The sequence below is a fragment of the Paenibacillus sp. ACRSA genome (assembly GCF_022346845.1).
In the GTDB taxonomy this organism is placed as follows: Bacteria; Bacillota; Bacilli; order Paenibacillales; family Paenibacillaceae; genus Paenibacillus.
Window position 1 is genome coordinate 865,072 of the sequence record NZ_JAKRNP010000002.1, and the last position, 115,343, is coordinate 980,414.

Consider the following 115,343-nt stretch of genomic DNA (forward strand, 5'->3'; position numbering starts at 1 on the left):
TTTTTGTCATTTTGCTAGCCGCACTTGTACTGGTGAATCAACAATCCAAGAAGCAGATGGATGCTGTAGAGAATGCGTATGGTATTCCGGCTTCCAAGCTCACTTCAGCTACTCGCGAATTGCTCGATGATCCGAATTACCAACAAATTATTTTGCCTGGTGATATGAAAGCTAAGATTGATAATAAAGAAAGCTTTTTTGTTTATTTCTTCGCATCTGATTGCTCACACTGCCGTGCTACAACACCTCAATTGATGCCTTTAGTAGATCAAGAAGGTATCCAATTGCCACAGTTCAACCTACGTGAGTTTGACTCTGGATGGACAGATTACAATATCGAGTTCACACCAACGCTTGTTTATTACCAAGACGGTGTTGAGAAGGATCGCATGGTTGGCGGACTTCAGGAGAATGGCAGTGATAACGGCTATACCCTGGATGACTACAAACAATTCTTTGACAAATACAAGGATAGCGCAACGCCAGCAGCAAGCTAAGCACAAGTTCGGTGTTATGGATACCGATACGTGGAGTTGTTGTTGATGGAGGGACAAGCATTGAGCACTTAGGTTGTGCTGCTCAATACTTGTCCCTACTCTCCTTCTCTATCCATCGCTAGAATACGAAACACCCCGATCGCCCGTAAGGCATGATCGGGGTGTTTTTTATATTTTTCCTGCAAGGCTGTCACAGCCCTGTCAGCAACGATGCTTAAGCTTGAGTATCATGTATTCCGTTTTATTGCTCTTTCTGCTGCAATGCCTTCATCTTCTCTTCATAGATCCGTCCACGCGTCGGACTTCGCCGCTGCGGTATGTTAGGTTTCACGTGCTGGCTTCTTTGGCTAACAGCTTGAATCAACGCTTCATCCTGAATCACAATCGTTAGATCACGATAAGGGAAGCTATCCGAATCTGAATCTGTCAGTCCCTCTAACAGCTCACGGACTTCTTGGACTAATCGTCCAAGCTCAATTCCCTGTTGAGCAGCAGGATACGTCTCCAGAAGCTCTACTGCACTTTGAAACATCATCCGCGCTCCACGAAGATTGCCGTTTCTAAAATGATACAATCCAACGGCAATTTGCAGCATCCCTTTATAAAATGAATTACGATCACATTTTAACCACAGTTCTTCCAACACTTCATGGCATTCAAAATAGTCCTGATCGCGATTAAAGTAGATTAAGTAGTCGATGTACAGTGGCTCATAGCTGTTCATCTGGGTTCTCGCCCTTCCTCGCATTGTTCAAAAGTGCCTTCACATCATCTAGAAGGTCTTTAAGCCCTTCCATGTCATGACGCTCCCAGCAATCATTGAACCGTTTCTGGGCTTCAATCGCTTCATTCACTAGATGGTAGAAATACAATTGATGTATGATGTTCAGTGTTCTTGATACGATATTAGAGTCATCCTCAAATGCCTTCTGTGCCTCAAGGATTTGCAATCGAATTGCAGACATCTCATTATCAAGTACAAATGCAGCTTCAGCCGTCTTTTTCAGCCTAGCTCGCATATCATCGGGAAGACTCTCCCGAAACTTATAACTGAGGGAATGTTCGATGGTCGCCCAGAAATTCATCGCTAACGTCCGGATCTGAATCTCGGCCAACACGATTTTTTGTCCAAGTGCCGTCTGAACAGGATATTCAATGATCATATGGAAACTGCGGTATCCACTCTCTTTGAAGTTGGTAATGTAATCTTTTTCAATGAGAACGGTTAGATCCTTACGTGCGCGAATATATTCGGCCACTCGGCGAATATCATCCACGAACTGACACATAATCCGTATTCCTGCAATATCCTCTATCCCGGTTTCTACCTGATCCAGCGGCACATTCAAACGCCTGGACTTCTCCAAAATGCTGGATATTTTTTTGACACGACCCGTCACGAATTCGATTGGAGCGTATTCTTCCCTTTTCTTCAACTCCGCCCGCATTGTCTTGAACTTAACCTTCAATTCCTCTACCGCTTGTTCATAAGGAAGTAAAAATGTACCCCAGTCTCTACCGTCCATGCTTATGCCTCCTGTCTCTATAGCGTCCCCTATATTACCTATTATACATGATGTTTGTCGGGGGGAAGAGTCCCGTACAATTAACCTCTTCCAAGCTTCTATATTTTGCTATTGGGGAACTTCCTTCTCTTCTACTTGTGCTCCGCACCTACCGCTTCGGAAATATGACTATAACCATCTTGGCGCAACAATTCGCGCAATCCGGCATGGATGCGGCGGTTTACTTCTGGCCCTTCATAGATCAGAGCTGTATAAATTTCCACAAGGCTTGCTCCCGCCTTAATTTTCTCATAAGCGTCCTCGCTTGTAAAAATACCACCTGAGCCGATAATCGGGAGCTTACCTTCGGTCTGGCGATAGATCTGACGAATGATCTCCGTAGAGCGATCACGGAGTGGCTTACCGCTTAGTCCACCTGTTTCCTTCGCATGCTGGTGAGACAGCCCCTCCCGACTAATCGTCGTATTGGTTGCGATAATACCGGCTACACCGCTATCAACTATCGTTCTCACCATATATTCAAGCTCCTGATCGTTGACATCTGGTGCAATTTTGACAAGAACGGATTTGGCTGCGCCACCAACAATCGCTCGCTGGGCTTTCATCTCATTCATAACCGCAGCAAGCAATTCTTTTAATTCATTCCCATGTTGCAGATTACGCAAATCCGGTGTATTTGGTGAGCTAATATTGACGACAAACAGATCAGCATATTGGTACAGTGCTCGGATACACTTCGCATAATCTAGATGTGCCTCTTCATTTGATGTTGCCTTATTCTTACCGATATTCACAGCGACTGGAATGCGACGTTCCTTCAGACGAGATAGTTCACCTGCCATCGCTTCCGCACCCAGGTTATTGAATCCCATACGGTTCACTAGCGCCTCATCGGGAGGCAGACGGAATAATCGTGGCTGATCGTTTCCTGGCTGTGCTAGAGGTGTTACAGTACCCACCTCCATGAATCCAAATCCAATCGAAGAGAACCCCGTTACTGCTTGTCCGTTTTTGTCCAGACCTGCTGCTAATCCTACAGGCGTAGGAAAGTGGCATCCAAACATATCCACTGCGAGATCAGCCGTTTCACGCACACCATACATCACACGTAAACCAGAGGGCACCGGGCGTATGCTTCCCATACCACTAAGGCCACCAATAATGAGATGATGAGCCTGCTCAGGGTCCATTTTGAACAATAGCGGTTTTGCAAGACTTCTGTATAACAAATCGTTCACTCCGTTCTCGTCCGGTACGCTTTTTAAAAAAGGCTTTCCCGTCTTTTCATATGTAAAAAAACACTCTATACACAAGTCTATCCGTTTCTTCTTCAAAAGGAAAGTGATTTACGTATAGACACAATCATTTATTCAGATCATCCAAAGATCGGATTGAAGTATACGCTTTCCGCAAGAATGCTATGATCAGAACCTTACACGCGATACCCGATTTCTCATTTCAAAAAGGCACGATAATAAATCTACCTGCATACTGGAAAAGAGAAGGGGAATTCTTTACAATGATACCATAGTCACATTAATAATAGCTCGATGATAAGGAGGAACAGCTCATGGCTCCCAAACGTAAACCACCAACACTTCAGCAGAAAAAAGAAGAAGTGAATCGAAAAGCTATCATCTGGACAGCAGCCAGTGTGGTCGGATTAATCATTATTATCAGCGCACTGATTATTATCGCCAATATGTAAATGAACCAACCCATGCTTCACATTTTACATAATCATTAAGCAGGCTGTATAAGGGCAGTTCGATGATGAAGGTGCATTATTGTGCGATGTATGTACCTAGTTCAACCAGTGATACGTCTTGTTCGGATTATTCTGCTTAGGCACGAGCGTGTACTTGTAGCGATCCTTCGCTTCTGGAATAACCAGGGTGTCTGGAAGCAGATCCGTCCCAATCCGCACGGGAGTACCCTGAGGAGCAAGTGCGAATAGTTCTTCCACGTCTGCCTTGTTCATCCTCACACATCCAAGGGATTCATCTAGTCCGATACTATCCGGCTCGTTGGTCCCATGGATGGCATAATTGGTATCCGAGAGCTGCATTCCCCTCGTCCCAAACTCTCCGTTGGAGCGACCATTCGGATTGACCACTTTATCACTGATGACAAAGATACCTTCTGGCGTTCGATCTCCGCCTAGACCCACCTCATAATTACGAATAATCGTGTTTCCACTGAGGAGCGCGAGCCTATGATTCTTCTTATCCACAACAATCTCGAGTGGTTCCTTCAGGAAAGGCTCGCCACCTAACGTATCTCCAAACACATCCGCTGAATCTATTGCGTTTTCGCCTGCGGAACCCGTTTGAGCCTCGGTTTCCTTACCTTGTTGATGCATTGCAAGTAGAACAGGGAACATTTGACTCATGCCAGGCGAGGTCTCACCTAGCACATTATTAGGAAACGGCTGAGCAAGTTGGTTCACATTTTTGGGCCAAGATCCATTTTTTTTTCGATAAGTTCCGATTGCACTAGACAACGATGCTGCCACCTCCTGCTTGGCCGACCAAGCCGCTGCTAACTGTTTCACTTCCGTTGAAACCTCTGGAGGCTCACAGTCACACTGCTTCGCATCATAGCTTTGAGCTGTCAATCTTCCTTTGTTGTTGGTCTGTATGATGTATTTCACTGGCATATTACGTTTCCACAACGACCATTGATCAGACACCTGCATACCGAGGACGGCTGACGTCTGCACGTTCGATCCCGCACTAGCCCAGGCTGCAGCTAATGCAGTTTCACCTTGACTTCCACCCCCAAAGGTGCCCGCAGTAAATACACTGGAATCGTTACCCTCTGGATCTGCAACTGATGCTTCCCCAGCTTGTTCTTCCTGATCATCTGTTGCAGCCAGCGCATCTGTGAGTGCTGTGGCTGTATCACGGCTGAAGCCAGGAGCATCGGCAGGCGGTACTAACGCAAGCACTAGCAACATGACCAAGGTTAACCATAACTTGCGAACCCGCTGTTTCTTCTCCTTTTGCTCGCCCATCTCCACGAGTTTATTCTGATAATCCACCCATATATCTGCTGGCGCTTTACTGCGCTCAAAAGCTTCATATACCTCCCCAGCCTGTTGAAAGCAGTAATTTGCTTTGGCTTCTTGGCCTTCATTCAAGTACTCCTTGCCAAGCAAATACCAAGCCATTTTATTATCTGGGTGTTTCTTCACATATGTACGTAAATGAGTATTTTGCATCCGATCCTCCATCAGTTCGTCATTTTCCGTTTCTTCCTATATATCGGCAGATTGACGATTGAAATCCATAGGACTTGAGTCCTCGGATTACTTTCCATCATTTTCTGGCACATACGTGCAAACAACGAAAAAGCACGTCCCACTGTGAAAGACAGCAGAAAGTGCTTAGCATGTTACAATATAAATAATGGATTAACCTTCTTTGTTAAAAGGCTCATCCGCAACTTTAATGGAATCTGTAGGGCAACCGTCGCAAGCGTCCTGCATATCATCGAAGAACTCATCCGGAATAGCTTTGATCCCTTTGTTTGCATCACCGTCGAAGATTACTTCTGCCAAGCCTTCATCATCGTAATCGTAGATGTCAGGTGCTGTTGCTCCGCAAGCTCCACATGCAATACATGTATCTTTTTCAACCCAAGTATATTTACTCATTACAATCTCTCCTCCTAAAAATTCACAAACGTACAGTATTTTTATCTAGAAACATATTAATACAAAGTAAGAGTAATTACAAACAATTTTATAACCGCAAGTCTCTATTATGCCTTATTTAATCAAGACTTTGCAAATTATCTTTTTGCAATGAAGTCCCCCGTACTTTATGGTCGCGCAGTAACACGGATGGATCGTCACCGATCATGCCCGCGGTCACAACCGCATTTTCCCCGAATTTATCACGCAATTGATCCATGATTCGAATCAAGCTCTCTTTCTTCGGCTTCTGCTCATATTCAAACAGATCCATCTGAATAGCAGATTCCTCACGCGGGATCAACGTTTGTAGAGTGATACCTAACATTCGAACCGGCCTCCCACTACCCCAGTGTTTAGCGAACAACGCACAAGCTTCCCGATATATGATGGACGAATCCTCTGTAGGCACTTCCATTAACCGAGAGCGGGTAATAGTCTTCATGTCCGGCGTACGAATGGTGATCTGAATGCCCTGACTCAACATTTCATGCTTACGCAGCCTTCTGGCGACCTGGTCACTAATATTTAATAGAACCCGCTGCACATCATTCATATCCGATATGTCCGCTGGCAGTGTTGTTGTATGCCCGATGGACTTGTTCGCTTCCCGCTCAGCTTGCACAGGCGAATGATTAATCCCTTTAGCTGAATTTTTCAACCAGGTACCGTTGACACCAAATAGATCTCTAAGCATTCGCTCATCTGAATGAGCAAGCTGTCCAATTGTCTCAATACCGATCTTCTTTAGCTTCTCCGCTGTTTTCTTACCTATGCCAAACAGCTCATTGCAAGGTCTATGCCATAGAATGTTAGGCACATCTCTCATTCGCAGAATGGAAATCCCATTAGGCTTCTTCAGATCCGATGCCATTTTCGCCAGCAGCTTATTAGGCGCGATTCCAATAGAACAAGGTAATCCTAGCTCCTCTCGAATTCGATCCTGTATGCTGGCTGCAATCTCCATTGGTGTGCCGAACTGTTTCGAACCGGTGATATCAAGATAACACTCATCAATAGAGGTTGCCTCAAGCAGCGGTGTATAGCTATATGCGATTTGCATGAATGCTCTGGAATACTTCCGATATAAATGAAAATCAGGTCGAATCACAATTAAGTCAGGACACTTCTTCATGGCCTGGTGGACAACCATGCCTGTTGATATTCCTCTGCCTCTAGCTACGTAAGAGCAGGTTACAATAACCCCTTTTCGCACCTCGCTGCTGCCAGCCACAGCCGTCGCTTTGCCTCGATATAACTCAGGCTCCTCCGCTTCATGCACAGAACAGTAAAAAGCGTTCATATCCACATGCAAAATGACCCGCCCGGCGGCAGGATAATATTGTTCAACATGGGTATAGCGCGTTCCGTCTGAAGACATATTTAACCTCCGCCCTTCGTATACCGATTCGTAGACCATTGGAAATGTAACATTACATCCCACAATCTATAGTTTATAATATTCCAGTTTCTTATGTAAAATTATTTATAGAGGTTGTTCAACAACTCGCATTTATACAACCATTTTTCATCTTGTTGATCATTATCATGGAATTCAAACTGCCTCACTGAACATGTAATAAATTTTGATTAGATACAAAATGCTTCTCGTTTAATGAATTCCATTATACCTTTAATAACTTCATCAATACCTTATAATAGCTTCATCATGGCTCGATCCAGTTTATTTCTGAATGGACTTGATGATCAATCGAACGATCACCCAAATGCCGACTCCAAATATGATTGTAGCTATTAATCAAATAATTGTATTTTCCCAAATAAAGCTCAATACCTCTCCCTCCTTTATCCAATTCTAACAAGCATAACATAATTTCCTCAGTCGTTCACACTGTGCTAAAACTCAAAAATCCTATTTTTGTTACATGAAACTGCGAATTCTATGTAGCATTTGGCTATAATGGTGCTATAATAATTAATTATACAAATTCACGACTTTTGGACAAATCAACGCAGCGAGTTTAACACAGTGTAGCGTTGCAGAATCGAAGGATTGATACAACTTAAGCTTTTCTTACTTTCCCAACTAATCAATTAACTTTTAAAAAAGCGCTTTATCTCAAAGGAGGATCTTCATGTCAAAGGCCATTTCCATCTTCGATACGACTTTACGTGACGGCACACAAGGGGAGGGTGTCAGCTTATCGGCAGATGACAAGCTCAAAATTGCCAAAAAGCTAGATGACCTGGGTGCTCATTATATTGAAGGCGGAATTCCGGGCAGCAACACCAAGGACATTGAGTTTTTCAAAAGAGTCAAGGAACTGAACTTAAACGCCAAGGTGGTTGCATTTGGCAGCACACGTCGGAAAGGCTCTGTCGCCAGTGGGGACGCTAACTTACAACGAATTCTTGAATCAGGTGCTCATGCAGCGACACTTGTCGGGAAGTCATGGGACTTCCACGTGCACACTGCACTGCAAACCACTTTAGAAGAAAACCTCTCCATGATCTATGACTCTATCGCCTATCTTAAACAAAAGGGAATGGAAGTCATATTTGATGCAGAGCACTTCTTCGATGGCTTCAAACATAATCCGGAATATGCCCAAGCGGTGCTTACCAAAGCGCATGAAGCTGGAGCGGACTGGCTGGTTATGTGTGACACCAACGGCGGAACGATGCCCCATGAGGTGCATGAGATTGTATCCACACTCTACCGCGGACTACCCTTAGCTCAGCTTGGCATTCATACGCACAATGACTGTGAACTGGCTGTTGCCAACACGTTAAGTGCCGTACAAGCAGGTGCAAGACAGGTACAGGGTACAATGAATGGATATGGTGAACGTTGTGGTAACGCCAACTTGGCCTCTATTATCCCTAACCTACAATTGAAGCTTGGTTATGAATGCGTGTCTGAAGATTCGATGAAACAACTGACCAACGTAGCGCGCTACGTAAGTGAGATCGCAAATGTGAACATGCCAATTAACCAACCATACGTTGGTAATGCTGCTTTTGCTCACAAAGGTGGAATTCACGTCTCTGCCATCTTGCGCGATTCCCGTACGTATGAGCATATCGTGCCAGAACTTGTTGGGAACAAACAACGTGTGCTTGTCTCCGAACTTGCTGGACAAAGTAACATTGTGTCTAAGGCTCAAGAACTTGGGCTTGAGTTCGACCCTAGTAGCGAGAACTCTCGCCAAATTATTGAGAAAATCAAAGATCTTGAGCATCAAGGCTACCAGTTTGAAGGTGCGGATGCTTCACTTGAATTATTGATACGCGAGGCCAATGGAGACATGAAAGAACTATTCACCTTTGAATCTTTCAAAATGCTGGTGGAGAAAACAGCCGGAAAACCCGTTGTTTCCGAAGCTTTTGTTAAATTGAATGTAGGCGGAAACAGTGTGTACACCGCTGCTGAAGGTAATGGTCCTGTCAACGCACTCGATAATGCTGTTCGTAAGGCGCTTGTACAATACTTCCCTTCACTCGGCAACATGCACCTTTCTGACTACAAAGTACGTGTTTTGGATGAGAAAGATGCTACAGCGGCCAAAGTACGTGTTCTGATTGAGTCCAAAAATACGGAAAACACATGGAATACGGTTGGTGTATCTGAGAACGTTATTGAAGCGAGCTGGGAAGCACTCGTGCACAGTTTCCGCTACGCGTTACTTCAGGAAAACATACAGGACGAGCCTAGCATCGTTTCAATTGCTGCACATGGACTAAATAATCATTAAACACATATTTCCCGGAAAATATAAAGAAGCGCTCTTCTCCAACATCGGAGAATGGGCGCTTTGTTTTGCATTGAGATATCATTTGTCGCCTTATTGAAGACAGGATCGAGATTCCCCTTTAAACAGCTACTTTTTAATTACTGCCTTGATTTTACGCTCCAACTCTTCCTCAGGTAAAATGCCAAGAATAACCTCCTGAATCACGCCGTTGGCATCAATCAGTACATTTGTAGGAAATGCCACTCCGTTATACTTTGCATAAGTAGCTCCGTCCTCATCCAGCAAGATCGGGAAGGTAAGCTTATACTCATCTACAAAGGCTTTGGCATCCTTAAGTTTATCGTACGATGTCACATTAACACCATACACGTCTAATTTATCTTTGTACTTTGCCGCTAATGCATTGAGCTCTGGTGCCTCCTGTTTGCAAGGCTCACACCATGACGCCCAAAAGTTCACAAATATCGCTTTATCCTTAGCTCCACCTACATCGTAGGTTTTCCCGTCCATTGCTGTTAGAGAAAACCCAGGAGCAAGCAACCCTGCACGAGGCCCAGTCTCCGTAGGAAGAGGTTCCTCCTGCTTGAATACTGCTGCAATCCCATCCCCTGCATTTTGCGCCAACGCAAAACCAACGAGTAATACAGCAACAAACCATATGTATAGATTTCTTTTCACGGTTATTCACCCTCTTATCGTCAGTATCCCGCATGATTTTAACATTCATATGGAACAAACCTAGATCCTCTCTCATATTGTACCCTTTTCCTTAAAAATTTTACAATCTGAATCCATAAAAATTGGACTTTTTGAACAGCTTCTATAAAATAAAATGAAAAAGGACTCCTGCCGAAACAGGAGCCAAAGAGAGAGGGGTGAATACAAATGGCAGCACTTCGTGGACAGCAGAACACACTCTACATCCCTTCCTTCGTGGAGCAAGAAATGTCAGAGTACATGTTCCATTCGCTGCCGCAGGAAGCCTGCGGGATTGTGCTGGGTGAAGCTGCAGCGGGCGGCATACGAATCAGTCGGTTTCAGCCCATTCGTAACGTAGCACCTGACCCGCTGCATCATTTCCAACTAGAGCAAGCGGAATGGATTCGTTGCATCTTTCAGGAACCTACGCTTATTGGTGTATTCCACTCCCATCCTCGAACCGAGCCGTTACCGTCTCTAGAGGACATCCACGCCCTTCCGACTTTCGCCGGTTTGCTGAACGTATATCTCATTGGATCACCTGTTCATCCCAGTGATTCAACAAGTCATAACAAGATGAACTTACATGCTTATGAGATTGAATCCGCGATACAGACACCTGATGAAGTTAATGAAGGTATCAAACATACATTACAGCCATTACAATTACGCATGACTTAATTGAGTGTACAGATCTCCCAACGTTTCTACGTTATGCTGAATCATATCTTCCAAGTAACAAGACCATAGTTGCGCCGTCATCTTCGCATCTTCCAGAGCATGGTGACGACCCTGAATGGTAATGCCTCTTGATTCCAGCAGCTCATCTAGCCCATAACCTGGCCTACCAGGCTCCAGCCATCGCGCCAACATCATCGTGTCGATCAGTCGGTGTGTAAGCCTTACCTTGGTAGTACGCCACAACGCTGCATTGAGAAAAGCACGATCATGCCCACTCGCGTGTGCGACAAGCACACTACCTCCGACAAATGACATAAAATCATGTAATCCCTCTAGAAGGGATGGTGCATCCAATGTCATCTCCTGCGTAATTCCCGTTAGTTCAGTAATATGCTCTGGAACGGCTGTCTTGGATTGCACCAATGTGTAGAACTGTTCCCCCTCCACAATGACACCACCATTAATTCGTACCGCTCCAAACGAAAGAATCTCATCTCCATGTTGAGGTGAAAAGCCCGTCGTTTCCAAATCGAACACAACTGCATCCAACTCGTTCAACGGAGTGTGCAGCACCTCCGGTCTACGTTGTTCTCTCATCATCGAACGGATAAAAGCCATGTGTTGCGCCGTAGGGGCTCCCATTATGGAAGCGATGGCGGAAGGAACCCCTCCCTGACGCAGCGAATTCCAAAATCCTGTATTGCCCCGTGCCGGCTCTCTCATGGACGTCTCCTCTCCGCGAAACGCAGCTGTCGTTGCAGTGCGCGGTGCACACGACGTACCAGCCCTAATGTATTTCTCAGTTCATAATGCACTTGCTTTTGTTTCATTTGTTTCTCATCTAAAAATCCACTGCTCTGCTGAAGATCCCGTTTGAGCACAACCGGTGTATTACGCCGAAATTCAAGTGCGGATACGAAAGCTCTGCCAGCGGCATCCAGCAAGGTAAGCGGGACAGCCTCCAACGAAACCAATCGCTCTATCCGCTTGAGTGTGGATGTTTCTTTAATCCCATGCTGTAATGCCAGAAATCTTGCGCTATTGACCAACGGAATGTATAAACCATATTTCACATCAAATCCTCCTGCATGTTCACCAAAACGCTCAGTGACCACCTGCCCAAGAATATTTAATGTAGCTTTATGTTTAACTGTATTGCGCAGAACAGCATCGGAAAGCTCAGGCACCTGTCTGAACCCGGAGTAAAATTCGTTAATCCATTCTTCCGCAAGTCGATGATCTCCTGTAATAAAGCGCATATCTGAAGCGATAATGAGATTACGAACCGGCTCCCAGGCTAGATCTGAACGCCATTCCGACAGCTGTTGTTTCCAAGCTTCAAGCGTCTTTCTCCACAGCCGCTCGGAACACATGACCTTACCTTCACATTTGGCATACCCAAGCTCTTCTAACACATCGGTAATGCGCTGACCAAGCTCAGCATAATAGGATTCTTTTTCTTCATGCGGCATATCACTAATGATCATGCCATTATCCTGATCACTCCATAATGTTGACTCTTCCCTGCCTGAACTACCAAAAACGATAAAGGCATAGGGGACGGGAGGTTGGCCGAAGCCTTCCTCTACCATCCCCTGGATGCACAACTCTACTGCTTTCCGGGAAATCCGGTCATGCAGCTCATTTACCGTTTGGTACCATTCAACCTTCGACAAGGAAGCGGACAACAATTCTTGGAGCTCATTCTGTAATACGATTCGTGCCTGGCGCAATTCTTCAACAGATGCTGCCACATCTATTTCCGTATAGGACCAAGAATGGTTGATAAACGGGATGGGTTCCATCATGTCCGGCCTCCTTGAAGCATGATTCAGCAATCTTCAACTTAGGAGCTGAACGTACCGCCTCCGTTGGATTTGCTTTCTGCATGTTTCATTTGCTCAGGATACCCGTAAGTACCATGTTCGCTTATATCAAGGCCCATTGTTTCTTCTTCTTCCGTAACACGGATACCCATAAGGGCTTTCATTCCGCCTAGGATGATGAAGGATACAACAAGTACGAAGGCAAACGCGCCGACTAGACCGAGGAGCTGTACGCCTAATTGATGGAAACCACCGCCATAGAACAGACCCGCTTGACCTACACCCGCATGCTCAGCAAGCTCTGGTGTAGCAAACAATCCTGTAGAGATCGCGCCCCACATACCAGCAACACCGTGTACAGAGAAAGCATAGATTGGATCGTCAATACCTTTACGATCGAAGTATTGTGCTGTGAAGAATGTGATAATACCTGCCAAAGCACCGATTACCAGCGCAGCCCAAGGCTCAACGAAGGCACAAGCACCTGTAATTGCAACGAGTGCCGCAAGCACACCGTTCAACATACTAGGGATATCCGACTTACCAAGAACTGCCCAAGAGATCAACAGTGCAGCTACACCACCAGCAGCGGCAGCTACGTTGGTAGTCAGAGCAACATAACCGAAGAATCCATCATCCAAAGCCGTTAATGTACTACCTGGATTAAATCCAAACCAACCAATCCACAGAAGGATAACACCGAGCACAGAGTAAACTTGGTTATGACCTGGGATAATGTTAGGTTTGCCGTCTTTGTTATATTTACCGATACGTGGTTTCAACAAGATGGTAGCGACTAACGCTGCTGTTGCACCAGTCAAGTGAACGACCGTCGAACCTGCAAAGTCTTGCATACCCAGCTCTGCGAGCCAGCCACCGCCCCAAACCCAGTGAGCAACCACAGGATACATTATAATAGTATAAAGAGTACCGAAAACGATATATACGCTCATCTTTGCGCGTTCAGCCATACCACCGCAAGCAATGGCTAATGATACCGCAGCAAAAGCTAGATGGAAAACAAATTTAACGGTCAGTGGAACATCGGAGAATGCCAATGACTCGAAAGAAGCAGCCATTTTGTCACCGCTCAGGAAGAATCCCGTTGTTCCAAAGAAGGCATTACCGTTACCGAAGCCAAGGCCGAAACCTAGAGCCCAGAACGCAATTACTGAGATTCCCAACGTCAGGATCGTTTTACCCGCAATATGTCCTGCGTTTTTCATTCGTGTTGAGCCTGCTTCAAGTAGAGCAAATCCCCCTTGCATCAAGAACACCAACACAACAGCCAAGAACGTAAAGGCTGAGTTCAAACCACTTTGAAGCTCGATATTAGTCGGCCCCTCAGCAGCAGCGAATGCGCTGACCGGAAAAGCCAATAAAGTAAGCATTACTAACACCGAAACCAACCATTTCTTTCTCATGAACCCCACTCCCTCACATGTTAAGTTTCTTCACACATCGTGAAACTCTTAATGTCATTATAAGCAGAAGACAGGAAAGTTGACAAGAGTATTTTCAACAAAATTGAAAAATATTTCTGGGAATAAAGTCATACGTCTTTTTCTTGCACTTAAGTACATAATCATAGGATGTGAGTACATAGTTATAGATGGATACATCTCTCATCTTCAAAGCATAACGTTTGACTGTATGGTTAAAGATCATGTATCATATCTATTAGTAAGAAAAACTGGGCGAACTGTATTAAGCCGCAGGTGGAATCTACAATTCCCTACATTTGAACTTGCAAGCGAGGTGAATATCATTGGGGATATGAAACTATTTAGAATTGGCGAACTTGCCAAGACCGCGGGTGTAAGCGAACGGACGATTGACTATTACACAAAACTGGGACTCATTGACCCTGAAGAGCGTACAGAGAAAAATTATCGTCTATATAGTAGTGAAACCTTAACCAGACTAGAACGTATTGTACAAATGAAACAAGAGAAGTATAGTCTCGACGAGATTAAACAATCTCTTCAGAAGTGGAGTCTGGTGAGTACTGAAGAGCAGGTTGCCCATAAACTGAGTACCTTAGAACTTCACGTGCAGCAACTTGAGCGCGAAGTTAACGAGCTCAAACCTCTCCTTGGCGAGATGAAACCTGTACAAGCACGCAAAATGATGGCAGGGCTGCTCACGAAGAGCGCAGGTACGATGGAAGCACTGAAAATTCTGCTCGAGAACACCATGATGTAACTTATTATTAGAAAGTGGAGGAATGAATATGAGTTTCAATAACGGTATGTTCGTTTTGATCATTATCGCGTTTTTGCTCTCCTTATGGGCGCAATTCCGCGTAAAAAGTACGTTTAGGCGTTGGTCTGATGTACCCAACCTAAATGGAATGACTGGTTACGACGCCGCTCGTCACATGCTTGACGCTAACGGCCTACACGATGTTCCGATTGAACCCGTCCGCGGAACCCTCTCTGACCATTATGATCCAATGAACCGGGTCGTTCGATTGTCAGAGCCCGTATACTACGAGAATTCGATCTCAGCCGTTTCTGTAGCGTGTCACGAGGTTGGACATGCGATTCAACATAAAGAAAGCTACCCAATGCTTGCACTGCGTCACCGGATCTTCCCAATCGTGAACTTTGCATCCGGTCTGGCTCCGTTCTTGCTGATCGCTGGTTTCCTCTTCAACGCTATGAACCTTGTCGGGATCGGTATCATCTTCTTCTCCGTTACCGTTGCTTTCCAACTGATTACCTTGCCGGTAGAATTCAACGCCAGTAACCGTGCACGTGAGATTATGGTATCCGAAGGATATATCCGCAACGAGGAAGAAAAAGGTGTAGCAAAGGTACTGAACGCCGCAGCTCTGACTTACGTTGCTGCAGCATTAATCTCATTGCTTGAGTTGATCCGTTACATCGGGATATTCAACAGCCGTGACTAATTAAATAGCTAACATAAACAACAAAACAATACCCCACCGTTAACCGGATGGGGTATTGTTTTGTTGTAGACCGAAATAATTTAATAGAAATGACCGGAACGACTGTGCCACGAGCGGAAGCTTATCATCCGCCCGATGAATTAATCCAATCGTACGTGTCACTTTGGGATGGGAGATTGCTACATGAGCTGGCTGCAAAGGGTTCGTTTGAAATAGCGCCATCTCAGGAAGAAGACTGACCCCCATACCCGCTGCAACTAACCCTCGAATCGTATCTGTCTCTTCACCCTCAAAGGCGATTTTGGGTGTGAATCCAGCTTCGAGACAAGCATGCCATACAATCGGTCTCAGCGAGTAGCCTTTGCTGAACAACACGAACTTGTCATCTTTCAGCTGTTCTAACGCAATCGTTTCTTCATTGGCAAGTGCATGGTTAGGCGGAAGGATTGCATGCAATTCCTCCGTAAGTACAATATCCCCAGCAACCTGATCATGTTTCTCCGGAAAAGGAGAAATGAACGCCAGATCCACTTCAGCGGACAGCACGTCACGAATTAGGGTAGGAAACATGCCTTGCTTGAATCGGAATTTAACATTAGGATAACGCTGACGAAATGCGGCCACAACAGATGGAATTAGATGAATACCCAGACTGTGCGGAAAACCAATCCGAATCTCGCCATGTTCAGGATCCAAAAATTCATGGACTTCTCCAACTGCTTTGTCCAAATCCTTCAAAATTCCTTCTATGCGTTTACAGAAGAGCTGTCCTACAGCAGTCAACTGCAGATTTCGCCCCTTCTGCATAAACAGATCAACACCGAGTTCTTCCTCCAGTTGATGAATTTGTCGACTTACCGCAGACTGCGCCACATGCAATTCTTCCGCAGCCTGAGTAACATGCTCCTTCTGTGCTACTTTCAAAAAGTAATGCAACTGTCTTAATTCCACTTAGCCTGATCGCTCCATTCTGCTATACCCTACTTATCCTTACATGCATACCAAGATCACAGATCATCTTCATTACCATTCATTATTGTTACTTCTTTAACATCCGCGGACGCCACAACCGAATGATAAGTCCATAAATAAAGAATCCACCTAACAATCCACCTAAGTGGGCCATCCAGTTAATCCCCGACATCGCAAACGAGAATATAATTCCGAATACAAGCAGTGTATACAACGTTTTGCGCGAAGACTCATCCATGATGGTTCTCTGGAACAAGGCGACATACAGAAAAGCACCATAAATACCGTATACCGCACCCGAGGCACCAACGGATATCGTTGTTTGCCCCAATGAATTGTACCAAGCAAGCGCAAGCACATTACCCAAAACACCGCTGGCAAGGTACAACACTCCATACCTGATCGACCCGAGGATTCGCTCCATCGGAGGAGCAAACACAACGAGAGCAAAACTGTTGAATAACAAATGACTAAAACCAGCGTGTAGGAAAATGGACGTAAAGTGCCGCCACCATTCCTCCGAATAAACCGGAAGGTTCGTCAGTGCCCCCCACTCGACCAAGGTTACGGGATTAGTTGAACCACCATTCAAAGACAAAAGAATGAACATCACTACATTTGCAACTAATAACATTGACGTCAAAGGGAAAAACCTCAAATAACTCTTCCAGTTCTCATACCTAATAAATATCATACGTTTCTACTTTCACTCCACCCTGTCAGATCGGCTTTCATCTGATCCACCGTAATAAACTGCGTCCACATTGGACAATGTCTTTCATAAAAGATTATAATGGATTTTGGCACGGATCACCAATTAATAAGGAGGAACATTATTATGGCACAAGAACGTACAGGCGCAGCTACATTCAAAGGTAACCCTATCACATTGATCGGTCCTGAACTGAAAGTAGGCGATCAAGCACCTGATTTTACACTCAGCAAAAACCTGATCGAAGAAGTATCTCTGAAAGACTATGCAGGCAAAATTAAATTGATTAGCGTTGTTCCTTCCCTGGACACCGGCGTATGTGATGCGCAGACTCGTCGCTTCAACGTTGAAGCTGGAGAGCTCGGAGACAACGTAGTTGTCCTGACTGTAAGCGTAGACCTTCCGTTTGCACAGGAACGGTGGTGCGGAGCAGCCGGCGTAGACCGCGTTGTTACTTTGTCTGATTACAAAACACGCTCATTCGGTGAAAATTACGGTGTTCTGATCAAGGAATTCCAACTGGACATGCGTTCCATTTTCGTAGTGGATGCCGAAGATAAGATTACATATGTGGAGTATCTGCCTGAAATGACAGAATCCCCTAACTTCGAGCAAGCCATTGCTGCAGTAAAAGCTCTGCTGTAGAAGTCATACACGCCCCAGAACAAAAGCGAGGAAGGCTCACCTTCTCTCGCTTTTTGTTTTGTCATCATCTATATAGGACGTGTTTGAAAACCGCAAAGGACGCAGTTTTCAGACAAGCCCTAGTCATTTGTTTTGTATTTTGCCAGCTTCTTATCAAGCACAGAGAATAGATTCATAATTGTACGATAATTTGATCCCAGATCTCCAAGGGAACCACGTGAAGCAGAATACATATCTACCGCACTACGCACAGGGCTAACTGAGATAATAGAAACGGTAATATCCATCGTCCGGCCAAACGTTGTACGTTTTTCCAAGATAATCTCTCCAACAGATGGCACTTCGTGCAGCACTTTATAACCTGGAATTTTCTTTAGTGTAGAAGAAACCTCTTCCCACGCTCTCTCTTTAGATAGGTTATAATACCGTGTTTTTAATTTGGGATCCTTGGCTCGATCGCTGGTTCCCTCCATACTTCGGATGATACCTACGAGCGTTCTCTTTAAGGTCAAGACCCTTCCTCCTTTGAGTGTAACCGTTCCATTTATGTATTCTAGTGTAACATTGTTCAAGAAGTAACAAAAGGGTAAGCCGCATTTTTAACAAAAATACGATTCTCCTCACAAAAAAGCACCCTGATGTTCCTGGATTAGAGGAAAATGTCAGGGTGCTGTACTTGTAACATAGGAACCCGCCTATGCCGTCCGGCTACATTGTCTTATGAACCTGCTTGGCAGGTGGGTGGTCGCAAAAATGAATTTGAAGTCCCCATGTCGTATAGACAGGGCGTTTCAGCAACATTTTGTATAGATCTCCCGAAGACATCATCATTGGTTCAAAACAACGAATAACCGAAACGTACATCGCAGGATGTACAGTTATTATATCCCTAACTGTGTAAAAAGTAAATGCCGACAAAGTAAGTTTTATTTTCGCAGTGTTTCGTTTTTGTCTTCCACAGGGCTTGCACCCTCAATTGTTTCGACAGCATCTCCCGCTTGTGCTGCTTCCTCTTCTTCCTTCTGCTTCTGCATTTTCTCCATCTGCTCTTGCATCTTCATGAAAGTAGCATAGAAATTGAAGAACGCGAACCAAGCGATAATGCTTACAATAAAGAAGACAAACAATACTGGATATCTTGAACCGATGTAAATTAACAATCCACTTCCCAGCAAAGTTGAAAATACACGAAACGGTCTAATCAGCGTTAACAAAACTGCATTTTTGATAATTAATCCAATCGACATATGATAGTGCACAACCATTGAGAAAAAGTTAAACAGTGAAACGAACAACAACAGCAGCAACACAAGCATTATAATACCTACGAGCTGCATATTTTTGAACTGTGTCATATAAACCGTGTAATCTAGATACATAATGGCAAAAAGCAGCGTATAGAATATACCACCGATCAAACTTTGTTTGTAATTCTCTTTGTAACCTACAAAGAACGTGCGAAAAATCGGTACATCCGTATCACCCATATTCCATTTACGTACAACCGTAAATAAAGCCGAGGTTGCCGGGAATAGTGTAAGCGGTGCCACAATCGCCATAGCCCAGTTCATTTGTAATGACTCGTTAGCCAAGTTCTGTTGCATTACTAAGACCTTCATAATCATGAAAAACAAGAATGGAGACGAGCAAATAGCCCACAACAAGTTGGTTGCGGCAAGTCGTGTAATCCACTCTGTAAGCCTGTATATCCCGCCCATAGCTCCTTTAAATTCCAAACATTTCTCCTCCTCCGCAGCCTTGCGTGTAACCTGAAGTCTAATATTAATATACCTTATTTTATATAGTAAAAGCCAGTACTTCCCGAAAAGAGATGATTCACCTGATCTCGCCCTATGAACTTTCACATACAAAAAAAAGGAATGAGGCAGTCACCTGCCCCATTCCTTAGATCACACTTATATGTTATTGAATTAAATGTTATTCAAAAGATGAATCTTTGGCAGGACGACGTCCTTCATTGTTGCTCGGACGAGGTTTACGGTCACGGTTGTAACCACCTTCTCTGCTTCCACTACCACCGCTGTTACGATCGCGGTTGTAGCCACCACGTCCGCCGCCACTGCTGTTGCGATCACGGTTGTATCCGCCACCGCCACTGCCGCCACCACTGCGGTTACCACTGTAACCTGATGGTTTACGTCCACCGGAGCGAACATCTGGTTTACGACGTTTAGCACGGATTGGATCTTCTGGAGTCAAATCAACTTGTGCATCTTTTTTGTCACCTGTCAGGAGCTTCAGAGCAGCCGACAAGAGTTGAACAGAATCATATTGCTCAAGCATTTGAATGGCAATGCCTTTGTATTCGTTCAGTTCACCAGATTGTACAATTTCAAGCAAACGCTCAGCTGTCAAACGTTGTTTACCTTCTACAGCCTCTGCCATTGTTGGTAACGGTTTACGTGGAATACGATGACGCGTTACACGCTCAATAAAGTGCAAGTGATCGATCTCACGCGGTGTAACGAATGACCAAGCAGCACCCTCTTTACCAGCACGGCCAGTACGACCGATACGGTGAACGTAGCTTTCAGGATCTTGCGGAAGGTCAAAGTTCACAACGTGAGTTACGCCGGATACGTCGAGACCACGCGCAGCAACGTCAGTTGCAACGAGTACGTCAATGCTGCCGTCACGGAACTTACGCATTACTGTATCACGTTGGTTTTGAGATAGGTCACCGTGGAGACCATCAGCAGAATATCCGCGTTTTTGCAACGCTTCAGCCAATTCGTCAACACGACGCTTTGTACGTCCGAATACAATTGCCAGTTCTGGAGATTCCATATCAAGCAAACGGCTCAAAGCCTCGAATTTTTGACGCTCAGGCACTTCGATGTAAGCTTGGTCAATCAGAGGTGCACTAACTTGTTTTGGAATTACGGATACATGCTCAGGGTTGTTCAAGAATTGTTGAGCCAATTTTTGAATGTTTGGAGGCATTGTTGCCGAGAACAACATCGTTTGACGCTCAGCTGGGACTTGTTTCAGGATGGATTGAATATCCTCCATGAAACCCATGTCGAGCATTTCATCTGCTTCATCCAATACAACTGTTTGTACATCTTCAAGTTTGATGGTTTTGCGATTGATGTGATCTAGGAGACGTCCAGGTGTACCAATGATAATCTGTGGTTTTCTTTTCAGTGCACGGATTTGACGAACGATGTCTTGTCCTCCGTAAATTGGCAGGGAGCGCAAACCTTTGAAGCGGGTGAGTTTTTCGATCTCTTCGGCAACTTGGATCGCAAGTTCACGTGTAGGTGCCATAATGAGGGCGCGGATTTTTTCATCACTTTTGGAGATTTTGCTGATCAACGGAATACCGAATGCAGCAGTTTTACCTGTACCTGTTTGAGCTTGACCGATCAAATCTCTGCCTTCAAGAGCAAAAGGGATCGATTTGGATTGAATCGGTGTTGCTTCTTCAAACCCGAGTTCGGTGATCGCTTGCAGCACCAGTGGTTCAAGATTGAAATCTGTGAAATTTAAATTTGTCAAAATTATTCATACTCCTTCTATATGGTGGACATGGTGGACAATCCACTTTGTTGTCTGTATTCTTAAGTAGCGTTAATATTTATAGGGTATCCCATATGGGCAAATTATTTTCACCATCAACATAATTCGTGAATGGGTCCCCAACATAAGACTAAAACTACACACAAGCATTTGAAACATTTCAAATTTTATTAATACATTTGGAAAAAGTTTCCTACTCAAGAATATCCACAAATCATTATATCACAAAACAATTCAAGATTACCAGCAATCTGGTTTTAAATATAAATGAGGTGATTAAATTGCCCAAAATAATTTGGCACTGTTTAGTGATCATTTTGGGTGCTGCAGCTATTGCCTGCGGCTTCAACTGGTTCTTAATTCCGCATCAAATGCTTAGCGGCGGGGTATCCGGTATTTCCATGCTTCTGGGTTATTTCACATCCCTGAGTCTTAGTATAATGTATTTTGTTCTTAACATTCCCTTGCTCATCGCAGGTTGGTTTATTCTTGGACGACGTTTCATTATATTGAGTATTGTCTCTGTAGCAGCCACATCCTGGTTTATCGGTTTGCTGCCTGTTTTTGCTGTGTCACCAGATCCACTACTTAGCTGTGTGTTTGGTGGTATTCTTGTTGGATTGGGCACAGGCATTTCGTTCCGAGTGGGTGGTTCAACTGGTGGGCTTGATATTGTTGGTTCGATCTTCACACGTAACCGCGACTTCCCCATCGGTACCGTTATGGCCGGTATGAACGGAGCAATTATTATGCTCGCTGGTTACTTGAGTGATAATTGGACTATTGCCTTGGCATCCATGGTATCCATCTATATCACGGGTAAAGTGCTGGATCTGATCCACATCAGCCACATCAAAGTAACACTGTACATTATTACGAATGAGACCGAGGCTATGCTGAAGAAATTACTCGTTCGTCCACGTGGGGTTACAAAGATCAAAACTCAAGGAGCATACACCGATATCGAAAAGGACATGTTAATGACTGTAACGACTCGATATGAGCTGGTTGAGATCAAACGAATCATCAAAGAAACCGACCCAAAAGCATTTGTGAATATTGTGGAAACGGTTGGCGTTATGGGTTCCTTCCGTCGAAGTTGAGACACCTGTACGGTTAACAATTATCATAAATGTGGTATAATAATTGTGCACGGCTCCTAAATATGATGTATAGCAGGATCTGCCCTTCAATTTCACAGGCACTTTGCTTTTCCGATTCGCGCCGAATGACTTACCATTTTGGAATTCGAGTAGGAAAGGGTGATTATTGTGGATATGGAAACGGTAAAACTGTTTGAGATCGTCAACAAATGGTGCCCGGAAATGCTCCCTTTCTTGAAACCGAATGAACTCGACTCACTGATCGTCCTCCGAGATGGGCTGGGCATCTTGGAGCAGGGAGATGCAATGGAAATCATTCAGTACAGTATTTGTGAGCATCAGAACGATATTTACATTCAATAATCTTTAGATTGATCACGCCGCTTCTTGTGGGGGTTGTCCCCATTCAGGAAGCGGTTTTCATTTTTTACACATGTTTCATTACTTAGTTAACAAGGTTAAAAGCCGGGAGAGGTTTACTGTATAACACTGACATGGAAATACATAAAAGGAGTGGAATACAATGAATATGTTTTGGGCCTTACTTGCCATGGCCTGGGGAAGCTTCAGCGGTTCTTCGGTAACATCGGATCAGGGAGTGCAGTCATTTCCATCGATAACGAGTAACTTTAATACAGCCATTATTCAATCTCAACAAGATCAGGTGGTCATCGATGCAGACAATCCCCCTGCTAAAATTGATCCTCAACCCGACGCACCCATTGTCAAAGGTATTTATGTAACTGCCTACAGCGCTGGTGGGGCACGCATGAAAGAATTATTGGAACTAGTAGACAATTCAGAGTTGAACTCCATGGTCATCGATATTAAAGACGATCTAGGATATATTACATACCCCACAGAAAATAAAACATTACTGGAAATGGGTACATCCCAACCTTTCATTCGGGATATTGATGCACTGATGAAAAGACTTCAGAAACATGATGTATATCCCATCGCACGCGTCGTTGTTTTCAAAGATACCATTTTGGCTGAAAAGAATCCGGAACTTTCTTTTAAGAACAAAGACGGAAGCGTCTGGGCTAACAGTAAAGGAGACAGCTTTGTGAACCCTTATAGTAAAGAGGTGTGGGATTACAATGTTGCAATTGCCAAAGAAGCAGCAAAATTAGGATTCAAGGAAATACAATTTGACTATGTTCGGTTCCCGGAAGGCTTTGAGAATCGCGCGGATACGTTAAAATATACGAAAACAGACAAGTCACGGGTTGATATTGTGGCTGAGTTCGTGCAGTACGCTCGTAAAGAGCTTGCTCCATTGGGTGTTAGAGTATCTGTCGATATTTTCGGATATGCGGCATCTGTCCCTGCTGCTGAAGGGATTGGACAGGATTTTGTGAAGATATCAGAGAATGTAGATGTGATCTCACCAATGGTATACCCTAGTCATTACTCAACAGGCTGGTATGGTGTGAAGGATCCGGACAAAGATCCATATACAACGATCAAAGGATCCATGGAAGACACACATAAGAAACTTGATCCAACGAAAGAGCTTAAACCGATCATACGGCCATGGATTCAAGATTTTACGGCTAGCTGGTTAGGTAGTGGACATTACGTGAAATACGGGAAGAAACAAGTGGAAGACCAGATTAAAGCGATGAAAGATATGAATGTGGATGAGTATCTACTCTGGAATGCATCCAACCGTTATACGCCAGGTGTTAATTACGAATAAATATTGAAGAAGGCACTTATCCCAAATTATTAAGTAACGACAGCCCGCACCGTATTAGACGGAGCGGGTTTTTCATGCTGCACTGCTCTTCTCTGTTCAAACGGAATAAAATCATCTACAATAAGTAGCTGTCCAGTAATGACACGATGATGATAACTTTATGAGAATAGCGAGGCGCCTCACGTGAACATGACCACAACAAGCTTTTCACAGAAAGCAAAGCAATTTTTGATCATATTTCTTCCCATTTTCACCACACAGATCGCCTTATCTGCCATGTCTTTCTTCGATACCAACATGTCAGGCAAATTTTCTCCATCTGACCTAGCAGGTGTAGCCATTGGTACAAGTCTGTGGATGCCTGTACAGACAGGCCTTAGTGGTATCCTGATCGGAATAACACCTGTTGTTTCCCATTTACTCGGCGCTAAACGCAAGGATCAGATCGGCTACAATGTTATACAGGCTTTATATCTAGGTTTTGCAGTCAGTTTATTCGTTCTTGCCGCTGGAGCCTTGTTGTTAAAACCCATTTTGAATGCTATGCCGCTGGAGCCGCGAGTGGCTCAGGTTGCGCTTTACTTTTTGAGCGCCCTTGCTTTCGGCATTACTCCCCTATTCGGGTATACCGTTCTCCGAAGTTTTATGGATGCTCTCGGACAGACGCGAATTAGTATGTTAATTACGTTGATCTCATTACCTGTGAACATACTACTGAACTACCTGCTTATTTTCGGACGATGGGGTTTTCCTCAATTAGGTGGTGTAGGCGCAGGGGTAGCAACAGCTTTTACTTATTGGCTCATATTTCTAATCAGTCTTTTCGTTGTACATCGGGTAGAGCCATTCGCTCAGTACGGCATCTTCCGTCAAATGTCTAAAATATCATTCGGAAAGTGGAAAGAACTTCTTAAAATTGGAATCCCCATCGGATTCGCTACATTTTTTGAAACTTCCATTTTTGCAGCTGTTACGTTGTTGATGAGTCGATTCGATACGATTACAATTGCTGCTCACCAGGCTGCCCTGAATTTCGCTTCTACGCTCTATATGTTACCTGTAAGCATCTGTATGGCTCTCACGATCCTAGTAGGCTTTGAAGCAGGTGCTGGGCGAGTCAAAGATGCGAAAGAATACAGCCTTCTTGGCATTGGCGGGGCGATTGTGTTGTCTTTGTTAACCGCCGTCGTATTACTTGTATTCGGCGAACAAATTGCCGGTCTCTATTCGAATGATCAGCAAGTTATTGCACTAACGCAGCACTTTTTAATCTACGCGATCTTCTTTCAGATTTCGGATGCCATCGCTACGCCGACGCAGGGAGCGCTTCGAGGGTATAAGGATGTGAATCCTGCTCTCATCATTACGTTTGTAGCCTATTGGATCATCGGGCTGCCGGTTGGATATATTACAACCACGTATACGTCCCTTGGTGCTTTTGGTTACTGGGTTGGATTGATTACAGGTCTGGCTGTCGGTGCAGTAGCATTGCTGTGGAGATTGTTCCTGGTTCAGCGAAAAGCTGCCCCTGAATCATAAATGTGCAAGCACAAAAAGAGCACGGCCCTTGATAAAGGCTGTGCTCTTTTGTTTTACTTATTTATTATTGGGACAAACGTTGTGCCAGTTCATACGTTTCCACATCAAAATCTTTTTTCGTATTCACGACTTTATCAATATCAGTGAGGACAAGCTCACCTTTGATAATACCACAACCCTTATCCGTCTCACCTGCAATCAGGCTGCGAACAGCGAAGTCACCTAGTCGGCTTGCCAAGTTACGGTCGAATGGAGTTGGTGTACCTCCACGTTGAATGTGACCCAGCACCGTTACTCGCGGTTCATACGTAGGACAACGCTCCATTAATTCTTTTGCAACATCCTCACCTTTACCTACACCTTCTGCTACGATGATGATACTGTGACGTTTGCCATGAGCGAAGTTAGCTTTCATCCGATCTGCTACTTCATCCATGTCAAACGGTACTTCAGGAACGAGAATCGTTTCCGCACCAGAAGCAAGTCCTGCGTGCAGAGCGATATCGCCGCAATGACGACCCATGACCTCAACGATGGAAGAACGCTCATGGGAGGACATCGTATCACGCAATTTGTTCACTGCATCAACGACCACGCTTACCGCTGTATCGAATCCGATGGTGTAATCAGTGAATGAGATGTCGTTATCAATGGTTCCTGGAAGACCCATCGTGTTGATACCCAGCTTACTCAACTTGTTCGCACCATTGTAAGAACCGTCTCCACCGATTACAACCAAACCGTCGATGCCACGAGCACGAAGAATATCCGCTCCCTTTTCCTGACCTTCGGCCGTGTAGAACTCTTTACAACGCGCTGATTGTAGAACTGTGCCCCCACGTTGGATGATATCACCAACACTACGGAGATCCATTGGGAAAATATCGTTGTTCAGAAGGCCTTGGTATCCACGCTGCACACCATATACCTCAAGACCGTGAAATAGTCCGCTGCGAACCACCGCACGAACGGCCGCGTTCATCCCTTGTGAATCGCCACCGCTCGTTAAAACTGCGATTTTTTTTACTGCTGTCATGATGTTTCTTCCTCCTCTAGTTTCACTTCAGGCTCCCGCAACCAATCGCCTGACTTACATGTGCTTGCGAATCCAGCGACTAAAGATAAAGAAAAACACTCTTGTCATTGGACTCTTCTTCATCAAACGCTTGGAAATGGCGCGAACTTCATGTTGTTCGCTTACTTTGGGATCAGACAGGTAAATGGCAAGTAATCCTTCAATGATCATTCGGTGAAAGGAGCTTCCCGGAATGTTCTGCACATCACTGCGCGCCATCTCCACAATAAAAGCAATTCGGTCCAGCATCGTCTCTACATTCTCATAGTAATTACAGAAGTTGAGATCTCCCCCGACACGATCCTCATCCTGGTCGATTAAATAATCGAGCATAATGTGTAATGCGCATACATGCGGAAAATAGGCGGTGTGGATCGAGGCCGCCTGCTCTTCAGTTAGCTGCTCGTCGCTCGCAGCCAAAAACAGCATGAATACGCCCAGCGTAGAGCCAGTAGCGGCGGCAAATTCGTTCCAACGAAACTGAGGCGTGCGGTGACGATGCTCCGACCACCATTCGAGCAAAGCCGTTTCTCTCAGTTCCGGTTTGATATGCTTATATACCTGCAGGTCCGTGTATAGGCCTGCCAGATCCTGAATTTGAGGCTTGGCGGACGCATACCCAGGCAGCTGACGAGTCAACTCCTGACATGTAGTCACCAGATTCCGTAAGTACCCACCGTCATCCTGCTCCTCACGAAGAGCATAATAATTGACTGGTGTTGCCTCGGGATCTACCGCATCAAGCATGGATTGATGGAGCAGACGAAAGTCGTTCGGATCCATCGATGTGCTGCGGTCACACAAATTGTCTAAATAATCACTGATTGTTTGGTAAGCAACAATTAGCGGAATTAAGATATGCCTCTTCGGCATATCGGGCAAAGCATAGACCGTACCACCTTCGCAGTGGAATTGCTTGTCCCTGATGCTAGCGAGAGCTTGGTTGCGCAATTCCTCATTCGGAATTTTCTCAGCCTGTTCACGCCACTCATCTAATTTTTTCCGCGTCTCCGGAATCGTGTACTTGTACACCTTTCTCATCAAATCCAATGAATTCCGTGGATATTGATGACGACTTTGATTTGATTGGCTCAAAATAAATGTGCCTCCACTTGGTTGATACGTATTAGAGCGATTTTTAACCAATCCTATTATAATATGAACCCCTTAATTGTACAAATGATGTACCGCATAATCAGGGCAAAAAATCGCTTCCACTGTCAAGGGTTTATGATATACTAGCTTTATTTGAATCATCAAAGGAGTCCTTCACATGACGTCAAGTGAACCGCTCTCGTGGAGACGGTTATTTGCTTTTTTTGTGCCTCTCGGCATATCTGCCTCTCTTGTCACCATCTCTCACGTTATCATCAATAGTACGCTTGCCCGCTCTGCTCACCCAGAGACGATCATTGCTAGCTATGCAATTGCCGGTAGCCTGCTCACTCTCACCGAACGCCCCTCTACCTTGTTACGGCAAACTTGTTCTGCACTCGTTCGGGATCGACTTTCTTTTCAAGCACTCACCTTTGTAACCAAAATTTTTCTCGCCTGTGTTCTTTTGATCGGATTCGCCATTGTCTATTCCCCTATTGGTACAGGTGTTTTCAAATATTTATTTGGCGTAAGTCCAGATTTGTTATCCCATGTTATCGATGTGTATGAAATTCTGATGTACGTCAGTATTTTCTCTGTTATCCGTAACGTCTATCAAGGTATTATCATAACGAATAATCGAACAAAGTGGCTGACCATCGGCATGTTATTTCGCTTAGCCGGAATGTACGGTCTGTCCCTATATTTTATCTATACTGATACGATTAATAGCGGACGTGTAGGTGCCATCATTTTTGCGGCAGGCATGATGATTGAGGCATTGGTCAGTTTTATCGAAGGAAATAACATTAAACGAAATATGCCTGCTAAGCTCGAGGAACATCCCGTCGAAACGAGAAATGATGTGTTTCGATTCTATAAACCTTTATTGCTGTCCAGCTTTGTCGCACTATTTATCGGACCGGTCATTAATATCGTGCTTGGCAAAACAACGGGTATCGCCTTAGCAATCTCTTCTTTTGCTATTGCCAGCAGTTTGATGCAGCTGATGCTGAGCTTTTTTACGTACATTCACCAGATTGTACTGAATTTTTATGAGATTGACGCGAAATTAGTCAAGAAGTTTGCACTCGTCACTGGATTTATCCCTTTTGCCATGACCGTATCGATTGCATATACACCGCTGGGTCCATGGGTGATGGAAAATGTCATGAGTGTTCAGGGAACTCTATTAGAGCAAAGTCTGTGGACGTTGCGTGCCTTTGTACTCTTTCCTCTGATCTCGCCTTTTCTGGATTACAGCAATGGGCTCATCTTATTACGAGGACAGACCAAAACGATGTTTCGCTCACAAACAGCCAATGCAATCTGCACGATTATCGTTCTTCTTATTCTAGTGAGCATCTTCCCAGCCTGGAATGGAATGATTGGAGCCGTTGCGCAATCTCTGGGGTTACTTGCGGAACTGGTTATCGTGTGGTTGGTCATTCGGCGTACGACCAAAGAACCTTCGATGTCTGCTCGATCTTCTAGGAAATCGACTTCACTGAAAGGTTAATGCTGGAAAGTTATTTAGGATTGGAGTTTTCTCAACATGAAATTAAGTCACAACGCCCGCCCAGATCAGACCTGGTTGCGGGCACTGATGTTTACTATTTTTGGTTCAACCGTACTGGTGGTTTCTTACTTCCAACTATTCTTCAGTCACCTTGGGTTCTCGCGCGCAGAAATTGGTTACCTATACGGGATTGGCCCACTTGTATCCGTGTTCTCCAACATGTTCTGGAGCATGGCGAGTGATCGTTACAAAACGGTACGCAAAGTCATGATCATCTTGCTAGCAGGGCAATTTATTACTGGTATTTTGCTAGCCAATGCGACAACGTTTGGAGAAGTCTTTATACTTGTTTCTTTATTTTACTTTTTCTATTATCCGATCTATCCGCTTGCAGACACGATGGCCATTACGACCGCTAATAAATACGGCAGGAATTTCACGACCATACGTGTATTTGGTTCAATTGGATATGCGTTCTTCGCCCTCACCATCGGCTACTTCCTTGGCTCGTTTGGAGTAGGTTGGACGATGTGGTTATGTATAGTCCTAGCTGGAACTACGTTCCTCATTAGCTTACGACTACAGGATCAACCATCCGGTGGCAGCACTAAGATGGATCTGTCGGGGTTATGGGCTATTCTAAAACGCCGAGATGTGCTAAGCTTTTTCGCCTGTGTTTTTTTGCTTGCCATGGGTCATCGAATGAATGAAGCCTTTCTCACCATTACGCTCAAAGAATTGGGCGCTGGCGAAGGTTTAATTGGCTGGTCATTACTGATCTCTTCTGTGAGCGAAATTCCAATTTTCATGTTACTGAGTAAATATGGCAGTCGGTATAAGGAGTTGCCTTTGATTGCCTTTGCAGCTCTGATGTATGCCCTACGTCTATTACTAATGTCGATATCTCATACACCTGAAGCAGTGGTTGCTATTCAATTTATGCACAGTGTAACATTCGGTATATTCTACGTTACCGCAGTTCGATACATTACCAACCTTGTGCCAGATGAATACCGCGCGACAGGTATGGCTCTCTTTACGATCGTATGGTCTAGCTTAGCCGGTTTACTTAGTGGAACATTGGGCGGACTCCTGATTCAGCATGCGGGTCGACAAACCTTTTACCTGACCGCGATGGCCTTCTCTCTAGCTGCGTTGCTTGGATTCGGCCTTAAACTATTATTCGGCGTTACTCGTCGAACAGGTTGATGAATGTGAAATCCATTCAAATTCTCAGCAAACTGAATTAAATACGTCAAAACTACACATAATGATATATAATCATCAAAAAAAGCACAGCCTCCTAAATAGGGACTGTGCTTGTGTTCGTATATTCAGCTATAAGTCATTTATAAGAAGTCCGTTGACCGGAAAGATTCTTACAATTTAGTTACGTTAGCTGCTTGAGGACCACGGTTTCCATCAGTGATTTCGAATTCTACCGCTTGACCTTCTTCCAATGTTTTAAAGCCGTCGCCTTGGATTGCGGAGAAATGTACGAATACGTCCTCGCCGCCTTCAACTGAAATAAAGCCATAGCCTTTTTCTGCATTAAACCATTTAACTGTACCTTTCAAATGAACAACCTCCTAAAAATATCGCCATCTATGGCGAATATCCTTATTATACTGTAAGCCCCTCCATTTTGCAATTTTTCTTTTTTATAAATCCCGAAAAAATTTGCTTTGAATCGTAGGGTACGGTATCATTTTACCAAAACCGTTAGTTTGGAGACTACCTATGATAAAAAAACATGAAATATACAAAACAGACAAATGGAATATGATGACTGTGGAAGTACAAGGCAAGTATCTTGTGCTTCGTGAAATCTCGGAAGAATGGGGCGAGGAATGTCATACGTTCTTAAGCCGTCCAGCCTTAATGCATTGGGCTGAGCGTCGTTTCCCAAAAGCTGATTTCGAGAACCGCGAGGATGAATGGCGCCAGCTGATGGCTGCTTTCAAAGAGGTCTAAATTGATGCAGCTCGATTCAAGTAATGTCGTCATATTTATTATTCTTGCCTTTTCCCTAGGGATTGTGCTGATTTTGGGACGTAATTCCATCCCGGATCGCCTGAGACGAGGCATGGCTCTTATCGCCACTCTTATGATTTGCTTTGCTTTTTTCCTGATTGTATATTTCCTCTACAATATGGGTGCTTAGCTTCTCAAATAATTCAACGTACGCCAGGTCATACTATATGAAATATTGGTATGGCTGAGGAGGAAATACGTTGAAATATCGCAGATCACTGGCTATTTTACTGGTTTTTAGCTTAATTCCTTCGTCTCTGCCCCTTTCAGCGGTCGAGGCGAAGACTGCTTCATCCATAGATTCATCATTACCATTAAGGAGGATTCCCATGAGTCAATTATTGAAACGTTCCGAGGTACCAACTGAACACACTTGGAAACTGGAAGATTTGTTTGCCGATCAGAAAGCTTGGGATCAGGAGTATGAAGAAGTCTCTTCTTTGACGAAGAAAGCCTCCGAATTTCAAGGCAAACTAGATAAACCCGAAGCATTAAAAGCATGTTTCGAACTGGAAGATGACATATCTCTCAAGATCGAGCGCCTTTTTGTTTACGCACGCATGCACCAAGATGAAGACACAGCTAATCCTACATATCAAAATCTTTCCCAAAAAGCGCAAAAGCTGAGTGTTCAAGTTGGGGAAGCACTTTCGTTTGTAACACCTGAGATTTTGGCACTTCCAGACAATCAACTGGATGCATTAATTGCTGATGAGCAGCTTAGAGCCTACAAGTTCACTTTAGAAGAAATGAAACGGGAAAAAGCGCATGTCCTGAGCAAAACGGAGGAAGCTTTGCTCGCCCAAGTAGGCAACCTCTCTCAAGCTCCGCAAACGATTTTTAGCATGTTGAACAATGCGGATCTCAAGTTCCCAAAAATCAAGGATGAACATGGAAACGAAGTGGAACTGACACACGGCAGTTATATTCAATTCCTGGAGAATCCGAACCGTGAAGTTCGCGAACGTGCTTTTAAGGCAGTTTATGAAACCTATGGTAAACAAAAAAATACAATTGCTGCTGCCCTAAATGCCAATGTAACGAAAAATATGTTCTATGCAGACGTACGTAAGTACCCTTCTGTACTGGAAATGTCCCTCTACGGTGACAACATTCCGAAGGACGTATACACCAACCTCGTGGATACTATTCACGAAAGCCTTCCTTTGCTGCACCGTTACATGGATCTGCGCAAGAAACTGCTTAATGTGGATCAACTGCATATGTACGATCTTTTTGCTCCACTCGTAGATGAGTACAAGATGGATATTACTTATGATGAAGCAAAACAAATCGTCAAAGACGGCCTGAAACCGCTGGGTCAGGATTATGCTGATACACTTCAGGCAGGTTATGAAAATCGATGGATCGATGTATATGAGAATGAAAACAAACGCTCAGGCGCTTATGCATGGGGAGCTTACGGCACCCATCCTTATGTCCTGCTCAATCACAAGGATAATCTGAACAGCATGTTTACACTTGCTCATGAAATGGGTCATGCGCTGCATTCTCATTATTCAGATACAACTCTTCCATATCGTGATGCGCAATACACCATCTTCCTTGCTGAAGTTGCATCCACCACGAACGAAGCATTATTGATGGATTATCTATTAAATAAATCAACCGATCCAAAAGAGAAGTTGTATCTATTAACTTATTATGCAGATCAATTCCGCACCACTGTATTCCGTCAAACGATGTTTGCCGAATTCGAGAAGATCATTCATGAACGCGCGGAGCAAGGTGACGCACTTACTCCACAGCTGCTATCCGAGATTTATTATGATCTGAACGTACAATACCACGGTAAAGACATGGCGGTGGACAAAGAAATCGAAATGGAATGGGCACGTATTCCCCACTTCTATAACAGCTTCTATGTGTACAAATACGCTACAGGCTTCTCAGCCGCAACAAGCTTCTCGAAGCAAATTCTGGAAGAGGGTCAACCTGCTGTAGATCGCTATCTTGGTTTCCTGAAAAGTGGCGGTAGCGATTACTCCATCAACATTTTGAAAAAAGCTGGCGTGGATATGTCCTCGCCGCAGCCGATCCGTGAAGCTATGAGCGTGTTCAAAGAACTGATCGAGCAGATGGAGGAATTAACTAAATAAGGTTGTTATTCCATCCCTACGACCTGCATCCCTTGCCCATTCGGGCAGGGGATTTTATAATCATTGCAGGATGCAACCTCAGGCTAATGGGGTAATGTATCTTAGTCCTGAATTGTTCAACAAGGAGGCAACACCATGAAAATGCAATGGGCGCTTATTGCAGGTCTTGTTTTTGCACTTTTTACCGGAATATTTGCTGTAATTAATGTGAATTCGGTGGAGGTTAACCTGCTCTTTAACACGTTCCAAATCCCGCTAATTCTTCTGATTCTCGGCTGTACGCTGATCGGTGGAATTATTGTTGGGTCATACGGCATCTATCGCCAATATCGACTGCAGCGTGAAAACAAACAGTTGAAGTTACGCGTATCTGAATTAGAGAATGCCAAATCAAGCACTGACACATTCGATTCCTACGCTTCGATGGATACAATCGGAACAACTGAACCGGAAGGTTCTATTGCCAATGAATCTATCGAAAGCCAGCGTAAAGGAAATCCGACAGGTACGTTGTAAAAAAGCAGACAGCCTGCTGGCCTAAGGAATGGGTGAGTTTCAACATTCCTGCCAGACAGGCTGTATTTGTTACCGCGTTCGTTCCACAACCATGATTTTGAAGGGGGAAGTTATACCATGACATTTACCATTAATGAATCTTATGTCTTAACTCTGCTAAAAAAATTGCTTGATACACCGAGTCCAAGTGGATATACTCACCATATCATCGAGATGATTCGTGAGGAAGCCGAGAAATTATCCATTCCTTTTGAACTAAACAATAAAGGCGGCTCAATTCTTACACTGGCTGGGCAAGATTCATCCAAAACGATTGGACTTAGCGCACACGTTGACACACTAGGCGCGATGGTTCGCTCAATTACTTCATATGGCACCTTGAAGCTAACGTCGGTTGGCGGTTTCTCCATGCAGAGTATTGAAAATGAATACTGTACAATTCATACTCGGGATGGTAGAAGCTACACAGGTACCATTCTCTCTCTCCACCCCTCCGTACACGTCTATCCGGATGCACGTACCTTCGAGCGAAAAGAAAATCATATGGAAGTCCGTATTGATGAGGTCGTTAATTCCAAAGAGGATGTATTGGGACTCGGCATTTGTGTCGGTGACTTCATTTCCTTCGATGCCAGAGCTGTGATTACACCAAGTGGTTATATCAAATCAAGACATCTTGATGATAAAGCCAGCGTAGCTGCCTTGTTTGGCATACTGGAGTCTGCTCACCGCGAGGGCTGGAAACCTCTACATAACGTGTCCTTGTTAATCTCCAACTACGAAGAAGTTGGGCACGGGGCATCCTATATTCCTGCTGAGATCAGTGAGATGATCGCTGTAGATATGGGAGCTATGGGTGATGATCTCAGTTGTAAAGAAACCGATGTATCGATCTGTGCCAAGGATTCTTCGGGTCCATACGACTATGAGATGACAAGCCGCTTAATTGAGCTGGCCAAAGAAAGCAAAATGGATTATGCCATCGACATTTATCCGCAGTATGGATCAGACGGCTCTGCCGCCTTACGTGCTGGTAACAACATTCGAGCTGCACTCATTGGCCCAGGGGTACACGCCTCTCATTCCATGGAGCGCACACACAAAGATGCCGTGCTAAATACCGCGCGACTGCTTACAGCATATATAACAACCAAATAAGCTGATCGTCATACAATGGGCAATTTCATAATGTAAAAAGAAGCACTTTCCGTCTACTATCAGTCTTATCAAGTTGAATACTCAGTAACCGGTATTTAACGTAAACAGGGTACGTCTTGCACCATAACATAATGGATGCAGACGTACCCTATTTAAATATTTTTATAGATATTAAGCCTAATCAGCAAGCTCAATATGTTGATGATAACGACGCTCCAAGCTCTCCTTGGTTGCCTGATGGGCACGTATTTCATTTTTGAGCACATGCATCGTACGGCGAATCGTACTTTGTCCCTCCTGCACCTGAGACTCAGCTTTACGAATTTTGTCCTGAACCATCCAATCTACGAAGAGATTATCGAAAAAATAATCAGCGAACGATAACAAACCTCCGAGTTCTAAATCGGCTTTGACTGCCATTTTGACATCATCCAGCTCCTTCTGGAAACGTTTCAGATGTCGTCCAGCTTCATTTATGGCAGATTGTGCATCATCCATCCGGCTACGCTTGATATGAGTGGATATCATCCCGCCACCCATCATATCGTACACTCCCCAGTTCCCAGCTGACTTTAGAGCCTCTGCTGCACGATCCAAAGCGAGCATTAGACGTTTACCTTCTCGTTCCGCCTCTTGTAGCTCCTTCAATTCCCCAATGACATGCTCACGATCCTCTACCATCTGTTGCAGTTCGTGATCTCTCGCTAGCAAACGGTGTTCCTTCTTGCCCCATAGCTGCTTGTAATCACTTTCCCAAAACTGAAGTTCCCGCTGTCCATCCAGCTCACGTTGTACCTGCAAACGCTGTTCTTGTATATCCTGTAACATACGGCATGCTGTGTCATACTCAGCTTTGCTTTCCATAAGCTCCAACTCTTCCTTCTCTAACTGTTCCTGTTTCTTACCCATTAAATTATAGAAAAATGCCGACAATGTCATGCGATTTAGACGATCTACATCGCTTTGTTCCTTTTCCAGATGCTCCAAACGTCGCTCTACTTTCGCTTTCCATTCGTTCTCTTCCTCATTTAGTTTCGCCAGCCTACTCTTCCACTTCTCGTAAATTCTCCCCTTTTCCTTCAGAATCGCCAATTGTTCATTTATTTCTGTATAACCCATGTGGTACCAGCTCCCTCCTATGGAATTCTTTACTTAATACAACGTAATAAAAGGAGAAACGTTTCATATATAGTCGTTAATACTTTTAAAGAAATCAAACATACGCGTAAACTTTTGTTATATAAAAAAACCCTTTTCATCAGCAACATAATGTCGCGTTTGAAAAGAGTCCTAGTTAAAACTAATAGGTTAAATCAATCTTAACTTACATCTTGGCATTGTATCTTGCCATGCTAATCATAAAACAATCTTATGATTTGCTTTTCTCAATTTGCTCTGCAAGTTCATTCAAGTACGTCCAACGTTCCATCAGTTCTTCTAAATGACGCTCAGCCTCTGCCTGTTCTGCCATTAACTCCTGCAGACGGGCGGAGTCACTGAAGGCTGCCTCCATATCGGTATTGATTCGTGCCAGATTAGCTTCAGCCTTCTCAATATTCTCATCAATTAGATCATACTCACGTTGTTCCTTGAAGCTGAATTTCAGCTTAGGCTTCGCTGTAGAAGTAGCCGACTTACGTTCATCCGTTGATGATTTGGAATCGGTACTTGCCGCCGCACCGTTTGTCTGAGAGGACGTAACCGTATTAGATGTCGCATTCTTTAACATCCATTCCGCATACTCACTATAATCGCCCACATGAACCCTTACAGCACCTTCACCTTCAAAGGAAAGAACCTTATCTACCGTACGATCCAAGAAGTACCGATCATGGGATACCACGAAGACAACGCCAGGGAAGTCATCCAGATAATCCTCTAGCACAGCCAAGGTCTGGATATCCAGATCATTCGTCGGCTCATCAAGCAGTAAAACGTTAGGTGCAGCCATTAATACACGAAGTAAATATAGTCTACGCTTCTCCCCACCCGACAACCGAGAGATTGGTGTCCATTGCGCTGTAGGCGTGAAGAGAAAACGTTCTAACATCTGCGATGCGGTAATTAGCGAACCATCTGCCGTTTTCACGTTCTCGGCAACTTCCTTGATGTACTCAATAACTCGCAGCGATTCATCCATCTCCTGATGTTCCTGTGTGAAGTAACCGAGGTTAACAGTTGGCCCCACAGAAACCTCACCAGCGTCCGGTTCTAGCTTGCCAGAAATCATCTGTAACAGCGTCGATTTACCGCTACCATTCGGACCAACGACCCCTACTCGATCTCCTGGTACAGCGATGTAACTTAGATCTTCAATCAGTTTACGTCCACCTGCAGATTTGGATAAATGCTCAATCTCCAGTATCTTCTTCCCTAACCGGGTTGAGCCAACAGAAACGTCCATTGAGCCGGAACGGTTCAGCCCTTGTTGATCCTTCAATTGCTCATAGCGATCAATTCTCGCTTTTTGTTTGGTCGTACGAGCTTTAGCACCGCGTCTAATCCAAGCAAGCTCTGTACGCAGCAGATTTTGCCGCTTCTGCTCTGATGCAGACTCACGTTCTTCTCGCTCTGCTTTTAATTCTAGGAAACGGGTATAGTTAGCCTCGTACCGGAATAATCGTCCATGGTCTAGCTCAAGCATGACATTAGCAACACGATCGAGGAAATACCGATCATGCGTAATCATCAAGAGAGCTCCACGACGTTTTTGCAAATATTGCTCCAGCCACACAACAGAGTCATTATCAATATGGTTGGTCGGCTCATCCAGAATAAGCAGTTCACACGGATGAATTAACGCAGAAGCTAGAGCTACCCTTTTACGCTGTCCTCCAGACAATGTGCCCATACGTGCATCAAACTGTCGTATACCCAGCTTAGATAGAATGCTTTTGGCTTCGCTTTCCATCTGCCAGGTCTGGAGCTGTTCCATCTGTTGATTCAAACGCATCAGACGCTCTTGCAAGGCTGGGTCAGAAGAATTAAGTTCCAATAATTCCATCGTTTCGGTATATTCACGCACTGTCTTCATCTCAGGGCTGTCGCCTTCAAACACTTGTTGCAGTACGGTATTGTCTGGATTGAATTGAGGATTTTGCGCGAGAAATTGAATGCGTACATCGTTCCCGATGGCAATCTGTCCACCATCTGCAGGCTCAATGCCTGATATTACACGTAGGAACGTTGACTTTCCTGTTCCATTCACACCTACGACCCCAATTTTATCTTGATCCCCCATACCAAATGAGGCATCCTTGAACAATATTTTTTCGCCATAGCTTTTTGAAATTTGCTCTACAGTCATTATGTTCATTGTTTGTACCTACTTCTCTGTAAATTGATATTCGATATAAGTTGTTACAGCGTTCTACACTTGAATGAACGAACGGCAGCCATCCAAGAACAGTGCAGCTGCAAAGGAAATGCGTTTGTTCAGATCGTCCTCGTTAAACTCCGGATTAAGCATAATGTCCATTTTCAGCCGATCTAGAATTCCAATATAAGCCTCAGCTAACAGCACAGGCTCAGGCACATTGGCGCTTTTCAGCACCTCACATACCATACTCATATATTCATTCATGAACCCTTTCATAAACTTCATCAGATCAGGGTCATTATTAGGTGCCATAAAAAATAGTTTAGTATGATTACGCCGCTCATAATAATAAGTTAAATGCGTTTTCGCGATAGCACCAAGCTTGTCACCCGTATTTTCATTGGATTTCAAAGCATAATCAAGCCGGCTAATAAAGCTATTACAATCCCGCTTCGATACGGCAATAAACAATTGTTCCTTACTTTTAAAGTATAAATAAATCGTGCCCTTTGCAATGCCTGCCTCGTCTGCAATATCAGACATCTTGGTCTCATAAAATCCTTTTGAACCAAAGATACCATAAGCCGCATCCAGAATAGCCTCTGATTTGTCTCCTTGAACAGTACTCAACAGTACTCCCTCCCTACAACGCCAAAATAATCCCCAATACAATAGCCAAACATCCGCCAATGACCGAGCTTAGTACGTTTACCAGATCATTACTCATCCATGACCATCCACGCGAATGCACTGTTGCATGGCCGCAATGTTCAGCAACCTCGACCTCGCGTCCGCACACTGTACAACGATACATGTGCTGGAGCGTCGCACCTAGATAAGAATCTGCAAATGCGCCTCCAAGCCCGCCGACTAGTCCAACCATCATCCAACCGAATAAGCCTAGCCCTTCCAGTCCCGCAATCCAGGAAAAGAAAAACGCACCTAATCCGATTAATGCTCCACCCACAGCAGCAGCCATAGTTCCTAGCCAGGATACCCCTCCCGAAGTACCAGGTGTAAGCACCTTCCATGTCACTACTGAGCGTGGTGGTCTACGACTCAGGCTTCCCCACTCCGTCGCCCATGTATCCGATGTAACGGTAGCCATTACACCGATAAATGCATACATCCAGAATGGATGTGGAGCAATCCAGTTTCCTAGACACAGCACCATGCCTATGCCACCGTTAGCCAGCACTTGACCAGCGTCCCGGTTTCCTGTTTTGGCATACGACTTTTCCAGCTCCTGCTTGCGATCCTTATGATATTTGGAGAGTAGCGTTGAGGTGATGAAAAATAATAGCAGCGTCCCAAACCAGAACAGGTTACCTGCCCCATAATAAATCGTACCCATCAGCACAGCCGCTAGGCTGCCAGATCGAGTAAGTGATTTTTTCCGGTAGGCTGCTCCAGCTACGATTAAAGCGCACACCGCGCCAATGATCCAGTTCATACATTCTCCTGCACATGGTAGCTCACATCGCCCACATGTTCTTTTTATTTTTGAAATCTAATTATACCACGGTTTGATCCTAATGCCGAAATACGAACTCACTAGCTAATCACAAGATAAACTCCGCCCAAAAGATGGAATTTATTACCACATGTGTTTTATCTCTATTTAAGTTTGACTTCAGGTTCTTCAATTACACTAAATCTAGAACTAGTACATAGCAAGTGAACTTTAATAATTCCAAATTGAAATGAGGATGACCTTTATGAATATGAAACGTGTAATCATTGTTGGTACGATGATCGTAACGATGTCTTTTGCCGGAACGGCTTGGAGTAAGTCCGCAATTACACCGATTCCCCTTGCCAAATGGTCTATTATCAGCATGAATGCAACGGAACAGAGTGAACAGAAAGAGGATGCGTTGCTTCATGCGCTTAATCAAACTACGGACGTCGCACTCGTTCGAGATTTGTATGCCGGTAAATCGCTACGAATGATCGCTGAGGCGAACGACGGTGATATCGATGCGGTCATTGAACTACAAATCGCTGAGCTAAGCAAACAGTTGGATGAGCGACTCGCGAATGGAAGCATTAGCTTGGAACAGCATACTGCACAACAAGCAGAGCTCACCTCGGTAGTGACTAAGAGCGCTAATACCTCATATCTATCCATCTAAGTTGCAGAGACAGTTACTAGGCTTAACCAGCTATCCATTGGCATATAAAAAAGGAGCGTTTACACGCCCCTCATGTTACTCACAAGCAAATGCTCCATAATTAATTAGCTGCCACAATCGTGCACTGGCCTACAGACTCGGCATTCCAAGTGAGTTCAAGAACATCGCCAGCTACAGTTGATCCTACACCCTCAGGTGTACCTGTGAAAATGACATCACCTTCTCCAAGACCGTAGTGTTGTCCTACGTAGTCCACAATCGTCTGGAGATCAAAGATCATATTACGAATATTACCACGCTGAACCTCTTCACCATTTTTGTTCAGCGTAAAATCAGCCTTTTGCAATGAATCTACATCTGTGAAGGCTTGAAACTCCGTGATCGGCGCTGAATTTTTGAACCCCTTGGCTGCAGTCCACGGATGTCCCTTTTTCTTAATCACTGACTGCACATCACGCAATGTAAAATCGATACCAAAAGCATACGCATCAACGAGGTCCACCATAGAAATTCCAGGCTGATAGTTCTGTCCGATTCGAATCACTAATTCGGCTTCATAGTGTACTTCGCCTTGGGTAAAAGGCAATGTAATTGCTTCTCCATTAAGCGGTACCACCGCATGAGAAGGTTTCATAAAGATCATCGGTTCATCCGGTACTGCATTACCCAATTCTTCAGCGTGAAGTTTATAATTGCGTCCTACACAGTATACGTTACGAATATTTGTCAGCATCGGTTGATAACCACCTTTATCAGATTCATTAGCGCAGATGAAGAATGTATTTTGCTTTTTCATATAAGTACATATTATAATTCACTTCGAAATGATTGCAAATTAGGGTCTGAAAAAATGACGTGCTGTTTCGTGGAACGCCTTCTCCCACACATCAGGACAGTTCGTACATAACATCAGCGTAGGATCAATTGCGGCGAGGCGCTTCATGATCGTTTTGTCGTCCACAGTCCAAGCCATCACCTGAATCTCCTCGTGTTGCATCTCGCGCATCAAGGATTTATCCACATTGGTATAACCGATGGACAGGAAGCTGCACTGCAATTGTTTTAATCGAGCTACCAGATCGCCTGGACGAGCATCAATGATCAATCCCGTTTGGAACTCTGGTGCAATCTCTTTAGCTTTAGCTAATGCTTTTGGTTCAAAGGAAGTCAACACCACATCATGCTGCATATGTCTCTTTCTCACTTCATGAATGACGGCTTCAGGAAGATCTGGATACATATCCCCTTGCGTTTTCAGCTCAATATTCAGTCGAACCTTGCCACAACAGCGATCTAACACCTCGCCAAGGGTAGGAATCCGTTCTCCTACATAGCTTTTTCCTTTCCATGATCCTGCATCTAACTTCTCTATGTCCGACCAATTCGTCTCCCGTACAAGACCCTCTCCGTCTGTTGTTCGATTAAAGGTAAAGTCATGAATGACAACAGGGACACCATCACGTGAACATTGTACGTCCAGTTCGATCCATTGTACTTGGGGCTGCTCCATAGCAAGCTCAAAGGCTGCCATCGTATTCTCTGGTGCAATGGAAGAAAAACCACGATGCGCAACACAGCTATTGTTCAATCTGACCCACTCCTCCACAACGTTCTAGCTTCATTCATATACTACTTACCCATTTACATCATCATATGTTCAAGACTAATTAACTAGGGGAAGCAACACCGCTGGCATCAAAGCGAACACCTGGTGAAAGCTCCGTCATCTGCTGTAACAGTAGCTTATTAGCTTCACCTAGCATAGGAATGGCCTGACCCAGTGCAGCCTCATAAGGAATTACCTTCATACTGCATTTGGCTTCTGCACTGCAGCGAGCTTGAAATACAGCCGTTTTCCATGTTTCCTCTGTGGTTGATTTAGAGAAAATAAAATTACCTGTACTGTATGCGATCCATTTGCCCTTATAGTATTCCATGCCTTGTAACACATGCGGATGCCCCCCTATAACAAGGTCTGCTCCTGCATCTACAAATTCATGTGCCAAGCGCGTCTGATCATCATTGGGCGTACTTACTCGCTCTACTCCCCAATGCGCCACAACAATAACGAGATCCGCATTCTTGCGCGCATCCTGAATGGCTTTTACCGCGGCAGTGGAATTGTAGGCTTCAGCTACACCAGCTCGATTGCCTTCTGCCTTCCAACTCGCCTCAGGTACGACACGGCTGAAGCCAAGTAATGCAATTTTCATTCCTTTACGCTCCAGATATGTAGGCGCATATGCTTCATCCTGATTCATACCTGCTCCGGTGTGAGCGATTCCATATTCCTTCAGATAACCTAGCGTATCCACTAGACCTTCGACACCCTGATCCAAAATATGATTGTTCGCGAGATTAACCGCATCAAATCCCGCATCTGCCATAGCCGCTAACGCTTTGGGCGAAGATTTGTATACATATGTTTTGTTAGCTGCACCTGTACCACCAGTCGTTACCGGTGTTTCCAGGTTTCCAATTGTCAGGTCATCATCCTTAAAGAGGTTGCCTAACTTCTGAAAGGGATAATCGTATCCATTCTTCTCCAGCAGCTCAGCTACTTTTCCCGAGAACTGTATGTCCCCGACAAAATGAATCGTTACGTCATTAGCTGAATTAACAGGCTCTTGGTTCCCCGGTGCTGCTGCTGAGCTACCGTTCCCTTTAGAGCTGTCTGACTTAGACGGTTTGGCCGGCTGCTTTACGTCCGTTCCAGACGTATCTTTCGAATCCACGTTGGCAGCATCTTCCGTGTGATCCGACTGGTCATTACTAGTTTTTTCAGCATCTTGGTCATTGGACACAGCCAGCTCCTCTTCCGCAATATCATCCGTCTCAGGGGTTGCCTCAGGTGTCGTTAACGGGTCACCACCTTGAGGTTCTACCTCACTAGAAGATTCTGGAGTGACCGTTGTCACCTCCACCGCACGATCTGCCTGCTCTCTCATTTCAATGACATAATACAAGCATACAAGTCCGATCATTACTATTAGTAACAAATTAATGACCCAAACAATCCGTTTGCGAGTACGTCTCGTTTTTTTCTTTACTTCACTTCGTTGGGATCTTGGCGGATACATAGGCAACTCCTCTTCTATACAGCAATCTTATTCATTATACCAGCCATGGTATGGAATGGTATAAAAAAAGCTGTCTTTCCTGTAGAAAATCTACGCTCAAGACAGCTCTATATGAGATTGTTTAACAGAGTTTCTTTCGAACATTCAAACTCTGTTAATTAGTAGCAAGTTGCTGTACTGCTAGCATCGACATTTCTTTTGCCTGTCTAATGCAGTCAGGTAACCCTACACCTTCATAACCCGCACCCGCGATATATACACCAGGCAACTGTTTGCCAAGCTCTTCACGCAATGCGGAGATATGCTCTAAGTGACCTACCGGATATTGAGGCATCGACTTGCGAAGTCGAGTGATCTCAGCAAAAATTGGCGTGGCTTCAATGCCCATTGTCTCTCGTAAATCCTTCATCACCAATTCTGTTAGCGCATCATCCGGAAGCTCCACATTCTGCTCATCCCCGGAACGGCCAACATAACAGCGCAGCAGCACTTTATCATCTGGGCTAGTATGTAGCCACTTCGTTGATGTCCATGTGCAGGCAGTGATATTGCGGCCTTCCTTACGCGGAACGAGGAAGCCAGAACCATCGAATACATGCTCTACATCCTTTTTCTCAAAGGCAAGCACAACATTGGCTACAGATACATAATTAATCGCATCAAGTGCCGCCGTATCCACATGGGGTTGCAGTAACGATGATGCTACATACGTAGGCACTGTAATTACAACCTCATCCGCATCAAGACTATGACCATTGTCCAATTGAACCTTATATCTAGCTTCACTTCCAGCCTGAACATTCAGTGATTGTACTGAAGTATTCAGCAGTTGCTCGACATCTTGTAGATCATGCACAAGTGCATGAACAAGACTCTGAAGCCCCTGACGGAAATTAAGAAAAGCACTTTTATTCGTGCCTGTGTGAGTTTCTGCAGGTTTACGCCCTGTCATCATGCCTCGAATTAGGCTGCCATAATCTCTCTCAACTTCTCCGAATTGAGGAAAGGTAGCTTGTAGACTTAGTCGGCGCATATCCCCTGCATAAATGCCCGCTAGTAACGGTTCAGTTAGATTCTCAAGCACTTCCGTACCTAGGCGTCGTTCAATCATATAGCCTAATGACTCATCTTCTGTTGTACGTTTTGGAGGAATGAAGAAATCCATTAACGCACGCATTTTTCCTGCGGGGGATACCAGACCACTCCGCAGAAAAGGTCTAAGTTCCGTTGGAATACCCAGAACGAGTCCTGCTGGCATTGGATGAAGCTTGCCACGCTGCATAATGTATGTTTTCTTGGACTCCGGATTCTGACTCACGAGTTCATGGTCAATCTCAAGTTCCTTAGCCAGATCAATCATCGCTGTTTTGCGAGCTAGGAACGAATCCGGTCCCTTTTCAATAACAAATCCGTCACGGTGAAGGGTCTCAATCATGCCACCCATGGAGGAGCTTTTCTCCACCAGAGTAATTACGGGTTCAAACCCTGCTTCCCGATAATGCTTCCGTATATAGAATGCCGCGCTGAGGCCGGTTAGTCCGCCGCCTACAACGACGACACGCCGTTTCTTATCTTCCATTACACATCCGTTCCTTGCTGCCACTGGCTTAGAATGACGTCACTGAGCGTCTCCATGTAGAGTGGATCACTGTTCAGAGAATCTGTACGCATAAGGCGCATATCGATCTCTTTAGCAATCGCTTTGGCCTCGATATCCAGATCATACAGGACTTCCAGGTGATCCGATACGAAACCGATTGGAGCGACTAACACATCCTCTACCTGCTCACGGGAAAGCTCCTGAAGGGTATCCAAAATATCAGGACCAAGCCACGGCTCGGCTGTACGCCCCGCACTCTGCCATGTAAATTGCCAGTTGGTGATACCCAGTCGAGAAGCAATAACCTCAGACGTTTCCAGTAGCTGTTGTGGGTATGGGTCTCCGATATCTACAATTCGTGCCGGCAAGCTATGTGCGCTGAACAATACACGAACATCCCCACGTTTGGCTCCTGCTTCTTCAAACATATCTAACTTCGCACTTACGCGTGTAGACAGAGCCTGAATCAGCTTCGGATGCAGATGATAGCTCTCGATAAAGGACATCTGAATGCCCATTTCTTCGGCCTTCTCGTGTGCCCGCTTAATATAACTGCCTACACTCATCGTGGAATAATGGGGAGCAAGTACAATCCCGATGGCGGACTGGATTCCGTCTTTTGCCATCTGCTCCACACCGTCTTCAATGAAAGGATAAGCATGTTTGAGCCCCTGATAACATTTGAATTCTACCTCACTCGCACGCTCATCCTTGTTCAATGTTTCTTGCAACGCTCGAACTTGATTATCGGTGTTTTCCCGAAGGGGGAACACGCCTCCAACAATCGCTTCATAGCGATCACTAAGTTCCTTCAATTGCTCCGGCTCAGGTGCGCGACCTCTTCGAATATGAGTGTAATATGCCTCAATGCTCTCCATATTTTCAGGTGTGCCATACGACATCACCAGTACGCCTACAGTATTAGTCATTAGTTATAGTCACCTCACTCTTCAATGCTTCAGATGAATATTCATGTATATACGCTGTCAGCTCTCTTAATTTATCAAGAGATGCTTCCGGAAATAGTCCATGTCCCAGATTGAATATATAGCCAGGCTCTTGGATACCTTGATCAATGATTACTTTTGCCTGTTGTTTAAGTAACTCCATCGGTGCAGTCAGCACGTACGGGTCCAGATTACCCTGTACGGCAAATTTACCACCTAGTCTTTTGCGACCTTCGGAAATGGATACTCTCCAGTCCAATCCGATAACATCAGCTTGCAGATCTACCAGGGTTGGCAGCAGTTCGCCTGAAGCTACACCAGGGAAATAAATTTTCGGTACATTCAAATCGGACAATTCGGTAAAGATACGAGTAATCGTAGGCAGCACAAAGGTTCTAAAATCATTTGGTGAAAGCGCACCTACCCAGCTATCAAACAACTGAAATGCCTTACCGCCGTTGGCAATGTGTGCACGGACATATGTAATCACCATATCGCCTAATTTTTGCATCAATTGGTGCCACATTTGCGGCTCACTATACATCATCGTTTTGGTTCGAATGTATCCTTTTGAAGGTCGACCCTCAATCAGGTAACTAGCAATCGTGAACGGTGCACCAGCAAACGTAATAAGTGGCACATCTAATTCTTTATCCAAAATTCGAATGGTTTCTAATATATGTGACAGATCACCTTCAACGTCAATGGGACGCAAACGCTCCACATCAGCCGCTGTCCGAATCGGATTATCAATGACCGGTCCAATGTTTTTGACAATATCAAAATCAATGCCGAGCGAAGCAACCGGATTCATAATATCTGAATACAAAATAGCCGCATCTACGCCCAACTTACGGACGGGCATGAGGGTTACTTCAGCCGCGAGCTCGGGCCGCTGGCAAATTTCGAGCAAAGAATACTTTTCTTTAATTTTGCGATATTCAGGGTCGTAACGTCCAGCCTGCCGCATGTACCATACCGGAACACGGTCGACTTGTTGTTTGAAACTCGCCCGAATCAGACGATCATTATAGCTCATGTAAGAAGCCTCCAATAGTTTTTGGACTCATAATTACCATTATGCCCTTTTTGAAGTTCCGTAACAACCTCATACAGATGTGTTCCAATGACAATACTATGACATTCGTTACACCCCTCGCCCATATGCCAATTGTGTTATAATAGTAAGATGGTGTTTTTCGAGAATTACAGAAAAAGCTTTGAAAGGAAGTGAAAGCACTTTGAAAACATGGAAAGTTAATCTCATTGTGCTTTGGTTTGGACAATTTCTGGTCAACTCTGGTATGACCATGATTACCCCATTTCTGTCCCTTTACCTCGCAAGGGATCTGGGCGTGGTGGGCGAGCATGAAATTGGCATCTGGGCGGGATTCATTTTTGCAGCCAATTTCCTCACGTCCTTTTTGTTCCAACCCTTATGGGGCAAGTTATCCGATAAATATGGGCGCAAAATTATGCTGCTGCGCTCGGGGTTCGGGATGGCAATCGTTATTGCGTTGATGGGTCTTGCACAAAACCCTTGGCAATTGCTCTTATTACGCCTTCTGAATGGTACAATCTCAGGCTTCAACCCTGCCGCAGTCTCACTCATTTCGGGAACTACGCCCAAAGATCGTATGGGATTCGCGATGGGAATCAGTCAATCTGGACAAGTTGCCGGCACAATCTTAGGTCCACTCATGGGCGGTTTGTTAGCTGATGCTGTAGGATTTCGACCTATATTCTATATTACAGGTGGATTAATCTTCGCTGCTTCTATGCTTGCTATGTTCCTTGTAAGAGAGAAGTTTGATCGCCAAGAAGCAGCCAAGCTACCTGAACAATCCGTGTTGTCCGGTTTGAAGGAACTGAACAAATCACCACAATTACCTGTACTCTTCGCCGTAACGTTTCTGCTACAGTTTGCCATGATTAGCCCAATGACCTTATTGCCGCTATATGTGCAGGAGCTTCATGCTTCAACTGTAAATGTTGCGTTCTGGGCAGGACTTGTAGGGGCAGTTACCGGTATGTCCAATATGGTAATGTCACCATTCCTAGGGAAGCTAAGTGACCGAATTGGGGCACACAAGGTGCTTACATTTTCTCTCATTGGGACTGGCCTTATGTTAATTCCCCAAGCCTTTGTTCAGAGCGTGTGGCAGCTCATCTTAGTTCGGTTTGCTATGGGGGTATTTATGGGCGGTTTGTTGCCAAGTGTGAATGCCCTTATACGTTCGTACACGCCAGATGGAATGATCAGCCGTGCTTTCAGTTTCAATACGAGTACGCTTGCGCTCGGGAACATGCTAGGTGCAATTATCGGTGGTTTCATGGCCGGGTTTATCGGCATTGAGGGTTTGTTCATCGTTTCTGGTGGATTGTTACTTCTCAATATGGTCTGGGTTCGGTTCAAATTGTACAAAAGACCTGTCCGTATTGAAGAGACCTGAACATAATATAAATTGGATACAGCAATATTGCAGACCCCTTTAAAGTCTTCGCATGTAAGCCAATACATGTAAGCAAAAAGCCGCTTCAGCGCCATTTCAGGCCTGATAGCGGCTTTCTTTTATATTTTATATTTATCTATAATCGTCGTCCCCGAAATTGAATCGGATATTCCTTCACACCAAAGACAAAAGCGCTTTGAATTGGCTCTAATGGCGTGTTAGGGACTAACTGTATCTGTTCCATACGCTGGAGCAGCGTGTGCAATACAACTCTCGCTTCCAAACGAGCCAATGGTGCACCCAGACAGAAATGAATGCCGAATCCAAATCCCATATGTCGGTTCGGCTTACGATCGGATACGAATTGATCTGCATGTTCAAACTGTGCACCGTCACGATTGGCAGCTCCAACCCAGGATATAACCTGTTCACCCACCTTAATCGTTACACCTCTTAGTTCCACCGTCTCCCTCGCAACACGACCAATTGCCACGATCGGCGGATAATAACGCAGTGTCTCTTCTACGGCACTCGCGACCCGATCCGGATGCTCACGCAATTCATCCTGTAATTCGGATTGTTCAGAGAGGATACGCACTGCGTTTGCGATTAGATTGGTGGTTGTCTCATTCCCCGCGGCAAGCAAGAGAATACAGAAATTGATCACTTCTTCCTCCGTTAACTTCTGACCCTCAATCTCTGCAGCGAGTAACAAGGAGATCAGGTCGTCCTGTGGCTCTAAACGGCGCTGTTCCATAATGTCTGTGAAATAGGCATATAACTCCCGCATGTTCTGCTGTTTCTCTTTGGCCAACTCCTGAAAGGCTTCTTCACTGTCATCGCGTGCGCCTTTCACAAGCACATCAGACCAATGCTTGAATTCACGGCGATCTGAAGCCGGAACTCCAATCAGTTCAGCAATGACGATGACGGGCAGTGGTGTTGCAAGATCATCAATCAGATTCATCTTTCCTATCGATAGGTGCGGAGCCAGCAGCTCATCTGTGATTTCCTGAATCCGTGGCGCAAGAGCCTCTATAGCCTTCGGGGTAAAAGCTTGATTGACCAGATCACGAAGCTGTTTATGTTTTGGAGGATCTGTCGTTAACATACTGGAACTCGCGCGGTTACGCTCAGAAGAAAACAGCTTTGGATTTTTCAATACATACTGTACATCTTCATATCGAAATACATCCCAGCATTCACGATACTCATCATATCGGACTGGAGTGTTCTCACCAAGCTCTGCATAAACCTGAAAGGGAGATAATTGCTGCTCCTTGCTGTGCAATTCTCGAATAGGAATATAATTGGCATATTTTCGAGGCGCTTGTTTCATCGTGCTTCCTCCAATCAATAATATATATTTATTTACATATAAGTTCATATTCATTATATACACAACTGGATGGAGATTCCAACAAATTCAACGTAAATAAGCCTCTTGACCCATCTTCTGCACCTAACTACCTTATATTTGTCGAAAGGTTATATATGTAATATTTAATAACAAATAAATATCATATAAAATATATAAATCTCTTTGTTAACATTTATGGTCTAGGAATTCATAGACTTCTAATTACGCTATTTTTCATAATAAATACCTATATTTCTCTCAAAATCTACGAATGTAAACGTTATCTCTATTAGAAACTAAGATTGTCATATTATCTGACATGAAATAAAATCTTCTCAATCAATATACATAGAAACAAAGATTATCTTACACAAAACTCACTTAAAGGAGCGTGTCAGCATGAAAAAAACATCTCACCTTCGCCCTTGGGCCGTTTGGAGCACTGCCGCACTAACTGCACTGACCCTTACTCTGTCCCCTATGGGAACTTCTGCTGTTCAGGCCGCTACGGTAGAGGTAAACGGCACAACAAGCACAGTTCAGAGCTCCCCAGCCACGCCAGCACGCGACACCACCATCCCAGCTGTGTCGGAATCGTCCAAACAATCCCTGCTCCCTAATGTACTTGTGATTGGTACAGGCGGAACAATTGCAGGACAATCAGAGGACGCAACCAGCTTCCAAAATTACAAGGCTGGCACACTGCTCATTGCCGACATGGTCAAAGATTTGCCGGACAAGCAGAAAATTGCGGATGTGAACACGCTGCAGTTCGGAAATTCCGGTTCAGGCTCCTATACCATGGCTGATCTGTACGACTTGTCTCAAACGGTAGATAAAGCACTGGCTCAATATGATAGCGTGGTGGTGACTACAGGCACAGACACGATGGAGGAAATAGCCTACTTCCTCGATATGACGGTTCAAAGTGATAAACCCGTTGTCATCACAGGCTCTATGCGACCATGGACGGTGATCGGCTCTGATGCTCAAGCGAACCTCTACAACGCCATCAAACTGGCCGGCAGCGGCCGAACCCAGTCGTTCGGCACTGTGTTGATGCTGAATGATACCATTCAGCTCGCCCGCGGTGTAACGAAGTCTAATGACTATCGGACAGACACCTTTGAAACGCCGATGCTAGGTGCTGTTGGTTATATTGACGAAGAGAACATCCGAATTTACCGCGCTCCTGCTCGCGCGACGAAACCGGAAGGCACCGCAAAACCTGCATTCGATCTTAGCAAAATCAATAAGGCTGATCTCGCCAAAGTGGAGATTGTGATCTCCTATCAGGAAGCAGGCGGCGGAGCTATAGAAGGTTTCGTGAAAAACGGCGTAAAGGGCATTGTCACCTCCGGTACAGGGGCGGGCGGCATCTCCAGAGCGATGGGGCAAGCTCGAACAAAAGCGATCGAAGAAGGGGTTATTTTTGTAACGACGACACGCACAGGTTCAGGTAGCGTCTATGGCGGTGGTAATGGCATTATTGCTGGAGATAATCTCAGTCCACAACAAGCACGAATTCTATTGATGCTTGGACTATCCTTCAGTGATGATTTTGAAAAGATCAAAACCTGGTTTGAAACATACGGCACACCAGAGGTATAAGTCAGTAAAGAACAATTGCCAGATGCACGCGAAAAAGGCCGAAGCTGGGGTTCACCCTGCTTCGACCTTTTTTTCCTGCGCTTATTTCACCCAAGCCAGCGCCAAGCCGTCATAGTCAGGCAGCATGGTTGTGACAAGACGTGGGTCACTTGCCATCTGCTCGTTGAAACGACGCACAGCAAGCACCGCCGGGCCTTGCTTGTCCGGATTAAGCGTACGACCGCGCAGGAAACAATTATCCCCTACAATGACTGCACCTGGACGCGCCAAACGAATCGCATAATCGAGATAAACCGGATAATTTTCCTTATCTGCGTCAATAAAGAAGAAGTCAAAGGTGCGCCCTTCCTGTACCAATTGTTCCAGACTGTCTGCCGCAGGTCCGATCCGGTACTGCACTTGGCTGCCAAATCCACCTTCCTCCAGATGCCCGCGAGCCATTGCTGCATACTCTTCTTTCAGTTCAAGTGAAGTCAAGCTTCCCCCTTCACTTAAACCACGAGCCAGGCAGATGCCGCTGTACCCACCCAGCACACCAATTTCGAGCACAGCTTCCGCTTTCGAGGTTTTCGCTAGAAAGGTCAGCAGGCGTCCATACGCGGCAGCCACTGAAACCTCCGGCATGCCATTCGCACGAATGGCCTCTTTCACTTTTAACAAGAGCTCATCCTCTTGAAATAATTGATTTACATATTCGTCAGGGGTCAGATTTACCACGAAGTTCCTCCTTGCAAACTTGGATTCCTTTCCATATAGATGCCCTTGGACAGCTTTCCGTATAAATGCCCTTGGATAGCTTTCCATATGGATGCCAATGTTTTATAATGAATGTTTGTTATTCAACACAGTGCAACGCACGCACTACACATGAATGACCTGCATTGAAGTCTATGCGGGTAAGCCGCATTACTCATTGTAAGTTTTTTCACGGAAAGCGGCAAGGCCGCACCGTTACTATATCGCCGCCAGAGGGAAAGCCCCTGCGGCTCGAAATGGAGTTGAATGAATTCATATGGCTCGATTGCAATTGATTGCAACCTCTGCAATGGGACTTGAGGCCGTTGTTGCCCGGGAACTGAAACAGCTGGGGTATGAGGATGCCAAGGTCGATAATGGCCGAGTATTTTTCACAGGAGATTATATTGATATTTGTCGCTGTAACCTGTGGCTGAGAAGTTCGGATCGCGTGCTGGTTAACATGGGCGAATTCCCCGCAACCACATTTGATGAATTGTTTGAGGGCACCAAAGCATTACCATGGGAAGAATGGATTCCCGCAAATGGTGAATTCCCGGTGGAAGGACGCTCCCAGAAATCCCAGCTGAGTAGCGTACCTGCATCCCAAGGTATCGTCAAAAAGGCGATTGTTGAGAAATTAAAACTCACTCATCACACGGAATGGTTTCCTGAGGATGGAGCACGCTATGTGATTGAGGTTATTCTGCTTAATGACCGTGCTTTGCTTACGCTCGATACGACAGGTCCAGGTCTACACAAGCGCGGATATCGTAAACTTGTTACGGAAGCACCGCTCAAAGAAACACTGGCAGCTGCTCTGATCCAGCTTAGCCGCTGGAATGTTTCCCGCCCGTTCTACGATCCATGCTGCGGTTCAGGCACAATGCTGATCGAAGCTGCTATGATCGGCTGGAATATCGCACCAGGGCTTCGCCGCACATTTAATTCCGAAAATTGGGATGTGATTCCTGCTGAACTATGGGAACAAGCACGAGAAGAGGCTTTTGACGCTGTTCGTGATGATGTCCCATTACAGATTTCGGGTAGTGATATTGATCCTGAAGCAATTGAAGTTGCACAAGCAGCAATCAAAAGCGCAGGCTTTGCCAAGGATATTGAGGTAAGCGTTCTTCCTGCTCACCGCGCAAAACCACAAGGGGAATATGGCGTAATCATTACCAACCCACCTTACGGTGAACGCTTGAGTGAAGAAAAAGAAGTGCAGAAGTTGCTCCGTTCTCTTGGACGTTCTTATCTGGAGATGCCAACATGGTCGTTTTTTGCAATCACCTCCACTAAAGCATTTGAAGAGTACTTCGGACACAAAGCGGACAAGCGCCGCAAACTGTTTAATGGACGAATTGAGACCCAATATTATCAGTATTTGGGACCACTCCCTCCACGTAATAAATCTACTCAAGCTTAAACGTAAACGCGATGATCTGAGTGTTCACTCCTTTCAGGAGAGGACGCTCTTTTTTTGTGCGCACTTGTATGCTATCTCTTCAAAATTTCCATACTACACAGCGTAATACTAGAGGTTAAACACCACCTGCTGGTTGAAAAGCAACCAAGCCACGATATAATGAATGAAGCTCCATTTACATTCCGATAACAAAACTTTTACAAAGGGAGACAACATTCATGGTTTTCACTTCGTCTTCACGTAGCAGCACGCTACGCAGACTTCTACATCATCCTTTATCGTTGTATCTATTATTCATTGCGCTCATGCTGCTCAAATTACTGTGGCTACACCACAACTTGCATGCTTACAATATTACGATGGGACTGTTGGACAATATTATCGCGATCGGCTCCCTGCTCCTCATTTCCTTTTGGACATGGTGGCTGCCTCGGAAAGGCTATAAGATATCGCTAATCGCACTAAACTTAATCCTTACAGCACTTATCTACGCAGATATGGTCTATTATCGCTATTTTCAGGATTTCCTTACCATTCCTGTCCTCTTACAAGCTAAACAGGTCGATGCACTAGGAGATAGTATCGCGACGCTCCTTCAACCTAGTGACCTGCTGTTCTTTGCGGACTGGATTGCATTCGTGATCTATGGTGTTGCACGCATCCTAACGAGACGTTCACGCGCTAACCGCTCAAGTCGGTATGGATACAATGATCTACCTTACGGACACAATCGCAGCAAGACACGTACACGTCGGTTTACGGCCGGCAGCATCGCTTTAGTGTTAGGGCTATCCCTTGCAGTTGGGCCGATTTATTACTACAGCAAAACCTGGGCAAAAGGGCTGTTCGATAACAATTGGTGGAATGTCTCCATGTATAACGTTACTGGGCTGTTGGCTTTCCACGGTTATGATCTGTACAACTACGCCAAGGATCAGATCGGATCAGGACCTGAAGTTGATCCTGCTGATGTGGAACTGGTCAAATCCTTTTTTGCCGAAAGACAGGATCGATCCTCACAGACTGACAGCGCACTGTTCGGTAAATATAAAGACAGTAACGTTATCGTTGTTCAAGGCGAAGCATTTATGAATTTCATGATTGGCCAGAGTATCGGTGGTCAGGAGATTACGCCTCATTTCAACGAATTGATGAAAGAAAGCCAGTATTACAGTCATTTCTATCACCAGACCGGGCAGGGCCGGACATCGGATGCTGATTTTGGAGCTAACATTTCGCTACACCCCTTGGTTATTGGCTCAGCTTTTGTACGTTACGCAGACCATGCCTATGATTCCTTGCCTTCGATCCTGAAGGACAATGGATACAGTACAAATGTCTTTCATGCATATGAGAGTGGATTCTGGAATCGCTATACGATGTATCAAAATATGAAATACGATAAGTTTTATAGCAAAAATGATTTTGTACAGGATGATCCACTTGGCTGGTCTTTATCCGACTTCTCTTTTTTCAGACAGTCTGTTGAGAAAATGGATAGCGAGGTCTCCGAGCCTTTCTATTCTTTCCTTATAACACTTTCCAGTCATCATCCTTATGCCCTACCCGTTGATAAACAGCAGCTTGATGTGGGGGAATTCCAAGGTACGATGTTTGGTAATTACCTGCAATCGGTTCATTATGTAGATTCAGCGCTGGGTAGTCTGGTCGAGGATTTAAAAAATCGCGGATTGTGGGATAACACGATATTGATGTTCTATGGCGATCATGATAATTCCATTAAGGAACAGGCGCAATACGAAAAATTTCTGGGTAGATCGTTAAATCAGCTTGATATGGTGCAGATTATGAATGAGGTGCCACTGCTTGTACATTTACCAGATGGAGGCGAGGCTGGAACCTTCGATGAGCCCGCAGGGCAGCTTGATATCACGCCGTCTGTGCTCCATCTATTGGGCGTTTCCGATCAATCCTACTACCACATGGGCAATGATGTTTACGATGGCTCTAGTCGGACTGTGGTGTTGCGAAATGGTGCGTTTACAGATGGTTCTGTGTTCTATATTCCGTCCGATGATTACATCTATGAGCACGGTTCCTGCTATGACTTATCTTCCCGTGATAAAACGGAGATTAACGCCTGCCGGGCAGGACATGATGAAGCTTCCAAACGACTTCGTGCGTCCGACACAATCATTACCTATGATTTAATCACGCGCTTGCGTGAGGGGCTATAAGCAAATCGGAAGTGCTGATGCAAGACTATTTATGTCTTCAGCACTTCTTTCTTTTATCCAATGTAAATTGCACCCTTGCGAAAAATATAAAGTCGCTTTATAATTGTAACTACAATAGTTTCATTTAAAGTTGATGTATAAAAAACGGAGGTTATTCGAATGAATATTGAGATATGGTCTGATTTTATGTGCCCTTTCTGCTATATTGGTAAACGTCGTTTAGAGAATGTATTGGAGCAATTCCCTCACCGGAATGAAGTGAAATTTGAGTTCAAGAGCTTCGAACTTGACCCTAATGCTGAAGTACACACAGGCAAAACCAACACAGATTACTTAGTTTCTAAGTACAATATTAGTAAAGAACAAGCACAAGGCATGAATGCACAGATGAATGCCAATGCTCGGACAGCAGGTCTGGAGTACAATATTGATGCAATGGTACCCACCAATTCCTTCACTGCTCATCGCTTGACACATTGGGCGAAGTCTCAAGACAAAGCGCTTGAGCTAAGTGAGCGGTTATTCCAAGCTGTGTTCATTGAGGGCAAGCATGTCGGAGATCATGAAGTATTACTCCAACTGGCTGAAGAAGTGGGATTAGATCGTAGCGCAGCGTCTGTCATCTTGGAAAGCAATCAATTTGCTGAACAAGTTCGCGCAGATCAAGCTGAAGGCGAACAGCTCGGCATTCGCGGCGTACCATTCTTCGTACTGGATCGTAAATTCGCTATATCCGGTGCGCAGCCTGATGAGGTGTTCCTTGATGCCATCCAGAAAGCATGGGACGAGCGTTCCCCGTTCACGATGGTTGAGTCAAGTGAAGCAGACAATGAAGGTAGCGGAGTATGTACAGAAGAAGGCTGTGAAGTTCCACAACGCGATTCAAAATAATAAACAAACACAAAAGCAGCAGGAGCAAGGGAACCCTCCCCGATCCTGCTGCTTTTTATATTTTACATACACTCAGCTTATTGTAATAGATTATTGTTTAGTAATCAGTTAGAGCAAAGGGAACGGAATCGATTTTGTAGAATCGAAGCGTTCGCCATTGTCTTCCAAATTTCAACTTTTAAAAACTTATGATCAGGAAACTTTGGAGACAACTGCGATCGGAAGAACGATTCGTTCCATATCCTCACTAACCCACTATTAAACACTCGTATTACACTGAGCCTATTCTCAATCCCAGAAAAGTTGATCCGGATGTGGACCTGTCCGTTTGTCCGCATCCATAGCATCAATCTGTCTAAGCTCATCCGGTGTTAATTCAAAGTCAAAGATATCCGCATTTTCACGGATACGCTCTGGTGTCACGGACTTCGGAATGGTCACAATCTGATTCTGAATGTCCCAACGTAAAATCACTTGTGCAGGTGTTTTGCCATACTTTTGGGCAATTGCTTTTAACGTAGATTCATTATTTAGCTTGCCTTTCATAATCGGGCTCCACGCCTCAAGCTGAATGCCTTGCTCCCCACAGAAGTCCTGTAATTCCTGCTGGATCAAGCCCGGATGTAATTCCACCTGATTCACAGCAGGTACTGTGCCGCCCTCATCTATAATATCGCGCAAATGATGTACCTGAAAATTACTTACACCAATGGCACGTACACTTCCCTCACTATATAACCGTTCAAACGCTCTCCACGTTTCCTTATATTGATCTCGTCCAGGCCAATGGATTAAGTATAAGTCAATGACATTAAGTCCTAAAGCCTTCTGACTCGCTTCAAATGCGCGAAGGGTGGAGTCAAAACCTTGATCCTCATTCCAAAGTTTTGTTGTGACAAACAATTCATTCCGAGCAATACCACTGCTGGCAATGGCTTGTCCTACTTCCTCTTCATTTCCGTAGATGGAAGCAGTGTCTATACTCCGGTATCCTACCTCCAAAGCCGTTTCAACGGCCTGGTGTACTTCTTTTCCCTTCGCTTTATATGTTCCGAATCCCAGCCATGGCATGGTTACTCCGTTGTTCAGTATCGTGCAGTCTGTAATATGTTTTGTCATCGTCTACCTCCCGTTTGGAATTTGCCTGCTCATGACTTATTAACCTTCTGACAAAATTTCAAGCGGAATCATCGGAGATCACATACAAAAAACTCGCAAAGCGGTTAGCTCTGCGAGTTTCGTTTGGTGACAGGAACGTTTAGAAATCCTTTGGTTGCTTTTGATTCCGGATCGAGTTCAATCTTCTCTTCTCCTCGGCGAACATTTCCTCCGCCAACTCTACGCCTTGACCACCAAGTGAACGCTCCGCTTGCCGCATCGCCTGTTCGGTGTGAGCCAAACGACGACTTGCCTGCTCAATGGTTTGTTCTGTTGGATGAGACATCGCTTGAGATACAGCATAGTGAAGTTTGTTCACCGCATTCTGCGCCTGAGATACGGTTGTACCCGCCTGCAAACTGGAATCATAACGCTTCGGCATAGTTATTCCTCCTTGGGATCATGTTCCTGTTACCTCTATAGGATGGTTAACCCAAGGCTCCCTTATTCTCTTTTTCTCAGACATATGCAAAAAGGGGTACCCTTTTGTTTTGTCTTAAGACAAACAACCTTTTCGAACGTAAAATGTCGTAACTTTATTCTTATTCATTCCGTTATTTAGAATAAGTTGTTTTAGGAGGAGGAATCACTTTTGCGTAAATGGCTTATGTTGCTCATCTTCGTATGTCTTGGGGGTCTAATCACCGCCTGCAATCGGGCAGGGTATGAGATTGCCGGATATACCGCTTCATCGATAAATGCCCAGTTTCCCGTTCCAACCAATGCCAAGCAAATTAAATTAACAACGAATTCTGGGAATTCCAATATTAATGTAGCTGTTACCTATGAATTGAAAAATATAGGCGGAGAACTGGGTCTCTATCCTCCATCTGATTATTTTCAAAAACTAACCAAAGAAGGCTGGATAGAGATCGAGAACGAACGTTTAGGTCATGTGCACTTTTTGCAAAAAGAAGACCGCATCATTGCCCTTGAAATCCGTGAGGACACCTTCCAAATATACGAAATGAAGCCCGATTTCAAATTTCATCAAAAATAAGAGAGGCCATAGGCCTCTCTCTACTGGATAACAAGCATATCATGCTCGTATCATCTATGAAGCGTTTATTTGACGAATTTCGCTACTTTTGCCAGCACTTCTTCTTCCGATGGAGCACTGATGTACCGACCGTTAATAAAAACGAAGGCACGTTTCGCACAAGGACCACAATAGGATTTACATCCAATCTTGATCTCTGTGTCTGGAGCCATTTTCTCCAGTTTAGGCACAATTGACTTCAACCGAATGTGGTTACATTTTTCGCATACGCGGATATCGTTAGCCATGATTTCCCCTTCTTCAAGCTCCTAGTGATCGCCGTGATTGCCTTTGGAGGGATTCGTAATAACGAAGCCTTCTTGAGGAAGATACAGATAATCAATTTTCACGCCATCCAGCAATGGTTGATCATTCTCAATAATGACATCGATGTCTTTATCCGTAGATACTACTGTGTCATTCTCTTTTGGTGTATCCAGATCAAGTCCGTAGTGAGCATGATCCCCGTGTGCATGTGTAATAACAACACGCAATTTTTTGCCTTCGTTCTCAGGCTTGTCCAATTCAAGTTTCAATACTTTAGCTGCATTGCGAGTGATTTTGCAGTTCATGTGCTTCATCTCCTATATCGTAATTGCTGGTTACAACAATTTCAGCATTCTTAAACTCCAGCATCTATTGTAAAGAAAGTTTTAGCTCTTCGCAATAACAATGATTCTAGACAGGTGTTAGAATGATGCATTTTGCATATATTTATGATGCTGTACCGGAAGGAAGGACTGGATATTTACGCTCAGCACGGCTTACAAACCAGTTCATCAAAATAAGTGTGACCCCAATATCATCAATTGGCATGAATGGCATCACATCAGGTAGAACCCAGTATAACAATGCCGGGATAATAAATAACAATTTTTCGCGTAATGGGATCTCCGTTGCCCGCAATAGACGCGGGAGCCTTCTGAACACTTCCGACCATCGTTTAAATGACAACAATCTTCTCCACTTCATATGATTCCTCCTCATGCTGACTATCTATAGTAAGTGAATGACTTACACATTGGCTATTCCTCCGATCCGAAGCAACTGACCGAAGGAACAACAAATGCCCAAAAGCGGACTTTTTTTAGAAAACCTCTATTGCACACAGGGCATATAACGACACCTGTGTCTGATATACGAACAATACATTCTTATCGTTTCATTCTCTACCGTTTAATCACTAGATTCATAGGATAATAGCTCTGCCAACAACATGCCAACCTCCACACAGATATCATCGAACTGATCTATGGGTAAAGGATTAATTCCGAGACCAACTTCTACGGTAAAACCAGGCTTGCGATACTCCTGGATGAACCAGTCCTTATACCCTGCATCACTGCCGCCTAATTTCACAGCTTTGTATCCGGATACCTTCGCTAATCTTCGGGATAACGGCGCACTTTCTCTAGGCTCCAAATCCCTGTAATTCCAGTAGATCTCTTGCCCTTGACTATGCAAGGATACGACCACATCGAACTCATGCTGCTGTGTCCACTCGGCTAGAGCCAGCGCCTCCGGCTCAGATAACGGAGCTGTTCCTGCATAATCACGAGGGCCAGGTGACGTCATGCCCCTTCTAGCCGCCTCTTCCTCCCAGTGAGCTGGAAATTGATCATTCAGATCCACTCCCCTTATATTTGCTTTCCAATGAGTAAAGTGAGCCCGCCCTGTATTCCAAGCCAGCAGTTGTTCAGCATGTGGATGCTGATTCACAATACCTTCCTGCACCAACTCCACTCCATCCGGATTAACCATCGGAACCACCCACAGTGTCGTTTCCTTCATCCAGCGCTGAGGATCAAACCGATACCACGGTTCATGGGTACTATAGGCTCTAGCATACTGTTCAATAAACCGCATCACAACGGCTGTGGTTAGCCATTCATTAGCATGGACGGAAGCATTGACATGGATATGTCTCGAACCCTCACCAATCCGTAAATAGTGCAAAGGTTTACCCATCACACTTGTGCCGATTGAACCTGTCTCCACAAAGGGAAAATGACTGCTCAGTAATGCAATATCCCGATGTAATTCACGGAACCCATACTCTCCCTTTAACCTGACTATAGTTTTTCCTCCGGATTCAGGAATATGAATGCACCGACCACACCAGTCGCTCACGTTGGTGATTTCAGGATTACCTTTCCGTAATTCATCTTCGCTCAGACCAAAACGAGCAGCTATTGTACCGACATGCTCACCTGGCTGAACAGCATATCTCCGCCCTGTTCCAGGTAAGATCCGCAACATCTGTCCTACCAGCAAATAAGGTTGGGATGTCGCTTCTGGATTTAGCGCAGCGAGCAGTTCTCTCGTCATGTGATGCGCTGACGCAATACGAGCCACCGTGTCACCTGGCTGAACAATGATCCACTGTAATTCCATGTGCAATCTCCTTTCTCTGAGCGAGATATACTCTTATACGATCTGCTCTTACTACTGTCTGTTCTCCTCTATATCCTGATCATGTTATATATGTATGCTCACCCGCTCGTCCGTCATGTGACATGTTTCGCAGACTTCTTCCCTCACTATAGGTAACAAAAATCCCAGAGCCTTCGGCTTCTGGGATGAAGAAAAACGATATTGGATCATATGAATACGAATGAAACAAAATGATTAGGACAATTGCGTGACCTGCCATACAACAGGCGTTTTTGAGATTTGCTCACCGAGCCACTGCCTTGTAATATTTTGGAACATACGAGGATCCCCTGTACAGAAAAATTGATGCACTGGCGTATCGTTTCCACTGGCCAATTTTCTTTTATCATACAAAATCGTACTGATTTCTCTCGCTGTCTCATCTGCCGAACTAATGAGTTTCACTTCCTGCCCCATCACTTCCTGAATCGTTTCCATCAAGAATGGATAATGGGTACAACCTAGAATCAGACAATCAATCGGCTGTTGCTTAATCTGGCTTAAGGACTGCTCTACCGTCATTGTTGTTTGTTCGGATCGGAATTCACCTTGCTCAACTAACGGCACAAGTGCCGGGCAAGCCTGGCTGACTACATCAATATAGGGTGACAATTGTTTGAGTGCGGAGGTGTATGCGCCGCTGCCGATCGTTCCCACGGTGCCAATGACACCGATGCGTCCTGTACGTGTAGCTGTAATAGCGGCACGCGCTCCTGGATGAATTACGCCGATCACTGGAACATTCACCTTAGCCCGAATATAGTCGAGCGCCGCTGCTGTAGCCGTGTTACAGGCGATAACGATGACCTTGGGATCAAATTGGATCAAGAAATCTACGATTTGTTCCGTGAATTGTTTAACTTGTTCGGACGAACGGGGTCCGTACGGTGTCCGGGCAGTATCTCCAAAATAAATGACCTTTTCCCGTGGGAGCTGGCGCATCACTTCCTTTGCGACCGTCAATCCCCCTACACCCGAGTCTAATATAGCGATTGCTTGCTGCACGAACACACCGCTTCCTTCTTCATTGAATTGGTTCTCATATCTAGTAAAGCTCAAGTGCTTTCTTCCTACCGTATGACATTTCAGGCAAAAAGGTACCACCATCTTACCCGATTTTATCATAGGGTTCAATTAAAAATACCCACAGTGCACCTCTCTCGCGATTAGCGCACACAACAAAGCAGGCTCTCCTCCATCTTCATGAGGAAAGCCTGCTGCTTATGTCAAGCGTGGCTTAGTTATCGTCTTTTGAATCATCGGAAGGCAATTTAGCTGCGACAACACTGTCCGATTCGTTTGCCAAGATGTTGTTGTCAGACTGAACTGGCGCATTCGAATCTGTAATTACTGCGGAGACCCGCAGTTCTTTACCCTCGGCACAATTGCGCCATGATTGAATGTCCTGGATAACAACATCAGCTGTTTCTTTCACTTTGGACACGATCTGATTGCCCTGTTCGCCAACCTTAACAGCCAACTCTTGACCTTTCTCCGTCACCTGACGCGCACCTTCGGAAATATCCTGACGAAGCTCACGTCCTGACTTTGGTGCCAGCAATAACGCGGTTACCGAACCAACAACTGATCCGATTAACGCGCCCCACAATAAACTTTTGTTTGATTCCTTCACGCAACATCTCTCCTCTTCTTCGAGTTAAGTACCGGATTACAAGCACTGATGTTGTGACTTACTAACCCGGGCGAATGCCTACTCTGTTGATGCAGTATAGTCAGTAAGGGCTTGACCTGACACTCCAAATATCAAAAAACTTTCATGGTCATACTCTCACCGTTACGTTTAACGGTTATGCTGAGCTGGTTCCAACGAAGAATCTTCATTTGTATTCCCAGGATCAAGATCAATAACATAACGTCCCGGGGCAATCAGTGCGGCTTGGTGTTCACACCGCCAGCGTCGCCCTCCCGAGGAACCCAGCGTTTGTCCATCCTGTAGCACATCACCTTGATCGAATATGTAGTATGCGGCTCCAAGCAAGGTTTGAGCCACTGTATCTGGATCAAGACCAGTGAAGTGACACTGAACATCAGGAACCCCGAGCGCGGACAGTCCAACCGTATCCATCACAAGTTCGCGTTGCTCTTCTGTTCCACCAGCCTGATACATTCTGACGTTCATCGCTGCATAGAGATGCTCTTCTCGTTCCTGTGATTGCTTATACGCTGCTGGTTCAACAAGTTTATCACTGCCGTACCAATACATTGCCTCACACGGCAAGACTTCGAGCACAGCCTGCAACGTCTTCTGGAACAGCCCTAATCGCTGCTTGCGCGGCATCGCTGCAGTAAACATATCGTGAATCCGAATCGAATACGTAGCTCCCCGGACTACCTGTTCTGCCTCTGTCCAATGCCAAGCTTGCTGAAGTGCACCTGCAAAGCGTGAGATATCCTTCATCTCAGTCGCGGCAAGCATACAGGTTTGTGCTGGGATATCCCCTTCCTGGAATGAAACCTTGTGATCCAGATGGTAGAAAACCAACATCTCTGCGTTCGCCTCTGGTGCAGTACGTGTCTCATCCTGCGAATTCGTTTCTTGCGGTTGCTTGTCACTGTTCGTGACTGCAGTTTGTTGCTTCACAGTAAGTCGAACTTGTCCCGTATAACGACTTAGTGCTTCCTGCAAACGAACGTGATTAATTTCCGGGCACTTGTCAAACAACAGTTCAACCATGTAAACCGGATGAAATCCGGATGGCGCATCCTGCTTGTCATTTCCTTTTGATTCTTCATTCTGTATATCTGTCATGCTGCTTCCCCTCATTCCTTACTCTGTCCCTCGATCTTCCTGATTCGTAAAAGGAGCGAGTTCTCGATCTACATAAGCGCTCACTTGGTCTGCAAAGCGTTCAAGTATTTCGGGTAGGTCTGAACTCAGTGGATGCAGTTCTCCTCGATTCCAACTGAAATAATCTTGTACGAGTGGCTTCCGCAAAGTAACAAGCTGACGCAGCACTTCGTATATCGAAGCGTCAAATACCTTCTCTTCATGATTAATCTCGATAATATCGTCATAGCTGCTTGCATCCCTCATAATAAAACCATCGATGAGATAGCTTCCGACGTCCGTGACGATCTCAATCGCCAGATGCAGACATCGCTCCTGCACCAGCCCCATCATAAGACCGCCATCCCAGGCTTGTGTTGAAAGGCGTAGCCCCTCGGCTACCTCCGGTACCGCAGCAAGCCTATGGGCAATCTGCTCTTTATTTACGTAGTACAATACATTTCACTTCCTGTTCAGTGAATTATCGGTTCCGTTTGCCTCTTCGTTTCAACCAAAATATCATCACAGGACAAGCGATCAGGAACACGATAAAAATATATAAAAATTCCATAACGTCTCTTAAATCGCTCATACCCGCTCTCCTTTAGTCGCTTCTTAATGAGATACGCAAATTAGAATTCGTAGTCAACGGCGATCGATTGTTCTCTAACTTCGTTCATGTACTTAATTACTTCTTGATGAAGCGGATGTACCTGATAAGCTTGCAGATCATCAAGAGATGCAAACTCGGCTGTCAGAGAAATGTCAAAGGATCTGTCTGAGCGAAGCACATCTATACCTACATCCAGCGATACAAGAACATCAATTTTACCCTGCAAGTTGCGAAGCACATTGGCAGCTTCTTCAATGCGTTCTGGTGAACGATCTTTCATTTTGAACAGGACAATATGTTTAATCATCGAACAAACACCTCGTTTGTGAATTAATAGTGGAATGAATGTTTTTTCATGTATTCAAAATATATCATAACGTTATCTATTACGAAAGGATACTTGAAAACGTTCTCTAGACGAACAAGCAAAATAAAGAAATACACAATCTAAAAAGGCTACTTTGTGGGTTGTTCTTCTTCTGGCTCACTGACGCTGTCCACAGATTTCTCCTGCTTCTCTTGCTCGGATTTGGGCTTCTGATGTTCTGTATTAGTCGGCTTCGCCCACTCCTTATCGGACAACTCTTCCTGTTTCTTAAGCACAGCAATGGCCTGTCTAAGCTTGTTCGGCAATGGAAGACCGATCTTGGCATAGTTTTCAGTAATCGATATCAATTCATTTACCAGATAAAAATATATCGCCCCGCCTTTGATAATATCCGTCCCCATTAATAAATCGATCCGATGTGCCAGCAGAATAACGGTCAGCATCAAGCCCTTGCGCGCAAGTCCCCAGAACCCAATATTGCTGTTTAACCCTGTTCCTGTCCTTACGGCGGCTGCAATCCCCGTTACATAATCGACAGCCATAGCAATGGCAAGCAGACTAAGCAATTGATCCCATCCTCCAAAAGCAAACGTCACGAACGCCCCTGAAATTGCAGCAAGTGTATTTACGGCTGGATACACGTTTCCCACCTCTCTCCCCCTTAGTCATCCTACAAGATATGTAAGAATAAGAGATTTTGACAAGCCAACTACCTAGTTAAACTTGCGGATTTCACATTTCAGATTTGTGCACATTGCTGAAACAAGCCATTCTCGAAAATCCAATAATCTTGGGGAAATAAGGTAAATAAACCGCATTGCATCAACAAAATTCAGTAAAAAGTCAATTAGTCCTATAAATAGTTCTTAAGAATCACTTTATTATTCAATACGCTCTATTTCTCCTCGTAAATTTAGTGAATCATTGTAATCTAGGAATATACTAGGATGCAATTTGCACACCCACTAGTTCATAACTCCTCCTTCCTGACCGACTCCACAGCTCATATAATTCGATTCAGTTCAACAGGCACTTGAAAGTACCCCAACTCTTATTGTAGTATTTGGTTAAAAAAATCGGAGGAAATATGCCTAATCAACCAGAACAACATTCCATCCAGGCGTGGTCTCTGATCAACCGTAAATATTTGGGAAAAGGCGTCCGTGTCAAACGGTTCCGTAAACCGACACGCTGTCAAATTCGCAACCGTGTTCTTCTAGCCGTGCTGATGGCCAATGATATTAAGTTGTCCCAGCTCGCTGAAGACTTGTCCATCTCTTCACGCAGTGTAAGCGCGTGGGTGTATGAAGGGCGGATACCCGGCAGTACCAATTTGGACAAGGCTTGTCAATTACTTGGATATCCACGACACATTCTTTTCAATGAAGAGGTTGTGCGTCAGAGTCCAGTTATTTGTCAACCCGAGCCTTCCCGTTTCATGAAGCGTACGGTGACCCGTTCTCCGGTAAGTAACCGTATCTTGACAGGCTTGTGCATGGTCCATGATTTGTCGGTGACAGATGTCAGCCACTGGATCGGGGTTCACCCCGGCACCTTCCGCAAATGGCTGCATCAGGGAACGCTGCCTTCTGCTGCGTTTCAAGAACAAGCGGAGAAATTTTTCCGCATTCCGAAGACCATTTTGTTCGCAGATGTCATCTTGAAAGATCGTCACAATAACTAAAATTAGCGAGCAACCAAAAGGCTCTGTTATTCCTTAAGGAATACAGAGCCTTTTTAACATGACAAAATGGTATAAGTTCTCTACCGGAATTATAAGCGTTCTTTCCACTTCCTGATCTTGATAGATCTATTGTATATTCTCACTGGAAAATCCACACAATACAATTAAGCCAGAACACCACCAGAATGTACTAACCTGAACAAAAATAATCCAACTTCAGTTCGCGCTAGTTGTGTTGGTTCACTCCATTTACTACAACACTCAAAGACAGGTGATCATATGAAATTAGATAAGAATATCGGCATTTCTCTCGGATTTCTAGCAGGAACGACATTTGGAAGTGGGGTCGCATTTCTCTTTCGTCTCCAAAGCTATGGTGTCATGGGTAGTGTCGCAGTCTTCGGAATGATCGGAGCCTTTACTGGATTATTCATCGCCAAGTATGGGCTCCGTATGAATCGTTGAAGCCTAAATACAGGCGTAATATAAAAAGACCCGTCCTTTGCTTTATCGCAATGAACGGGTCTTTCTATGAACGTAGATGCGGTCGAGAGGACTCGAACCTCCACGGGGGGTTAGCCCACACGGACCTGAACCGTGCGCGTCTGCCAATTCCGCCACGACCGCATAATATGTAACTTTTCACTATAAATGAAAAGCATTTAGACCAACAACGAATTGTTGTGCCGTAATGTAGAGTATACATGTTATGGGAGAAGAATGCAATACGTTTTCATTTGTCTAGTAGATGGGACATATGTCCTTTTTAAATGTCATAGAATCTCCTATCGTTAGGACAGAATTAGCTTGTATCATCCAATCCGTTCCGTCAATGATGTGGACGTTGGTAATCACAACGAAGGAGCGAGTCACATTGAATCCAATAAAGCTTTGTTTTATCGGTGCAGGATTTCATGCATCTACCAATATCTATCCTTCCGCTATTGAAGCTGGAGCCATTATCCAAGGTATTGCTACCCGTAGTTTGGAGCGCTCCCAAGCCGCTCTTCTTCGCTTCGGCAGCAGAGGACAGGCTTATGACAATGTACACCTTATGCTTGAGCATGAGGACTGTGACGGGGTCGTTGTCGTGGCACAACCCCAGGATCAAGTTACTCTGACGATGGAGTGTATCCGCGCAGGCAAAAACGTCTATGTGGACAAACCACTGGGATGGAATGCAGCAGAAGCCAAGATGGTATCTGACGCAGCCGAGCAAGCTGGAGTGGTGCTCATGGTTGGGTTTATGAAACGTTATGCTCCCGTCTATCTGAAATTAAAAGAGTTGATCGATGGCGGGACACTGGGGAAAGTCCGGTCATTTCAGGTGAGGTTCGCTGTCGATAGCACTCCCTTCTGCAAAGATGAAGAACAGTTCATCAAGCTCGCCGCCATTCATATGGTGGATCTGATGCGCTTCCTCTTCGGTGACATGGTGAAGGTTACGGGTACGACAGTTAGGGATGACGAGCACATCAATCAGAGTATTTCCTTCGTGTTTGAGCAAGGCATCATAGGCAGCGCATATTTTACAGGGATGAGTGCTTGGTCACGTGAGAGTGAACATGTATTAGTGACTTTCGACAACGGATTTGCGTCAGTAGATGAGGTAACTAAACTTACGATTCATTCCTCTCAGACCTTTGATAATCTACCTTGGAAATCTCTAGCGGAGCAGGATATTGTGTACACACCTTCCGCTTCACCTATGTCTGGCACTCACCGAGACCTTTACCTAAGAGGATTCGTCGGGGAGATGGTACACTTTACGGAATGTTGCCGCGATCATTCTTTGCCACATTCTAGTGGTCAAGATAATATTAAAACCATGGCATTATGTGACGCAATCCTTTCGGCACTGATATGACGCTTATACGCTATTCATTAAGTACAATCTGTTGGGCATACCCACACCTATTCAGAAATTATATATCTTTAAACCTTGATGTTTCGCATTGCGAATTTCGGGGTTTTTTTCGTTTTTCCGAGGTCTTACTAGGATACATATCATTCTCATGTATATCATTGCAAGGTTTATAATGTACCTTAACCATGATATGCTGTCATTAGAAGTATACAGTCTATATAAGGTTGTAGTATCAATATAGGTACTGCATAGTCACCCTTATATTGGAGGTGCAATCCATGAAACAGAATTCCGCTAACCTTTGTCCCAAGCCATACGGTTGTTCCGTAGAAGTCACACTTAGTGTCATTGGGGGAAAGTGGAAAGGCGCTATTTTATATCACCTGTTCTCAGGTTCTTTGCGATTCAATGAGTTACGTAAGTTATTCCCCGATATCACACAGCGGATGCTCACTTTGCAGTTAAGAGAGCTCGAAAATAGCGGTATCGTACACCGAGAGGTGTATCCTCAGGTTCCACCTAAAGTGGAATACTCGTTAACCCCTTTTGGTGAAACGTTAAGGCCGATTATTTACAGCATGCGAGACTGGGGAGAACAATACACGAACGAAGTTATCGCCAAATCACAGCAAGCAGAATAAGGAAAGAAGCTGCTCCGTTCACACGAAGCAGCTTCTTTTTTTGTGTTTTATTTTTCTACCGATTGAATGGTGATTGTCCGATTTCGCCCTTCTTCTTTGGCTTGATACAGAGCGGTATCTGCTAAATGAAATAACTCCATCGCTGCCGCTGAATGAATAGGATATTCCGCTATTCCTGCCGATATTGTAACAGTTCGATCGATAGGCATTGCACTATTCTCTACACTAGAACGAATATATTCGGCCACTTGGTAGGCAGTACTTGATTTGGTCTGACGCAGCAGCACGACGAACTCTTCTCCTCCAAAGCGGGAACATACATCCTGAGGTCGTACGGCCTGTCGAATCAGTTCAGCAATATGTTTCAATACGATGTCTCCTGTATGATGTCCATACGTATCGTTAATTGACTTGAATCGATCTATATCGATAACGATAAGAGAAAATGGAATCTCCTCATCGATCCAATGCTGTATGACTTCTTCAAACGTTCTGCGATTTGTCATGCCTGTTAGCACATCCGTTCTAGCATCATACGTTAGCTGATCCGTCTGCTTGCGAAAGCTCGCAAGCGCACCGAGTACGGCTTGTGTAAGAAGGTCAGCCTCGCGATTCCAGTGTGGCTTCATCACAGGTAAGTCTACCTCGCCTTGATCCACCCGGTTAACCAAACCCGCTAGAATGACGAAAGGACTGGCTAGTTTACGAGCAACACGAATGACTATTAGAGTCAAAATCACAAAAGGGACTGATGTATAGATCAGCAACATGCGAATATGATGGCTAAGCTGGTCGAACACAATCTTGGTTGGTGAAACTACCACGACACCCCAGCCGGTAGTTGGAACTTTAGTATAACCTGCAAGTGAATCAAGACCCGACAGATTCTTGTATCTTTCTTTCCCTTGTTGATTATCTAACAATTTATGTACGACCGTATTGTTGCTGATATTCTCACCAATTCGCTCCGTGTCAGGGTGAAATAACAGTGTACCTTTCGCGTCTACGATAAAGAAATAGGAACCGTTACTGGATTTCAACTGACTTCCAAAAGAATGACTTAGAATATTACCCTCTTGCAAATAAATACTCCCACTGACATACCCCTCAAAGGTTTGATTCGAACCAAAAATCGGTTGACTCAAAAATAAAATTCTGCGCTGACTAATTGGCGTAACATAAGGCTCCGATATATAAGGCGTTCTGGAGTGGAGTGCATTCTTAGCTGCCGTAGAGCTGATATGAAGACCCAGTCTGCCTCCCATGGGCGAGACTCCTCTAACAAGTCCCGTTTCATCCACAAGCGTCAAAGAGTTAAAGTAGTTGCTGCTACCCCGAATTAGATCAAGTGCTCCCCCAATTTTAGCAGTGTCTGTGTAGTCTATATCCGAGAACGAATGCGCTGCATAATCCAAGCTGCTCTGCATGGATTGAAACAATGAATCGAGCGTCTGACTCATCTGCGTAGCACTTGAATAATTGCTAGTCAGTGTATTATCGATTAATGACTGCTTCTGAGATGTATAAAAAGATATAAAGATGATGGTCAAAGTCATTAAAACAGCGATGGTAACAAGACCGCCCAATAAGACGGTAAGACTAATTTTCTTCACGTTTCTTATTTTGCTTTTAAATGTTGCTGTTTTGTTCTGTGCGGTCATTATTACTTCCCCCGGTTTTTCTTGAAAAGACATATGTCTACCATTCTATACGAATGATGTTAAGAAGAAATAAAAAGTTTGTGAAGAATTTACAATAACTTGCGATTGAGTGACGATTTAATGAACCCAATTCATTCATTGAATGGATTACGCAGATCAGATCTAATCCTGAATCACATATCCTTCCCCTAGCTCCTGTTCAACAAATCCCGCCATATGTCTGGTCTGAAAGGCAATCGGCTGATCACTAGCTACAAGAATTCTGTTCTGCTGCTCGTCGTCCGTCTCCACAGGCAATGCAAATGAACGCGTATAGACAAATAACTCACATAACGTCGTATGGATTGCATTCACAAGCTGATCATTGCCTGCCCGGCCAAATACATTCAGCATGACCATACCATTTGTTCTCAACTTCTCCTTCACAATCTTAAAAAAAGGGATTGAAATGAGCTGTTTGGGAGTTCCCTCAGCTGTAAAAGCATCAACAACGATATAATCATATGCTCCAGAAGGTTCCTGCTGCAATAAATCACGTCCATCACCTACACTTACATCGTTTCCCGCATAATTAAAGAATGTCCGACTGATTTCTAACACTTCTTCATCAAGCTCTGCTACCTTTACCTGCTTCTCAGACAAATATGTAGGTAACGTACCAATCCCATGTCCAATGATATACACAGATTCATAGTTAGACGCATTCCGTTCCATCAGATGTACCATGGCTCTCGGATATTCCAATACGATTCGTTCAGGGCGGCTCAGATCCATTGCCCCCTGAACAGCTTCATTAGAAAACTCCAACACGCGAAAATGTCCTTGCTCTCCATATAAACGCTTCGTGTCATAGACCTTCAGCTCATGCTGTTCACTTTTATTGCGATACAAAACTCTCACCCATATCCACCCTTCCATCATCTATAAAATACTTATTATAGATCAAATCCCTATATGGCACTAATCTAGTGAACAAAACTAAAAAAACACCGCTCGGATAAGCCTCCCGAAACGGTGTTTTAACGTATACATAAACCTTCGCCTGTATATTTATGATCCAATGGCTTCGTGTAAGGCTTGTACATATGCAACGCCTAGATTAGACAAGGATGTGCTTTTGTGACTAATCCAACCTACATTGATCGTTTCTTCGCATTCTAACGGAACTGGAATAATCTCATTGCCGTTTAAGTCCGCACTAAGCACACCCGTTGAGATCGTATACCCATTCAAGCCAATCAACAGATTGAACAACGTCGCACGGTCATTGACTTGTATGCTCTTTGGATGAGATAACGTGCTTAGAATTTCTTCAGAAAAATGAAACGAATTGTACTCACCTTGGTCGAATGACAGATAAGGATAATCCTGAAGCTGTTCAATCGCAACGGAAGCCTGCTTCGCAAGCGGATTCTGCACACTGATGAAGATATGCGGCTTCGCAGTAAACAGGCTCGTAAATACGAGACCTGCATCCTTCAACAGTTTATTAATCACCTTCGCATTGAACTCATTCAAATAGAGAATGCCAATTTCACTGCGAAGACTTTTGACATCCTGAATGATCTCATACGTTTTCGTTTCCCGTAACGCTAGTTCATACTCCTCCTGACCATATTGCTGAACCAGATGAACAAATGCGTTCACTGCGAATGCATAGTGCTGAGTAGATACTGAAAAATGCTGCGGTGAGGGCTTCGCATTAAGGTAACGATTCTCCAGCAGTTCCGCCTGCTCCACGACTTGGCGCGCATAACTTAGAAATTCCACGCCTTCTTTAGATAGAGAGATGCCCTTATTAGTTCGTTCAAAGATCGTAATTCGCAGTTCCTGTTCCAAGTCACGGATCGCATTCGACAGACTCGGCTGGGAAATAAACAAACGTTTGGCCGCTTCATTCATGGAACCACGTGTGGCAACCTCAATTACATATTTTAATTGTTGTAGTGTCAACGTTTCACCCCTTTCTTTCTAAATCAACTGGTAGAGCAATACTCTCCTCTTCCCAACGCACCAAATTCCAAGGACTGTCTGTTCGTTCCAGCAAAGGTTCGATAAGCGAGAAGTGCTCCAACGCCTCGCCTTCATCCAACTCTTCATAGCCATACTGACGTCCTATAAGGTAAGCAATCGCGAAGTCTGTCCAGCTTGAATACTCCTGTTGAATTCGTTGCGCCATCTCATACATAAACGCCCATGCTGTCTCATCATCGACATAACCAATCTGCATCGCCATTCGAGTGATCGATATTGCCCTTCCCCAATCCCAAGCATTTATCGTTGCTGCACTCAGACGACTGTCATAAAACTGAATAATTTGAAATTGAATTCTTTCCTTCTCGTCTTCCAAACTAAGAATATAGTTCTCCTGCTCTTGATGAGTCATGACAGACAATAGTGCCCTACGTTGATCAAATTTATCATGATGTCCACTTCCTTCACGAAAACTTTCCATTTGCCGGCGGAACGATTCATGATCTTGAATATTCCAGCCTCTTTCGAACATCTCTATTACACCTTCCCGTTTCCCTTCCAATAAATCAAGATCATACCCTGAGTTGAAATCCAAACCATTCGCCTCAAGTAAGATGGCTCCTGCTGCCAATGTCCACTGTTGTCTTGCATCAAGCAAAGAATGCATCGTTGAATACCTCCACGTTATAATACGGTCTAAGCTCTTCATCATTCAAAAGATCCGGGAATTGCAGAGGTTCCGTTTGTTTCAATCCCCCCTGGAATAGATTAAACTTCAACTTATTGAACCAGGCTCCACGCTGACTCAGACGTTCTTCGATATCCTGAAGACGTGCAATATAATCGGCATGATGCGGTCGATCTGCCACAGCCTCTCTTGCATAAGCAAGTGCTTGCTCTCCTTGTCCAAGATGCATATAGGTTAGGCTCAGCAAACTACAGGTATCCCCTCGTAAACCAAATTCGTATGCACGAGTGAGCATTTTGCGAGCGACATCGTATTTCCGCGCTTCATATAAGTGTAATCCACCATAAAAATAGCTGTAACCGTCAATCTTAGTAGGTTCTACCGTTTTATAATAATGCACGATTGCAGTGTCTAGCTCTTCCCACCGTTTCTGTTCCGCCAAGATACGAACCATCTGCAGAAGTGCCCATGGATTCTGAGGCTCTTTATTTTGGATCTTTCGAATCCATACTGCTGCTTGCTCAAATTTGCGTTCTGCAAGCAGACAGATGGCAATCATTTTAGGTAACATGGAGGCATCCAATAATTCATGATGAAGAGCCAAGTAGAAATCATGAGCAACGCTCCAGTTTTTTCGAGCAAAATATAAATCTGCTGCCAAACCAAGAGCCTCTTCTTTATATGATGAATCACCTGAATTCAAATAGAGTTCGATCGTGGACAATGTAAGGTCAATTTGGCTCTGTCTTTGATAGGTTTTGAACAGGTAATACAATGCAGATGGCATATCCTCCATCTTCAAACATGCTTGGAAACACGCAATAGCTTCTTCTAATCTGTCAATATTCATATACGAGATGCCTAAATAGTAATAGAGACTAGCACTTTCATTACCTTCTTGCATATACGTCTCAAAGCATGTTGCAGCCTCTTCATATTGTTCTAAACTATAGTAACTGAACGCCAATCCATAATTGTATCTTGTATGACCGTTCAATGATCTTACCTGCAAATAATGATCTACAGACTGTTCATTCTGGTCTAACATTCGATAGGCTTCACCAAGATAATAATAGACTTCCGGCACTTCTGGCATATATTCTTTCAGAATTAAACCATCTGGTATCATATGCTCATAATGGTCGAGATCATAATTGACTTTTGTGCGTAAATACAAAGCTTCTGTATAGACAACAGCTTGCGTATTGGCAATTTCTATAGCCTGATTGAGGTAGGTTAGAGCAAGATTGAGATCCACTTCATATGCGATCTGGGCAGCCGAAAACCAAGCGTTACTGCTTAACTGCACCTTGGGATCAAATCCTTCAAACATGGACAACACCTTGTCTGATCGTTTCCTTAAAAGATAAAGCTCGATCAGCTCCTCAATCTGCTCCGTTACAGGGAATCGAGTATCTTGAAGCTCAGCTTCCAAACTTGCAATGCGTACTAGCTCATATTCATTTCGAACTTGCCATAGTCGAGTACGTAGTTCAAGATCCGCTGGGAAGCGTTCTAACGCTGCTTGATATAAATCGATAACCTCACGATTGCGTCCCAATAGAGCCAGACATTGTGCTGCAGACGATAGTGCTGGACTGTAGATCACCGGCTCCGCAGCTTCCGATAATTGCATGTTTATAGATAATGCTTCTTCCGTGTGCCCAGTCTTCAGTAACATGTCTGCCAAGTGACGCAGAATTTGAGGGTCATCGGGAGATATAACGGCCAGTCTTGAATACATATGGAGTGCGGTCTCCCAGTCCTCCACGTTGATCGAATATCTTCCAATTAAACGTAACAATACCGGATCTTGTTCGTACAGCTCGTATGCTCTGCCCAGCATCTCATGCGCAATATTCAAGTCTTGGTGGATAAGTGCCCGCCTTGCATATTCACGGAGATATAAATATTCATCTATCGGCAGCCCCTCTGCAACAGCCTGTTGCAAGTGTTCAAGCTGCAGATCGTAGGGGCTATGACACTGGTAATGAACATGACTAAGGAACGATGAAGAGAATCGCTCGTTTAGCTGAAATTCATTGTCTGTCCATTCAAATGTCTCATCCAGCAACCTCCATACCGAGATTGGCAGCCAGTTACGTTCACTCAGAACCATTAACAATTCCGTATGCAAAATCTCCCGAACCTGTATACTCCAAAATCGTTCGTCTTCCACAAGCTGCAACCATAGGTCATATCGAATACGAGAATCAAAATCATCGTAAAGCTTAATCATTCTATCTATGAAATGCTTCACAGCTTCTACGACTGGATCTTCCTGCTTCAGAGTGCCTATTGGCAGGTCTTCAATATGTATATCTTGTGATGGATCTGCTCCAACTTCTGTGATGTGATCTGCATAATCTGTACGGTCATTCTCTAATTGAGTATCTGTGGTTGAAGCAATCATGCCCGTTGATGCCATCTTTCTAGCTTGCTCATAGGCTGCTCGAAGCTTCTTAAAGCCTTCTGGATTGTCTTCGGGATGATTATGTTTCAATTGTGACGTGTACGCCTTCCTAATTGCGCTCAAATCTTCGGTAGGTTCAATGCCGAGTATGCCCCAGTAGTCCATGATGTTGTTCCCTTCTATTCTAGAATTCTTATCAATCCATAGTTTGCTTTCTACATACTAGCGCTAAACTCGCTATAATCCTTCCTTAATATATCATATTCGGAATGAACATAATCGACGAGCTCTTCTTCATAGGTGTAAGAAAGACATCGCGAGTAGATGAATATGAGCTTCATAGGGTTCGTCTCCATGCGCACACTCCAAGGAGGTATTGTAGATTATGAGCAAAGGAACACAAAAGCATGGTAAACCATTCATTGTACCCCAGCCGATACGCAAGGATGGTGCAGGCGGACCGGATCGTGGGCCCCGTGATGTGATGAGAGATCTGCAAAATCCGGATATGCTCGTACCTCCATCCACAGATAACGGATTGTTACCCAATCTGAGAATGTCTTTCTCTGATACACATATGCAATTGAATCATGGCGGATGGTCACGCGAGATCACGGTTCGGGATCTTCCTATTGCAACGACACTTGCAGGCGTTAATATGAGCCTCACCCCTGGAGGCGTAAGGGAGCTTCACTGGCATCAACAATCGGAATGGGCTTATATGATTCTAGGTACCGCACGAATTACATCCGTTGATCAGAACGGTCGCAACTTTATTGCTGATGTTGGTCCAGGGGATCTATGGTTTTTCCCCAAGGGTGTACCTCATTCCATTCAAGGACTAGACGAAGGCTGTGAATTTTTACTCGTATTTGATGATGGAGCCTTCTCAGATCTCAACACACTATCCATTTCCGATTGGTTTGCACACACACCGAAGGACGTATTGTCTCTGAATTTCGGTGTATCTGAAGCCGCATTTGAAGGCATGCCGGTAGAGCAGGTGTATATTTTTCAAGATCAGGTTCCCGGTTCTCTCGCAAGTCAGGAAGTACAGTCACCCTACGGAACCGTTCCTCTGTCCTTCAAGCATCGTTTGTTAGCTCAGACACCGGTCATCACTCCTGGAGGAAGTGTGCGGATTGTAGATTCGAGCAACTTCCCCATCTCCACAACGGTAGCAGCCGCACTGGTTGAGATTAAGCCTGGAGGCATGCGTGAACTTCATTGGCACCCCAATGCAGATGAATGGCAATATTATTTGACTGGGCAAGGGCGAATGACTGTTTTTGGAGGCAATGGTATTGCGCGTACATTTGACTATCGGGCTGGGGATGTAGGGTATGTTCCTGTAGCCATGGGGCATTATATCCAGAATACGGGTAAGGACACACTATGGTTTTTGGAGATTTTCAGAAGCGATCGTTTCGAAGATATTTCACTTAATCAATGGATGGCATTAACCCCACGGGAGCTGGTTCGGGATAATCTGAACGCTTCTACTGAATTGCTCAATGCTTTACGTAAACAGAAATGGCCTGTCGTCTAAACGATCGATATTATTTTTTAGATTAGAAATTATTGGGTAAAGAAGAGAGAAATCAACTTTAAGGAGGAATTTTGCAATGAGAGCTGTTACGTTTCAAGGTATTAAGGATATTCAGGTGAAGCAGGTTGAAGATCCACGTTTGGAACAAAAGGATGACATTATCGTTCGCATTACCTCCACCGCCATATGTGGGTCTGATCTTCATATCTATCAGGGAGCCCTTCCTGCTCAGAAAGATTACGTTATTGGCCATGAACCGATGGGGATTGTGGAAGAGGTTGGTCCCGAAGTAACGAAGGTAAAAAAAGGAGATCGCGTCGTCTTGCCTTTTAACGTCTCCTGCGGAGAGTGTTTCTATTGCAACCACGACATGGAGAGTCAATGCGATAATTCCAATGGGAATCCGGAAATTCATACCGGTGGTTATCTCGGTTTTACCGATCGTTATGGGAACTATCCCGGAGGGCAGGCAGAACTTCTGCGTGTACCTTATGGGAATTTCATGCCATTTGTCATTCCTGAATCGTGTGAACTGGAGGATGAGGCACTACTGTTCTTATCCGATGTGCTCCCCACGGCATACTGGAGTGTAGAGAACGCTGGCGTCAAACCTGGGGATACCGTTACTGTGCTAGGAAGTGGCCCCATCGGGCTCATGACACAGAAATTCGCTTGGATGAAGGGTGCTAAGCGAGTGATCGCTGTGGATCGTCTTCCCTACCGACTGGACAAGGCCAAACGCATGAATGATGCAGAAGTGTACAATTTCGAAGAGTATGATGATATGGGCGAGTACATCCGTGAAATCACTCAGGGAGGCACTGACGTTGTCATTGACTGTGTGGGTATGGACGGCAAAAAATCAACACTTGAGGAAATTGGCCAAAAGCTTAAACTTCATGGCGGTTCCCTCGGAGCCATTGAGATTGGCATGAAGGCCGTGCGGAAATTCGGTACACTTCATCTTACCGGCGTCTACGGTTCCTCCTACAACATGTTCCCTCTAGGGAATCTGTTCGAACGAAACATTAATATTAAAATGGGACAAGCTCCCGTTATTCACTATATGCCAGAACTATTCCGCAAAATTACTGCTGGGGAATTCGATCCAACGGAAATCATTTCCCACCGCATTGCGCTAGAAAATGCCAGCGAAGCCTACAAAATCTTCAATGATCATGAAGACGAATGCACCAAAGTCATTTTAAAACCGTAACTCAGATGTACGTTAAGGTAGATCATTAAGTATAAACTCCATCCCCAAATAGGTGGATGCCCCGTACACAGATGATGGGCACGTCTACCTATTTGTTTGGGGAAATTAAAATAAACAACTACCTATGACTGCACTCAAACTATGGTGACCGTGTATAGCCGTTGAATAGACCTCTCTACAACTACTGAGGTTTACGAGCCTGAATATACACACTTTCTCCCTCAAAGCTCAACAGGCTCCCATCCTCTGACTTCTCAAGCTTAAAGTACTTGTGAATCTGATCTTCAGCATGTAACATGCTCACTTCCAGCTCTCTCATCGCCTGTGCTGGCAATGCAGCACGCTCACACCAATCCGTAAACTGGAAAGGCTTCTCAAAGGTCACCATAGCGTCGATCCGGAAGCCTGCCTTATCCAGCATCGAGATCCATTCTGATTTACGCCAAGCACGACCATGACTTGGATCACGCCATTTCTCAATATCGTTATAAAAAAGGTCATACACATCGCTTTCAGGTGCAACGTTATCAATGAGCAGCAACTTGCCGCCTGGCTTCAAGACCCGTAATGATTCATTAACGAAAGCAACAACGTTTGGAAAGTGATGTGCAGCAATCCGGGAGGTTACGCGATCAAAGGTATTGTCTGAGAAGGGAAGTTGCTCCGCATCGCCTGCTACAAAATTAACATTGGTGTGTCCGTTCCCGTGGATAAATTGCTGTGCTACCTGCAACATTTCCTCGGTTAGATCTAATGCAGTCACTTGGCTCACAAGCGGTGCCAACGCATTTGCAACGTGTCCCCCACCTGTAGCAATATCAAGTACGTTCATCGAAGAGTTCACTTCGGAGGATGCAACCAACCATGCTAGATCCTCACCTTTGGCATGTCGAGCACTTGTGACATATTTGTACGCATTACTAGCAAATTGCTTTTGAACCTGTCCTTTAATCTCATTAGACATAAAATCTTTCTCCTCCGTTCCATTTGATCTAACTTCCTCGAAATTTAAACTTTAATGCATTTTCTTTTGTTTTATCATTTCGTTAGTTTCACTATACGAAACTATGTTTCATTAATTCGCCATTAAATCATAACATATCCCTGAATGAAGTAACAATCAAAAAAAAGAGCATCTTCCGAGTAAACGTCACTCAGAAAATGCTCTTATCTTGATTCATAACTTATGATTGAATTTTATTTATTATACGACCTTAGGCAATTTCGACTTCCACAATCCCAGAATGAGACCCGAGATCACTGCACCAATCGCTACTGCAAGTAGGAACAACAGGGCGTGGTTTGCCAAAAATGCAACGAAGATTCCTCCGTGTGGAGCCGGCACGTTAATACTCCATAATTGTGTCAGTCCACCCGCAACAGCTGAACCAAGGATACAGGATGTCAGTACACGAAGCGGATCTGCAGCTGCAAAAGGAATCGCACCTTCTGTAATGAACGAGAAGCCCAGTACATAGTTCGTCAAACCAGATTTACGTTCTTGATCTGTAAACTTAGATTTGAAGAATGTTGTTGCCAGAGCGATTGCCAGTGGCGGTACCATCCCGCCTGCCATAACAGCAGCCATCCAAGCACCATCTGTGTTGCCACTGGATGTGAAGACACCAATTGCAAAGGTATATGCTGCTTTATTGAATGGTCCACCCATATCAATGGACATCATGCCACCGAGCAGCAAGCCAAGCAATACCGCATTACCTGTACCAATATTGCCAAGTGCATCGACAAGCCATGTGTTCAAAGAACCGAAGATTGGATCAAAGATATAGTAACTCACTGCACCAACGATCAACAGACCAAGCACAGGGTACAACAGAATTGGTTTCAAACCATCAATAGCTTTTGGCAATCCTTTGAGTGCTTTGCGCAGCCCAATGATGACATAACCTGCAAGGAAACCGGCAGCAAGTCCGCCAAGGAAACCAGCATTAGAGTTCACGGCCATCAAACCACCGACCATACCTGGCATTAACGCTGGACGATCACCGATACTCATCGCGATAAAACCAGCTAGAACAGGGATTAAGAAGTGGAATGCACCTGTGCCCCCACCGATTGTTTGCAACAATTGTACAAGCGGGTTTTCCGGGCTTGCAATTTGCTCAATCAGGAAGGAAATTGCCAGCAGGATACCGCCACCCACGACGAATGGAAGCATGTGAGAGATCCCGTTCATCAGGTCTTTATAGATTTTGCTACCTACACTCATTTTACCTGCTGTGGCTTCGTCATTCTTACCTGCTGCACCCTGACTACGATAGATCGGTGCATCGCCGTTAACGGCCTTACGGATCAGTTCTTCGGATTTGCGGATACCGTCACTTACAGGTCTTTGCAGAACTGGCTTCCCATCAAAGCGAGCCATCTCTACATTTTTGTCTGCTGCCACGATAACGCCTTTGGCACGTGCAATTTCATCAGCTGTCAGAACGTTCTGAGCACCTTCAGAACCATTCGTCTCTACTCGAATGTTAATGCCCATCTCTTGCGCTTTTTTCTTAAGTGCGTCTTCTGCCATAAACGTGTGAGCGATCCCCGTTGGACACGCCGTAACTGCAACGACAAAGTCTTCGGAGTTAGCATTTCCAACGATCACACCAGAGGTTTGCTCTTTGTTAGCTGATGCAGTAGCTGCCGCTGCAGCCGCCTTCTCTGCTTTTGCTTTCTCCTTAGCTTCCTCTTTCTTCGCCTCTTCAGCTTGCTTAGCATCGAACAACGCGCTAACTTCTGCCGGTGTATCCGTGCTCATCAACTGCGAGATGAAATCGCTATCAATCAACAACCTGGAAAGTGCAGCAAGTGTACGCAGATGAGTATTACCCGCACCTTCTGGTGCAGCAATCATGAAAAATACATGAGCAGGTTCGTCATCAAGAGCAGCAAAGTCAAGACCTTTACGGCTTTTTGCAAATACAACCGTTGGTTCATTGACTGCGGATGTTTTGGCATGTGGCATAGCGATACCGCCACCAATTCCGGTGCTAGATTCAGCTTCACGTTTATAGATCATCTCTTTGAACAAAACAGGATCGTTGATTCGTCCACTTTTGTTCAGACTGGCAATCAATTCATCAATTGCTTCATCCTTTGTTGTAGCTTGTAAATCCATGATCATCGTTTCTTGGATCATTAGATCTGTTATTTTCATTTTGGTACACTCCCTTAGGTTCAGTCGACCTGCATTCGCAGGCCGATCATGTATACAATGTAAGCCTTCTATAATTCAACTACAGTTTAGTAATGCTGACTTGCGTGCGTAATTCATCGATAAGCTCTCTCGTCGCAAGATCATCAGAGAACGCAGTAGCACTTCCAGATGCAACACCTGTACGAAAAGCTTCAAGCAGATCCCCGTTCAAAACGTAAGTACCCACAAATCCGCCAATCATGGAATCTCCAGCACCTACCGAGTTTCTGACAACGCCTTTAGGAACATTGGCATGATGAACTTCTTCCTGTGTAATGAATAATGCTCCTTCGCCGGCCATGGAAATAAGTACATGCTTGGCGCCTGCTTCTAGTAGTCTGCGACCATAGGTTATGAGTTCTTCTCGAGTTTCAATCGTTACGCCGAACAGTTCTGCAAGTTCATGATGATTCGGCTTCACAAGCAACGGTTCATGGACAAGAGCATCCATTAATGCCTTACCTGTCGTATCAATGACGAATTCAGCGCCAGCTTGTTTACATACCTTGATCAAACGATCATAAAAATCAGACCCCAGCGCAGGTGGAACACTTCCCGACAGAATTACGATATCCCCTTGCTGCAGTCCTGACATCTTCTGAAGCAATTGTTCTGACTCTTCAGAGCTAATCGCAGGTCCAAGTCCGTTGATCTCTGTCTCTTCACCATGCTTCAACTTAATATTGATGCGTGTATCATCTGCAATGGTAACAAAGTCCGTACGGATTGCTTCTTCCTGCAATCGATCATTAATGAAACGTCCTGTGAATCCACCAAGGAATCCAAATGCTGTGTTCGTGGCACCAAGCTGATTAAGAATGCGTGATACGTTAATGCCTTTACCACCCGGAAGTTTCAAGTCCCGGTTCATTCGATTCAGTCCACCAAGTTTCAGATCATGCACTTCCACGATATAATCGATGGAAGGATTAAGTGTTAACGTATATATCATGTTATCCCTCGATTATTTTAGTTTTCTGGGCGATTAAGTGCCGCCAGTGTTCTGGTACCTGCTCCGTAATCAGATCTGCCTCTTCCAAATCAAACAATTTGGCAAAAGTAATTTCCCCGATTTTGCTGGAGTCAGCCAGTACGTAAGATTTCCCCGACAACTGATGTGCACGCCTTTTAATCAAGGCTTCCTCCGGATCGGGAGTTGTATACCCCATTTCGGCATCTACCCCGTTCGTTCCAAGGAAACATTTATCGAAGCGGAAGTTATCCATGTTCTGTAACGCAATACTACCAATCACAGCTTTTGTATGGATTTTCATCATGCCGCCTAGCAGGTAGCTTCGAATCCGCTTGCTTACCAAGGCTTCCACATGAGATAGTCCATTTGTCACAACGGTGACATCCTTTGCTTCAATAAACGGAATCATAGCAAGGGTTGTTGTCCCTGCATCGAGATAGACACATTCGCCATTTTGGATCTCCTGTGCGGCCAAACGAGCAATCGTCACCTTTTGTTGGATGTTTTTGAACGTTTTTTCTTCCATACCAGGTTCCAATGACTTCTCATTGACCAATGCAGCGCCGCCATGAATTCGTTTGAGCATTTGACGACTTTCCAAATCGATAAGATCACGTCTGATTGTTGATTCAGAGGCTCCAAGCACATCAACAAGCTCCTGTAACTTCACAATTCCCTGTAAATGTAAGCGCTCTATAATTGCAGCATATCGTTCTTCAGTCAGCATCTTCATTCCTCCAACTGCTTCTATAGTATCATAAATCCAGTAAAAAACAATCATTTTCATTCAAAATAATTTATAAACCTTCAAAAACATGCAATTTTCGACGTTATAACCTTTCAATATTGAACCACATTAACCCGAAACGTTCAAATTCATTCAAATGCTAATTATAGATTCTATATTAAAACGATAAAAATCCTGAAATGCAACATTCTGCTGCACTACAGGATCTCCCTTTATCCATTCATCTGCGGTTTCGGCTTAAGCCACTGCCCTTCTTCATTGATGAACGCACCTTTATAACGCCCCATCTCTAGTTGCTCGATCAGCTTACCCTCATCTATTGCCAAAATCTCTGCCAACTGGGCTGAAGTGTAATATTGATTCGGATCGTAGTTTATTAGTATAGGCACAGCCGTGTCATATAATTCTCTGATTAAATTCTCAAACGAATTACGCCCAAGGTTCTCCATATTCTTGAAATCATTCAAGTGTTGAGACACCAGATTGTGAAACGACTTATTCCCCAGATTCATCCATACGGTATTACATGCCTGCACACTCATATAGTTCTTCTCTACATCAAAAAATTGAACCTCTTCAATCTTCATGAACCTTTCTTGAAAAGCAACGATCTTAATCAAGGGTACATTACGCTGCCGTGAAGCTTTTTTTATATGTGCTCTAAATTGTTCATAACTCATCTCAACTTCAACCATATCTACTACAACCACCTGCCTTCTAACATGTTCCAATCGACATTTTACAACAAATCGTCGGGAAGTGTAATCTTTTCGCACAAAAAAAAGCAAAAAAACGTATGCTCATGCCTGCGCACACGTTTCGTATACTCAACCGAAAGTATTCTGGAGTTGTTGGAAATTATTTAACAATCTAAGTCTCAAACAGACCTAAACCAATCTGCGAATGTGCCTACAGTGTTAATAGGTGCTCATTTCAGCGCAGCATTCTCTGCCTATGTGGCTGTAAACTCTTGCTCATTATAAGCAAAAAAACGTTGTAATATCGTGTCTCGATCATCCATAAATAGTTGATCCGCTATGGACGATACTAACTTGGGGATGGCACTTCTGGTTCCCGATATAGCCGACGCGGATAAGCCGCAACTTGCCAGTGCAGAATAATTAAACACAAAGAGTCCGTGTAACTGAGAAGCTCCCTCCTCATCTCGACTTGTCAACGCAAAGCCTGCAGTTAAATAAGGATGGGCATCAAGTAAAGCATTCCGATGTTCTACAGGTGGCTCATACCGGTCTGCCCAGCGTGCAATATGTCCTTCCACTAATCGCAGCTCTGGACGAAGAGCCGGATCACTAAGTAAGCCTGTGCTAATCACAAGAAAATCAAACGAAAAGGTATCTTGCTCCGTTGTAACAATTGCTTTATCATTTTGAGCCTCGACTTGCTGCCACGGTGAGTTCAGATGCAGTCTGAATCCTGGCCAGACCGCTGCTCGATTGAACGTATCATTCGTTGGCGGCTGATTAAATTTTAAAAAATGGGAGATAACTGCATATTTATCTGACGTAGACAGGGCATGGAAGCGTTCAATCATCCCCGACTGTTCCATCTGACGAATCGGATTCACGCGCGGAAGCTGTTCTCGTCGTACAAATACATGAGCTTCTGCCACACCAGCAGCAAGCGCATAACTCGCATTATCAAAAGCGGAGGCACCACCGCCAAGCACAGCAATCTTTTTCCCCTTTAATCGTTCAAAATCAATCGTTTCAGAAGTATGTGCATACAGCTCCCGAGGTAGCTTATCCGCAATCATCGGCGGCACATGCCACTCACCGCCACCTTGTATTCCAGTCGCGAGCACAACCTTACGTGCAAAAAGGAAATCCTTCGTTCCTGCTCTATTCACCTGAAGTCGATATATACCATGCTCCATAGGCTCAATAAGTGTCAATTTCGCCTCATTCATCACCGGCAGTTTCAGTACTTCCCGGTACCAGCGTAAATAGTTCATCCAATCTCCTCGAGGAATTTTGTCTACCTCTTCCCAGCCCTCACGCCCAGTCTGCGCCTCCCACCAGGAACGAAAGGTTAATGACGGGATGCCCAGATCAATGGAGGTCAGATGTTTGGGTGTTCGTAACGTAACCATTCGTGCATAAGTCTCCCAAGGCCCTTCGAATCCAGCTACATTCTCGTCAATAACAACAATGTTGGAGATTCGTTCACGAAGAAGTCCAAACGCAGCTCCTAGTCCACTCTGCCCCCCGCCCACAATGACAACATCGTAGACATGGCCTTCTGTATGTTGTTTTGCACATGTCCAGTCCGCACCACCATAAGATAAATAAGCAAGATCATGCATAACACGTTCATTCAATGCTTCAAGGCTCACAACTCATCAACCCTCTCCTGGTACCCTTATGAACTATTTTCCGATCGTTTTTTATTGTTAGTTTTCTGTCAGTTCACTTTTTCATTGTCAGTTTATTGTTCATTCATTGTTCGTTTTGTTGATAATTTCGTCACTTCTCATGTCCTTATGGAAATAGATTAGCGTTATTATATGAGTTGTGAAGCTTCATTTGAAGTTGATGGAAGATTTCTTGTCATCCATTCTAAAAACAACAAGCATACTTGTTAAATTACACGAAACTCCACTTATTGAGGTGCTTGGTGATTTATGTACTTTTCCTGTTTAAACGTGAAGGTATAGAAACAAAAAAGACAAATCAAGAATTTACCTTGATCTGTCTTTATAATGAATCTATTGCTCCGCCTGTTTACGGCGCTGCACTTTTTCAATAATTAATTTCTCAGGTGTCACGTCATTGCCCAGTGGATCCACAACGGACACGCCTAACATGGTTGTAAGTACTTGACCTCGAATTGCCTGCAAATACTGCTTTCTCAACTCTTGCTGCTCTAATTCTTCTGCTTGCGTCAGTCCGATACTGCTGCGTTGTTTTCTACTTAATTCGTTGATGCGTCCCAAAATAGGAATCATGACATTCACCTCACTTTTGTTACTGCAATGTTCAAACAGATATTTCGAATATCTTCAAACTAAGTTAATACATCTTTACGATTTTGTCTATAGGCTCATGACGCTGTGGCAGTATTCAGGTCATTCGGTGTACTGACCATACAATCCCATTGGTCGCACCACTACCTAGATTCAACGTAAGCGTCAACCCATTGGCAGCATAGAATAGTCCAATCACATCTCCTGCGTTCAATTCCACTTCTACTGCCAACGTAACCGAACTGCTTCCTAGCACTGCTCGTAGCGTTAGTAGCGTAATCGCCACATTCAGAATCGGTAGCAATCCACTAACCAGTGTTGTTACCGTGGGTGATGTTCTCTGAACAAGAAAGGCAGGATTTACCCCAGCACCTAACGATAAGGCTATTGCCGCGGTCGTTGCATAATTAATTGTAGCTTCAATGGAATATCTTCCCGTCACCGGAACTGTATAATTGCCTGTCGTTGCATTGAAGTTCGCATTGCCGTAATAAGGACTAGTCGTCGTCCAGTTGGTTAACTGTGTACTTGTTGCTGTAGAAAGGGTAGCAAGGAATGCGGAGAACCCTTGTGTGGCAAAATTTGGCCCCGTCGCCCCCGTGGCACCGGTTATACCTGTAGTTCCTGTCGCGCCCGTTGTTCCCGTCGTGCCTGTAATGCCAGTCACACCAGTGATTCCTGTAACACCTATAGCACCAGTCGTGCCTGTTGCTCCGGTAGCGCCGGTTACTCCAGTAATACCAGTGACTCCCGGTGTGCCTGTACTTCCAGTTGAGCCGGTAACACCGGTCGTACCTACCAAGCCTGTAGCTCCCGTTTTTCCGGTAGCACCAGCTGCTCCAGTGCTGCCTCTATTACCGGGATAACCTCGTGGTCCTCGAAGGAGGAGAATTCTGTGGCTTTGCTTTTTCTACGCTTACGACTGTTACTTTGAGATGACTTCTCTTTTTTCCTTTGCAAGGAGCGTACTGTTGATCTCCTTACTTTTCTTTTTCCTCGACGGGTTGAAATAACTTTGCATTTCTTTTTATATGAATCGCTCACAAGATCGCCCCCCCCCTTCTTGTGTCCCTCGTCCAATCTCCGAATTTGGCAATAGTACACTCTATGCATGGGACTCGCTCTGTGCGTCATTCATATTAAAGTTAATCATTAAACAATTTGCCTTAACCAAAAGAGTTTAATGCAGTCAATAACAGTTTTCTTTCGTTCTGCAAAACTAATAAAACCTTCATCGCTTCAATACACCCGGATTAATACCGTACATCTGCCTGAACCTACTGATAAAGTAACTTGTGTTCACGTACCCTACCTGGTGAGCCGCCTCTGATACACTGACTTCGCCACTTTCCAACAGCTCACGTGCCTTCTCCATTCGTTTCTCAATGACGTATGCATGAATGGACTTCCCGTATTGCTGCTTGAATGCTCGTTTTAGCTTATTTTCGTTCATCATTGCGGGTCGAACCAACTCCGGAATCGTAGGTGAATCTGCATAACAAGCATTTAATATTCGCTTTACCTCCTTCAACCCGGCCCGGTCGGAATCACTTAACTTCATCTCTCGCAATTGCCGCTGTGGTCGATCTGTAAGCTCTCCGGTAAGCACAACAATTAATTCCGTCAACTTGGCTTGCAAATAATGTTCACGAAGGTCCTCAGAATATGTACATCTCAGCATGTCCTGTATAACACGTCGGGCTAGAGGCGGGATGTCCATTCCGGCTATTCTAGGCACATGATTGAAGCTGCTAATTGCTCCAGTCTCTCGAATCTTCTCGAACAGTACAGAACAGAATCCCGGAGCGATCTGGAACCCCATTTGCATACTACGCTCATTTTCTTCATATGTATTGGTCGCCGCATATGTACCACCATCATATATACCAAAATAATTCTCCGGCAGAAGATGTTCACGCCCCGTATCTCGATTACGCCATCTCTGCTCACCCATAAGGTTAAAAGCAAGCACGATCCCTGCATGTGCACCTTGTTCATCTACGAATATTTCGGCGTGGTGTAAGATCTGACCATGCCCATGTGGTGTGTGATCCCAGCCTTAACGATTGAAACAGCCCACTCCCTATATGTTCTGGAACATCAAATGTCGTCATGTGCATCCTCCTTTTTCAGCTATTCAAGCTCCCGATTGAGCTAACAAGTGCATCAGCAGACCATGTAACATATACATCAACAAGATCCTTTAACTTATAATCATATCTAACCTCGACAAGGAGCAGCTAACATGGAATCCCTAGATCATATTTATTACATTGCACTCACCTTCCACATCCCTAAGCAGAAGCTTAAACAATATCGCACATACCTTGAGACCCACGTTATTCCCGTTTATCAGCGCCATCGAAATAATACGATGATTACAGATTACAAGGTATTCATCCACAAGTTAACGACGGAAAAACACGGTGATTTTCCCGTGTGGAACATTTTACATGTTCTGCAACTTCATCATCGCGATCAAGCCGATGCGCTTCAGAACGAACTAGATCGTATACAACCGTTTCCTGAAGCTGTCGTTGTTCGTCAGGAACTGCTCTCCAGTACGCCACGTAGCCATTTCCCCATTCAAAATGAACAAACCCGCAGACGCTGGCTGAAGCCGCTGCAGGTTGTGGAATATGTTGATGTCGAGCACAATTATTTGGATCAGTTCCGCGATATCATGATGCGACGAAATGGGCCAGCCATGCATTTTATTTTGAATGAACGCAGATGGTGTCATAGCTTCTACGCACTGGAGACTGAACAGGTGTGGACTCAACATCCAGACTACCCTGGGTGGAACCAGCTTCATATTATAGCGCTATATCCAGAAGCCCCTTTTAAGTATAAGAAGGATTTTGGACTTGGGCTGGCTAAAGCCTCAGGTATGACTTTTGAAGAGAACATGGAGCAACTGAAACAGATTCGCACGATGCGATACAAATGTATCAGCTCACTTTTGTAGAAGATTACGCAATCGGGATTCCGAGTCTAGCTTCGGACAACTGTTGCAATACCCATGAGCATGACTGCCGCTTCCAACCTGATAGGCCAAACAACAATATCGGCGTATCAAAAGCGGCTGTCCTTGCCACTTGGGATGCTCGAAACATTTTAGCTTACTCGCAAACGGAGATTCGGTGTCACCTTGTGGAGCAAGCCATACGCTGCGATCCTCTTGTATTCGTGTTAATCGTTCAGCCGTTTTCCATATGCCTTCATCATAGATCATTTGTGCATACAGCTGTTGCACATTGTGTGCAATAAGTGCCCACATGACCTTCTCACTCGCTCCTGTATCAGCAGCTACACCCTTAAAGATCGTTTCCAGATGTAGCTGCAGTCTTCCTTTAAGCATGCTGAGCTGGGATCTTCGCTTAGTAATATCTGCATAAGCAACGGTGACCTGCTCCAACTGGCTCTCATAACGCATGCTACCTGTTCCAGTCAGTTTCAGACTTACAACGTTGTCTTCAATGCTGAGTAAGGTGTCATAGAGACTGAACGCAGAGATGATAGCCATAACCCATACCGAATAGCGCTTGGCAAAAAGTGTCCCTACAGCAACACTTCCCGTACCCTCAAGTTCAAGCCCCTGCTGCAAAGCCTGTTCACGCAGGAACGATCTCCGTTGTTTCCCATTAAGCAGATCCTTCACCGTAAAGGAATACTCTGAAGTCTCCCATGAACTTCTAATCGTCGTCACAAAAAAATGCTGTAATGTCTCAACTAGCTCGGAGTGTTTCGGATCTGAATCTGGATCTAAACCTGGATAACGTCCCATCTATTGAATCATATCTTCAATTTCGTTGATAATCTCGCTACGTCCAATAGCTCCCCAGCCCTTGAACAACCAGAAAGAATCCGTTGTATAGACCTGATCTGCAACGACCGCAGGGACACTCTTCCAAAGAGAGCTTTCGTTAATGCCATTTAGATAATCCTCAGCGTTTGGGTCAACCTCCAGAACTACAAAATCAGCATCGATATCTGCAATCTTCTCCATAGACAGATCCTCACGTTGTTCGGCTGGTGTCACCCCAGTAGGTTCAAATCCAAGATCATGATACAAAAGCGTATTGGTTGGATGTCCTTTTGCCGCATAGATCTGTAATGTTTTTTCTCTTACACGTAGATAAGCTAGTTTCTTCTCATCCAATTGTTCAATTTTTGCTTTAAGCTGGTTGGCTTGTTGTTCCACTTCAGCGATTTTTGTTTTGGCCAGATCGACCTTGTCATACATCCCTGCAATAGTTAACAAGTCCTGTGTCCAATAGGTGGTATCGTCCGCATAATCGAGCCATTCGGTGCCAATAACGATGGTCGGCGCAATTTTCTCCAACTGCTCATACGCATTCTCAGCCGTTCGGCTCTCAATGACGATAACATCTGGATCAATCTGAAGAATAGCTTCTAAGTTAGGGCTGTCTGCAGAACCTACGGTCGGAACTCCAGCCAATTGATCTGCAAGATAAGGAGGGTAATCTCCTCCATAACGCACTTCTACATTTACACCCGCTGGCTTCTCACCTATCGTCAACATGTGATCAATATAAGCAGCAGACAAGACAACCATACGATCAATTTTCTGTGGTATAACTGCTGTTCCTTTAAGATGTTCGATCGACTGGGTACCACTCTGTTCTGCCGATGTGTTCTGATCCTGAGGTGCAGTCTCCGCTACTTCCGACGTTTTCCCGCATGCCGCTAGTACAAACACAAGCAGGGTTATCAGTACGATCCATGATGCTCTCTGTCTAAACATTCTAGTAAAACCCCTCTACTATTTAATAATAATAATCATTATCACTATAGTAGGGAAAAGAGTTCTTGCTTACCATGGATTATTTCACTCTCTTCGCTTGGACAATATCACCGTGCAGTAATGCCGAGCTGCTCTGCTACATATTTCATAGCCCATATGCGACCTGTAGGCCCTAGCGTTTTGAAGAAAATATCCTCTGCATTGTATACATGACCATCATGAACCGCCTTCAATGCCAGCCATTCTGCCGAACTCTGCAACTGACGCAGTTGAGCCCTAGCCTCAGCTGTCGGATCGACCATGACAAAAATATGATCTGCCTCATATAAGCGTATAGCATTGAATTGCATTTCAACAGCCCATTGCTTCTCCGGAAATTGATATGGCAAATGAAACCCTAAATCATCGTACAGTAAAGCCCCTGTCTGGCTATTGCGTCCATACATTCGGTGAAACGTCGCGGTCACCCGAAGAAACATCACACGCTGCTTTCCCCATCTCGATTGAATGCGCCCTCGAAGCAGCTTACTTAGTTCTGCATGCTCTTCAATCCACCGCTCAGCCTGTTCAGTTCGTCCCATAATGTCAGCCATGTACAGAAGCCTTTCATCAAAATGATTACTGTGCTCCAGCATAGTCGTAGGGGCAATGTGATGCAGTGCTTCATTAGGCTCTAGTCGGTCACTCGTAATGATTAAATCTGGTTGCAACCTTCGCAGCTTGTCGTAACTCTCATCGAAGCTGTTCAACATAATCCCGTGTTGGCGGTGTGCTTGCAGTGCAGGAAGAGCAACCGGATGTGCCACTCTCTGATCATAGGATAGAGCGGATACCGGCGTCAGACCAAGCGTAATGACATAATCATCCAACCCGTAATACGTGGTGGCGATACGATTCACTTTCTTTTTCATGTACAGGGTTGGAGCAACGCCTTCGTTCTTCTTGAACACCCTGCTGAAATAATGCTCGTCTCTATAACCAACCTGCTCTGCAATAGCTTTAATCTTATCCGAGGAGAACAGCAATTGTTTGGCTTTGGCCATACGTTGTTTCTGAACATATTCCATCGGAGTCATATGGAGTTGCCGTTTGAACGTTCTGGTAAAATGATTCACGCTAAGTCCCGCCCTTTGGGCTATCTGCTCGATTCGAAGATCTTTTGTATAATGATCTTTCATGTATTCAAGAGCCAAGTCCATACCTGCTACAGGTGGGGCTGCTAGCTTGACCTGATTCATTAGCTGTATCAATAACTGGTGCACAAGATGCTTCCTACGTAAGTTTACTGGACTCACTGTAGGACGTTTACCACTTACCAGTTCATTCATAAGCTCATGAATATCTCGTGTATTTGAAGACATGTGAAGCTTGCCTATAACAGGAAAATCGAACGTCGACGTATGCCAATTATTCTGACTGCGCGTAAGTGCCACACACGAAAATAAAATGATCTGATATCGGACAGGTGCCTCCGTATACGTCTGTAGCTCCACACGCATGCCAGGCTTCAGCAGGAACCACTCCTCTTGCGACACTGTATGTACAACCTCATTGATCGTAAGAGTTCCCCTTCCAGCGATAACTCTACATAGGGCAAACTTATTCCAGGTTCTTCGCTGAATTTCTCCCGGCTTGCTGGAGTATTGACGGACATGCACAGCAGAGAAAAACAGCTGCTCCAGTCGTTTTATCCAATCTATTTCTTTCATGCTGACTTCCTTTCCTGTTCGGATCAAACCTACTAATCCTTGAATACCAATCTACTTCTTGGCGTTCAGTAACAAATTCTTAATCGTATCTAGCTGTAATTCCAGTGAGAATGGATCTTCCATCACGAATTCGTCCCCTTTGTCTCCGAAGGAACCATACGCATAAACCTGGCCTTTCTGCACAGCAGGCAGGTGTTTCCATACCTCACTATTCAACACTTCGTTAGCCCCTTCATCCTGTGAACCATATATGAAGACATGATCTCCCATGTACTCAGGCAGTACTTCTAGAGAAATATTTTCGAATCCTTCCTTCATGTCTAACGCTTGCTGAGTAGGAGGAAGCTTCAACATATCATAGATGGTAGAGCTACCGTAATTCCCACCTTCTGCCGCCATAACATACAGCGCTTTATTACCCACCTGTACGATGGATACGGTCTCACCTTCTTTAATGATTCCGTCGATTTGCTTCTTCGCTTCTTCCACTTCTGCTTGATACGTTGTGATCCACTGCTCCGCTTCCTTCTCTTTTCCAAACACACTAGCGATTCGGCGCAACTTCTCCAGCGGCCCTGAAGTTGTCTCCCCTTCCCAATAAGGTAAAAAGACGGTCGTTGCAATTTTCTCGTAATCCTCAATATTTTTGTCAATAGAACCAATAATAAGATCCGGCTCAAGTGACACTAACTTTTCCAGATTCATCGGGAATTCCCCGCCCAAGTCTTCAATGCCTGCAATAATATCTTCAGAGATGCCAGACTTCTCAATCCACGATTCGTTCAGCATAAATGTTCTCACACCGACAGGTATAATTCCGAGCTTCAGCAGATATCCCATATATTGATCTGAGGCTACACGCTGTGGATTAGCTGGAATCACAACATCGCCCCGCAACGTAGACACTGTCCGCGTCTCTAAGGATGTAGCTGATTTTCCGTCTGTCGTTGTCTGATTACTGGATTGTGCTGTAGGCGTAGCCGTTTCTGTTTGTGCATTGCTTGCCGACGGTGCAGGACTCGAACAAGCTGCGAGCAGTAGTGTGAAACATAGCAGCATCGACAATGCCGTCATCTTAAATTTTCCTTGCATAAATAATTCCCCTCCAATATTCTTCTGATATTGATAATCAATATCATTATATAGGTGAGAATATAGAGGTTGAAGGGCATTTTCTTGCATCAAATGGGGCAAATCATGCTTTTTTTGAAATGGGATCTCTTGTTTGGCTCCATTCATACGCTGTTTCTTTTTGTATTGAACAGGTGAAAGTCCTTCGATCTTCTTGAAGCTCCGGCTCAGTGAATGGGCATCTGGATAACCAACCTGCTCTGCAATCTGTTGCAACGTCGCATCGGTATGCGTCATTAGATATGCAGCTCTCTCAACACGTCTCTGTGCCAGATATTGAATTGGGCTGACATTTAACTTTTGTTTAAACAGTCTAGACAAGTGCCCTACACTACAGTCCAATTCCTCCCCCATCTTGTCCAATCCAAGGGGTTCTTGCATATGTGTGTTCATGTATTCCACAGCTCTTGTAACCAAATCTGGCTTGAAAGGCTGTATAGACTGGTTGTGTAAATCCTCCAATAGAGAGTAGACCCACTGCTGGAACAACACTTTGGCATGCAGTTTAGCCAGCTTGGTAGGCTGTTCCCACTCCCAGTAAAGTGCTTCTATACATTGATACATATCCAGCGGATTGGCTGGATTCATGCCGAACTGATTCTGGAATGGACGTTCATGCTCCATCAGTTGTTGGATCTCCATCCGACAGGGCAATGTCAAAATTGCTTTGTACAAAATCATATAATAAGCAACACCGGAATCGGTCTCTATCTCTAGATCGGCAAGCTTGCCCCCATGAACGACATGGAAACCATCGATGATATAACAATGTTGATCCATTCTTACCCGTGCAGTTCCGTCAATCATATATAAGTAAGCACTCGCAGGCAATTGATAATGGCTTAACTTCTCGCCAGGTTCTAGAGCATTTTTGCGAACATCCAATATTTTAATAAAAACATGGTTCCATAGAAGGATGTGATTATTTAAATTCATTTTTGTACTATCCTCCTCTGTCCGGACACAGCTCTATACATTAATCCTTAACGATAAGGAAACCAGTCTAATGTATTTTATTCATATATGTAGAGTTTCTTTTATTATAGTTTAAATGATAATAATTCTCAATGAATTCAGCCAATATGTTTGCCTTCAAACGGATAAACTACATCCACATTGATGTTTCTACTGCGTAAATTACAATTTCCATCTTTTTGAGACCTGTTGCAAATTCATAAAAGGCATGATATATTAGTTGAGCCGTCAATTATTGATGCCTCAAATATTGATCCATCAATGATCGACAGCAGCCGATGTAGTAATCATTAGGCAATGGCATTGTATACTGGCAATTTTAATTATTTGTTAACATACGCCGTTGTTCATGATTCAGATTCACCCGGGAGGTCTAGTCATGACACGTATGGTTTCCAAGGAAGAACAGATCATCAATCTGCTGAATGTACTAGGCAACAAAATTAGTCCCAAGTTCGAACGTTGTACAGGTATCAGTTCCTCTCGTTTTGAAATTTTGCATGAGTTGGATCAGGTTGATGAGATCAACCAGTCCATGCTTCAGAAAATGATCAATATCGATAGTGCTGCTATCACACGCCACTTAAAACAACTTGAGGCAGATCAGATGGTGACCAGACGTAAGAACCCCGATGATAACCGGGTAACGTTTGTTCGTCTGACAGATCATGGTCGTAAGCAGATTGAAGGCTATAAGACAGAGAAAACCAATTTTATTAACCAGATCCTACAAGATTTTAGCGAAGAAGAAGTACTGGCACTCGCTGATTACTTGGAACGTATGCAAAACAACTTTTAACCTATATATAGAGGAGAGAACTATCCATGAGTACAATTGAAAGCAAATTCCAAAAAACAAATGATTTTAACGAAATTACTTACGGCCGTCGCTCCGTTAAACTTTACGATCCTGAAGTTAAAATCAGTCGTGAAGAAATGACAGAGATTCTGGCAGAAGCTTCACGTGCACCTTCTTCTGTTAATATGCAGCCATGGCGTTTTCTGGTTGTAGACACACAAGAAGGCAAAGAAAAACTTGCTCCTTTGGCTAAATTCAACCAAAATCAAGTACTGACTTCTGCGGCTGTCATTGGTATATTTATCGACATGAACAATGTTGAATACCTAGAAGAAATCTTCAGCAAAGCTGTAGAGCATGGTTTCATGCCACAGGATATCAAAGATCAACAAGTTAAATTTGTTAAACCTTATTATGATAATATGCCTGCAGCAGATCTGCGTGACGTTAACCTGATTGATGCTGGTCTTGCTTCCATGCAATTGATGCTCGCTGCCCGTGCACACGGTTATGACACGAACCCAATTGGTGGTTACGAGAAAGATCAAATCGCTGAAACATTCGGAATGGACAAAGAGCGTTATCAACCGGTAATGCTGATCTCCATCGGTAAATCTGCGAAAGAAGGTCACCCTTCCTATCGTCTGCCTGTAGATACAATCACAACTTGGGCATAATATTAACACTTGGTCACCACAGATTCTATTTCTTACACTTTATATTTCAAAATAACGGAGGTAAACTACTATGATTATCATTCACGCTCATCTGCAAATTAAACCGGATCAAGAACAAGCTTTCCTTGCTGCAACGAAAGAATTGGTCGCTGCAACACGCCAAGAAGAAGGCAACATCAGCTATGAATTGTTGAAACATACTGAGCAAGAACAAAAATATACCATGGTTGAACTGTGGAAAGATGAAGCAGCTACTGCTTCTCATAACGCAAGTGCACACTTCCAAGCTTTTGTTCAACAAGCTGCAGCATTCATGGCTGCACCTATGAACGTTGAAGTATTTGCTGGCGAAGCCGTTAAAACGAATTAATATCGTCAATTTGCATACATGGCTATGCGATATGTATAGAACATTAAAGCCACATGAAGTTCATCGTAAGATGATTTCATGTGGCTTTTTATTTTCTTGATACCTATCTGATCGGACGAGCAGGTGTGATGCTTTGCGGATTATTGAACACATTTTTGGGATCATATTTGGCTTTGACTCTGCGTAATCTGGCGTAGTTAGCACCGTAATATACTGGCCCAGAATGCTTAATACCTTGGTCTGGCACGTTAATATACGAACCTACAATGTATGGCTGCAATTTTTGGCGTGTATTACGCACGATTGCAATATTTTTAGCGGCTTGGGATGGTTTCGTCCACGAGCTGTTCCATTCAACATAGAATTTTGCTTTGCGCCAGAAAAAAGCTGTAGACTTAGGGGATTTACGACTTACTGCACCACCCCAGTTGAGGAAAAAGAACCCAGCAAACTCCCCTTCTACATTTTCCAAAAATCTACGCATCGACTTGATCGCTTGTGCTGGAAATGGACGTTTGGCGAATCCGGATGAGAACTGGTTACTATACCTTTGAGTAAGTACCGGATCGGGCGGCAACAGGAAGGTTACAGCATCGGGATAGGGTATGGAACGAATAATCGTTTGAGTAGGTGTGCCAACACTGGTGAGTGGCTTTAACAGGCGAAGAGCTTCTGTTTTGGAACCAAGGAATAACCCCTCCATGCTAACATTTCCGCCCTTTTTAGGTCCAATGGACAACTCGCTACCCAGTCTTGTATCTACGGATGGAGCCCACTTTTGCCAGACTTTGAGCACGTTCTCCCATTGAGCCCAAGGCCAAGTTATCCGATATACTGTAGCCTTTGCAGGTGCTCGACGTACTTTGAATTTATATTTGGTGTATACGCCGAAGTTCCCGCCGCCGCCTCCCTGTGATGCCCAAAAGAGATCTGCATTGCAATTTTTGCTTGCCCGAATTACTTTTCCATTAGCGTCTACCATTTCGAGTTCGAGCAAGTTATCGCTAATTAATCCAATGGTACGTTGGAGTGGTCCAATTCCCCCACCTAAAGTAATCCCCCCAATACCGACCGTTGGACTGTCACCAAAGGGAGCAATGAAGCCTTTTTTCGCCAGTGTATGGGCGATTCTCCCTACTCTGTTTCCTGTGCCTACAACGACCGTTCCCTTTTTGGAATCCAACTTAATGGCATTCAGTTCACTAACATCAATCACAATCCCACCATTAACCTGCGATAGGTTGACCTCAAGCGCGTGTCTTCCACTCCGCGGCCGAATCGGTACATTATTTTCACGAGCCCATTTGATGGCATTGGATACATCTTTCGTTTGTTGGGCAAATACGAAAACTTTAGGTTTCCTGTCAGTATGAGGGTCCCAATTTTTGCGTGCCGCCTCATATCCTGAATCTCCTTTATAAATGACCCGTCCAGTAAGCTTTGTTGATGATTTCAATATACGCCACTCCCCATTAACCTATTGTTAGTTGCCACTCCGCTAGCACCCTATACTGTATGAAGGACATTCGCGGAGGGAATGGGCAATTGCAATGATTACGGGCATAAGAGTATTATTTTCTTCCCTTTACATACAAAAAAGAATCTTCCTATGAGCTAATTGTAACTCTAGGAAAATTCCTTATAAGATGAGATTTCATGACTAGCGATCTCGATAGGTATATTGTTTATTCGTCGACCGGATCAATCTTAACGAGCTTGCGCGGCTCTTGTTCCTTCTCACCATACCAGACTAAGACATCAGCTAATTTATCCAAGATGCGAATAAAACTAGCTTGATCCGTCGCTGAAATATTATCGGCATATTCAAAAATCTCATCGAAACAAAGCTTGCGTACAAACTTCGTGTACTCGGCATACACTTCACGGCCCTTAGTCGAAGGTTTCACATAGATGTCTTTGCGATTGCCACTTAAATGATATTTTTCAAGCAACCCTTTCTCCTTCAAGTTCTTCACATTCTTCGAGAAGGTGCTACGACTAACACCCAGACGTAACGCCATTTCTGACATTTTCTCCTCTTTATCCTCCGCTTCAAGGATATATTCCAAGGTTTGAATCTGCGAAGCAGAGAACATGATATCTGTACCATAACTTCGCTGCAACTTATAGGTGTTAGAATATGCATTACCATATTTGATAATCTTCTCAACGAGTGCTCGATGGTCGCCCATCCATTCCAATTTCATGGGTAATCCCTTTCATTTTCGAATTCTCTCTCTACATGTACTGAAATTAGATATGTTTTTCAATCCAGGTTATCGCTTCTTCAATAACTTCATCACGACTAGGCTCGTTAAAGATCTCATGCATGAGGTTGGCGTAAATTTTCAACGTTTTATCGGTCGAAGCAATATCTCCGTAAAAGTCACGCGAATCCTGTTCACTCACCAGTCCGTCATTCGCCCCATGCAGTACAAGTACCGGATCAACAAATTGCTTCGCATGTTCTTTCAGCCACGCTACTCCATACCCTAAGCTATTGAATAAGTCTACAGAAATTTGCTTCTCAACAAGCGGGTCATTATTGTATGCGGATACAACCTCCGGATCACTACATACACCACTTCCAAGCTCATTCGGAAAATACGTGCCAAGTGGAAGATCCAGCGGCAGCTCTCCGGCAACCTTCGTATTGTAACGCGTGAGTGCTCCTGAAAGTATAATGCCTTTTACCTTGCCAGGGTATTTCGTTCCAAACGCAGAGGTTGCAAAGCCGCCCATGCTATGTCCAATGACAAATAGAGGGGTATCGCCGCTCTCTTGCAATGCTTCTTCAACAATGACATTAACATCATCAATAATATGATGAAAATCACTATAGAACGTGCGCTGTCCTTCTGATCTGGCATGACCCCGGTGGTCAAACCGATAAACACTAACCCCACGTTTATTCAGTTGTTCGGTTACATAATCATAGCGCCCAGCGTGCTCGCATAATCCATGTACGATAACGACCGCTGCCCTCGCTTCGCTAACTACGTCTTTACTGAAATAAAGCTGAGTTCCATCAAATGACTTGATCGTTGTCTCAATCGTGCTCATATTCATCCCATCCTTCTGGTTACACTCAAACACTACATGGAAGATAAATAGATACAATCCTTAGCATAGGAGTGCCTATAATTTGTTTTTCTGATGCACATCAGTTTTTGATTTCATATTCATTACAAATAATATTGTTTCTTGTAGAAACAATATATCATTCGCGTTTACCTTTGTCTACGTATAATTAAAGCGCTTACAACGAAGTTATAATAAATATATTTCGTTCAAGTTACGGTGCTCAATGTAAACTCTTCAAACGGATTCTTTTAGCCTGTCTTGGCAGAAATATATTTAAACTAAAAAAACACCATCACATGATGTGACGGTGCTCTTATGGCGGAGCTCAGGAATGAGTTCTGAATTAAGTTTGACGTAGAACTTCTTATCTCATCGCTGGCGGCGATGCGCTCTATCATTGTGGGATGTTTCTCCTATACAACCAAACTTTCAAAAATTCCACGTTCGTGCTAACTGCGGTTCTTAATTCCCCAATCACATAGCTGTTCCAACACAGGCAACAATGTCTTAGCCTTGTCCGTGAGGCTATACTCAACTTTAGGCGGCACTTGAGGGTACTCCTTCCGCTGAACCATCCCATCGGCCTCCAACTCCTTGAGCTGGGAGCTTAGCGTCTTAAACGTGATTCCCCCAAGCTGCCTTTTCATTTCATTGAAGCGAACCGTTTGTTTTTCCGCTAAGAGATAGAGGATAATCATTTTCCACTTCCCTCCGATTACAGACATTGTATAACCAAACGGTGTATCTGCAATATTTGTATCTCCGCCGTTCAAATCGGATATTCCCATAATTTCACACTATCCTTTCAGATAGTACCTATCTTTAAAGTGCGTACTATCCTATTCTATGTCCCAAGTTTATACTTAGCCTTACTTTGAAGTAAAGGAGAGAATCATATGAATGCAGTTCAAACGTATAATCACAATCTCTGGGATCACGGTATATCACAAGGATATAGTGTGAACGGTACCCTCTACATCTCGGGGCAATTTTCCCATAATGCAGCAGGTGAATTCGTTGGTGCTGGTAACATTGAAACCCAGACGCGGCAAACTCTAGATAATCTAGATCACGTGTTATCCCAATTCGGCATTACGAAAAACAATCTCGCTTATGTTGAGGTATACCTAACCAACGCACAGGAACATGGAGGACAAGTTATTGAGCTTTTTAAAGAGTACCTAGGGGAACACCATCGGCCTGCGGGTAGCCTTATTGGTGTTACCTACCTAGCTTTCCCCGAACAATTAGTCGAGATCAGAGCAGTAGCACATACGGAATAACGCTATGATAAGCGGTTGACCATCTCTCTTTATAAAAAATGAGAAGCGGTGAATCTCAGCATATAGCTGGGAATCCCGCTTCTCATAACAATTAGTACAGTCTGATCGAAAAACTGCCACAATTAAAAGAGCGACTTAGTGCACATACTCCCGCTCAATTCGGACTAACTTGCTACTCTCTTCAAAATCAACGGACAGACCCAACTGTTCAGAAACAAATCGCAGTGGCACAAAGGTTACACCCCGAACGACTGTTGGAGCTACTGAAACTGTCGTTTCTACACCATTAACTCTAACTTGCTGGCTCCCCGTTTTCAAAACAATCTCCTTCTTATCATCTGAGATCCGAATGACGCGATCTGCTGGATCCCACTCGACATTGAGTCCCAATGACTCGCTTACAAGCCTTAATGGAACGAGCGTGCTTCCTTTTTCAATATAAGGACGATTGTTTTCATCGAAATAATTCGTTCCCGTACGTGTCTCATATGACCATACTTTCTCAACAGAAAACTGCAGGTTCCATTTCTCTGTCTCGCCCGGATAGAAGTGCTGGGATAAATCATAAAAGTCTACGGTATAGGAAAGTTCAGCAGCCTGTCCACCCACTGAACGCAAGCCAGTAATGTCAACTTGGTATTTCCCTGTATACTGCTGTACATCGTCCAAACGGAAAATGATTGCATTAGACACCCCGAACCCACTCAATTCCACATTGAGGTAGAGATCCTTGTTTAGATCATTATTTGTACTGTCTAACGTCCATTTTTTCTGGCTTTGTACATCAGTTACTTGTACCTTTACATTCTGCAAAGAAGGCTTCTCATACTTGTCGGGATTCAAAGTCACAGACCATGGGTGAGAACCGCCGAATAATTGCTGCGGGAAATCTGCTGCCGGCCATGCGATGTAATCATAATTCACTGCCTCTGTACGAGACTTATCGAACACCTGCATAGAACCATATTCACCAGCTAGACCAAAACCTACCTTCTGCAAGGAAGGATTAAGCACCCAACGACGATGTCCTACGCGATCTGCATTCCTGCCTATATCTGGCATATAACCTTTAAGTACATTGCTGCTTAGATTTTCCCTCCCGCTTGACAGGTTGCTGCTTTTGGTGGATTGATAGCCTTTGTTATAAAAATCATCCGTCATATCCGCTGGCTTCTCTGGGTAGTGAGATAGCTTATCGGTAGCTGCCAGTAAGACCGCACCATGCTGTGCCAACTCATTCAATTCGTTATCCAACTGCACATCACTTGGCAACCCAGCCAAGGCACGAACCAGATTCGTAGCTAACAAGGCTTGTTCAAGCATCGTCTGATTCACTTTTCCGATCTCATAGGGTGCTTTAAAGGAAGGTTCGGTATCATAAGTCTTTAATTCAGTGTTCATGTCTTGCAATTGATTCCATGTTCGCTTGACTTCATCCCGTTCTGGAAAATGAAGTCCCGCTGCTGATGTCAGATTAGGCGTGAGCATGAATATCACAACCCACATCATCATCACAGCAGCGCATCGCAATACATTTCGTTTCATCTCTGTTATTCCCCATTCTCTTAGTAGCTATTGTTACAAAAGTCTTTGATCTAAAAAATGAATGTCCCTCTAGCTTTAACTATGTATCTCTCCGCAAGATGTTCCTAAAGAAAAGCTCACTCCTTTACTATCATATTTAGTTGCTTCTGTGATATAAACTTATAAACCTTCCATCATCATATCAGAACCCTTATATGGGTTCTACTACATTTATTCAAGCTGACTGTCCTTGTCATGAAGCGCGGCACCGAGTGCTGGGAGCTGCACGCGGGTGTGAAAGTAGAGGCTTCCTTTAGTGATAGAAGCGTCACCTTTTAATTTTTTCGTGTGCACTGAATTTCTTGCATCTGAAAACTGCACTTTAACAAGGCAAAAACCCGCCAAACACTAGACAGTCCTTGTGTTTGGCGGGTTCTCTTTAGTTATGGAGCCTAGGGGGATCGAACCCCTGACCTCATCGCTGCCAGCGATGCGCTCTCCCAGCTGAGCTAAGGCCCCAGGATATACAATGATAACTTGTCCACCAATGCAATATTGCGTAGGCGACCCCTTTATCATATTCAATACCTGTTTTACTGTCAATATCTTTTTCTATTCGCTCAACACAGCCCAAAGGATCTGGAGAAGAACAATCTTCCTACCTGGAACACAATCATGATGACGTATCGTAACCCCAGCTTGCTCTTCTCCCTTTGCCCCAGGAATCTAATCCTCCAGGTCTTCTTTGGACAGCAATGATTTCAATTCTTTCATGAACATATTGATATCTTTGAATTGACGGTACACCGAAGCAAAGCGAACATATGCCACTTCATCCACGGGAAAGAGCTGTTCCATCAATAATTCGCCAATCTGGCGACTTTCCACTTCCGCATCAGCGGTATTACGCAAAGACTTCTCTACTTCAGAAACCATCATCTCAAGTGTCTCCACCGAGACTGGACGTTTCTCACATGCGCGAATAAGTCCGCGGAGTATTTTATCCCGACTGAACTCTTCTCGGCTTCCATCTTTCTTAATAACAATCAGCGGTGTTTCTTCCACCATCTCAAATGTGGTAAATCGGCGGCTACATTGCTCGCATTCCCGACGGCGACGAATGGATTTTGCTTCATTGGCCGGACGGGAATCAAGCACCTTGGTGCCCATAAAAGCACAATAAGGACATTTCATTTTTTGGTCACTTCCCATGTTTGACTTTTTTCCATAAGTTCCCTGTAAGCATTTTGTAATGAAAATGGTATCTACGACACATAATACTTTTACCAACCGCGAGGAGGTGAACAGCAATGGCACAAAGCAACGGTAACTCCAACAACTTGGTGGTAACTAAAGCTTCCGCAGCCCTGGAACAACTGAAATACGAAGTTGCTCAAGAACTCGGAATCAGCATCCCACAAGACGGATACCAAGGTAACATGACTTCTTACGAGAACGGTTCGATCGGTGGATACATCACGAAGCGTCTGGTAACAATTGCAGAACAGCAATTGGCAGGTCAATACCAATAATATCTGCATCGTAATACGGTATTATAGAGGAGCATGGGGCGACCGGTGAACAACCGGTCTGCTCTGTGCTTCTACTATTATAACCGACTCTTGTACCGTGCATGAGAACCATACATTTTCACACACTTACCTGCATCTAGCTACAGCATCACACGATATATCCGAACTAGAACGTATTATAGATCTTAACATATTGATTATAATAATAAATGACGCGTTGTACATAGTGCCGGGTTTCCCCAAAAGGAATGTCCTTGACTGTATCAAATGACCCATCCCACACTCCATCTCGGAGCCAGCTACTTACCTTACCTGGTCCCGCATTATACGCAGCAATCATGACCGCCTCATTGCCATCAAACTGATCGGACAAGTTCTTCAGATACCAAGTACCAAGCTGAATGTTCCTCTCAGGTTTATGCTTCAGTTCTTCTAATGACGTACCCGGAATTTTGGCCTGCTCCATAATCCAATTGGCCGTATCCGGCATGAGTTGCATAAGTCCAATGGCACCACGCTTAGATTCCAAGCTTGTTTTGAAATTAGTCTCTACCTTAATAATTGAGGCAATTAGAAACGGGTCTACTTCATAGCTATAAGATTGTGCCCGAATCTCTTCCTTATAATGAATCGGGTAGAACCAAGCCATCCAGTTCGTATTCAAGAACAGCACTAGAACGAAGGAAACAAACATCAACAGCAGTACCCGCTTCTTACGTAGCCATTTCATATTAATCCCTTACCTTGCAGGAAAGAGATGACTTGCTGCTCTGTATCGTGCCATGCTCCACTGTTATCAATAACGATATCAGCAAGCTGCTTTTTCTGCTCGATATCCATCTGAGCCGCAATCCGGGCGTCAGCCTGTTCACCAGTCAACTCATCTCGGCTCATCAATCGTTCCCTCTGTATCGCTCTAGGTACGTATACAACGATGACTTCATCGAACCCTTTTTCCAGACCAGACTCATACAACAAAGGAATATCCGATACCACAAGCTTATCCGGGTTTGCCTGCTCATATGCAGCCGCTCGTTCTCTCATCTCTCGGCGAATTGCCGGATGGGTAATAGCCTCAAGCGCTTTACGTTCCTCTGGATGCTGGAAAACAATACTACCTAGCTTCTTCCGATCCAATGTCCCATCTTCATGAAGAATGGCTTGTCCGAACCGCTGAACAGCGGCAGCCAAAACAGGATGCCCGGGCATCATGACCTCCCGGGCAATAACGTCTGCATCAATGAGCAGCGCTCCTTTACTGGCAAGAAGGGCGGAAACACTGCTCTTTCCTGTGGCGATCCCGCCGGTTAAGCCAATATTCATCATTTCACCTCACAACAGCTTCATTATTCCCATAAACATTAATAACAGTGCTGGCAACACGGACAATCGACGCATCCATTGCAGCGCAGCAAAACGAAGTCCAACCTTCATCCCGAGTGACAGAAATGCTCCACTGAACAACGCAATGACAAGTGCTGTCCATAACGTTGGAAATCCGAGTAGTGCAGCTCCAAGCCCTGCACCGAATGCATCCAGTGATAGAGCAATACCCAGCCACATCGCTTCTTGAGTCGAGATGCTTCCCGAATTGTCCATGTCTGCCTTGGAGGGACTTCGGAGTATTTGAATGACGACACCTAATTTTCGAAGTTCTAAGGTGAAGACCATCCGCTCCACAGATCCACCTGAAGCTGATTGCTCCAGTTCCAATGCGAGAACCTGGTTTTTCCCTTTGGAAGTTACCTCTTGCTCCGTTAAGGCTATTGTTCCGTTGGCTCTACTCTCTACATGCTCGCTTGCCGAAGTTTCCACTGTACCTTCATCCGTTTCCGCTCTTTCCTTACTCTGCTTGCGTATAAGCTGGAATAGTGACCATCCACCAATCGCAATCAATATCACAGCCCCAACTTCGGATGCTACATTCGGCGAAACTACATGGGATAGCAGCACCCCTACCTGCATAGACAAGGCGATTACTAATCCCGAACAAATAGAGATAACCGCAATGGATAGCAACGGAATCTTGGTTTTGCGCAGCCCATATGTAATCCCGACTCCAAAACCATCTAAACTAAGCGCCAAAGCAAGCGCCAGTAATGAAATAAAATGATGCAGCACCCCGGATTCCTCCCCTGTGCGGATCCATTCCAACCGACAGATGTCAGTATGGGTATACGCCCGCTTATTTCTGCCATATCAGTATATGGAAGGAGGAACCCAAGGGTGCTTCAGTTTAAAAGATCGCTCAAAAAGTAATGTTTACTTCAGGCGCAGCGTAGCGACGCAACTACAGTATCGGCTGGCATTTCGGGCAGTAATGCGTACCTCTGCCACCCACCACACTTTTCTCAATCATTGTACCGCAATTATGGCAAGGCTCGGCTTTGCGTCCATAAATTTTCAATTGATGCTGGAACATGCCCATCTCACCTTGACCATTCACATAAGACTTAATCGATGAGCCACCTGCATTAACCGCATCCTGCAATGTGGACACAATTGCTTCGTGCAACACCGTTAGCTGAGCTTCAGACAAAGTTTTGGCAATCGTCTCTGGATGAATACCTGCGCGGAACAGAGCCTCGTCCACATATATATTCCCAATCCCGACGACATATGCCTGATTCAACAATACCGCCTTGATCTTGGTTGTCCGTTTGCCAACGGCATCGCGAAAGGCAGCGACCGTAAACGCCGGATCAAGCGGTTCTAAACCTAGCTTCAACAAGGGTTTGGAGACAAGCTCCTCTCCCGCATTGAACAAATGCATTGTGCCAAACTGGCGTACATCCTTATAACGCAATTCCGTTCCGTCGGTGAAGTGGAAGATTACATGTGTATGCTTCTCTACCTCTTCGTTCTGCTGGTACACACCATAACGCCCTTCCATCCGAAGATGAGAGACAAGCACCAGCCCGTCCAGCAAAATACGTAAAAACTTCCCTCTGCGCTCCACACCGATAACTGTATGTCCCGCGAGTTCTAATGCAAAAGCATCTATATCGTCCGGCCGCTGAATAATTCGCGGCAAACTAACCGTAACTCGATCAATGGTCTTGCCTACGATAAGTTGATTCAATGTTCTTCTGACTGTTTCGACTTCCGGTAATTCCGGCATGATGTTCTCACCTCCCCTATATTATAACGGAAGATGAGGCTCAGCGGCACCCTTTCTTGTGTCAAAAGCATGGGCGAAGTTATTTGTAAAATAACGGTAGACCCAGATAAGGGGATGTACAGATCGTACGTACACAACTTGAGATTTTGGTCTAGAATGGCGGTTAACCATCCTATCGGCCAAGAACCTACGTTGTATCATCGAGTAGCTTAGCCTTTATTTCGCTTCGTACCAGTTCTCCCCGTAGCTCACTTCAGCTTTGAGCGGCACAGACAGCTCTAACGCTTTTTCCATGACAGCTGGTACTAGCTCTTTCATCGTTTCCAGTTCATCTGCCGGCACTTCGAATACAAGCTCATCGTGTACCTGCAGCAGCATACGGCTGTTCAAGTTACGCTCACGCAGCGCCTCATCCATCTGCACCATAGCAAGCTTAATAATGTCTGCCGCTGTTCCTTGAATCGGTGTATTCATCGCTGTACGTTCGGCGAAGGAACGTATATTGAAGTTGCTTGCGTTAATTTCAGGGAGGTAGCGACGACGCTCCAATAACGTTTTGACATATCCATCCTTACGCGCTTCCCTAACAATATCATCCATATAACGACGTACACCTTGGAATACTTCGAAGTATTGATCAATAAACTGCGCAGCTTCTTTACGCGTAATGTTCAAGTTTTGAGATAACCCGTAGTCGCTTATGCCATACACGATTCCAAAATTGACCGCCTTAGCTGATCGACGCATATCACTATCCACTTCTTCAGCCTTCACGCCAAATACGTCAGAGGCTGTCTTCGTATGGATATCCATATCATTTACAAAAGCTTCCTTCAATCGCTCATCATCTGAGATATGTGCAAGTACACGCAATTCGATCTGAGAATAGTCTGCAGCCAATATCGTCCAACCAGGCTCCGAAGGTACGAATACCTTCCGGATCTTACGACCTTCCTCCATCCGGATCGGAATGTTCTGTAGGTTCGGGAATTGACTGCTCAGGCGCCCCGTAGCCGCGATCGTCTGACGATAATACGTATGAACCTTGCCATCTCGCGGTGAAATCTCCTTCAGTAAACCTTCCACATAAGTGGATTGCAGCTTCGCCAACTGACGGTATTGCAAAATATGCTGGACTACCTCATGATACGGAGCAAGTTTTTCCAACACTTCCGCATCGGTGGAATAACCTGTTTTGGTTTTCTTCACCACTGGCAGACCTAGTCTATCAAACAAAATCTCACCCAACTGTTTCGGTGAATTAAGGTTAAATTCCGTACCCGAGAGGCGATAAATTTCTGACATCAATCGACCAATCTGTTCTTCGAATTCATGACCCAGAGCCTGCAAATCAGCCGTATTTGCCTTGATTCCCTGTTTCTCCATATCAGCCAAAATACGTGATAACGGCATCTCCAGCTCATGGAACAGTGAATTCATCTCATCACTCTCAAGCGACTTCTCCTGCAGTGGGATAATGGCTGCTACTGCCGCCGCTTTACGACATAGGAAATCACCCAACACTTCAACCTCAGGCACTTTATACTTGGCACCTTTGCCCATCACCGTATCATCCTCTACCAAAGACGGTAGCCCGTACTTCGCAGTTAAGCCACTAATCGTCTGGTTAGACTCTGTAGGGTCGAGCAGATATGCAGCCAACTGCACGTCAAAAGCCGCTCCCGCAAATTCAATGCCGTGGGCATGAAGCGCAAGATCTAAGCGGTGTAGATCATATCCTCGCTTAGGCTCGTCTGAATTCGCTAGCCATGCTCTTACAGAAGAAGCTGCCTTCGATTGTAGCAGTTCGGGAGACAAGAAGGTGTACTCTTCGCTTGAACCCAACGCGATCCCAACCAATACTGCCTGATGCGGATTATCACCGTGCGTTTCCACATGTATAACATCAATGGTCTCGAGCGATGCAAATAGGTCTTCAATTGTTTCCTCTGTAGCAATCGTAGAATTAACCTCAGCCGCTGGCACAGCTTCTACTGCGTCTACTTTGCCACTGAAGTTCAGACGTTCAAGCAATGACTTGAATTCTAGCTTCGCCAGTGCTGGTCCTGCTGTTTCTTCCTGCAAGCCGGCAAACTGCATATCTTCCCACGTCTGCTCCAATGGAACCTCGCGATGGATCGTAGCTAGCTGCTTACTCATCCGAGCATCTTCTGCGTGAGCTTCGATCTTTTCTTTCATTTTACCCTTCAGTTCGGCTGTGCCATTCAGTACATCCTCTACGGTACCGAACTGATGCAACAGCTTTAATGCTGTTTTCTCTCCCACCCCAGGAATGCCGGGAATGTTATCAGAGGTATCGCCCATTAGACCTTTCAGGTCAATAATCTGCAATGGAGTCAAGCCATAACGTTCCTTAATCTGGGCAGGGTCGTACAATTCTATATCCGTTACACCTTTACGTGTTAGGCCGATATGAACATGCTCAGAGGCAAGCTGCAGCATGTCCTTGTCACCCGATACAACAAGTACCTGTCTTCCCGCTTCATCAGCACGTTTGGTCAACGTTCCAATGATGTCATCCGCTTCGAATCCTTCAAGCTCAAACTGTGCAATGCCGAATCCTCGCAGCAATTCTTTGAGCAATGGGAACTGTTCCGACAATTCAGGTGGTGTTTTCTCGCGGCCACCTTTGTACTCCTGATATCCTTCGTGACGGAAAGTCACCTTGCCCGCATCAAATGCCACCATCACATGTGTCGGCTTATGCTCTTCCAGCAGCCTTAACAGCATTGTGGTGAACCCATATACCGCGTTGGTATGTAATCCTTTTGAATTGGTCAACGGCGGCATTGCAAAAAACGCCCTATATATAATGCTATTTCCATCTATGAGAATAAACTTGTCCATTCCAGCACCTCACGTATTATATGGTCACACTTCAGATTCTATATCTACTCTCATGATACCATACACACCTGCAACAACAAAAAAGGAACTTCCCCTGAACAACCTATATGAATAGGTGTCCTGAGAAAGTTCCTTCATTCCGTGCATGTAAGTCCCCAATTCCAATCGTATGCTTATAAATTACAATTACTGGTTCAGATCCGGACGTTTACCCGTCACCAGATATACCGTGCTCTCGCCAATGTTAGTTGCGTGGTCACCGATACGCTCAATGTAGCGACCTACCATCATCAACAGCATCGCTTGTGAAGCCCGGTTCGGTTGATCTGTCATGAAGGTATATAGATCACTGATCATGTGGCTGTACAGTTGGTCAACCTGATCATCAGTCTGAGCCATTTTGTAAGCCAGATCTGTGTTTTCCTTCAGGAAGGATTCAATCGATTCATCGATCATTACCTTCACGATTTCAGCCATTCTCGGAATATCAACAAGAGGTTTAATTAACTCTTGACCTTCCATACGAAGTGTCACTTTGGCTACATCCAATGCAAGATCACCCATGCGCTCAAGATCACTGGAGATTTTGAAAGCAACGATAATACGGCGTAGATCCTTGGCAACCGGCTGTTGTGTAATAATGAGCTTGGAACCAAGTTCCATAATTTTGTCTTCCAGCGCATTCAGATTCGCATCATTCTTGATGATGACCTGGGCTTTATCCACGTCTAGTGTCTGTAGACTCTCGATTGCACCATCCAATGCTGTTCCTACGTGCTCGCCCATCTCACGAAGCAATGTACGCAATTCCTCAAGCTCTTGATCAAATTCTTTTCTTTGAATCATAGGTTCCATCCCCCTCGTCCATCATCTCCGGATATGCCGGGAACATTCAATCAGCTTACTTAACCGAACCTTCCGGATATATAATCCTCGGTTCGGGAATCCTGCGGTGTGGAGAATAATGTCTCGGTATCCGCAGCTTCCACCACTTCACCATTCAGGAAAAATACCGTACGACCGGATACCCGCGCGGCCTGATGCATGTTATGAGTTACCATAACAATCGTATATTTATTATGCAATTCCTTAACAAGCTCCTCTATTTTAAGCGTAGAGATTGGATCGAGGGCTGAGGTTGCTTCGTCCATAAGTAATACGTCAGGCTGAACAGCAAGTGCACGTGCAATACACAGACGTTGCTGTTGACCACCAGATAGGCTTAGTGCTGACTTTTTGAGTACATCTTTCACTTCGTCCCACAGGGCAGCGTGTGTTAAACTTTGCTCCACCAATTTATCCAGCTCAGCTTTCTGCGTTACCCCATGCAGACGTGGGCCGTAAGCTACGTTATCGTAGATTGATTTTGGAAAAGGATTCGGCTGCTGGAATACCATTCCCACCCGCTTGCGCAACGTTTCAACTTCGATCTCGTTGCCGTAGATATCCGAGCCGTCCAGCATAACTTGTCCTTCCACACGAACGCCTGGAATCATGTCATTCATTCGATTCAATGTACGGAGCAATGTGGATTTACCACAACCCGATGGGCCAATAAACGCAGTAACCGTTCGCTCCGGCAAATCCATCGATATATTTTTAAGCGCATGATGCGTATCATAGTATAAATTAAGTTTATCAATGTGAATGAGGTCTTTCATGGATGCTCACTTCTCCTTCGCTGCAGGGAAATTTAGTCCCTTTACGTTGATGCCCAATCACTATGATCAGAACAAGCTTCTTGGCCATCTTTAACATCCTACCTTCCCATTGTAAAAACCGTATCACTTTCATGTTAACGGAATGTAAAAAGACATCTTCCTCGCCATGATCCTTAGGGTTTAATCACAGCAACGATGGATGCCTTTATATGCATTAATTAGGTTTAAAATTTAGTAAGATGAAGTGGTCAATCGGAGTGAGCCATCTCTTTCAACTGGGTACGGATATGTAAAGCCATATCTGCTGCTCTCTCTCCCTCCGAAGCTATCCCCTCTGCAACACGAGACATTCCTGCAACAGCGCTGTTCAACTCCCTAAAAGCTAACTCTCCAGCAGTAACGTGTGATGAACTGTCATCAATCTCCGCGGCACTTGCCCGGATCGATTCTACGGTCTGTTTCGTCAGGTCACCGATACCTTCAAGCAAAGACGACATATTCCCAGCTACCTCACGAGTCTGTTTGGCAAGTAAACGAATTTCACCGGCTACCACTTGGAACCCACGACCATATTCTCCTGCATGAGCAGCTTCGATAGAAGCATTCATAGCAAGCAAAGCACTCTGATCTGCCAAGGAACGGATAGAACTTGCCATCCCTGCACCAGTTTGAATAGAGTCCAACATTACATTAGTGTGCTGACGCTGCCCCTCCATATGCCGGTAGACCCGCTGATACGACATTTCGACTTGTGTAAGGCTACGCTCTCCATCCTCAGATAGATGCATAATTCGCTGTGCTTCTTCTCCCGCTTGTCCCGCAGCCTGAACTAAACTTGTAACCGATTCGTTAATGCGGGCAATCTCTTGCCTTGATTCGGTAATCGTTCGTATACGCTCCTCACTCGCCTGATGCTGCAACTTCCGTGATAGAAACATCATATCCCGCATGGTTAAGACGCCTAGTAGTTTGTCCTCTTCCGTAACTAGGATACAATCATAAAAATGCTGCTCTTGTCGCTTCAACGCAATATCAATAATGCTTGGTGCATCTGCTGAAACGTCCACAATAACCGGCAATGAATCCACGACATGTTGAACTGCCTTACGATAAAATAAATCTGCTGCAAAACGTCCATTAAGGAGTCGATACAACGTCTCCCTCATTAACAAACCAAGCGGCTTCATTTGTTCATCACACATTACGATACATGGATAGGCCTCATTTGCATTTAACATACTAGCCGCTTCCCCACAAGTGGTATGTACATGTACAACCGGAACTTCTCGGCAATAATCACGAATCGATAACGGATGCTTAAGAAGTGTGTTTTCAGACTTTTGAACTTCCTTCATCTGGGTTATGTTCTCTTGTACATGACTGTCCTGTTCAGACAAGTCAAGTGGTATTGCTTCAAGCAACATAGGCATAAATGCGCATTCTCCTTTACGTATGAACTCCATCCTGCGGTGCATTATGTAGGTATAAAGTATCAATCCTTCGAATTTATGCTACTCTTCATTCATGAAGGAAAATAATTCTTTATGTAAAATCAATGTAAAAAAAACTCCCCAATCATCGTTAACTCGAATGATGGGGAGTTTTTCTTTTTACAACCAATTTATAACCTACACCACGAATCGAATCAATGTGAACCGATTCTGGATCTAACTCTAACTTTTTCCGCAATGAGCTTACGTGAACATCGACTGTACGTTGACCTCCGATATAATCGAAGCCCCAGACTGCATTCATCAGATCATCGCGAGTGAGCACAACACCCGGTTTCTTCGCAAGATAGAGAAGTACTTCGAACTCCTTCGGCCGCAAACTAATGGACTGTCCACCAAGTGTTACTTCATACTTCAATGGATAGATCTCCAGTTCACCCAATACAATTCGGGAGCCTTCTTTGTCCTCAGGTTGAGGCAAGTCCTCACCGTTGGAATATCGTCTTAACACTGCGTCTACTCTGGCGAGCAATTCCGATACGCCAAATGGCTTCGTGATATAATCATCTGCTCCTGATTTCAGACCTTGTACAACCTCAGCTTCACCGGTTTTGGCTGTCAGAATGATCACCGGCGTGGTTACACCTTGAACTCTCAATTTGTTCAGAATGTCTAGACCATTCATTCCTGGCAACATCAGATCTAGCAATATCAGGTCGAAATCCTGGGATAATGCTCGATCATATCCAGATGATCCGTGATCCTCCGCTGTTACATCATAGCCTTCCTGTGTAAGGTTATACGTAAGTAATCTTGATAATGTAGGTTCGTCTTCAATTACAAGCAAACGCTGTGCCATGATACCCCTTCTCTCCTTATAGTGCGCGTTCAAACATACCAACTATGAGAACATTCTCACCTATTATAATTGTTCTATAGCCACAACACATTTCCTATCATAGCACCTATTTGTTAACTTAGTGTAAAGAAAAGCACACCTTTTTACAATTCGCTTCCCGAGGCCTATACTTCTTCATCTTGAATTAACGGAAGAATCACACGAAACGTTGTTCCAAGACCGAGTTCACTTTCTACGGAAAGTTTGCCGTGATGCAATTCAACAAGGTGTTTTACGATAGACAAACCAAGCCCCGTACCACCCGAATTACGTGATCTGCCTTTATCGACACGGTAAAAACGTTCAAAAATCCTTGGCAAATCATTCTTTGGAATGCCTATGCCGGTATCTGATACCGCAAATACGACCTGCTCCTCATCATCCTCACGCTCTACCGTCACTTGAAGTTTCACGCGTCCACCTTCAGGTGTGTAGTTGATGCCATTGGACAATAGATTGATAAAGATCTGTTTCATCT

General features: G+C 44.5%; 112 protein-coding genes, 2 tRNA genes, 1 other RNA gene and 1 pseudogene (2 of these 116 only partly in view). 37 read left to right on the plus strand and 79 right to left on the minus strand.

Features of this window, described 5'->3' with window-relative positions:
• Positions 1 to 497: the 3' portion of a thioredoxin family protein gene (locus tag MH215_RS08795; RefSeq protein ID WP_239289701.1), read on the plus strand. The gene continues 49 nt to the left of window position 1, outside the view; 497 of the gene's 546 nt are visible here — the last part of the coding sequence; the start codon falls outside the window, past its left edge; its stop codon occupies positions 495 to 497.
• Positions 498 to 738: 241 nt separating this feature from the next.
• Here the strand turns inward: MH215_RS08795 and MH215_RS08800 are convergent, their stop codons facing one another.
• The 3 genes from MH215_RS08800 to MH215_RS08810 form a co-directional block, all read right to left on the minus strand.
• Entirely contained in the window at positions 739 to 1,221 is a 483-nt protein-coding gene (locus MH215_RS08800) for a DUF309 domain-containing protein (RefSeq protein WP_239289702.1), read from the minus strand.
• Positions 1,208 to 2,023 carry a GTP diphosphokinase gene (gene yjbM, locus MH215_RS08805; protein WP_056700306.1) on the minus strand — a complete coding sequence of 272 codons (816 nt, stop codon included), beginning with the start codon at positions 2,021 to 2,023 and terminating at the stop codon, positions 1,208 to 1,210. The genes MH215_RS08800 and yjbM overlap by 14 nt, the downstream gene beginning before the upstream one ends.
• A gap of 131 nt (positions 2,024 to 2,154) precedes the next feature.
• Positions 2,155 to 3,252 (minus strand): quinone-dependent dihydroorotate dehydrogenase, encoded by a 1,098-nt coding sequence (locus MH215_RS08810; RefSeq protein ID WP_239289703.1) that lies wholly within the window; start codon positions 3,250 to 3,252, stop codon positions 2,155 to 2,157.
• A 341-nt stretch (positions 3,253 to 3,593) separates the two neighbouring features.
• On the opposite strand from MH215_RS08810, the gene MH215_RS08815 reads away from it, so the two are divergent.
• On the plus strand, positions 3,594 to 3,731 hold the full coding sequence (locus MH215_RS08815) for a hypothetical protein (protein ID WP_164848664.1): 138 nt from the start codon (positions 3,594 to 3,596) through the stop codon (positions 3,729 to 3,731).
• 96 nt (positions 3,732 to 3,827) lie between these two features.
• Here MH215_RS08815 and MH215_RS08820 read toward each other — a convergent pair whose 3' ends face one another.
• From MH215_RS08820 to MH215_RS08830, 3 genes are all read right to left on the minus strand, one after another.
• Positions 3,828 to 5,246: a L,D-transpeptidase family protein gene (locus MH215_RS08820; RefSeq protein WP_239289704.1), complete on the minus strand. Its 1,419-nt coding sequence runs from the start codon at positions 5,244 to 5,246 to the stop codon at positions 3,828 to 3,830.
• Positions 5,247 to 5,438: 192 nt separating this feature from the next.
• Entirely contained in the window at positions 5,439 to 5,681 is a 243-nt protein-coding gene (locus MH215_RS08825) for a ferredoxin (RefSeq protein ID WP_056700300.1), read from the minus strand.
• A 118-nt stretch (positions 5,682 to 5,799) separates the two neighbouring features.
• Complete coding sequence (locus MH215_RS08830) at positions 5,800 to 7,101, minus strand: DNA polymerase IV (RefSeq protein WP_239289706.1); 1,302 nt, start codon at positions 7,099 to 7,101, stop codon at positions 5,800 to 5,802.
• A 715-nt stretch (positions 7,102 to 7,816) separates the two neighbouring features.
• Here MH215_RS08830 and cimA point away from each other — a divergent pair.
• Complete coding sequence (gene cimA / locus MH215_RS08835) at positions 7,817 to 9,436, plus strand: citramalate synthase (RefSeq protein WP_239289708.1); 1,620 nt, start codon at positions 7,817 to 7,819, stop codon at positions 9,434 to 9,436.
• 126 nt (positions 9,437 to 9,562) lie between these two features.
• Here the strand turns inward: cimA and MH215_RS08840 are convergent, their stop codons facing one another.
• Positions 9,563 to 10,114 (minus strand): TlpA family protein disulfide reductase, encoded by a 552-nt coding sequence (locus MH215_RS08840; protein WP_239289710.1) that lies wholly within the window; start codon positions 10,112 to 10,114, stop codon positions 9,563 to 9,565.
• 207 nt (positions 10,115 to 10,321) lie between these two features.
• On the opposite strand from MH215_RS08840, the gene MH215_RS08845 reads away from it, so the two are divergent.
• Entirely contained in the window at positions 10,322 to 10,816 is a 495-nt protein-coding gene (locus MH215_RS08845; protein WP_239289712.1) for a Mov34/MPN/PAD-1 family protein, read from the plus strand.
• Here MH215_RS08845 and MH215_RS08850 read toward each other — a convergent pair.
• Genes MH215_RS08850 through MH215_RS08860 form a run of 3 tightly spaced genes read right to left on the minus strand, consistent with a single transcriptional unit; the run spans position 10,802 to position 14,066 of the window.
• Positions 10,802 to 11,539, minus strand: a complete 738-nt coding sequence (locus MH215_RS08850; protein ID WP_239289714.1) for an exonuclease domain-containing protein — start codon at positions 11,537 to 11,539, stop codon at positions 10,802 to 10,804. The two genes, MH215_RS08845 and MH215_RS08850, sit on opposite strands and share 15 nt — an antisense overlap.
• Positions 11,536 to 12,621, minus strand: a complete 1,086-nt coding sequence (locus MH215_RS08855; protein WP_239289895.1) for a DUF294 nucleotidyltransferase-like domain-containing protein — start codon at positions 12,619 to 12,621, stop codon at positions 11,536 to 11,538. Before MH215_RS08855 ends, MH215_RS08850 begins: the two co-directional genes overlap by 4 nt.
• A gap of 41 nt (positions 12,622 to 12,662) precedes the next feature.
• Entirely contained in the window at positions 12,663 to 14,066 is a 1,404-nt protein-coding gene (locus MH215_RS08860) for an ammonium transporter (protein ID WP_239289716.1), read from the minus strand.
• Positions 14,067 to 14,418: 352 nt separating this feature from the next.
• On the opposite strand from MH215_RS08860, the gene MH215_RS08865 reads away from it, so the two are divergent.
• Together MH215_RS08865 and MH215_RS08870 are read left to right on the plus strand one after the other, a co-directional pair.
• The gene (locus MH215_RS08865; RefSeq protein ID WP_056701120.1) at positions 14,419 to 14,847 is read left to right on the plus strand and encodes a MerR family transcriptional regulator; all 429 of its coding nucleotides are present in this window, start codon (positions 14,419 to 14,421) and stop codon (positions 14,845 to 14,847) included.
• A 28-nt stretch (positions 14,848 to 14,875) separates the two neighbouring features.
• A complete protein-coding gene (locus tag MH215_RS08870) occupies positions 14,876 to 15,556 on the plus strand; it encodes a zinc metallopeptidase (RefSeq protein WP_056700283.1) in 681 nt (226 codons plus the stop codon).
• Between the two features lie 39 nt (positions 15,557 to 15,595).
• Here MH215_RS08870 and gltC read toward each other — a convergent pair whose 3' ends face one another.
• A complete protein-coding gene (gltC, locus tag MH215_RS08875) occupies positions 15,596 to 16,507 on the minus strand; it encodes a glutamate biosynthesis transcriptional regulator GltC (protein ID WP_056700281.1) in 912 nt (303 codons plus the stop codon).
• A gap of 88 nt (positions 16,508 to 16,595) precedes the next feature.
• Complete coding sequence (locus MH215_RS08880) at positions 16,596 to 17,222, minus strand: rhomboid family intramembrane serine protease (RefSeq protein WP_239289718.1); 627 nt, start codon at positions 17,220 to 17,222, stop codon at positions 16,596 to 16,598.
• Between the two features lie 144 nt (positions 17,223 to 17,366).
• Here MH215_RS08880 and tpx point away from each other — a divergent pair, with 144 nt between their 5' ends.
• A complete protein-coding gene (tpx, locus tag MH215_RS08885; protein WP_056700278.1) occupies positions 17,367 to 17,885 on the plus strand; it encodes a thiol peroxidase in 519 nt (172 codons plus the stop codon).
• A 119-nt stretch (positions 17,886 to 18,004) separates the two neighbouring features.
• On the opposite strand, the gene MH215_RS08890 is transcribed toward tpx, so the two are convergent.
• From MH215_RS08890 to cshA, 4 genes are all read right to left on the minus strand, one after another.
• Positions 18,005 to 18,397 carry a DUF1499 domain-containing protein gene (locus MH215_RS08890; protein ID WP_056700276.1) on the minus strand — a complete coding sequence of 131 codons (393 nt, stop codon included), beginning with the start codon at positions 18,395 to 18,397 and terminating at the stop codon, positions 18,005 to 18,007.
• 172 nt (positions 18,398 to 18,569) lie between these two features.
• A non-coding RNA gene (ssrS, locus tag MH215_RS08895) (6S RNA) lies at positions 18,570 to 18,760 on the minus strand.
• 51 nt (positions 18,761 to 18,811) lie between these two features.
• A complete protein-coding gene (locus MH215_RS08900; RefSeq protein WP_056700274.1) occupies positions 18,812 to 19,621 on the minus strand; it encodes a YesL family protein in 810 nt (269 codons plus the stop codon).
• Between the two features lie 202 nt (positions 19,622 to 19,823).
• The gene (gene cshA / locus MH215_RS08905; RefSeq protein ID WP_239289720.1) at positions 19,824 to 21,407 is read right to left on the minus strand and encodes a degradosome RNA helicase CshA; all 1,584 of its coding nucleotides are present in this window, start codon (positions 21,405 to 21,407) and stop codon (positions 19,824 to 19,826) included.
• 302 nt (positions 21,408 to 21,709) lie between these two features.
• Here cshA and MH215_RS08910 point away from each other — a divergent pair, with 302 nt between their 5' ends.
• From MH215_RS08910 to MH215_RS08925, 4 genes are all read left to right on the plus strand, one after another.
• Positions 21,710 to 22,531 carry a YitT family protein gene (locus tag MH215_RS08910; protein WP_239289722.1) on the plus strand — a complete coding sequence of 274 codons (822 nt, stop codon included), beginning with the start codon at positions 21,710 to 21,712 and terminating at the stop codon, positions 22,529 to 22,531.
• 174 nt (positions 22,532 to 22,705) lie between these two features.
• Entirely contained in the window at positions 22,706 to 22,894 is a 189-nt protein-coding gene (locus tag MH215_RS08915; RefSeq protein WP_186380855.1) for a hypothetical protein, read from the plus strand.
• 160 nt (positions 22,895 to 23,054) lie between these two features.
• Positions 23,055 to 24,236 (plus strand): putative glycoside hydrolase, encoded by a 1,182-nt coding sequence (locus tag MH215_RS08920; RefSeq protein WP_239289723.1) that lies wholly within the window; start codon positions 23,055 to 23,057, stop codon positions 24,234 to 24,236.
• A gap of 189 nt (positions 24,237 to 24,425) precedes the next feature.
• A complete protein-coding gene (locus tag MH215_RS08925) occupies positions 24,426 to 25,775 on the plus strand; it encodes an MATE family efflux transporter (RefSeq protein WP_239289724.1) in 1,350 nt (449 codons plus the stop codon).
• Between the two features lie 64 nt (positions 25,776 to 25,839).
• Here MH215_RS08925 and pfkA read toward each other — a convergent pair whose 3' ends face one another.
• Both pfkA and MH215_RS08935 read right to left on the minus strand, forming a co-directional pair.
• Positions 25,840 to 26,811 carry a 6-phosphofructokinase gene (gene pfkA, locus MH215_RS08930; protein ID WP_056700260.1) on the minus strand — a complete coding sequence of 324 codons (972 nt, stop codon included), beginning with the start codon at positions 26,809 to 26,811 and terminating at the stop codon, positions 25,840 to 25,842.
• A gap of 54 nt (positions 26,812 to 26,865) precedes the next feature.
• On the minus strand, positions 26,866 to 27,945 hold the full coding sequence (locus MH215_RS08935) for a tetraprenyl-beta-curcumene synthase family protein (RefSeq protein ID WP_200956179.1): 1,080 nt from the start codon (positions 27,943 to 27,945) through the stop codon (positions 26,866 to 26,868).
• A 178-nt stretch (positions 27,946 to 28,123) separates the two neighbouring features.
• Between MH215_RS08935 and MH215_RS08940 the strand changes: the two genes are divergently transcribed.
• Both MH215_RS08940 and MH215_RS08945 read left to right on the plus strand, forming a co-directional pair.
• On the plus strand, positions 28,124 to 29,464 hold the full coding sequence (locus tag MH215_RS08940) for a polysaccharide biosynthesis protein (protein ID WP_239289725.1): 1,341 nt from the start codon (positions 28,124 to 28,126) through the stop codon (positions 29,462 to 29,464).
• A 36-nt stretch (positions 29,465 to 29,500) separates the two neighbouring features.
• Entirely contained in the window at positions 29,501 to 30,673 is a 1,173-nt protein-coding gene (locus tag MH215_RS08945) for an MFS transporter (protein ID WP_239289726.1), read from the plus strand.
• A gap of 170 nt (positions 30,674 to 30,843) precedes the next feature.
• On the opposite strand, the gene MH215_RS08950 is transcribed toward MH215_RS08945, so the two are convergent.
• Positions 30,844 to 31,041, minus strand: coding sequence for a cold shock domain-containing protein (locus MH215_RS08950; RefSeq protein ID WP_056700251.1), 198 nt, complete (start codon positions 31,039 to 31,041; stop codon positions 30,844 to 30,846).
• 163 nt (positions 31,042 to 31,204) lie between these two features.
• On the opposite strand from MH215_RS08950, the gene MH215_RS08955 reads away from it, so the two are divergent.
• The 5 genes from MH215_RS08955 (at position 31,205) to MH215_RS08975 (ending at position 35,292) form a co-directional block, all read left to right on the plus strand.
• A complete protein-coding gene (locus tag MH215_RS08955; protein WP_056700248.1) occupies positions 31,205 to 31,438 on the plus strand; it encodes a hypothetical protein in 234 nt (77 codons plus the stop codon).
• A 4-nt stretch (positions 31,439 to 31,442) separates the two neighbouring features.
• Entirely contained in the window at positions 31,443 to 31,628 is a 186-nt protein-coding gene (locus MH215_RS08960; RefSeq protein WP_056700245.1) for a hypothetical protein, read from the plus strand.
• 199 nt (positions 31,629 to 31,827) lie between these two features.
• Positions 31,828 to 33,618 (plus strand): oligoendopeptidase F, encoded by a 1,791-nt coding sequence (pepF, locus tag MH215_RS08965; protein ID WP_239289727.1) that lies wholly within the window; start codon positions 31,828 to 31,830, stop codon positions 33,616 to 33,618.
• A gap of 135 nt (positions 33,619 to 33,753) precedes the next feature.
• Complete coding sequence (locus tag MH215_RS08970) at positions 33,754 to 34,134, plus strand: LapA family protein (RefSeq protein WP_145046022.1); 381 nt, start codon at positions 33,754 to 33,756, stop codon at positions 34,132 to 34,134.
• A 117-nt stretch (positions 34,135 to 34,251) separates the two neighbouring features.
• Positions 34,252 to 35,292 carry a M42 family metallopeptidase gene (locus tag MH215_RS08975; protein ID WP_239289728.1) on the plus strand — a complete coding sequence of 347 codons (1,041 nt, stop codon included), beginning with the start codon at positions 34,252 to 34,254 and terminating at the stop codon, positions 35,290 to 35,292.
• Between the two features lie 177 nt (positions 35,293 to 35,469).
• Here MH215_RS08975 and MH215_RS08980 read toward each other — a convergent pair whose 3' ends face one another.
• From MH215_RS08980 to MH215_RS08995, 4 genes are all read right to left on the minus strand, one after another.
• Positions 35,470 to 36,411, minus strand: a complete 942-nt coding sequence (locus MH215_RS08980) for a hypothetical protein (protein WP_239289729.1) — start codon at positions 36,409 to 36,411, stop codon at positions 35,470 to 35,472.
• Between the two features lie 250 nt (positions 36,412 to 36,661).
• On the minus strand, positions 36,662 to 38,608 hold the full coding sequence (locus MH215_RS08985) for an ABC-F family ATP-binding cassette domain-containing protein (protein ID WP_239289730.1): 1,947 nt from the start codon (positions 38,606 to 38,608) through the stop codon (positions 36,662 to 36,664).
• A 54-nt stretch (positions 38,609 to 38,662) separates the two neighbouring features.
• Positions 38,663 to 39,241, minus strand: coding sequence for a TetR/AcrR family transcriptional regulator (locus MH215_RS08990; protein ID WP_056700222.1), 579 nt, complete (start codon positions 39,239 to 39,241; stop codon positions 38,663 to 38,665).
• A 13-nt stretch (positions 39,242 to 39,254) separates the two neighbouring features.
• Complete coding sequence (locus MH215_RS08995; protein ID WP_056700219.1) at positions 39,255 to 40,064, minus strand: DUF92 domain-containing protein; 810 nt, start codon at positions 40,062 to 40,064, stop codon at positions 39,255 to 39,257.
• Between the two features lie 265 nt (positions 40,065 to 40,329).
• On the opposite strand from MH215_RS08995, the gene MH215_RS09000 reads away from it, so the two are divergent.
• The gene (locus MH215_RS09000; RefSeq protein ID WP_239289732.1) at positions 40,330 to 40,746 is read left to right on the plus strand and encodes a hypothetical protein; all 417 of its coding nucleotides are present in this window, start codon (positions 40,330 to 40,332) and stop codon (positions 40,744 to 40,746) included.
• A 100-nt stretch (positions 40,747 to 40,846) separates the two neighbouring features.
• Here MH215_RS09000 and MH215_RS09005 read toward each other — a convergent pair whose 3' ends face one another.
• From MH215_RS09005 to hemE, 6 genes are all read right to left on the minus strand, one after another.
• Positions 40,847 to 41,479, minus strand: a complete 633-nt coding sequence (locus tag MH215_RS09005; protein ID WP_239289734.1) for a fumarylacetoacetate hydrolase family protein — start codon at positions 41,477 to 41,479, stop codon at positions 40,847 to 40,849.
• 102 nt (positions 41,480 to 41,581) lie between these two features.
• Positions 41,582 to 42,334 carry a glycerophosphodiester phosphodiesterase gene (locus MH215_RS09010; RefSeq protein WP_239289736.1) on the minus strand — a complete coding sequence of 251 codons (753 nt, stop codon included), beginning with the start codon at positions 42,332 to 42,334 and terminating at the stop codon, positions 41,582 to 41,584.
• A 79-nt stretch (positions 42,335 to 42,413) separates the two neighbouring features.
• The gene (locus MH215_RS09015) at positions 42,414 to 43,826 is read right to left on the minus strand and encodes a CapA family protein (RefSeq protein ID WP_239289738.1); all 1,413 of its coding nucleotides are present in this window, start codon (positions 43,824 to 43,826) and stop codon (positions 42,414 to 42,416) included.
• Positions 43,827 to 43,980: 154 nt separating this feature from the next.
• A complete protein-coding gene (gene hemY, locus MH215_RS09020; protein WP_239289740.1) occupies positions 43,981 to 45,405 on the minus strand; it encodes a protoporphyrinogen oxidase in 1,425 nt (474 codons plus the stop codon).
• On the minus strand, positions 45,405 to 46,355 hold the full coding sequence (gene hemH / locus MH215_RS09025) for a ferrochelatase (RefSeq protein ID WP_239289742.1): 951 nt from the start codon (positions 46,353 to 46,355) through the stop codon (positions 45,405 to 45,407). Before hemH ends, hemY begins: the two co-directional genes overlap by 1 nt.
• Positions 46,348 to 47,412, minus strand: a complete 1,065-nt coding sequence (gene hemE / locus MH215_RS09030; RefSeq protein WP_056700202.1) for a uroporphyrinogen decarboxylase — start codon at positions 47,410 to 47,412, stop codon at positions 46,348 to 46,350. Before hemE ends, hemH begins: the two co-directional genes overlap by 8 nt.
• A 202-nt stretch (positions 47,413 to 47,614) precedes the next feature.
• On the opposite strand from hemE, the gene MH215_RS09035 reads away from it, so the two are divergent.
• Entirely contained in the window at positions 47,615 to 48,826 is a 1,212-nt protein-coding gene (locus MH215_RS09035; RefSeq protein WP_082560499.1) for an MFS transporter, read from the plus strand.
• Between the two features lie 136 nt (positions 48,827 to 48,962).
• Here the strand turns inward: MH215_RS09035 and MH215_RS09040 are convergent, their stop codons facing one another.
• Positions 48,963 to 50,165 (minus strand): cytochrome P450, encoded by a 1,203-nt coding sequence (locus tag MH215_RS09040; protein ID WP_239289744.1) that lies wholly within the window; start codon positions 50,163 to 50,165, stop codon positions 48,963 to 48,965.
• Between the two features lie 420 nt (positions 50,166 to 50,585).
• Between MH215_RS09040 and MH215_RS09045 the strand changes: the two genes are divergently transcribed.
• On the plus strand, positions 50,586 to 51,797 hold the full coding sequence (locus MH215_RS09045) for an asparaginase (protein ID WP_239289746.1): 1,212 nt from the start codon (positions 50,586 to 50,588) through the stop codon (positions 51,795 to 51,797).
• An 81-nt stretch (positions 51,798 to 51,878) separates the two neighbouring features.
• On the opposite strand, the gene MH215_RS09050 is transcribed toward MH215_RS09045, so the two are convergent.
• Complete coding sequence (locus MH215_RS09050) at positions 51,879 to 52,514, minus strand: O-methyltransferase (protein ID WP_239289748.1); 636 nt, start codon at positions 52,512 to 52,514, stop codon at positions 51,879 to 51,881.
• A 295-nt stretch (positions 52,515 to 52,809) separates the two neighbouring features.
• On the opposite strand from MH215_RS09050, the gene MH215_RS09055 reads away from it, so the two are divergent.
• The 3 genes from MH215_RS09055 (at position 52,810) to MH215_RS09065 (ending at position 57,050) form a co-directional block, all read left to right on the plus strand.
• Positions 52,810 to 53,961 carry a THUMP domain-containing class I SAM-dependent RNA methyltransferase gene (locus tag MH215_RS09055; RefSeq protein WP_239289750.1) on the plus strand — a complete coding sequence of 384 codons (1,152 nt, stop codon included), beginning with the start codon at positions 52,810 to 52,812 and terminating at the stop codon, positions 53,959 to 53,961.
• A 218-nt stretch (positions 53,962 to 54,179) separates the two neighbouring features.
• A complete protein-coding gene (locus MH215_RS09060) occupies positions 54,180 to 56,159 on the plus strand; it encodes an LTA synthase family protein (protein ID WP_239289752.1) in 1,980 nt (659 codons plus the stop codon).
• Between the two features lie 159 nt (positions 56,160 to 56,318).
• Positions 56,319 to 57,050, plus strand: a complete 732-nt coding sequence (locus MH215_RS09065; RefSeq protein WP_239289754.1) for a DsbA family oxidoreductase — start codon at positions 56,319 to 56,321, stop codon at positions 57,048 to 57,050.
• Positions 57,051 to 57,338: 288 nt separating this feature from the next.
• On the opposite strand, the gene MH215_RS09070 is transcribed toward MH215_RS09065, so the two are convergent.
• Both MH215_RS09070 and MH215_RS09075 read right to left on the minus strand, forming a co-directional pair.
• On the minus strand, positions 57,339 to 58,169 hold the full coding sequence (locus tag MH215_RS09070; protein WP_056695349.1) for an aldo/keto reductase: 831 nt from the start codon (positions 58,167 to 58,169) through the stop codon (positions 57,339 to 57,341).
• Positions 58,170 to 58,308: 139 nt separating this feature from the next.
• Positions 58,309 to 58,590 (minus strand): hypothetical protein, encoded by a 282-nt coding sequence (locus MH215_RS09075; RefSeq protein WP_056695352.1) that lies wholly within the window; start codon positions 58,588 to 58,590, stop codon positions 58,309 to 58,311.
• 210 nt (positions 58,591 to 58,800) lie between these two features.
• On the opposite strand from MH215_RS09075, the gene MH215_RS09080 reads away from it, so the two are divergent.
• On the plus strand, positions 58,801 to 59,208 hold the full coding sequence (locus MH215_RS09080) for an LPS-assembly lipoprotein LptE (protein WP_239289756.1): 408 nt from the start codon (positions 58,801 to 58,803) through the stop codon (positions 59,206 to 59,208).
• 65 nt (positions 59,209 to 59,273) lie between these two features.
• On the opposite strand, the gene MH215_RS09085 is transcribed toward MH215_RS09080, so the two are convergent.
• From MH215_RS09085 to MH215_RS09130, 10 genes and pseudogenes are all read right to left on the minus strand, one after another.
• Positions 59,274 to 59,495 carry a YuzB family protein gene (locus MH215_RS09085; RefSeq protein ID WP_056695355.1) on the minus strand — a complete coding sequence of 74 codons (222 nt, stop codon included), beginning with the start codon at positions 59,493 to 59,495 and terminating at the stop codon, positions 59,274 to 59,276.
• A gap of 21 nt (positions 59,496 to 59,516) precedes the next feature.
• Positions 59,517 to 59,819 carry a hypothetical protein gene (locus MH215_RS09090; RefSeq protein WP_056695357.1) on the minus strand — a complete coding sequence of 101 codons (303 nt, stop codon included), beginning with the start codon at positions 59,817 to 59,819 and terminating at the stop codon, positions 59,517 to 59,519.
• A 142-nt stretch (positions 59,820 to 59,961) separates the two neighbouring features.
• Positions 59,962 to 60,219 (minus strand): hypothetical protein, encoded by a 258-nt coding sequence (locus MH215_RS09095; RefSeq protein ID WP_056695359.1) that lies wholly within the window; start codon positions 60,217 to 60,219, stop codon positions 59,962 to 59,964.
• A gap of 204 nt (positions 60,220 to 60,423) precedes the next feature.
• The gene (locus MH215_RS09100; protein ID WP_239289758.1) at positions 60,424 to 61,641 is read right to left on the minus strand and encodes a M14 family metallopeptidase; all 1,218 of its coding nucleotides are present in this window, start codon (positions 61,639 to 61,641) and stop codon (positions 60,424 to 60,426) included.
• 234 nt (positions 61,642 to 61,875) lie between these two features.
• Positions 61,876 to 62,685: a glutamate racemase gene (gene racE, locus MH215_RS09105; protein WP_056695483.1), complete on the minus strand. Its 810-nt coding sequence runs from the start codon at positions 62,683 to 62,685 to the stop codon at positions 61,876 to 61,878.
• 232 nt (positions 62,686 to 62,917) lie between these two features.
• Complete coding sequence (locus tag MH215_RS09110; protein ID WP_239289760.1) at positions 62,918 to 63,313, minus strand: YtxH domain-containing protein; 396 nt, start codon at positions 63,311 to 63,313, stop codon at positions 62,918 to 62,920.
• 168 nt (positions 63,314 to 63,481) lie between these two features.
• On the minus strand, positions 63,482 to 64,450 hold the full coding sequence (locus tag MH215_RS09115) for a DUF4261 domain-containing protein (RefSeq protein ID WP_239289762.1): 969 nt from the start codon (positions 64,448 to 64,450) through the stop codon (positions 63,482 to 63,484).
• 18 nt (positions 64,451 to 64,468) lie between these two features.
• Positions 64,469 to 64,924: a DUF86 domain-containing protein gene (locus MH215_RS09120; RefSeq protein WP_239289764.1), complete on the minus strand. Its 456-nt coding sequence runs from the start codon at positions 64,922 to 64,924 to the stop codon at positions 64,469 to 64,471.
• 176 nt (positions 64,925 to 65,100) lie between these two features.
• Positions 65,101 to 65,388, minus strand: coding sequence for a Dabb family protein (locus MH215_RS09125; RefSeq protein WP_056695367.1), 288 nt, complete (start codon positions 65,386 to 65,388; stop codon positions 65,101 to 65,103).
• A gap of 266 nt (positions 65,389 to 65,654) precedes the next feature.
• Positions 65,655 to 66,050, minus strand: a pseudogene (locus MH215_RS09130) (phage holin family protein); the annotation flags it as partial.
• Positions 66,051 to 66,496: 446 nt separating this feature from the next.
• Here MH215_RS09130 and MH215_RS09135 point away from each other — a divergent pair.
• Both MH215_RS09135 and MH215_RS09140 read left to right on the plus strand, forming a co-directional pair.
• Positions 66,497 to 67,093: a helix-turn-helix domain-containing protein gene (locus MH215_RS09135; RefSeq protein WP_239289765.1), complete on the plus strand. Its 597-nt coding sequence runs from the start codon at positions 66,497 to 66,499 to the stop codon at positions 67,091 to 67,093.
• Positions 67,094 to 67,372: 279 nt separating this feature from the next.
• On the plus strand, positions 67,373 to 67,558 hold the full coding sequence (locus MH215_RS09140) for a hypothetical protein (protein WP_239289766.1): 186 nt from the start codon (positions 67,373 to 67,375) through the stop codon (positions 67,556 to 67,558).
• Between the two features lie 77 nt (positions 67,559 to 67,635).
• On the opposite strand, the gene MH215_RS09145 is transcribed toward MH215_RS09140, so the two are convergent.
• Positions 67,636 to 67,720: transfer RNA gene (locus MH215_RS09145), tRNA-Leu, on the minus strand.
• A gap of 247 nt (positions 67,721 to 67,967) precedes the next feature.
• Between MH215_RS09145 and MH215_RS09150 the strand changes: the two genes are divergently transcribed.
• Both MH215_RS09150 and MH215_RS09155 read left to right on the plus strand, forming a co-directional pair.
• A complete protein-coding gene (locus MH215_RS09150; protein ID WP_239289767.1) occupies positions 67,968 to 68,960 on the plus strand; it encodes a Gfo/Idh/MocA family protein in 993 nt (330 codons plus the stop codon).
• A 278-nt stretch (positions 68,961 to 69,238) separates the two neighbouring features.
• A complete protein-coding gene (locus tag MH215_RS09155; protein WP_056695373.1) occupies positions 69,239 to 69,601 on the plus strand; it encodes a winged helix-turn-helix transcriptional regulator in 363 nt (120 codons plus the stop codon).
• A 47-nt stretch (positions 69,602 to 69,648) separates the two neighbouring features.
• On the opposite strand, the gene MH215_RS09160 is transcribed toward MH215_RS09155, so the two are convergent.
• The 5 genes from MH215_RS09160 to MH215_RS09180 all read right to left on the minus strand — a co-directional run bounded on the left by MH215_RS09160 (position 69,649) and on the right by MH215_RS09180 (position 76,502).
• The gene (locus tag MH215_RS09160; RefSeq protein WP_239289768.1) at positions 69,649 to 71,262 is read right to left on the minus strand and encodes a sensor domain-containing diguanylate cyclase; all 1,614 of its coding nucleotides are present in this window, start codon (positions 71,260 to 71,262) and stop codon (positions 69,649 to 69,651) included.
• Between the two features lie 162 nt (positions 71,263 to 71,424).
• Entirely contained in the window at positions 71,425 to 72,162 is a 738-nt protein-coding gene (locus MH215_RS09165; protein ID WP_239289769.1) for a spermidine synthase, read from the minus strand.
• 150 nt (positions 72,163 to 72,312) lie between these two features.
• Complete coding sequence (locus tag MH215_RS09170; RefSeq protein WP_239289770.1) at positions 72,313 to 73,215, minus strand: LysR family transcriptional regulator; 903 nt, start codon at positions 73,213 to 73,215, stop codon at positions 72,313 to 72,315.
• A 4-nt stretch (positions 73,216 to 73,219) separates the two neighbouring features.
• The gene (locus tag MH215_RS09175; protein WP_239289771.1) at positions 73,220 to 73,903 is read right to left on the minus strand and encodes a DUF1266 domain-containing protein; all 684 of its coding nucleotides are present in this window, start codon (positions 73,901 to 73,903) and stop codon (positions 73,220 to 73,222) included.
• Positions 73,887 to 76,502, minus strand: a complete 2,616-nt coding sequence (locus MH215_RS09180) for a J domain-containing protein (RefSeq protein WP_239289772.1) — start codon at positions 76,500 to 76,502, stop codon at positions 73,887 to 73,889. The genes MH215_RS09175 and MH215_RS09180 overlap by 17 nt, the downstream gene beginning before the upstream one ends.
• Before the next feature lie 220 nt (positions 76,503 to 76,722).
• On the opposite strand from MH215_RS09180, the gene MH215_RS09185 reads away from it, so the two are divergent.
• Both MH215_RS09185 and MH215_RS09190 read left to right on the plus strand, forming a co-directional pair.
• Positions 76,723 to 77,886, plus strand: a complete 1,164-nt coding sequence (locus MH215_RS09185) for an oxalate decarboxylase family bicupin (RefSeq protein WP_239289774.1) — start codon at positions 76,723 to 76,725, stop codon at positions 77,884 to 77,886.
• A gap of 76 nt (positions 77,887 to 77,962) precedes the next feature.
• Positions 77,963 to 79,102 carry a zinc-dependent alcohol dehydrogenase gene (locus tag MH215_RS09190; RefSeq protein WP_056695385.1) on the plus strand — a complete coding sequence of 380 codons (1,140 nt, stop codon included), beginning with the start codon at positions 77,963 to 77,965 and terminating at the stop codon, positions 79,100 to 79,102.
• 181 nt (positions 79,103 to 79,283) lie between these two features.
• On the opposite strand, the gene MH215_RS09195 is transcribed toward MH215_RS09190, so the two are convergent.
• The 9 genes from MH215_RS09195 to MH215_RS29200 form a co-directional block, all read right to left on the minus strand.
• Entirely contained in the window at positions 79,284 to 80,066 is a 783-nt protein-coding gene (locus MH215_RS09195) for a class I SAM-dependent methyltransferase (protein WP_239289776.1), read from the minus strand.
• 240 nt (positions 80,067 to 80,306) lie between these two features.
• Entirely contained in the window at positions 80,307 to 82,271 is a 1,965-nt protein-coding gene (locus MH215_RS09200) for a PTS fructose transporter subunit IIABC (protein WP_239289778.1), read from the minus strand.
• Between the two features lie 79 nt (positions 82,272 to 82,350).
• Entirely contained in the window at positions 82,351 to 83,262 is a 912-nt protein-coding gene (gene pfkB / locus MH215_RS09205; protein WP_239289780.1) for a 1-phosphofructokinase, read from the minus strand.
• Between the two features lies 1 nt (position 83,263).
• Positions 83,264 to 84,010, minus strand: coding sequence for a DeoR/GlpR family DNA-binding transcription regulator (locus MH215_RS09210; protein WP_239289782.1), 747 nt, complete (start codon positions 84,008 to 84,010; stop codon positions 83,264 to 83,266).
• A gap of 233 nt (positions 84,011 to 84,243) precedes the next feature.
• Positions 84,244 to 84,726: a hypothetical protein gene (locus tag MH215_RS09215; RefSeq protein WP_056695395.1), complete on the minus strand. Its 483-nt coding sequence runs from the start codon at positions 84,724 to 84,726 to the stop codon at positions 84,244 to 84,246.
• A gap of 257 nt (positions 84,727 to 84,983) precedes the next feature.
• Positions 84,984 to 86,384 (minus strand): NAD(P)-binding domain-containing protein, encoded by a 1,401-nt coding sequence (locus MH215_RS09220; protein ID WP_343224549.1) that lies wholly within the window; start codon positions 86,382 to 86,384, stop codon positions 84,984 to 84,986.
• Positions 86,385 to 86,756: 372 nt separating this feature from the next.
• Positions 86,757 to 86,996: a DUF896 domain-containing protein gene (locus MH215_RS09225; protein WP_239289785.1), complete on the minus strand. Its 240-nt coding sequence runs from the start codon at positions 86,994 to 86,996 to the stop codon at positions 86,757 to 86,759.
• A 115-nt stretch (positions 86,997 to 87,111) separates the two neighbouring features.
• The gene (locus tag MH215_RS09230; RefSeq protein ID WP_239289786.1) at positions 87,112 to 87,816 is read right to left on the minus strand and encodes a hypothetical protein; all 705 of its coding nucleotides are present in this window, start codon (positions 87,814 to 87,816) and stop codon (positions 87,112 to 87,114) included.
• A gap of 429 nt (positions 87,817 to 88,245) precedes the next feature.
• Positions 88,246 to 88,986: a helix-turn-helix transcriptional regulator gene (locus tag MH215_RS29200; protein WP_239289788.1), complete on the minus strand. Its 741-nt coding sequence runs from the start codon at positions 88,984 to 88,986 to the stop codon at positions 88,246 to 88,248.
• 273 nt (positions 88,987 to 89,259) lie between these two features.
• On the opposite strand from MH215_RS29200, the gene MH215_RS09240 reads away from it, so the two are divergent.
• Positions 89,260 to 89,982, plus strand: coding sequence for a hypothetical protein (locus tag MH215_RS09240; protein WP_239289790.1), 723 nt, complete (start codon positions 89,260 to 89,262; stop codon positions 89,980 to 89,982).
• On the opposite strand, the gene MH215_RS09245 is transcribed toward MH215_RS09240, so the two are convergent.
• The 4 genes from MH215_RS09245 to MH215_RS09260 all read right to left on the minus strand — a co-directional run bounded on the left by MH215_RS09245 (position 89,971) and on the right by MH215_RS09260 (position 95,558).
• Positions 89,971 to 90,801: a (2Fe-2S)-binding protein gene (locus tag MH215_RS09245; protein WP_239289792.1), complete on the minus strand. Its 831-nt coding sequence runs from the start codon at positions 90,799 to 90,801 to the stop codon at positions 89,971 to 89,973. The two genes, MH215_RS09240 and MH215_RS09245, sit on opposite strands and share 12 nt — an antisense overlap.
• On the minus strand, positions 90,802 to 91,782 hold the full coding sequence (locus MH215_RS09250) for an ABC transporter substrate-binding protein (protein ID WP_239289793.1): 981 nt from the start codon (positions 91,780 to 91,782) through the stop codon (positions 90,802 to 90,804).
• 107 nt (positions 91,783 to 91,889) lie between these two features.
• Positions 91,890 to 93,491 (minus strand): AraC family transcriptional regulator, encoded by a 1,602-nt coding sequence (locus MH215_RS09255; protein ID WP_239289794.1) that lies wholly within the window; start codon positions 93,489 to 93,491, stop codon positions 91,890 to 91,892.
• Positions 93,492 to 93,542: 51 nt separating this feature from the next.
• Positions 93,543 to 95,558 carry an AraC family transcriptional regulator gene (locus MH215_RS09260; protein ID WP_239289795.1) on the minus strand — a complete coding sequence of 672 codons (2,016 nt, stop codon included), beginning with the start codon at positions 95,556 to 95,558 and terminating at the stop codon, positions 93,543 to 93,545.
• Between the two features lie 418 nt (positions 95,559 to 95,976).
• On the opposite strand from MH215_RS09260, the gene MH215_RS09265 reads away from it, so the two are divergent.
• The 3 genes from MH215_RS09265 (at position 95,977) to MH215_RS09275 (ending at position 97,443) form a co-directional block, all read left to right on the plus strand.
• Positions 95,977 to 96,396, plus strand: a complete 420-nt coding sequence (locus MH215_RS09265; protein WP_239289796.1) for a MarR family winged helix-turn-helix transcriptional regulator — start codon at positions 95,977 to 95,979, stop codon at positions 96,394 to 96,396.
• 26 nt (positions 96,397 to 96,422) lie between these two features.
• Entirely contained in the window at positions 96,423 to 97,073 is a 651-nt protein-coding gene (locus MH215_RS09270) for a nitroreductase family protein (protein ID WP_239289797.1), read from the plus strand.
• Between the two features lie 70 nt (positions 97,074 to 97,143).
• On the plus strand, positions 97,144 to 97,443 hold the full coding sequence (locus tag MH215_RS09275; protein WP_145045934.1) for a putative quinol monooxygenase: 300 nt from the start codon (positions 97,144 to 97,146) through the stop codon (positions 97,441 to 97,443).
• Between the two features lie 103 nt (positions 97,444 to 97,546).
• On the opposite strand, the gene MH215_RS09280 is transcribed toward MH215_RS09275, so the two are convergent.
• The 4 genes from MH215_RS09280 to MH215_RS09295 form a co-directional block, all read right to left on the minus strand.
• A complete protein-coding gene (locus MH215_RS09280; RefSeq protein ID WP_239289798.1) occupies positions 97,547 to 98,899 on the minus strand; it encodes an FAD-binding oxidoreductase in 1,353 nt (450 codons plus the stop codon).
• A 229-nt stretch (positions 98,900 to 99,128) separates the two neighbouring features.
• Entirely contained in the window at positions 99,129 to 99,650 is a 522-nt protein-coding gene (locus MH215_RS09285; protein WP_239289799.1) for a MarR family winged helix-turn-helix transcriptional regulator, read from the minus strand.
• A 46-nt stretch (positions 99,651 to 99,696) separates the two neighbouring features.
• Positions 99,697 to 100,506 carry an alpha/beta hydrolase gene (locus tag MH215_RS09290; protein ID WP_239289800.1) on the minus strand — a complete coding sequence of 270 codons (810 nt, stop codon included), beginning with the start codon at positions 100,504 to 100,506 and terminating at the stop codon, positions 99,697 to 99,699.
• A gap of 470 nt (positions 100,507 to 100,976) precedes the next feature.
• Positions 100,977 to 101,315 (minus strand): winged helix-turn-helix transcriptional regulator, encoded by a 339-nt coding sequence (locus MH215_RS09295; protein WP_239289802.1) that lies wholly within the window; start codon positions 101,313 to 101,315, stop codon positions 100,977 to 100,979.
• A gap of 108 nt (positions 101,316 to 101,423) precedes the next feature.
• Between MH215_RS09295 and MH215_RS09300 the strand changes: the two genes are divergently transcribed.
• A complete protein-coding gene (locus MH215_RS09300; protein ID WP_239289804.1) occupies positions 101,424 to 101,810 on the plus strand; it encodes a RidA family protein in 387 nt (128 codons plus the stop codon).
• Between the two features lie 135 nt (positions 101,811 to 101,945).
• On the opposite strand, the gene MH215_RS09305 is transcribed toward MH215_RS09300, so the two are convergent.
• The 3 genes from MH215_RS09305 to nrdR all read right to left on the minus strand — a co-directional run bounded on the left by MH215_RS09305 (position 101,946) and on the right by nrdR (position 104,528).
• On the minus strand, positions 101,946 to 103,355 hold the full coding sequence (locus MH215_RS09305) for a stalk domain-containing protein (RefSeq protein ID WP_239289806.1): 1,410 nt from the start codon (positions 103,353 to 103,355) through the stop codon (positions 101,946 to 101,948).
• A 425-nt stretch (positions 103,356 to 103,780) separates the two neighbouring features.
• Positions 103,781 to 103,853: transfer RNA gene (locus tag MH215_RS09310), tRNA-Ala, on the minus strand.
• Between the two features lie 207 nt (positions 103,854 to 104,060).
• Positions 104,061 to 104,528, minus strand: a complete 468-nt coding sequence (gene nrdR / locus MH215_RS09315; protein WP_056695429.1) for a transcriptional regulator NrdR — start codon at positions 104,526 to 104,528, stop codon at positions 104,061 to 104,063.
• 116 nt (positions 104,529 to 104,644) lie between these two features.
• Between nrdR and MH215_RS09320 the strand changes: the two genes are divergently transcribed.
• Positions 104,645 to 104,866, plus strand: a complete 222-nt coding sequence (locus tag MH215_RS09320; RefSeq protein ID WP_053783555.1) for an alpha/beta-type small acid-soluble spore protein — start codon at positions 104,645 to 104,647, stop codon at positions 104,864 to 104,866.
• A 166-nt stretch (positions 104,867 to 105,032) separates the two neighbouring features.
• Here MH215_RS09320 and MH215_RS09325 read toward each other — a convergent pair whose 3' ends face one another.
• The 10 genes from MH215_RS09325 to pnpS all read right to left on the minus strand — a co-directional run.
• Complete coding sequence (locus tag MH215_RS09325; protein ID WP_056695432.1) at positions 105,033 to 105,596, minus strand: lytic transglycosylase domain-containing protein; 564 nt, start codon at positions 105,594 to 105,596, stop codon at positions 105,033 to 105,035.
• Positions 105,593 to 106,189, minus strand: a complete 597-nt coding sequence (gene coaE / locus MH215_RS09330; RefSeq protein WP_239289898.1) for a dephospho-CoA kinase — start codon at positions 106,187 to 106,189, stop codon at positions 105,593 to 105,595. The genes MH215_RS09325 and coaE overlap by 4 nt, the downstream gene beginning before the upstream one ends.
• Before the next feature lie 9 nt (positions 106,190 to 106,198).
• Positions 106,199 to 106,987 carry a manganese efflux pump gene (locus tag MH215_RS09335; protein ID WP_239289808.1) on the minus strand — a complete coding sequence of 263 codons (789 nt, stop codon included), beginning with the start codon at positions 106,985 to 106,987 and terminating at the stop codon, positions 106,199 to 106,201.
• Between the two features lie 169 nt (positions 106,988 to 107,156).
• Positions 107,157 to 107,987 (minus strand): DNA-formamidopyrimidine glycosylase, encoded by an 831-nt coding sequence (gene mutM / locus MH215_RS09340; RefSeq protein ID WP_128101196.1) that lies wholly within the window; start codon positions 107,985 to 107,987, stop codon positions 107,157 to 107,159.
• 216 nt (positions 107,988 to 108,203) lie between these two features.
• Complete coding sequence (gene polA, locus MH215_RS09345) at positions 108,204 to 110,855, minus strand: DNA polymerase I (protein ID WP_239289810.1); 2,652 nt, start codon at positions 110,853 to 110,855, stop codon at positions 108,204 to 108,206.
• Between the two features lie 186 nt (positions 110,856 to 111,041).
• Positions 111,042 to 111,701, minus strand: a complete 660-nt coding sequence (gene phoU, locus MH215_RS09350; RefSeq protein WP_056695441.1) for a phosphate signaling complex protein PhoU — start codon at positions 111,699 to 111,701, stop codon at positions 111,042 to 111,044.
• Positions 111,702 to 111,760: 59 nt separating this feature from the next.
• Positions 111,761 to 112,516 (minus strand): phosphate ABC transporter ATP-binding protein PstB, encoded by a 756-nt coding sequence (pstB, locus tag MH215_RS09355; RefSeq protein WP_239289812.1) that lies wholly within the window; start codon positions 112,514 to 112,516, stop codon positions 111,761 to 111,763.
• A 248-nt stretch (positions 112,517 to 112,764) separates the two neighbouring features.
• A complete protein-coding gene (locus tag MH215_RS09360; RefSeq protein ID WP_239289813.1) occupies positions 112,765 to 113,946 on the minus strand; it encodes a methyl-accepting chemotaxis protein in 1,182 nt (393 codons plus the stop codon).
• Positions 113,947 to 114,097: 151 nt separating this feature from the next.
• Positions 114,098 to 114,826 (minus strand): response regulator transcription factor, encoded by a 729-nt coding sequence (locus MH215_RS09365; protein ID WP_056695447.1) that lies wholly within the window; start codon positions 114,824 to 114,826, stop codon positions 114,098 to 114,100.
• A 164-nt stretch (positions 114,827 to 114,990) separates the two neighbouring features.
• Positions 114,991 to 115,343 carry the 3' portion of a two-component system histidine kinase PnpS gene (gene pnpS, locus MH215_RS09370; protein ID WP_239289814.1) on the minus strand. The gene runs 1,477 nt beyond the window's last position, so 353 of the gene's 1,830 nt are visible here — the last part of the coding sequence; the start codon falls outside the window, past its right edge; the stop codon is at positions 114,991 to 114,993.

Excerpts from the sequence above, each read along its gene's own strand:
- MH215_RS08855 (WP_239289895.1), bottom strand. The coding sequence starts at position 12,621 with ATGGAACCCATCCCGTTTATCAACCATTCTTGGTCCTATACGGAAATA.
- MH215_RS08845 (WP_239289712.1), top strand. The coding sequence starts at position 10,322 with ATGGCAGCACTTCGTGGACAGCAGAACACACTCTACATCCCTTCCTTC.
- MH215_RS08960 (WP_056700245.1), top strand. The coding sequence starts at position 31,443 with ATGCAGCTCGATTCAAGTAATGTCGTCATATTTATTATTCTTGCCTTT.
- MH215_RS08970 (WP_145046022.1), top strand. The coding sequence starts at position 33,754 with ATGAAAATGCAATGGGCGCTTATTGCAGGTCTTGTTTTTGCACTTTTT.
- MH215_RS08915 (WP_186380855.1), top strand. The coding sequence starts at position 22,706 with ATGGAAACGGTAAAACTGTTTGAGATCGTCAACAAATGGTGCCCGGAA.
- MH215_RS09100 (WP_239289758.1), bottom strand. The coding sequence starts at position 61,641 with ATGGAATTACAGTGGATCATTGTTCAGCCAGGTGACACGGTGGCTCGT.
- MH215_RS09275 (WP_145045934.1), top strand. The coding sequence starts at position 97,144 with ATGATTATCATTCACGCTCATCTGCAAATTAAACCGGATCAAGAACAA.
- MH215_RS09250 (WP_239289793.1), bottom strand. The coding sequence starts at position 91,782 with ATGTTTAGACAGAGAGCATCATGGATCGTACTGATAACCCTGCTTGTG.
- MH215_RS09070 (WP_056695349.1), bottom strand. The coding sequence starts at position 58,169 with ATGACAAAACATATTACAGACTGCACGATACTGAACAACGGAGTAACC.
- MH215_RS09015 (WP_239289738.1), bottom strand. The coding sequence starts at position 43,826 with ATGTATCCGCCAAGATCCCAACGAAGTGAAGTAAAGAAAAAAACGAGA.
- coaE (WP_239289898.1), bottom strand. The coding sequence starts at position 106,189 with ATGAATATTGGCTTAACCGGCGGGATCGCCACAGGAAAGAGCAGTGTT.
- MH215_RS09085 (WP_056695355.1), bottom strand. The coding sequence starts at position 59,495 with ATGGCTAACGATATCCGCGTATGCGAAAAATGTAACCACATTCGGTTG.
- MH215_RS09225 (WP_239289785.1), bottom strand. The coding sequence starts at position 86,996 with ATGATTCCTATTTTGGGACGCATCAACGAATTAAGTAGAAAACAACGC.
- MH215_RS08985 (WP_239289730.1), bottom strand. The coding sequence starts at position 38,608 with ATGAACATAATGACTGTAGAGCAAATTTCAAAAAGCTATGGCGAAAAA.
- MH215_RS09065 (WP_239289754.1), top strand. The coding sequence starts at position 56,319 with ATGAATATTGAGATATGGTCTGATTTTATGTGCCCTTTCTGCTATATT.
- MH215_RS09325 (WP_056695432.1), bottom strand. The coding sequence starts at position 105,596 with ATGAAATGGCTACGTAAGAAGCGGGTACTGCTGTTGATGTTTGTTTCC.
- MH215_RS08870 (WP_056700283.1), top strand. The coding sequence starts at position 14,876 with ATGAGTTTCAATAACGGTATGTTCGTTTTGATCATTATCGCGTTTTTG.
- MH215_RS08880 (WP_239289718.1), bottom strand. The coding sequence starts at position 17,222 with ATGATATTTATTAGGTATGAGAACTGGAAGAGTTATTTGAGGTTTTTC.
- MH215_RS09075 (WP_056695352.1), bottom strand. The coding sequence starts at position 58,590 with ATGCCGAAGCGTTATGATTCCAGTTTGCAGGCGGGTACAACCGTATCT.
- MH215_RS09185 (WP_239289774.1), top strand. The coding sequence starts at position 76,723 with ATGAGCAAAGGAACACAAAAGCATGGTAAACCATTCATTGTACCCCAG.
- MH215_RS09240 (WP_239289790.1), top strand. The coding sequence starts at position 89,260 with ATGGAATCCCTAGATCATATTTATTACATTGCACTCACCTTCCACATC.
- MH215_RS08865 (WP_056701120.1), top strand. The coding sequence starts at position 14,419 with ATGAAACTATTTAGAATTGGCGAACTTGCCAAGACCGCGGGTGTAAGC.
- MH215_RS09115 (WP_239289762.1), bottom strand. The coding sequence starts at position 64,450 with ATGACAGATATACAGAATGAAGAATCAAAAGGAAATGACAAGCAGGAT.
- MH215_RS09245 (WP_239289792.1), bottom strand. The coding sequence starts at position 90,801 with ATGGGACGTTATCCAGGTTTAGATCCAGATTCAGATCCGAAACACTCC.
- MH215_RS09160 (WP_239289768.1), bottom strand. The coding sequence starts at position 71,262 with ATGACCGCACAGAACAAAACAGCAACATTTAAAAGCAAAATAAGAAAC.
- pstB (WP_239289812.1), bottom strand. The coding sequence starts at position 112,516 with ATGAAAGACCTCATTCACATTGATAAACTTAATTTATACTATGATACG.
- MH215_RS09000 (WP_239289732.1), top strand. The coding sequence starts at position 40,330 with ATGAATATGAAACGTGTAATCATTGTTGGTACGATGATCGTAACGATG.
- MH215_RS09195 (WP_239289776.1), bottom strand. The coding sequence starts at position 80,066 with ATGTCTAATGAGATTAAAGGACAGGTTCAAAAGCAATTTGCTAGTAAT.
- MH215_RS09305 (WP_239289806.1), bottom strand. The coding sequence starts at position 103,355 with ATGAAACGAAATGTATTGCGATGCGCTGCTGTGATGATGATGTGGGTT.
- MH215_RS09265 (WP_239289796.1), top strand. The coding sequence starts at position 95,977 with ATGACACGTATGGTTTCCAAGGAAGAACAGATCATCAATCTGCTGAAT.
- MH215_RS09090 (WP_056695357.1), bottom strand. The coding sequence starts at position 59,819 with ATGAACTGCAAAATCACTCGCAATGCAGCTAAAGTATTGAAACTTGAA.
- MH215_RS09320 (WP_053783555.1), top strand. The coding sequence starts at position 104,645 with ATGGCACAAAGCAACGGTAACTCCAACAACTTGGTGGTAACTAAAGCT.
- hemH (WP_239289742.1), bottom strand. The coding sequence starts at position 46,355 with ATGACTAATACTGTAGGCGTACTGGTGATGTCGTATGGCACACCTGAA.
- MH215_RS09135 (WP_239289765.1), top strand. The coding sequence starts at position 66,497 with ATGCCTAATCAACCAGAACAACATTCCATCCAGGCGTGGTCTCTGATC.
- MH215_RS09175 (WP_239289771.1), bottom strand. The coding sequence starts at position 73,903 with ATGCATTCTTTGCTTGATGCAAGACAACAGTGGACATTGGCAGCAGGA.
- hemE (WP_056700202.1), bottom strand. The coding sequence starts at position 47,412 with ATGAGCTATAATGATCGTCTGATTCGGGCGAGTTTCAAACAACAAGTC.
- hemY (WP_239289740.1), bottom strand. The coding sequence starts at position 45,405 with ATGGAAGATAAGAAACGGCGTGTCGTCGTTGTAGGCGGCGGACTAACC.
- yjbM (WP_056700306.1), bottom strand. The coding sequence starts at position 2,023 with ATGGACGGTAGAGACTGGGGTACATTTTTACTTCCTTATGAACAAGCG.
- MH215_RS09360 (WP_239289813.1), bottom strand. The coding sequence starts at position 113,946 with ATGCCTATGTTGCTTGAAGCAATACCACTTGACTTGTCTGAACAGGAC.
- MH215_RS09180 (WP_239289772.1), bottom strand. The coding sequence starts at position 76,502 with ATGGACTACTGGGGCATACTCGGCATTGAACCTACCGAAGATTTGAGC.
- MH215_RS09290 (WP_239289800.1), bottom strand. The coding sequence starts at position 100,506 with ATGAGCACGATTGAGACAACGATCAAGTCATTTGATGGAACTCAGCTT.
- MH215_RS08830 (WP_239289706.1), bottom strand. The coding sequence starts at position 7,101 with ATGTCTTCAGACGGAACGCGCTATACCCATGTTGAACAATATTATCCT.
- MH215_RS09095 (WP_056695359.1), bottom strand. The coding sequence starts at position 60,219 with ATGAAGTGGAGAAGATTGTTGTCATTTAAACGATGGTCGGAAGTGTTC.
- pepF (WP_239289727.1), top strand. The coding sequence starts at position 31,828 with ATGAGTCAATTATTGAAACGTTCCGAGGTACCAACTGAACACACTTGG.
- nrdR (WP_056695429.1), bottom strand. The coding sequence starts at position 104,528 with ATGAAATGTCCTTATTGTGCTTTTATGGGCACCAAGGTGCTTGATTCC.
- phoU (WP_056695441.1), bottom strand. The coding sequence starts at position 111,701 with ATGATTCAAAGAAAAGAATTTGATCAAGAGCTTGAGGAATTGCGTACA.
- MH215_RS08980 (WP_239289729.1), bottom strand. The coding sequence starts at position 36,411 with ATGGGTTATACAGAAATAAATGAACAATTGGCGATTCTGAAGGAAAAG.
- pfkB (WP_239289780.1), bottom strand. The coding sequence starts at position 83,262 with ATGATATATACGTTAACACTTAATCCTTCCATCGATTATATCGTGGAA.
- MH215_RS08975 (WP_239289728.1), top strand. The coding sequence starts at position 34,252 with ATGACATTTACCATTAATGAATCTTATGTCTTAACTCTGCTAAAAAAA.
- MH215_RS09285 (WP_239289799.1), bottom strand. The coding sequence starts at position 99,650 with ATGAAATTGGAATGGATGGGCGACCATCGAGCACTCGTTGAGAAGATT.
- MH215_RS08860 (WP_239289716.1), bottom strand. The coding sequence starts at position 14,066 with ATGAGAAAGAAATGGTTGGTTTCGGTGTTAGTAATGCTTACTTTATTG.
- MH215_RS09140 (WP_239289766.1), top strand. The coding sequence starts at position 67,373 with ATGAAATTAGATAAGAATATCGGCATTTCTCTCGGATTTCTAGCAGGA.
- MH215_RS08825 (WP_056700300.1), bottom strand. The coding sequence starts at position 5,681 with ATGAGTAAATATACTTGGGTTGAAAAAGATACATGTATTGCATGTGGA.
- MH215_RS08800 (WP_239289702.1), bottom strand. The coding sequence starts at position 1,221 with ATGAACAGCTATGAGCCACTGTACATCGACTACTTAATCTACTTTAAT.
- MH215_RS08995 (WP_056700219.1), bottom strand. The coding sequence starts at position 40,064 with ATGAACTGGATCATTGGCGCGGTGTGCGCTTTAATCGTAGCTGGAGCA.
- MH215_RS09300 (WP_239289804.1), top strand. The coding sequence starts at position 101,424 with ATGAATGCAGTTCAAACGTATAATCACAATCTCTGGGATCACGGTATA.
- pfkA (WP_056700260.1), bottom strand. The coding sequence starts at position 26,811 with ATGACAGCAGTAAAAAAAATCGCAGTTTTAACGAGCGGTGGCGATTCA.
- MH215_RS08940 (WP_239289725.1), top strand. The coding sequence starts at position 28,124 with ATGACGTCAAGTGAACCGCTCTCGTGGAGACGGTTATTTGCTTTTTTT.
- cimA (WP_239289708.1), top strand. The coding sequence starts at position 7,817 with ATGTCAAAGGCCATTTCCATCTTCGATACGACTTTACGTGACGGCACA.
- MH215_RS08820 (WP_239289704.1), bottom strand. The coding sequence starts at position 5,246 with ATGCAAAATACTCATTTACGTACATATGTGAAGAAACACCCAGATAAT.
- MH215_RS09255 (WP_239289794.1), bottom strand. The coding sequence starts at position 93,491 with ATGAAAGAAATAGATTGGATAAAACGACTGGAGCAGCTGTTTTTCTCT.
- mutM (WP_128101196.1), bottom strand. The coding sequence starts at position 107,987 with ATGCCGGAATTACCGGAAGTCGAAACAGTCAGAAGAACATTGAATCAA.
- MH215_RS08850 (WP_239289714.1), bottom strand. The coding sequence starts at position 11,539 with ATGAGAGAGCCGGCACGGGGCAATACAGGATTTTGGAATTCGCTGCGT.
- MH215_RS09190 (WP_056695385.1), top strand. The coding sequence starts at position 77,963 with ATGAGAGCTGTTACGTTTCAAGGTATTAAGGATATTCAGGTGAAGCAG.
- MH215_RS09155 (WP_056695373.1), top strand. The coding sequence starts at position 69,239 with ATGAAACAGAATTCCGCTAACCTTTGTCCCAAGCCATACGGTTGTTCC.
- MH215_RS08925 (WP_239289724.1), top strand. The coding sequence starts at position 24,426 with ATGACCACAACAAGCTTTTCACAGAAAGCAAAGCAATTTTTGATCATA.
- MH215_RS09270 (WP_239289797.1), top strand. The coding sequence starts at position 96,423 with ATGAGTACAATTGAAAGCAAATTCCAAAAAACAAATGATTTTAACGAA.
- MH215_RS09040 (WP_239289744.1), bottom strand. The coding sequence starts at position 50,165 with ATGAAACAAGCGCCTCGAAAATATGCCAATTATATTCCTATTCGAGAA.
- MH215_RS09005 (WP_239289734.1), bottom strand. The coding sequence starts at position 41,479 with ATGCTGACAAATATTCGTAACGTATACTGTGTAGGACGCAATTATAAA.
- tpx (WP_056700278.1), top strand. The coding sequence starts at position 17,367 with ATGGCACAAGAACGTACAGGCGCAGCTACATTCAAAGGTAACCCTATC.
- MH215_RS09200 (WP_239289778.1), bottom strand. The coding sequence starts at position 82,271 with ATGAAAATAACAGATCTAATGATCCAAGAAACGATGATCATGGATTTA.
- MH215_RS09125 (WP_056695367.1), bottom strand. The coding sequence starts at position 65,388 with ATGATTAAACATATTGTCCTGTTCAAAATGAAAGATCGTTCACCAGAA.
- MH215_RS09215 (WP_056695395.1), bottom strand. The coding sequence starts at position 84,726 with ATGGTTGAAGTTGAGATGAGTTATGAACAATTTAGAGCACATATAAAA.
- MH215_RS09060 (WP_239289752.1), top strand. The coding sequence starts at position 54,180 with ATGGTTTTCACTTCGTCTTCACGTAGCAGCACGCTACGCAGACTTCTA.
- polA (WP_239289810.1), bottom strand. The coding sequence starts at position 110,855 with ATGGACAAGTTTATTCTCATAGATGGAAATAGCATTATATATAGGGCG.
- MH215_RS08920 (WP_239289723.1), top strand. The coding sequence starts at position 23,055 with ATGAATATGTTTTGGGCCTTACTTGCCATGGCCTGGGGAAGCTTCAGC.
- MH215_RS09260 (WP_239289795.1), bottom strand. The coding sequence starts at position 95,558 with ATGAATTTAAATAATCACATCCTTCTATGGAACCATGTTTTTATTAAA.
- MH215_RS09055 (WP_239289750.1), top strand. The coding sequence starts at position 52,810 with ATGGCTCGATTGCAATTGATTGCAACCTCTGCAATGGGACTTGAGGCC.
- MH215_RS08815 (WP_164848664.1), top strand. The coding sequence starts at position 3,594 with ATGGCTCCCAAACGTAAACCACCAACACTTCAGCAGAAAAAAGAAGAA.
- MH215_RS08945 (WP_239289726.1), top strand. The coding sequence starts at position 29,501 with ATGAAATTAAGTCACAACGCCCGCCCAGATCAGACCTGGTTGCGGGCA.
- MH215_RS09210 (WP_239289782.1), bottom strand. The coding sequence starts at position 84,010 with ATGCTGACTGAAGAACGATATGCTGCAATTATAGAGCGCTTACATTTA.
- MH215_RS09045 (WP_239289746.1), top strand. The coding sequence starts at position 50,586 with ATGAAAAAAACATCTCACCTTCGCCCTTGGGCCGTTTGGAGCACTGCC.
- MH215_RS08955 (WP_056700248.1), top strand. The coding sequence starts at position 31,205 with ATGATAAAAAAACATGAAATATACAAAACAGACAAATGGAATATGATG.
- MH215_RS09295 (WP_239289802.1), bottom strand. The coding sequence starts at position 101,315 with ATGGGAATATCCGATTTGAACGGCGGAGATACAAATATTGCAGATACA.
- MH215_RS09365 (WP_056695447.1), bottom strand. The coding sequence starts at position 114,826 with ATGGCACAGCGTTTGCTTGTAATTGAAGACGAACCTACATTATCAAGA.